Origin of the sequence: Actinomyces minihominis (genome assembly GCF_900187855.1) — a bacterium.
In the GTDB taxonomy this organism is placed as follows: Bacteria; Actinomycetota; Actinomycetes; order Actinomycetales; family Actinomycetaceae; genus Scrofimicrobium; species Scrofimicrobium minihominis.
On record NZ_FYEG01000004.1, the window covers coordinates 57672 to 158720 of the forward strand.

The window sequence follows — 101049 nt, forward strand, 5'->3', positions numbered from 1 at the left end:
TGGTGGAACGTCTGGCCCAGCGTGGACTTCTCCAGGTTATCTGCGGCACCGACACCCTCGGAGTCGGCATCAATGTCCCGATCCGCTGTGTCCTCTTCACCTCCCTGGTCAAATATGACGGGGCCCGAATGAGGCACCTGTCAGCGCGCGAGTTCCACCAGATTGCGGGGCGTGCCGGCCGACCCGGCTTCGACACCATCGGCTATGTCAAAGCCCTTGCCGCCCCCGAAGAGATTGAATCGCTGGCCCGCCGCGCCCGCATGACCGCAGCGCAGGAGGCCGGTGATAGGAAGAAGCAGAAGAAGATGGCCAAGCGCGGCCTCGCCCCGAAGAAGCAGGGGGAACTGTCGTGGACCAAGGCCACATTTGAGCGTCTCACGGAAGCCCAACCGGAAGTACTTCGCCCCCGCTTTCACACCAGCCACTCGGTCTTCCTCAACGTTCTTGCGGGACCGGGTAACCCCGAAGCGCGTCTGCTACGGCTGGGACGAGATGCCGCGGACTCCGCGCATGTCGGTGCGGAGGAGGCCGCGTCCAACCGCTTCCTGCGCGAGTTCGGGGATATCTACCGCTCCCTACTGCAGGCCGGCCTCATCGAACGGGTTCCCAAGGGGCAGCGTGAGGGTGGTTCCGCCATCAAGGTAGTCCGGGATCTGCCCGATGACTTCGCCCTCAACCAACCGCTAGCTCCATTCGCGCTGGCCGCCCTCGACCTCCTTGACCCCGAGTCCCCCACCTTTGCCATCGACGTGGTTTCGGTCATCGAGTCCGTCATGGAGGACCCCCGCCAGCTTCTCTACGCCCAGCAGCGCATGGCGCGAGACCGCGCCTTCCAAACCATGCGTGAAGAGGGACTGGACTACGAGCAGCGCCGGGACGCCCTCGCTGAGATCTCTTGGCCAAAGCCCCTGGAAGAGATCATCAAGCCATCATTCACCACCTTCGCCCAGACCAACCCCTGGGTCAAAGGCCACGAGCCCTCCCCCAAAAGAGTGGTTCGAGAGATGGTTGAGGACGGCCTCACGTTCTCCCTCCTGGTGGGACGCTACGACCTCAACAACTCTGAGGGTGTCGTGCTGCGCTACCTTTCGGACACCTACAAGGCACTGCGGCAGATCCTGCCCGCCCACTACCAAACCGATGAGGTGCAGGGAATCATCGACTGGCTGGGCGAACTGCTGACCTCGGTCGACACCTCGCTGCTGGCCGAGTGGCAGCAGATGATGGAGGCGCGCGTCAGTGGCACCGAACTCCAGTCACTCAGCCGGGCGGACGACACCGGCGCCGAGGGCTCCGAGCGTGCCTTCGGTGAGGGCGAGGACGGCCAGATCCGCTTTTCCACCAACCGCCACGCCCTGCGCACCGCCGTCCGCAATGAGATGTTCCGCCGAGTGGAACTGTTGTCGCGGGACAACTGCACGCGCCTTGCCGCTGCCGAACCAGAGGGTTCACCCTGGGATCAGGCACGATTTGAGAGCGCCCTGGATCCCTACTGGGATGAGTTTGAGTGGATGCGAATCGATCAGCAGGCCCGAGCCGCTGAGCTGTTCGAGATGCTCGAGAGCCCCGAGGAGGACGCCGTCCTCGACGCCTTCGGCATCGAAGACCCGGAGCAGGTGCCGCTGACGGCAACCGAGGATCGCAACTGGTGGGTGGTCAGGCAGATCGTCTCGGACCCCGAGGACAGTGGGGCGTGGCGCCTCACCGCCGTCCTCGATGTTCCCGAGGCCCTTGTCAACAACACCATCGTCCTGCGGACGACGTCATTCGCTTCACTCAGTTAAAGATCGAGTCAGGGGACGCGGTGGATCCATTCTTCAGTTCCGAACTTTTCCGTCACCCGTTCCTCAGCCTTCTCGAGGTCGTCTGCGGTAAGTTCGCCGTCTGACGCCTGATAGAGGGTCTTGAACTGATCGATGAAGACCTCGATGATCGCTTCCCGTTCCATGCCGGTCTGGCTACGCATGGGATCCACCCGCTTGCTGGCGGAGCGAAGACCCTTATCGCGGATCTTCTCTTTGCCAATGCGCAGGCACTCCATCATCTTCACGGCGTCGATGTCGTAGGACATGGTGACGTGATGCAGCATGTAACCGTTAGCCCAGCGCTTCTGTGCTGCCCCACCGATCTTTCCCGCCGAGGAAGCAATGTCATTTAGTGGGACATAAAAGGCTTTGACGCCCACCCTCTCAAGTGCCGCCATCACCCACTGGTCCAGGAACTCATACGAATCCTGGAATGACATGCCATCAACCAGGGAGGTGGGCACCACCAGCGAGTAGGTGATGCAGTTGCCCGGTTCCATGAACATGGCTCCCCCGCCGGAGACCCGCCGCGACACCGTGATGCCGTGCTTCTCTATCCCCTCGGAGTTGATCTCATTCTCGAAGCTCTGGAATGAACCAATGACAATCTGGGGTGAGTCCCATTCCCAAATGCGCATGAAGGGCTTGCGTCGCCCGGCCGCCACGTCCTCAACCAGGGTCTCATCCAACGCCACGTTCATGACCGGGGAAACAGAAGGGCCGTGAATCACCTCTAGGTCGAGGTCGTCCCAGTCGATGGCAGCCCCCAGCGCCCGCCTGAATGCCACCCCGATACCGTGGGGACTGACTCCGAAGAGGACGTCCCCCGGGGAAACCGTCTTCTCAACCAGAGCCGCGATCTGCGAGCCGGTGGACGAGGTCGGAATCCCCTCCAGAGCATCCTGGATGCGGAAGATAACATCATCGGGTTCGGCAAAGAAGTCACCGGAGATCTTGACATTTCGAACCACGGCAACCCCATCGGCACCAACCTCGTCCTCGAGGTCCACGACCACCAGTTTTGCCCCAGGTTCCTTGTACTCACCGTGCATTGCCAAACCCCATTCCCCCCATTCGCCCACGTGCCTGAGCATTCAGAGTGCCACCATGATGCACCTTATGTTACGAGTGTAAAAGAATCCTCCGACACATGGTTCTGCACCCCTCGCGCACTGGGCGCCGTCAGCCCAATACCAGTTGCAGCTGAGATTTCTATCCCCGACTGCGATAGCTCCCTGTTTCCCATGCGCCATTCCTCAGGCGTCCCGGAATCCACACCCTGGTGCGCTTAACTTGGCGGCGGTTAGATGGCGAATAAAACACAGGAGTCTCTGAAATGTCCCTCAAGGTCAATCGAGAGGTAACTTCTGACCCAAACTCCTCCGCACGTTGAGGCATACGTTTGACCCTGTCTGTCAGCAGTTCCTGCGGTACCTCACTCAGTGCGTGGTCAAGTGCTGCGGGGATCCTGCGCTGCTGGTCTGTCATCTGATCGAGGAAATCGTTCCGGTCCATACTCAGGGTATCCGCAGTCCGAGCCAGGTTACGCCCCGTGATCTGACGGTAGCGCCGCGCTTTTCCATAGCGGACTGCAGCCGAGCTCTTGAACCTCACACGGTCAGCGTCCCAGAGGCCGTGGGCGGAAATGAGGTCGTAAGCCGGTGCTAGACGTACCATGTTTCCGCTCATGATCAGACTGTGGTTTTTCGCGTGCGCATCGACTCCGGCAGTGAGCAGATTGAACATGAGCAGTTTGGCCAGCGCCGAGTGATCATCGTTTGACCATCGTGCAGAGCTATGTTCATCGACGACAGCAACCATGTCACCCATCGTCGGCCCACCGTCCTCCTCGTACTTTCGAGAAGGCAAAAATGTCAAAGCTTGGCAGAAGTCCTCCTGATGCAGGCGAGTGATCACACCATTCGCATCGGTTCGACGGTCGTAGCGCCGCGTGACAAACGCCGGCAGACCATCAAAGTCCTGGATCTCTACTAATGCGGCCATGAGCCCTAGGTGCCGTGCAGCGCGCATCGTTACGAACTCGACTGCCTGAACCTCGGCATTGGTGCGGCCAATCAGAGTAGCCATTCCTGGCTTAACGATATGAGTGCTCGCTGTACGCCCGTTTGGTTCAAACCACTGTCCATCGACCTGCGCCAACGCGAACTTTCCTTGGTTGCCACCAAGAGAAAAGCGACTTTGGTCGTCATCACTGTCATCTACCCAATGGTCAGGGTCATCGATGATCTCTTGAACTCGCTCAGCGATGCGAGAGTCAGTGATGCGTGACAGGCTTCCGAGCTGCGAAGGTGTCGCATCCTGAGGCACAACCTGCACTGATCCCGGCGCATCTTGGCCCATGTGTCTCAGAAGAGTGAAGGGATCATTACGGGTTTCACCAAACTTTGCTGCCCACCGATCTCGTACTTCCAACGAGTCTGGGAGCAGGTTTGATAGCCACGGCATCACCTCGTCCGGGCCATAGTGTTGCTGAACGAGGGGCATGCTCATCGACAGGGGCGTCGCCCCTCGCCGGGCAAAATAGTCAGCATCGTAAGAGAACTCAACCTCACCCTGAGGCCCTCGCATTAGCGAACCAGCCAGCCTCTCATCGAGCCACAGGTCCAGTATGTCGGGGTGTCCGCTCATGACAAACCTTCGAACAGCTCATCCAGCTTTGATGCACTCGGCATGGGCTCCAGATGCAGTTCGTAACCGAATGCCGAGGCCACGCTTAGCACCGCCTCGAGAGAGGGCACGAGTCTGCTGGATTCGACCTCCTGCACCCACCTGCGACTCATTCCAGTTCGCACACTGAGCTCTTCCTGCGTCATTCCTGCTCTAACCCTGTTTGAGCGCGTGAAGTCGGCAAATGCCTTCGGTGATCGAATAAACACCCCAACCTCCCCCCTTCACTTTGCACACTATCCTACGCAACCGACACTAAGCACACTATACCGCGCATAGCAGATTGAGTACATGATGATGCGCTTTAGACGAAATAGAGGCGTTTCATCCTGGTTGACCTCGTTCAAGAGCAATAGTAGGCAGCTCGGCTGTTGTGTGGCCGAGTGATGAACCAGTCGAAGCCGAGCGAAGCCAACTGTCTAAGCTTGGCTCCTAAGTAACCACTGCGGGCTCCGCCCTGGGACAGGGACAGGTCGGTCCGCACAAACAGGAGGAACCATGCCGCGCGTACTTCGCTCTGCAACCTCGACCGGCGGACGCAATATGGCCGGGGCTCGCGCCCTGTGGCGCGCCACCGGAATGGGTGACGATGATTTCGGTAAGCCCATCATCGCGGTCGTCAACTCATTCACAGAGTTTGTGCCCGGCCACGTTCACCTGCGCAACATGGGCAAACTTGTTTCAGAATCGATTGTTGAGGCCGGCGGCGTCGCCAAAGAGTTCAACACCATCGCTGTTGACGACGGGATTGCCATGGGTCATGGCGGCATGCTTTACTCCCTTCCCTCGCGCGAACTGATTGCAGACTCGGTTGAGTACATGGTTCAGGCCCACTGCGCCGACGCCATGGTGTGTATTTCCAACTGTGACAAGATCACCCCCGGAATGCTGCTGGCCGCAATGCGCCTCAACATCCCGGTCGTCTTTGTCTCCGGAGGTCCCATGGAAGCCGGCAAAAACATCCCCGCCGATGCCATCATCGGTGAGTCGACCATGGGTCACGGCAACCTCATCACGGTCATGAACGCCACCGCTGATGAGTCGATCAGTGACGAAGAACTGCTGCAGCTTGAGAAGCTGGCCTGCCCCACCTGCGGGTCCTGCTCCGGTATGTTCACCGCCAACTCGATGAACTGCCTTACCGAAGCCCTCGGCCTGTCCCTCCCCGGTAACGGCTCCACCCTGGCCACACACGTCGCCCGCAAGGCACTGTTTGAAGAGGCCGGGCACATCATCGTCGAGATGTGCCAGCGCTACTACAACGAGGATGATGAGTCCGTCCTCCCCCGCAACGTCGCCACCAAGGCGGCCTTTGAAAACGCCATGGCTCTGGACATGGCCATGGGTGGTTCCACCAACACGGTTCTGCACATCCTGGCTGTGGCGCGTGAAGGCAACATCGACTTCGACCTCGCCGATATCGGCCGCATCGGGGCACTGGTTCCCACGCTGTCGAAGGTGGCCCCGAACCACAACGACTACCACATGGAAGATGTTCACCGAGCCGGAGGGATTCCGGCCCTGCTCGGCGAACTCAACCGCGGCGGACTGCTCAACACAGACGTTCACACCATCCACTCCCCCGACCTGCGGTCATGGCTGGACGACTGGGATATTCGCGGTGGTAAAGCCACTGAAAAGGCCATCAACCTCTTCAAGGCAGCGCCCGGTAACAAGCGCACCACCGAGGCGTTTTCAACCGACAACCGCTGGGCCGAACTGGACACCGATGCCGCTTCAGGCTGCATCCGCGACATCCAGAACGCCTACGTCAAGTCAGGTGGCCTCACCGTCCTCTACGGCAACCTGGCCCCAGAGGGCGCCATCGTCAAGTCCGCCGGTATCGATCCGTCCCTGTTCCGCTTTGAAGGGTCAGCGCTGGTGGTCGAGTCACAGGACGAAGCGATCGAGAGGATCCTCGACGGAACCGTGAAAGAGGGCGACGTGGTCGTCATCCGTTACGAGGGGCCGTCCGGTGGTCCGGGGATGCAGGAGATGCTCTACCCGACCTCGTTCATCAAGGGACGTGGGCTCGGCACCAAGTGCGCACTTATCACCGACGGTCGTTTCTCTGGCGGCACCTCCGGAATCTCGGTCGGACACATCTCTCCCGAGGCCGCTGCAGGGGGCCTGATCGGCCTGGTTGAAACGGGCGACCGCATCCTCATTGATGTCAATGAGGCCAAACTGGAGTTGCTGGTAGAAGACAGCGAGCTCGAAAAGAGGCGTCTGCAACAGGAACGACGCGAGCACCCCTGGACCCCCAAGGACCGCAAGCGCACCATCTCTCCAGCCCTCAAGCTCTACGGGATGACAGCACTGTCGGCTTCGCAGGGCGCTGCGCGTGATGTGTCGCTCGTTACCCGAGTCAACTAACGCGTTACCACCTCGGTTGGTAAAGTTCCTACGGAGGCAAAACACCCGTCTAACGCCTTTTCCATCACCGTAGGAAGCTGTACATGAGCCACACGACCCCGCCGATTCGCACGCGCCGCCCAGCGCCCAGCACAAAGAACAAGCTCACGACCGGCGGAAAGATCGGTCTGACCGTCCTCGCCATCCTGGTGGTGGCGGCCGTCGCGGTTGCCGCAACCATTGGCTGGTTTATCACTCGGGTCTCGTCCTCGTACGAGAAGAACACCGAGGTGATCACAGAGGCGTTCCCCGATGAGGAAACGAGACCTGCGGAACGAACCGACAAGGCACAGACCATTCTGCTGCTCGGCTCAGACCGCCGCGGCGAGATTGATGAGTCGACGCTGGATGGGCCGCAGGACAGCCGCTCTGACACCATCATGCTGATGCACATCCCGGCTGACCGTGAGGGCATCTACTTCACCTCGATCATGCGTGACTCCTGGGTCGACATCCCCGGCTTCGGTGAGGCAAAGATCAACGCTGCCATGGCCTACGGGGGAATTCCACTGACAGTCCAGGTGGTTGAGGGACTGATCGGAACCCGCATCGACAACGTGGTGACGATTGACTTCACCGGCTTCGAGGGGCTGACCAACGCCCTCGGTGGCGTAACGCTCAACAACACGGTGGCGTTTGAGTCAAACGGCCACAACTTCCCCCTTGGTGAGATCACGCTGAACGGTGAGGAAGCCCTGAGTTTCGTTCGGGCCCGTAAACCCTTCGTTGACGGTGACTACCAGCGTGTCCGCAACCAGCAGGCCTACATGAAGGGTGTGGTCAGGCAACTTATTTCCGCGGATACCCTAACCAACCCGGCCCGTGTGATTGACGTGGTTGACGCCATTTCCCCCTACCTGGCGGTGACCGAGGGTATGACCCCCGACTACATCGTGCAGACCGCCGCGAGCCTGCGTAACCTGCGCCCCGGCGACCTTTACTTCATGACGGCCCCGACGATCGGTGTGGGAACCTCCGCGGACGGTCAGTCGATTATTCTGCTGGATCCTGAGGGAATGGCACAGCTCCGCACCGCATTCGAGGGCGACACTCTCGCGGAGTACTACGCCGCCAACTCCTGATCATCGAGGACCAACCGCGTCTAAACTGGCTGTCTAGTCTTCTGCCGATACGAGCGATAGGGAACCGTGGATAGGATTACCGGCGTCACCAAGAACCATGACTGGGGCTCTTCAACCTTGATTCCTGAGTTCCTGGGGACTACCGGCAGCGGAGAACCGTGGGCTGAACAGTGGTTTGGCGCCCATGAGCTGGGACCCGCTCAACTTGAGTCGGGTTCCAACCTGCGTGATCAGATCGAGTGTGCTCCTGCCGTCATGCTTGGCCCTTCTACCCAGCTGATGTTCGGGGATCAACTGCCCTACCTGGTGAAGCTGATTGCTCCGACCCTGGCGCTTTCCCTTCAGGTTCATCCGGGCCGTAACCTGGCTGCTCAGGGTTTTGCTCACGAAGACGCCAGTGGGGTTCCGGTTGACTCCCCGCAGCGCATCTTCAAGGACACCACCCACAAGCCTGAGATGCTCTACGCCCTCACCGAGTTTGAGGCGCTCGTTGGTTTCGCCGTGCGCCGTCGTGCGCGGGAGCGCCTGGAAGGTCTGAACTCAACCCTTGCCTCCCGCCTAGCGCGTCGTCTTCGCCTGGCAACAGGACGTGGCATCAAGCCCGTGATCTCGTGGATCCTTGACCCTGAAGAGGGACCGCGTCCCGAAGAGGTGGCTGAGTTTGCCCGTGCCTGCGGGGCACGCCTTGCAAGTGGTGAGTCACCAGAACCTGAGATCGATAGCATCGTGGTCCGGTTGCAGGAGCAGTTCCCCGGGGAGTCCGGAATAATCATGTGCTCTCTGATGAACTACGTGTCTCTGGCTCCCGGCTCCGCCCTCTTCGTCCCGACCGGAATCGTCCATTCCTATCAGAGTGGCCTTGGGCTTGAGGTGATGGCGAACTCAGACAACGTCATCCGGGCTGGACTGACTTCGAAGAGGATTGATCCCGAGCTGTTCCTCGACACCGCCACGTTTGATGGACTACCTCCGACCCTGATTGCTCCGGAACACCCACTTCCCGGAATCAACCGCTTCCGCTCCCCCGTTGAGGATTTTGAGCTCAGCGTCGCCGCCTCCCCCGTTCCCAACACTTCCGAGCCGATCCGTATGCCCGGTACCGGTCCCCGTGTCCTGGTCGGACTTGAGGGTCGCATTCAGGTGCAGACCCTGCAGGGTGATACGGAACTGAGACAGGGGCAAGCCCTTTTCGTCCCCGATTGTGACGGCCCGATTCTTGTCACCGGCCAAGGACGAGTGGCCGAGGTTTCGGTTCCGTAGCTTCGCTGCAATTTGGTTCCGAGGTCGCACGGGTCCGGCGTTCCTAGGACCCACACACTCCGAATGTAGCGACCTTAATGGTGGCACCGACCTCGTAGGCAGAGCGCCACAAGTTTCGGTACCAGGGACCGGGGCGGTCACTGCTGGCCCCCGATACCTCTAGGTTTGTGCAGGTCTCAAAGATGCGTAGCGAGCGGTTGAGGTGAGAGGGCTCTGTCACCACGACCACCGTTTCCCAGCCGTTAGCTTGAGCCAGCTGGTTGAGGGCGATCGCTTCACCCTCGGTCGTCATGGGGTCGGGCGTGAAGCACCAGGTGAAGTAGCTGCCCTGCTGGGTCGCATACTCTGCACCGCACTGCTCGACCCAGGCGCCACTCGAGGTTGCGCCGGTCGGAATTGTCTCGACACCGTCGACCTCACTGGGACTGAGAACTGGCAACCGGCCCTCTTCGATGCGGGACTCCATTCGATCTGAAATCGAGATCACCAGGTTGTCTGATACCCCGGCCTCGGCCAGCTGGCGCCCCTCCGCCAGGCGATCCTTGCCGTAGGCGAGGACGATGACGGCGTCGGCACTGTCGGCCTGCTTCAGCGGGGGATTCCAGATCCACCACAGGGTGATTCCCAACATCACCACCATGACCGCTACCAGCAGAGTGAGTACACCGATGAGGATGCCAAGGAGCCTTCGGCTGCGTCGCGGCGACTTCTCAGGTACTTCTTCCACCACCACAGGCTATCGCGGTCTCACCCGCCCTAGTCAGTGACCTTGAAAATGCCGTGTGCGCCACGTTCGGCCAGGGACATGATGTGGTTGACGAAAGTGTAGGTACCGGCCTCAACCGGAACGAACTCCACGAAGCCGCCCTGGGCTGCCAAAAGGGGTAAGACCTGGGCTCCGGTGGAACCCTTGGTGATGCCGTCGGTGGACTGATCGTGGTAGACCGAATAGCCGCCCTCGGACCACACCGTGTCGAACTGGGTACCGACAATGTGGAAGGACAGCGCAGAGTTCGGACCCACGTCCAGCACCCACACCCGCACCCGGTCGTTGACGCGGGCCGTCAGAGGATGGGCATCGTACTGGAAGGGACGTCCGTTGAACGCCGTCAGTTCGGGGACGAGGTCGCCATCCGCAAAGTTCTCGTCCAGGTAAATATCAGACTGGATGAGGACGTACTGCTCATCCACAGGCTCCAACCCATCGGGCTCGATAATGACAGCACCGAACATGCCCTGCTGGATATGGGTCGCCATCGGCATCGTCGAGCAGTGGTACATCCAGATACCGGAGCGTGGAGCAGTGAACTCGTAAACCAGGGACTCTCCCGGCTCGATGGTTCGCATGACTTCATCGGGAGCAACTATTCCGGCGTGGAAGTCGATGGAGTGTCCCATCGTCCCCTTGTTCACCAGCGTGATCTTGAAGGTGTCCCCAACGCGCCCGTGCAGGGTGGGTCCCGGGGCGCTCCCGTTGTAGGTCCACACCGCCCTCACCACGCCGGCGGCCAGGTCTTGCTCGTCCTCGGTGACCTCAAATGTGTACTCGTGGTGGGACTCTTCGCCCAGCTCCGGCAGACGTGCCGGGTAGGGATCGATGGTAGCGGCCTGGGCGATGAGCTGGTCCATGGTGGGGACAGCGGTATCCGACGAAGTCGAACTCATGTTCATGCTGTGACCCGGCATAGCGTGGTCGGTTCCGTCCCCGGCCTGAGCATCAGTCGAACCGCCGATTGCGACAACCTCGAGAACCATCCCCATCTGGCGGTGGCCCGGAAGGGTGCACCAGCCCTCCATGTCAGAGGTGATGACGCCCACCTCAACGGTTGCCGAAGCCCCCGGGGCGATTGGCTCGATGAGGGCGCCGTTCGTAAACATCAGGTCGTGTCGCTGGTCCCCGGTGTTCGTCAGGGTGACGACCAGGGTGTTGCCAAGCGGAACTTCGATGACACCGGGCACGAAGGACATTCCTTCGACCGTCACCTCGACCTCGGTGACCTCTCCCGTCGGGGTCACCGCAGCCGGCTGGGTGGTCCCCTGGGTCCCGGTATCGGTCACGCCGGAGTCAGCGAGGGAGGGAAACACCATCAGGGCCGCCAGAGCCAGGGTCAGGACCACCACCACGGCAGCCACGGCTGAGGAGGCGCGCCGGTTAGTTTCTGCAATGGTCATGGTCAGGAGTCTCCTAGTTTGAGTTGTTTGGTACCCGGGGGCGCCTGGACCCCGATGAACTGGTCCGAGTTGGCCGCGGCAGCACGCTTGGCCCCTGCCTGTTTGATGCCCACCATGGTGAACATGATGAGGTCGAGGAGGAACGACGCGGCCGTGAGCAGCCAGAAGATCGGGGCGGCAACCCCTGCCAGCAGTGCCAGCGCCAGGGCGGCGTTGCGCAGGACCAGGCGGAAGGGGCCCAGCTGCTCGAGGACGGCGATGCCGACCCTTGCCGCGGCTGGTCCGCCACCGATGATCACCGGCATCAGATAGGTGAGGGCACCGACCAGAATCTGTAGGACTCCCCCGACTCCGATCATCACGATGAGTGTGGGGGCATAGGCGCGGAAGTCCACCGGAGTCTGTGAGAGAAACGGGGTTACGGTGAGGACGAGCAGACCTGAGACGGCCCACGCACCACCGGCAAGCACCGACCATGTGGCGTAACCAGCCGGTGCCTTACGCAGGGCTTCTGAGAGCAGAGGGGCACCGATCCCCCAGGTGATGCCCGCCGTGAAAATACCGACTCCGAGTGCAACCAGGGGCATGAGGCCGAAGGTGGCGGAGGCAATGGCAATCACTAGACCGAGCAGGAGCAGCGGCAGGACGCGGGTGGAGCGGGCTACGGCGCCCTCGGCAATCCGTGTCCGCAGCATCGTCGGCCACAGCGTCACCAGAGTCCCAACAATGGTCAGCCCGAGCCACCCGAGGGTGTTGGTCAGGGAGTGCGCCAGGGTCAGTGCCTCCCGATTCTCCACCACCCAGGTTGGGGCCTCGATCTGGAACATGGCCGAGGCAATGAAGCCACCGTAGATGACCCCGATGACCAGGAAGGCGGAGGCCGCCAGGTAGTAGCGGATGACGACGGCGAAGCGGGAACCGAGCTTCGCCCTCGTCGCCATTAGCAGGGCGAGGCCGTGCCAGGTAATGACCAATCCGATGGCTGCAGCCCCGATGATGGTGACCACCAGGTTCGCCAGCAGCATGCCGACCAGCAGAACTACCAGGAAGGCATTGAAAAAGATCTGTCGGGCGTAGTGGTGGGTCGTAGAGCGTGGGTCATCGCTGCTGAGGCGCAGGAGTGAACGGGAGAAATACCAGGACCACTGCAGGATCGCGTTGCTGAGGACGCCCAGGGTGAGAATGTGAATCGAGAGCCACCAGGACTGAGGAATCACCACCCGCGCCGCAATCGTCACGAAGAAGAGAATGAGGGCGAGGACCATCCAGGCGGTCGTCAGGCGGTCCCCCCGGTTGCGCTTCTTAGCCATCGGTTAGTCCCTTCGCCTGAGGCCGGTTGGCAATGACAATGGTCGCCACGGTCACCACCACGAAGGCCAGTAGTGAGGCGATGTCGAGGGCGCCCCCGAACTGCCAGGCCCCCTCCGCCAGACGTGCGCCGGCGAGGACGCGAATGATGAGGCCCAGCTGCAGCGTTCCCCACACGGCCCACATTGCCCGGTTGTAGGGCAGGTCACGGCGGGCAATCGCGGGAACGATGACCGGGGCGTGTGCGAGGACCATGGAGAGTGCGAAACCAATTGTCAGTGAGTGGACCACGGTGTCGTAGCCGTAACCAGAGAAGACAGGACCACGGATCACCCAGATTCCGCCGGCAACCAGCAGCCAGGCATAACCGGCCAGCATGCAGGCAGCCATGTAGCGGGCGGCCCCCTGAAGGCGAATGGTCTTGAGGGCGATGTCATGGGCGGCGGTGTCAAGGGCCAGGACAATAAGGGCCAGACCCAGCAGTGGATAGCCGAGCTGAGCATTGAACAGCGTGGCGATGAGGGCGACGGTGGCGACCAGGGTTTCAGCGAGGACACGGGCCTCTGTACTGCCCCGCGCGAATGTGAAGCGAGCCAGTTCCAGCCGCTCACCGATGATGGTGAAGACCAGGAACATCGCCCACCAGGGCACCACCTGGGCGGCTTCAAAGCCGCGTCCCCACAGCAGGATTCCGGCGAAGCCGAGCAGCGCACCCAGGCCCTGAATCAGCACGGCGACCATGGGCTGCTTGCGCCACACCACCACGTACATGGCGACAAGGAGTGCCATGGAGAGTGCCCAGGCCAGCGCCGGGAAAAGACGGGTGGCCTCTGGCCCGAGGAGGGCAAGTTGCGCGAGAGCGACGACGGTCGCGGCGACACTGGCCGCAGGCGACAGGTAGGCCCACAGGGAACTGCGCCTGCGGTCCGACTGCAACGCTACTGCGCGCTCCAGGGCGATGGCCGTCCCCAGGAAGCCGAACACCATCAGGACTCCGTGCAGGTTCGCCAAGTCCATCGCTGGCACCGGAGCTGAAAGCCCCAGGCGCAGCAGGGCCGCATCGAGGCCACCCAGAAGGGCAACCATGGCGCCGATCAGCAGTGCCAGGCGACCCCACGGCAGTGGGGTTCGGACGGCTGGCACTTGCGAGGGGGCTGGCCCTGAAGCAGGTTCGCTAGTAGACACCTGTTCATTATCTCAGCTCAGGTAAACCTAACAAAGCCCCCGGGTGCGGTTCACACCTGTCAAAATCGACCTAGGCCAGCTGGTACATCCAACCGTGGCGATCCTCTACGGTGCCGCGTTGGATACCACCCAGTTCTTCAAGCAGTTGCTTCGTCACCTGATCACCGTCAAGGCTGACATCAAAGCCCTCGCCTGCCAGCCTTCCAATCGGGGTGACGATGGCGGCCGTGCCGCAGGCAAACATCTCGACCACCTCACCCGATTCGATGGATTTAACCAGCCAGTCGAGTGCGACGGGAGCCTCTTCAACCACTGTGCCCCGGTCCCGCAGCAGGGTAATGATGGCGCTGCGAGTCCCGCCCTCAAGGATGGTTCCCGTGAGGCGAGGGGTCATCACCGACCCGTCCTTCTTGACCAGGAAGACATTCATTCCCCCCAGCTCTTCCAGGTTCTGCTGGTTACCGTCGAGGTAGCAGACCTGGTCGAACCCCTTAGCCGCGGCCAACTGTTGCGGTAGCAGGGAGGCAGCGTAGTTGCCACCGGTCTTGGCATCCCCGGTTCCACCCTTAGCGGCGCGGTGGTACTGCGCAGTCACCCAGATGGAAACCCCCTTCATCCCGCCCTTGAAGTAGGGGCCCACAGGGGAGGCAATCGCAATGAACTTGTAGTGGTGAGCCGGGCGCACCCCCACGAAAGCCTCATCGGCAATCATGAAGGGGCGCAGGTAGAGGGAAGAGTTGGGGGCGGATGGCACCCAGCGCTCATCGGCCCTTACCATCTGCACCAAGGAGCCCAGGAAGTCCTCGAGCGGAATCTCCGGCATCGCCATGCGGCGAGCCGAATGGTTGAGGCGGGCGGCATTGAATCCGGGCCGGAAGGTCCAAATACTGCCGTCCTCCCAGCGGAAGGCCTTCATACCCTCGAAGATCTCCTGGGAGTAGTGCAGGACCGAAGCAGCTGGCGAAAGCTGGAGGGGCCCGAAGGGAACCACCCTCTGGTTGTGCCAGCCCAGGTCAAGTGACCAGTCAGAAACTGCCATGTAGTCGCCGAAGCTCTCACCAAAAGCGAGCTCTTCCATCGCCTTCTCATATGCAGCATCACCTGCAGGATTGTGGTTGACCTCAACGGGGAAGCGCGCCGCCACGACGTCCGCGTCAGGCAGAACCTGACGGCGTACCTCCTCTTCGAGGGGGGTGGGAATCGGTGCGGAGTGCTCCTCGGTCATGGCCTGACCCTTTCGTTTCAATCCTGGTTGGTAACTTCTAGTTTAGATTTGCGAGAACCGCGTCGCCGACGGCGGTTGTGGGGCGCTTCGCGGCCTCCTCCGGGTGGTCCGCGCGCCACGCCATCTCGGTGTCAATCGCACGCTGAACCCGATCGGCGCCCTCATCAAGTCCCGCGTTTTGCAGCAGGAGGACAACGGATGCAATCGCTGCAATCGGATCCGCGATCCCCTGACCCGCAATATCCGGGGCTGAACCGTGCACCGGTTCAAACATCGAGGGGAAGGCCCCGTCCGCATTGATATTCCCCGAAGCCGCCAGACCGATTCCGCCCGTGATGGCAGCGGCCTCATCCGTGATGATGTCCCCGAACAGGTTGTCGGTGGCAATCACGTCGAAGGACTGCGGCCGGGTCAGCAGGTGGATGGTGACGGCATCAATGTGCTGGTAGTCCACCCGGACCTCTGGGAACTCGGCACCGATCTGATCGGCCAGCCGCTTCCACAGGGAGCCCGCATGGACGAGGACGTTCATCTTGTGCACCAGTGTCAGGTGCTTTGCCGGACGCTGATCGGCAAGGGTGAAGGCGTAACGCAGCAGGCGCTCGACACCAAAGGCCGTGTTGACGGAGACCTCGGTGGCGATCTCATGCTCGGTCCCGGTCCGGACCGTTCCACCGCTGCCCACGTAGAGACCCTCGGTGCCCTCACGCACCACGACAAAGTCGATGCCCTCGGGGTTCACCAGGGGTGAGGCCACACCCCGGTAGTGCTTCGAGGGACGCAGATTGACGAAGTGGTCAAAGGCGAAACGCAGCTTGAGCAGCAGACCGCGCTCGAGGATACCCGGGGTCACCCGAGGATCCCCCACCGCCCCCAGCAGGATCGAGTCAAACTGAGCCAGTTCCGCCAGGTCACCCTCATCAAGAATGTGGCCGTCACGAAGGTAGCGATCGGCGCCGAGGTCGAAGTCAGTCACCTCCAGCGTCCTCTCACTACCTTCGAGCGCAGCTTCGAGTACACGGACTGCCTCCGCAGTCACCTCCTGGCCGATACCATCGCCGGGAATGACGGCGACGCGGAGGACAGAGCGTGTATCAATCACCTTGCAGCTGACCCATCAACGTAGTCGGAGTCGGCCTTGGACCAACCGAACTGGGCGCGCAGCTTCTTGCCGGTGGCCTCAATCGGGTGGGCCTCGCCCTCGGCGCGCAGCGCCTTGAACTCCTGGCCGCCATTGTCCTGATCCTCGATGAAGCGACGGGCAAAAGTACCGTCCTGGATGTCGTTGAGGACATCCTTCATCGATGCCTTAACCTGTTCGCCAATCACGCGAGGACCGGAAACGTAGTCACCGTATTCAGCGGTGTCCGAGATCGACCAGCGCTGCTTGGTAATGCCGCCCTCCCAGATCAGGTCCACGATCAGCTTCATCTCGTGGAGGACCTCGAAGTAGGCGATCTCCGGCTGGTAGCCGGCCTCGGTCAGGGTCTCAAAGCCGTACTGGATCAGCTTCGAAACACCACCGCAGAGGACTGCCTGTTCACCGAAGAGGTCGGTCTCGGTCTCTTCCGTGAAGGTGGTCTCAATGGCGCCGGCGCGGGTCGCACCAATAGCCTTGGCGTAGGACAGGGCAAGGGGCCAGGCCTGGCCGCTGGCATCCTGCTCAACCGCCACAATGGCCGGGATTCCCTGGCCGTCCACGTAGGACTCGCGGACCTTATGACCCGGGCCCTTGGGGGCAACCATGCAGATGTCGTGGGTGGTGTCGGGCTTGATGTAGCCGTAGCGGATATTGAAACCGTGGGCAAAGAACAGGGCGGCCTCGGGCTTCAGGTTGGGGGCAATCTGCTCTGCGTAGACGGAACGCTGGTGCTGGTCCGGGACCAGGATCATGACGACATCGCCCTGGGCCACTGCGTCAGCTACCTCGGCGACCTGCAGGCCAGCGGCCTCGGCCTTTTCCCATGAGGACGAACCAGCGCGCAGACCAACCACAACGTCCACACCCGAGTCCTTGAGGTTCAGCGCGTGGGCGTGACCCTGCGAACCGTAACCAATGATCGCAACCTTCTTGGAGCGAATCAGGTCGATGTCGGCGTCGTTTTCGTAGTAAACCTTAGCCACTATTTCTCCTTAATTTGGTCGGTCAGTGACCGCGGGCTGCGGCTCAGAGCCACCGCACCTGATTGAACAATTTCCAGCACGCCGTAGGGCTCAAGGCTCTCAAGCAGTGCTTCCAGTTTTCCTAGGGTCCCCACCGATTCGATGATGACCCGGTTCGGTGCCACGTGAATGACGTGGGCGCGGAACAGGTCAACGATTTGCAGAACCGCCGTCCTCGTCGAATCATCGGCTCGAACCTTCAGCAGCAACATACGTCGTTCAACGCTGTCATCGGCGGGTAGTTCCACAACCTTGAGGACGTTGACTAACTTGTTGAGCTGCTTGGTAACCTGCTCCAGCGGCTGGTCCTGGGCGTCGACGATGATGGTCATACGAGAGATATCTGGGTGCTCAGTCTCTCCCACCGTCAGCGACTTGATGTTGAAGGCGCGGCGTGCGAAAAGCCCCGCGACTCGCGTCAGAACACCGGGCTTGTTCTCTACCAGAACAGTCAGGGTGTGTAGATGCTCAGCCATGCTCACTCGTCCTCATCCCAAATCGGTGCAATGCCACGTGCAAAGCGAATGTCGTCATTTGAAACTCCGGCAGCCACCATCGGCCAAACCATGGCGTCCTTTGAAACCCTGAAGTCAATCAGGACCGGACGGTCGTTGATCGACAGGGCCCACTTGATCGCCTCGTCAACGTCCTCTTCCTTTTCGACGCGGCGGGCCGGCATTGAATAGGCCTCCGCCAGCGCAACGAAGTCGGGAACCTGACGTTCCACGCCGACATTGAGGTCGGTGTTTGAGTAGCGCTCCCCGTAGAACAGGTTCTGCCACTGCCGCACCATGCCGAGGACGGTGTTGTTGATGAGGGCGACCTTGACGGGAATGTTGTTGGTGACGGCCGTGGCGAACTCCTGGAGTGTCATCTGCAGCGAACCGTCGCCGTCAATCACCCACACCGTGTTATCCGGGTTGGCCACCTTGGCGCCAATGCCCGCTGGCAGACCGTAGCCCATGGTGCCGAGGCCGGCTGAGGTCACGAAGTGGCGCGGCTTCTCAATCTTCAGGAACTGAGCGGCCCACATCTGGTGCTGGCCCACGCCCGTGGTGTAGATCGCGTCCGGGCCCGACAGTTCGGAGAGACGTGAGAGCACGTACTGCGGTGCCATCAGCCCGTCCTCTGGATCCGTCCAACCCAGAGGGTAGGACTCACGCAGTCGGTCGAGGTAGCGCCACCAGCCGGACAGGTCCTCACGGTAGGTCGACGGAAGTGCGTCGGGCAGGGCCTTGTTGAGGCCCTCAATCACGGCCTTGAGGTCACCGACAATCGGGACGTCCGAGGTGCGGTTCTTCGAGATCTCAGCCGGGTCGATGTCGACGTGGATAATCTTCGCCCTCGGGGCAAAAGTGTCGAGGCGCCCGGTGACGCGGTCATCGAAGCGGGCCCCAAGGGTGATGAGCAGGTCCGCCCTCTGCAGCGCGCCAACCGCGGCGACTGTGCCGTGCATACCGGGCATGCCGAGGTTATGGCGGTCGCTGTCAGGAATGGCGCCGCGTGCGGGAAGGGTGGTGACAACCGGGGCGTCGGTCAGCTCCACCAGTTTCATCAGGGCGTCAGAAGCTCCGGAACGGATGATGCCACCCCCGACGTAAAGGACGGGCGCATCGGACTGGGCGATCGCGGCTGCGGCTGCGCGAATCTGCTTCTGCGACGGCTTGGTCGGCACCTTGTAACCCGGAATATCGAACGCGGGAGGCCAGGAGAACTGAAGCTCCGAAGTCTGGGCATCCTTGGTGATGTCAACAAGGACGGGACCGGGACGACCGGTAGCAGCGATGTGGAAGGCCTCGGCGATGCGCGAGGGAATCTCCGCGGCACTGGTAACCAGGAACGAGTGTTTGGTGATCGGCATCGATGCCCCCACCACGTCGGCTTCCTGGAAAGCATCCGAGCCAATCAGAGAGGCGCCAACCTGGCCCGTGATAACCACAATCGGAACCGAGTCAAGGTTGGCATCAGCAAGTGCTGTCATCACATTCATGGCAGCCGGGCCGGAGGTGACGATGGCGCACCCAACCTGACCGCTGGTGATTGCATAGCCCTCAGCTGCGTGACCCGCACCCTGTTCGTGGCGAATCAGGATATGGCGAATCTTGGAATCCATCAGGGGGTCGTAGGTGGGAAGAATGGCGCCGCCCGGCATACCGAAAACTTCCTTCACCCCCAGCTCTTCGAGGGAGCGAACAATCGCCTCCGCCCCCGTCATGGTCTGGCTTTTAGTCACGGTCTGTTCTCCGTCCTAGTTGGTCCTGGCAACAAAAAACCCCCGCATAGGTAATGCGTGGGTATTAGGCGTGCGGACCATCTGTTAGACAGCAGGCGCCGCACGCCCGGGTACAACGACCACGAGCGCAAAAGCTAGGACTGCCTGCAGGTTCTTCACGTCCCCCATGTTAGGCGAGGACGTGCGCGACTGCTGTGTGTCTCACACTTTGGTTTCCACTCCTGTAAATCCGGGTTGATCGAAACCAGTCCCGGCCTCAAGGGGAGGGGAAACACCAGCATTTCGGCGGTGTGAGGTGCGGCGGATCGGGACCTTCTTCAGGGGAGGGCGCCGAAGCGTAACGTAAAATTTCGTTGTAAACCCCCCAACTGGCAGAAGGTGACTCGCGTTGACTGGCGTGTTCGAATACCTCGCGGAACAGCCGATTCTGTTCCTCTTCCTCCTGATCGGTGTCGGTATGGCATTCGGTCACATCAAAATCAAAGGCATCGGGCTGGGACCGGCGGCCGTCCTCTTCATAGCAGTGGCGACAGCCGCCTGGGCTGGTGAGCTCGGGGTCGACCTCGTCCTGCCACCCACCATCGGTACGCTCGGACTGGTCCTCTTCGCCTTTGCTATTGGCATCAACTCCGGCAACTCCTTCTTCCATAACCTCAAGACCGCCATCGGACCCATCCTGGTCATGGTCGTCCTCTTCATCATCACCGGTGGCGTCGCCTACCTGGTCGGCGTCAAAGTTTTCGGCCTCGACATCTCGGTGGCAGCCGGTACCTTTGCCGGCGCCGTCACCAACACCCCGGCCCTAGCTGCCGCCGGCGATGCCTCCGGGAACCCGGGCCAGGCCACAGTCGGCTACTCCATCGCCTACATCTTCGGCGTCCTCGGCATGATCGCGGCCTCCTATGCCGCTCTCGCCTACTCCAAGAATGACAAGGATGCCCCCACCCCGATTGCGAACCGAACGGTCCGCGTCGAACGCGAAGACCACCCCTTCGTCGGTGACCTCTACGAGAAGATGGGTGCCAAGGTCACCTTCTCCAGGCTTCGTCGCGGCGAAACCGGACCGATTACCCGGCCCGCTATGTCGGATACCCTCGACCCCGGCGACCTCATCACCGTGGTGGGCCCCACCGAGCTGGTGGCGAAAATGGCGAAGGAACTGGGACACGGCTCCTCACACTCACTGATGCGTGACCGCACCTACCTGGACTTCCGTCGCATCACAGTCTCTGACCCCAAGGTGGCGGGACGGACCATAGGCAGCCTAGAGATGGCCAAGGACTACTCCGCCACCATTTCCCGTGTTCGGCGCGGTGACATCGACCTGGTCGGAGAGCCGGGCCTGGTCCTGCAGCAGGGCGACCGGGTGCGTGTCGTCGCCCCCACCTCCAAGATGGGGCAGATTACCAAGTTCTTCGGAGACTCGGCCCGCGGCCTGTCCGATATCAACCCGATCGCCCTCGGCCTCGGCATGGCCCTCGGTATCTTCATCGGTCACCTGGCGATTCCGCTGGGGGGTGGCTCTACATTCAGCATTGGAGCCGCAGCCGGAACCCTGATCATCGGCCTCATCTTCGGCAAGCTGGGACGCATTGGTCCGTTCGTCACCGCGGTCCCGTTCACCGCTTCACAGGTTTTGCTTGAGATTGGCTTGCTGATCTTCCTGGCCCAGGCTGGCACCGTGGCAGGCGGTCAAATCATGGAGGCCTTCCGCGGTGGTTCCTGGGTCAAGATTCTCCTCCTTGGCATCATCCTCACCTCCATCATGGCCATCGGGCTCTACGTGACAATGCGCTGGATGTTCAAGATGGGTGGCACACGCCTCTCCGGCCTTCTCGGTGGCGCGCAGACCCAACCCGCGGTTCTCGCGTTCGCCAATGCTCGCACCGGCGATGATCCTCGCGTTGCACTGGGCTATGCGCTGGTCTACCCCGTGGCAATGGTTGCGAAGATCCTGGTCGCCCAGGTGCTGGGCGGCCTGTAAGGGCAGCCATACCGCGAGCGGGCGGGCCTGCCCGTTGATAATGTTGAAGAGTTCCTAACCCAGCTACATCTATCCCGACGCGCCCGCAAACCAGAGCGGTGAGCGTAGAAAGCGTTAGAAAACATGAGTACTTCCGTTGTCAGCAAACCCGGCCCCTATACGGATCCGCAGGATGTCACCGGCGGCCTGACAAACTCCGCAATCTTTGTGACGATGACCGTCACCGACGACGCCACTCCCGAAGCGCTTCGCGAGTTCCTCAACGGATTTGAAGACTTTGTCAAAGACGTGAACTTCCGTGACCCAGCGTTCAACACCACCGCAGTTGTGGGTGTGGGCGCCCAAATTTGGCCGGACTTGTTCCCAGGGGTGCCCATGCCCAAGCAGCTGCACCCCATGCAGGTGGTGCAAGGCGACAAGCACACGGCCGTATCCACCCCCGGTGACCTGTTCTTCCACATCCGCGCCGACACCCCGGATCTGTGCTTCGAACTGGAGCGCATCTTGCTACTCCAGTTGGAAGGAATGGTGGAAGTTGTCGACGAAGTAACCGGATTCCGCTACTTTGATGCCCGCGACCTGCTCGGCTTTGTGGATGGAACCGCGAACCCGGTGGGCCGCAAGCGAGTCCGGTCGGGCATCATTGGTGACCGGGAACCAGAATGGGCGGGCGGATCCTACATTTTGGTGCAGAAGTACCTGCATGAACTGACCGCGTGGGACAACCTCACCACCGAGCAGCAAGAGACAATTATTGGGCGGACCAAAGTCACCAATATCGAGCTACCCGACGCTGAAGGGGACGCGCAAAAGTCCCATAAAACGCTGAACACGATCGACGATGCTCAGGGTGTGGAGCAGGACATTGTGCGGGACAATATGCCGTTCGGCTCCCCCGCGGCCGGCGAGTTTGGCACCTACTTCATCTCTTACGCGGGCGACCTGCAAATCACCGAAGAGATGCTTCGCCACATGTTTATCGGTAACCCACCCGGCAAGTACGATCAAATACTCGACTTTTCGACTGCGGTGACCGGCGCGGTGTTCTTCGCGCTTCCCCTGGACTTTATGGAAGTGCTTCCCAGTGGTAACCCCGGGGTGATTGGGGATGGAACTACGTCCCTGCCCTAACACCCCGGCTACCTAGTCCCGTCTAACCGGAGTACGTAATCGCCCCCAAGTCTTCTTGCGGGGCGATCTGTACGTGTGATGCGCCCACGAGAGCTTTCTTGGTGGCGTGGGCAACCGCCGGGGAAACGCGGTCGTCAAAGACCCCGGGGATAATGTAGTTTTCCGACAGTTCGTCCTCGCCAATGACCCCGGCGATAGCGGTGGCACTGGCGTGCAGGACGTCCTCGGTAATCTCGGTTGCCAAAGCGTCCAGAACGCCGCGGAACAGACCGGGGAAGGCCAAAACGTTGTTGATTTGGTTGGGGTAGTCGCTGCGTCCAGTGGCAACCACTGCCGCGTAACGGTTCGCCTCCCACGGGTCGACTTCGGGGATCGGATTGGCGAGGGCGAAAACGATCGCGCCTTCGTTCATCTGGCGAATGTCGTCCCCGCCCAAGATGCCGCCGCGGGAGACGCCGATGAAGACATCCGCGCCGACCAGCCCTTCTTTGAGGGAGCCTTTCACCAGGTTTGGGTTGGTGTTTTCAGCCAGCCAACGGCGGGATTCATGCACGTCGCCAATGGTGTCCCGTGACAGGGCTCCGTCGCGGCCGTAGCCGATGATATCCACGGCCCCCGCTTTGAGGAGCAGGCGGATAATCGCCGAGCCGGCGGCGCCAACCCCTGACACGATAATACGCACGTCCTCAATATTCTTGCCCGTGACTTTGAGGGCGTTGATGAGGGCGGCTAACACCACGATTGCCGTGCCATGCTGATCGTCATGGAAGACCGGGATGTCTAGTTCTTCCCGCAGGCGCTCTTCGATTTCAAAGCAGCGCGGTGCGGCGATGTCTTCCAAGTTGATTCCGCCATAGGCGGGCGCCAGTGCTTTGACGATGGAAATTATTTCTTCCGTGTCCTGAGTATCCAAGACGACCGGCCAGGCGTCCACGTCCCCAAAATGCTTGAAGAGAACCGCTTTCCCTTCCATCACGGGCAGGGCTGCTTCCGGTCCAATATCTCCCAGTCCCAAGACAGCACTTCCATCGGTGACCACGGCAACCGTGTTGGCTTTCATAGTTAGTAAGCGTGCCTTTGAAGGGGCGTCGTGAATCGACTTGCACACCCGCGCCACACCGGGGGTGTACACCCGAGAAAGGTCGTCGCGATTGCGAAGTGGGCTGCGCGGACTGACCGAGATTTTCCCGCCGATATGGTCTAGGAATGTCTGGTCCGCGATTGTCTTTACGCTCACGCCCGGCATTTCTTGCAAGACTTTGCGGATCTCCCGGCGGTGCTCTGAATCGCGCAGGTCAAAGGTGGCGTCCAGCACCATGAACCCGCCTTCGGTTTCGGCCACGTCCAAACCCTTGATGCTGGCGCCACTGCGGGTTGCCACATCAACGATGGCGGCCACCCGGGTTTGAGACTCATCGACCAGAAGACGATAAGACGCGGTGTAGGACGGAGAAACAGGCATGTTCTTCTTCCTTAAGTTGGTGTTTGCTAATGAAGTTGGTGTTTGCTAATGGCTACATTCGAAAAGGGCCCGACCACCACGCTGCGTGATGTCGGACCCCCTTCGCTACTCGACCTCTAGGGTTTGGGCAATCAGTGCCTTGACCTTGGCGGCATCAGCCTGACCGCGCGTGGCCTTCATGACCCCGCCGACCAGGGCGCCGATGGCCTGGACCTTACCCGCCTTGATCTTGGCAACCGCATCCGGGTTGGAGGCGATCACCTCGGCGACAGCTGCCTGCAGTGCGCCCTCATCCGAAACGACCTCGAGTCCACGGGCTGCCACAACCTCGTGGGGTTCACCCTCTCCGGCCAGAACCCCTTCGAGGGCCTGCCGCGCCAGAGAGTCGGTCAGTTTGCCGTCGTCGACCAGCACCTGGAGCGCTGCCACCTGCTGCGGGGTAACGGGGGCGTCCTCAAGGGCAATCCCCGCGGAGCGGGCATGCTTGGCAATCTCTCCGTTCCACCACTTACGGGCGGCGGCGGGCGACGAACCTGCGAGGACGGTGGCCTCAACCAGCTCAAGCGCACCCGAGGAGACGATGTCGCGCATCTCAAGATCGGTCATCGCCCACTCATCCTGCAGCCTGTGGCGCTTGGCCGCGGGTAGCTCAGGAAGTTCAGCGCGCAACTGCTCAATCCACTCACGGTCCGGAACCATGGGAGGGAGATCAGGGTCCGGGAAGTAGCGGTAGTCATCAGCGTCAGACTTGGGACGACCGGATGAGGTCGTTCCATCGGCCTCATGGAAGTGACGGGTCTCCTGGACAATCGACTCACCTGCATTCAGGCGCTCCGCCTGACGGGCGACCTCGAAGCGAACCGCACGGTCAACGGAACGGAATGAGTTGACGTTCTTGGTTTCGGTCCGCGTACCGAGCGGGTCGTCCGCGGACTTACGCAGCGAAACGTTGACATCGGCACGAACATTGCCCCGTTCCATGCGTGCCTCAGAAATGTTGAGAGCACGGAAGATGTCGCGCAGGGTTTGCACGTAGGCCGCGGCGATCTCAGCGGACCGCTCGCCGCCCTCGGTAAACGGCCTCGAAACGATCTCTACCAGCGGCACGGAGGAACGGTTGTAGTCCACCAGGGAGTAGTCGGCACCGTGGATGCGGGTGCCACCACCGACGTGGTTGAGCTTGCCGGCGTCCTCTTCCATATGGGCACGTTCAATCTCAACCCGGTAGGTCGCGCCATCCGAGAGCTCGACATCCACGTAGCCGTCATAGGCGATGGGCGCGGAGGACTGGGAAATCTGGTAGGCCTTGGGAAGGTCCGGGTAGAAGTAGTGCTTGCGAGCAAAGAACGTCTCTTCAGCAATCTTGCAGTTGAGGGCGAGGCCGAGGCGAATCGCCGACTCAAGGGCCTTCTCGTTGAAAACGGGAAGGGTTCCTGGGAGCCCGACAGAAACTTCGTTCACCGACATGTTCGGCTCGGCGAGGAACTCTTGGGGTGAGTCATCGAAGGCCTTGGTGGCCGTGTTCAGTTCAACGTGAACCTCGAGACCGAGCGTAGGTTGGTAGGTCTTGACGGCCTCTTCATAGGTCATTTTTGCCACGGAGTTACTTACCTTCCGAGTCGTTGCGTGCTGGGGCCGGAGTCGAGTAGTCGTCGAGGTAGCGGGGGGCCACCACGTCTTCTGCAACCAGCTCTTCGATAGCTGAGGCGACCGTGTAGAGCAGGGCATCCTCGCGCTGGTGAGCCACCACCTGGATTGCGGTGGGCAGGCCGTTAGCGTCGATTCCGTTGGGGATGGACAGGGCTGGCAGTCCGGCCAGGTTGGCGGGAATGGTGGCGACATCGTTGAGGTAGGCCTCAACAGGGCTCTTCACCTCACGCTCAAATGGGAACGCGGTCCCGAGGGCGGTGGGAGAAACATAGACGTCTGCCTGTTCGAAGAGGCGCTCCAAGTCCTCACGGATCAGGGTGCGCATACGCAGAGCTGCGCCGAAGTAGGCATCGTAGTTGCCGGCACGAAGCACGCGGGTTCCCATGATGATGCGGCGCTTGACCTCTGGGCCAAAGCCGTTGTCACGGGTGTAGGCCATGACCTCATTGACCGTGGGGTTCGGCTTGTCCGGAACCCAGCGGGTGCCGTAGCGGATCCCGTCGAAACGAGCCAGGTTGGATGAGGCCTCAGCGGGCAGGATCATGTAGTAGGTCGGAAAGGCGTACTTGATCGATGGCAGCGAGAGGTGGACGATCTTGGCGCCAGCAGCTTCAAGCTCGGCCAGGGTGCGCTCGAAGTTCGCCCGCACGTCCTCGTCGTAGTTCTCTTCCATGATTTCGTTAACCACGGCGACCCGGAGTCCCTCAACGGCATTCTTTCCACCGGCGGTCTCAATGACCTGGAGCATCGAACCGTGCTCCTCATTCAGTGAGGTGGCATCCTTCGGGTCGTGTCCGGCAATGATGTCCTGCAGTGCGGCAGCATCGGCCAGGTTGCGAGCTACGGGGCCCACCTGGTCCAGCGAAGATGCCAGCGCGATGGCACCGTAGCGCGAGATGCGCCCGTAGGTGGGCTTGACCCCCACTGTTCCTGTCAGCATGGCGGGCTGGCGAATCGAACCACCCGTGTCAGAGCCAAGGGCGAGGGGAACCATGTAGGACGCCACCGCCGCTGCCGAACCGCCACCGGAGCCTCCCGGCGCGCGCTTCAGGTCCCAGGGGTTCTTGGTCGGTCCGAATGCTGAGAACTCGGTGCCCGAACCCATGGCGAACTCATCCAGGTTGGTCTTGCCAACAATGGGCAGGCGGGCGGCCTTGAGGCGTGCCACGACTGTCGCATCGTAGGGGGGAACCCATCCCTCGAGGATCCTCGAGGCCGCCGTGGTCTCAAGACCACTGGTGACGATGTTGTCCTTGACGGCCACGGGAACGCCGGCCAGGGGGTGCAGCTCGGCGCCCTGGGCGCGCAGCTCATCCACCTCCTGTGCGGTGGCGAGAGCACCTTCCGCATCAACGGCCAGGAAGGCGTTGATGCTTGGGTTGAGCTCTTCGATTCGAGCCAAGGATGCCTCTACCAGTTCGGTTGAGGTGACGCGGCCTTCACGCAGCGCCTCTGCCATCTCAAGGGCAGAAAGTTTCATCAAGTCAGTCATCAGTCCTCCTCAAGGATTCGCGGAACTTCAAACATTCCCTCTGAGGCGGCAGGCGCCTGAGCCAGGAGGACCTCACGGTCAATCGTGCCCCCGATGACATCGGGACGCATGACGTTGGTGAGGGGAATGGGAAGACCGGTTTGCGGAGTATCGCCCTCAACAGCGGCCGCCACCGAGTCAATCGCCTCTGCGATTGCGGTGAGATCCTCTGCTAACTGGGAGATTTCTGCCTCTGAAAGAGCGATGCAGGCGAGGTCGGCGAGTTCCGCCACCTCATCCTTTGTGACTGTCGTGTTTGCCATGCATGCCAGTTTACCGCGCCGATTGCGTAGGCTGAGCGTATGACCCAGGAAGTAGCACCAGCGCCGGCACTCCCCGGCCCGCCCCCCGTCGATACCAAGGCCCGGATGTGGCGCATCGCCAAGATGACCACGCTGGCTGTCACCGTTGCCCAGCTCGGCTCCGTCGGGGTGATCTACGGTATCGACCGCGTTCGTAAAGCCCGTATTCCCGGTGGTCGGCATGGGTTTCCCACCCTGCCGCCGGAAGAGGTCGAAGTTGGCAAGACCCGACTCCAGGCTTACACCGAAGGTGCCACCCTCTACGGGGACATGATCGCAGCCATCGATTCCGCCAAGACCTCTGTGTATTTTGAGACATACGTCTGGCGCTCAGATCGCGTGGGATTTGCCTTCAAAGAGGCACTTGTTCGCGCCGCTGAACGTGGGGTCGAGGTCTTCATCATCTATGACGGCTTCGGATCCTTCATGTCGGCTCCCGCCCTCAAGCTGTTCCCCAAACTTCCTACCCTGCACGTTCACCGCGTCAAAGAAATCAGGGTGGGCTTGCTTCTCGGCGACCTGCGCCGGACGGGTCGTAACCACCGGAAGATCCTCGTGGTAGATGACGAAGTCGCCTTCGTGGGTGGGTTCAACATCGGCAAGGACTTCGGAACAGAGTGGCGCGACACCCACATCCGCCTGATTGGGCCCGCGGTTCGTATTCTTTCTGTTGGCTTCCACGACTTCTGGAATACCTTCCGAGGGAAGGACCAACCGATGTTGCCCGAGGGCGAAGAGCTCCCTTGGGACGACCAGATCACGGCGGCTTTCAACCTGCCGTCGAAGCTGCTGTTCCCCGTCCGCATGCAGTACATCGACGCGTTCCGCCGTGCCGCGGAGTCTCTGGAAATCACCACCGCATACTTCATTCCTGATCGGGAGATCCTGCAGGAGCTGATTCTGGCCGCCAGGCGCGGGGTGAAGGTGCGCGTCCTTATTCCCGAGTACTCAAACCACATTTTGGCCGACTGGGTCGCCCGCCCCTTCTTTGGTTCGCTTCTAGAGGCCGGGGTCGAGATCTGGCTCTACAAGCACGCAATGATTCACTCCAAGACCGTCATCGCAGATGCGCGTCGCTCCATCGTGGGCACGGCCAACATCGACCGTCTCTCGATGATGGGTAACTTCGAGGTCACGGTTCAGATTGATGACCCAGAGTTCGCGCAGAAGATGGAGGACATCTTCGATAACGATCTGACGACCGCACGCCAGCTGACCCTGGAGGAATGGCAGGGTCGCTCTGTCGGCACCCGGGTGCTGGAGCGCCTGGTGCGGCCGTTCAACTTCATCGTCTAGGACGCGCCCCCGAGCGCCTCAATCACGGCTTCGACCCCGTCTGTAAGGAGCAGATCAAAGTAGGTCTGATCTGCTACAGGTACTCCCAGGGCCTCCGCCTTGGTGACCTTGGAACCGGATCCCGGACCAGCCACCACCAGGGTGGTCTTTTTGGAGACGCCGGACGCGGCTTTGCCACCGCGGGCAATCACGGCTCCCTTAGCCCCCTCACGGTCGTAGCCGGGCATTGCCCCAGAGATGACTATGGTTGCGCCCTGAAGAATCTGGGGGACCTCTTCGATATCCTGCTCCTCTTCCAGAACTGCCCCAGCCTCGCGCCAAGCTTCGACAATGTCGCGGTGCCAGTCGACGCGGAACCAGTCGTACACAGACTGGCCGATCACCGGGCCCACCCCCTCTGTGTCTGCCAGGTCCTCGACTGTCGCCGAGGCGATGGCATCAACTGAGCCGTACTTAGCTCCCAGCGCCTGTGCCGCGGTGGGGCCGACGTGACGGATCGACATGGCCACCAGGAAACGCCAGATGGGCTTCTTCTTGGCTTCTTCCAGGTTCTTGATCATGGCCTCGACATTCTTACGAGGCTGGGGGTCAATCGACTCAAAGTAGGCGGTACGCACCTTGTTGACCGAGCGGTACTTCTTCTTGTAACCCGAAGTCCAGAAGTACCTCACCTGCTGGTAATCGCCGGTGGCAACACCCCGGACGCGAACCGGACGCCAGACGAAGATGTCCTTGAGAGCCTCGGCCTCGAGACTGAAAATGTCCTTAGAAGACGACAGCACCCCGGCTTGAGCTGCGGGAAGCAGGGCATCAGCGGCTTTGAAAAGTTCCCCGTGACTCAGTTCCCCGTGGTCTTCAAGCCTCAAAACCTCACCGTTTTCGAGTGTTACCGAGTGGCCGGCAACCAGCGCGGCCACCACTCGCTCGCGTCCCATCTCAGGTTGTGTCAGCGCAGCTGCGGCCTCGGCCCCCAGTCCTTCGACATCAAGCGAGCCGCGCGACCCCAGGTGGATCAGGCGCTCCGTAATCTGTGCCGGGCAACCCGCGGTGTTGGGGCAGCGCAGGTCAACATCGCCCTCTTTCATAGGGGCGAGCTTGGTGCCACACGAGGGGCAGTACTCCGGCATCACAAACTCGACCTCGGTGCCATCCCGGTCAGCCATGACGGGTCCCACGACCTCGGGAATCACGTCCCCAGCCTTACGAACCACGATGAGGTCGCCGATGAGAATGCCCTTGCGCTTCACCTCCTGCGAGTTGTGCAGTGTGGCATGCTGCAGGTTTGAACCCGCTACCAGCACCTTCTCAAAAATTGCGTACGGGGTGACGCGACCGGTTCGTCCGACCTGAACCTGGATGTCGAGGAGGCGGGTGAACACCTCTTCCGGCGGGTACTTGTAGGCCACCGCCCACCGCGGCGTGCGGGAGGTGGAACCCATCTCCCGCTGCCGAACCAGGCTGTCAACCTTGAAGACCACACCGTCAATCTCATGCTCAAAGTTAGAGCGTTCCTCACCAAAGTACCGAATGGCATCCGTTGCTTCTTCAAGGGAGTTGATCAGCCGGGTGTGCTCACCCACCGGAACCCCCCAATCCCGGATCTGGTGGTACCACTCAAACTGGGAGTGGGGTTGGTCCACGTCCTCGATTCCGCCCCACTGCACGTCGCCGATGCCGTGAGCAACGAACGACAGCGGCAGTTTGGCCGTCTCCTCAGCGTCCTTTCGACGCAGTGACCCCGCGGCAGCGTTGCGTGGGTTGACGAAGGTCTTCCTTCCGGCCTCAAGCAGTTCCTCATTGACCCGCTCAAAGTCGTCAAGGCGGAAGTAGACCTCTCCGCGAATGTCGATAACGGCGGGGATGGGGGCGCCATGAAGTCGCCCTGGAACCGACCTGATGGTGCGGACGTTGGCTGTCACGTCCTCACCGACGTAACCGTCACCACGGGTCGCAGCCTGGATGAGGACGCCGTCCTCGTAGCGCAGGTTGACCGCCAGACCGTCGACCTTGACCTCGGCTGTCATGGGGATCTTTTCCCCGACCCAGCGGGCTTCCACCCGGTTGAACCAGGCGCCGAGTTCCTCGAAGGAAAAGACATCCTCGAGGCTGGCCATCTGGACAGAGTGGGTCACGGGGGCGAATGTCGCCTGGGGTGAACCACCTACCGACTGGGTCGGCGAGTCCGCCGTTGCCAGGGCCGGGAACCGCGCCTCGAGCTCTTCGAGTTCGCGGTAGTTGGCGTCGTACTGGGCGTCCGAAATCGTGGGTTCGTCGAGGTTGTAGTACTTTTCGCGAGCATCCTGAATGGCTTCAACCAGTTCGGCCCACCGCTGCTCAGCCTGAGTCACTTCGCTGTCCATTTCCATGGGCCCATTCTCGCAGATGGGCAGTGCGACTGAACTGGAAGATCGAGTGGGGCGGTTTGTCCCCAGTTCCACTGGGATACTGCTTCCCACAGTGCGGCATCGATTATTTCGGCGAGGGCGCTTGGGCGCGGATGCTTAGGACATGTCCTCAACCGCCCAGCAGTGCTTACGCACGGAAATGCACCTCGTCTGCACCGCGGGTCCCGATCGCGGCGCGGTTGTCCCCCTTCGGAACGGGGTTGTTCTGGGCCGGGAGACCCTCGGACTCAGTGACGGGGCCGTGTCGCGTCGCCATGCCAGGGTGAGTGGTGCCCGAGGCCGTGGTGGCCATGGTGAACTCGCCCTCGACAATCTATCGAGCACCAATCCCCTGCGTAATCGCTCCCGGGGTAGAAGGCTGAAACCCGGGTTCCGGTTTGTCACTGGGAGCGACGGTTGGGTTGTTCGCAGGCGCCCCACCGACCGTCAGTGGCCGGGAGGCGCGCCACTTCCACGTTCCTCATGGCGCAGGATTGGGGTGATGGCTGCACCCTTCATGGTGGTGGTCCTTCTGCTTCGCCTCTCCCCCTCGCCCCTCTTCACCGGCTCCGCGCTGGGCGCACTGCTGGTCGCGATCAGCATCATCTTGTGGCTGCGGCGAAACCACTGGCGGGGCTGGGACGAAGCGCGACTTCTTCTTGCGGCCTCCTCCCTTACCCCCAGTTCAGGGCAGGGACCCAAGACTGGCCCGATCACAATCCTCCGCGTCCCCGGCCGTCGGCATCTTCTTCAGGTTGACCCATCAGCTGGGCCTTCAGCACCCATTGCGGTGGTGGGTGAGTTCGCAGAGCGCTATGCCTGGTGGCTGGCTTTGCAGATGCATCTTCACGGCTGTCAAGTCAGAGTTCAGCGGGCCCGAGTGACCGTTCAGCCCACAACCGCCGCCGTGATCTGGGCCCCCACGGTGGGCGAAGTCCCCCCGGAGTCACAACTGGTGGTCGAGGCCGTTCCGGTTGGATCTGTGGCGTGGCTGCGCCAGGTGCAGGAGATGCGGGCAACCGCGGCCAAGATTCCCCACCTCGTCGGCCTGGAAGTGGTCCTCGATGGGGCAGCAGAAAGTGGAAGAGGACGTGTCCCACTGGGTCGCTCTCTATCCGGAACCTTCTCCGTTGACCTTGAAGAGGATGGTCCCCACACCCTGGTGGTTGGCGGAACCGGATCTGGCAAATCAGAGCTGCTCACCACCTTCGTTCTCTCCCACGCCCTCAGCCTTTCCCCAGAGGAACTGCGAATGGTGCTGATCGACTTCAAGGGTGGTGCGGGACTGCACCACCTAGCTACCCTCCCCCATGTCGAACACTCACTCAGCGACCTTGATGCCACCCGGGTGCCCTGGTTGCTGCGCTCTCTCGGCGCTGTCCTTCAGGCCCGCAAGCGCATTCTCGCAGCTCAGGGTCTGCGCTCCTGGTTCGAGTTGGAGTCCGCGCATCCGCGCCTGCTGGTGGTAGTTGATGAGTTCCACGTTCTAGCCCAGCAGCATCCCGAGTTGATGGATGAACTGGTTCGGGTAGCGGCTCAGGGGCGCTCCCTGGGCATCCACCTTGTCCTGGCCACCCAGCGCCCCTCGGGATCCGTCACTGCTCAGTTGCGTGCCACCCTGGATCTGAGGATTGCACTGCGATGCGGTGAAGAGGCCGACTCAATCGCGGCCATCGGTTCAGGGAAGGCCGCCCAGCTGCCTCGGGTTCCGGGTCGCGCCCTCGTCAGAGGGGAAGAGATTCAGACGGCGTACTCTCCAGATGCTGAACGCTGGATAGAAAAGGTGAAGTCACGCTGGGGACGCAGCGATGCCTTCCCCAAAGTGGTCCCCGATCCTCTGCCCGACAACGTCGAGGTACAACCTGGTTTCCTGGGCGTCTTTGAGGTGCCGGGCAGGTCTGTCGCCCAACTCCCCGATCCCGGCGGCAGCATGGCGATTCAAGGACCGCAGGCGGTGCGACTTCAGCTCTCAGAGCTTGCCCGCGGGGTTCTTCAATCCCGCGCTCAGCCCGTGGCCCTGTGGATCGATGCGGAGTCTGCCCTGGGGCCCGCCACCAGGGATCTGTGTGAGCTGCTGCGATTTCCGTTTGATGCACCGGCCCCCCTGGTCGTGATTGATGGTGTGAGCAGGTTTTTGACTCGCCTAGAGGAAGTGGCTCTGCCCGACCGGGTGCGGGCGCTGTGGGAACGCCTGCTTTCGGCTGAGGCGCAGGGTGGTCTACAGCTGATTGCAACTGACACACGCTCCCGTTTCGACCTCTCGACCCTGGGGGTTCGTGTCCTGCACCTTCCTGACCGCCGTCACCTTCTCAGCCATGACCTGGCGGCGGCGCTGCCCACCACCGTGCCCGGCAGCGGCGGCCTTCCCGTTGTTAGAGCTAATGATCTTGCACCCTACTGCTCACCACTTCCCGGTCGCGTCCTCATCCAGGGGGTATCTGAGGATGAGGTGGCATGGGCGCAGATGCCGTTGGTGAAAGGACACGGATTAGAGCGAGGGGCAGCGGGAGGACTAAGGCGGCGGAGTTCGGCCTCAGCCCTACCCGAGTTTGCAGGGGGACCCATGTGGGTGATTGGTCAGGATTTGGAACGCATCGGGCTGACGGGTTCCGAAGCGGGTCTCAGGGTTCTGGATGGTTCGCAGTGGCCAAGCCTGGTGGGTCACCTGTCAGGCACGGTGCTGGCTTTCGAGCCGCCTCGCGATCTCTGTCGACTCCTCACCCAACATTTCCCGGACGACGCCGTGTGGTTGGCTGCATCTCAACCCTTTCGTCGCGGCCAGGGACTTTTCGCCCACGAAGAGATGCTGCACTTTTTTGATGACACCGACACACCGACCCACCTGTTGCAGAAGCTGCGCACAGCTGTCTAGCACCCTGGGCACTAAATCCCTTGCAATCGTGAGCGACATCAAATAGTGACGGTTCACACAGGGTGGTTTAGTTCGTTTACGCCACAAAGCGGTTGCCTAGGACCTGCCTCTCACTCAAGATAGTCAAGTAACTGCAAGCGAAGGCGCCGGGTGCGTCCTTTGGCGTACGCGGCACTAACAAGGAGCCCCGCATGGACTGGCGTAGTCGTGCCGCGTGTCTAAGTGTTGACCCAGAACTGTTCTTCCCGATCGGGAACACAGGTCCTGCCGTCGTGCAGGTAGCTGAGGCAAAGCGCGTCTGCAACTCTTGCACAGTTCGAGAGGTCTGCCTGCAGTGGGCCATGGAGAACCACCAGGACTCAGGTGTCTGGGGTGGCCTCAGTGAGGAAGAGCGTCGCTCGATGAAGCGTCGCGCAGCTCGCGCCCGCCGCGCGTCCTGACTGGCAGCTAACGAACAGCCGCCCTGGTTCGTTCGGGGCGCATCCTCAGGGTCGCCACCGTTCCTCCGCCTTCGCGCGGAGCCCATTCGATGTTGCCCTGCAGCTCTCCCCGGACCATGACCTGGACAATTCGGGTTCCTAGGCCGCGTTTGAGGTTCGCCAGCTCGACTCCCTCACCAGCGTCCTCAACCTTTATCTCTAGATCGTCGCCTTCCCGGTGAGCCGTCACCCAGATGGTTCCCGGGCGTTTCGGGTAGCCGTGTTCAACAGAGTTCGAGACCAGTTCGGCTAGGACCGTGGCAAGTGCCGCGGCCTGGTCGGCTGAAATCTCACCGAACTTACCGGAAATCTCCACCCCAATCTCGTGGCCCACTGTCGCCACTTTGACCGCCATCGTGAGGATGCGTTGGCTGACCTCATCAAAGTCGACGACCTCGTCCACATTGTGCGACAGCGCCTCGTGAACCGCGGCAATCGACTCGACCCGGCGACCCGCCTCACGCAGCGCGTCCTGGACGTCGTCCGAATCCGAGCGGCGCTCCTGCAGACGAAGCAGGGCCGAAACCGTCTGCAGGTTGTTCTTCACCCGATGGTGAATCTCCCGAATCGTCGCATCCTTAGTCATGAGCTGCTGCTCGTGACGATGCTGCTCGGTGACATCCCTGGAGAGGAGGACGGCCCCGCGTCTGCGGTGATCGACCAGCAGCGGGATGGCACGAATCGAAATGGTGTTACCGCCGGCCTCAACATTGACCTGCCAGTTGGCACGTCCCATAACGACTACCGCCAGGGACTCTTCAATCTGTGACTCATTACGAATCACCTTCGTGATCTCTTCGATCAGGCTGCGTCCCTCAAGTGGGTGATGAATCCCCAGGCGCCTCATGGCCGAGTTGGCATTCGGGGTGATCTCGAGGACGACACCCTCGGAGTCAATCAGAATGGGACCGTCGACGACCCGGGGAACCCCGTGGCCCGAACGGCTGGGCGTCTCCTGAGCCGGGTAGTCACCGTCGGCAATCATCTGGCAGAGAATGTCGGCCGCGGACTGCATCCACATCTGGTCATCGCCCTGACCGACCGGAGCAGAAATATTCCGCTCAACGGTCATAAGGGCAATGCAGCGGCCTTTACACATGACAGGGACGCAGAAGCGCTGCACCGAGTAGAGGCCGGACCACTGCACCGCCATGTCACTGACGATCTCTTCCCTCTCCATCGCCTGCCGCAGCAGAACCGAGCGGGGTGCCGAAGCGTAGAGCCCGATGACATCGTCGATGTGCACGGTCATTGAGGTCGCGGGTCGACACATCGCGCCCGCGACAAAACGGTCGTCAACGGTCGGAAGCCAGAGGATGAGGTCGGCTGAGGCCAGGTCCGCCAGGACCTGCCAGTCACTCTTGAGACGCTCAAGCCAGGAATCTTCCTCAACACTAAGGGGAAGGATCGGCACGTTGCGCATCAGGTCGTGTGTGCTTGGCATACCTAAACACTACAGCCCGGTCGTTCGAGAGGTAGACCGCATGTGCTGCCGTTTCAAACGAAACCCTTCAGTCGGTGCCTGACGACGTAGGATTAGCCCATCTGCTACTGCGCACTGGAAGGTTGCTCATGAAGTTCACTGAGTCGTATATGTACGATGCCCCCGTAACCCGGGTCTGGGACATGCTCTCTGACCCCACTTTCGTCAAGGCCCGCAACGCCGGTCTTGAGATCCCCAATCCCCACGTTGAGTCTGATGCTGGCGAGAGCCAGATTCTGACCACAACATCGGGTGAAGTTCCCCCCTCGATGATCCCGCCGGCCGCACAGCGCTTCCTTAAGGGAAACACCAAATTTGTCATCCACGAGGAGTGGCGCCTGGTGAACTCCACCAAGATCCACGGCACCCTCAAAGCCCAGGGTCAGGGTGTACCCGCCTCCCTCAGCGCCGATGTTCAGATTGTTGAGGTCGCCGGTGGTTCATCCAAGGTGACGATGAATGGCGATATAAAGGTGAACATTCCCTTCCTTGGCGCCAAACTTGAGAGACAGGCTCTTGGCTTTGCCCCCCGACTCATCAAGGCCGACACGGAAGCCGCCTCCGCCTGGCTCTCAAACCACTAGGCCAACCCTCGGCCGCACGGCCGACAGTTAGTCACCACGCCCAGGAACAGAAGGAAGAGAAGTTGACGGAGACAGTAGACCCCCAGCCAGGCTTCACCGTGGAGCGCACCGGTGAGCGCCAGTACGCCGCGAAGAGCGAGCGTGGCAGCGAGCTTGTCATCGGCTACGGTCCCGGAGAGTTCAGCCCCGGCGACCTACTCAAGCTGGCCATCCTCGGCTGCAATGCCCTTTCCTCAGAGGCCCGCTTCACCCGGGTCCTCGGTGAGGACTGTGAGCTTACCGGTCGCATCACCTCGGAGTACCTCAAGTCAGAGGACCGCTTTACCGAGTTCACGGTAGAGCTGAACGCCGACCTCTCCGCCCTCTACCCCGAAGATCGTGAACAGCTCCTTGAGCGCGCCGCCAAAGCGGTGCAGCGCTACTGCACCATCAGCCACACCGTCGAGAAGTCCGCGGTAACCCACCTGACCATCGACGGCACCGAGGTCTAGCCGTGACGGGTGCGGTCGACCGCCAGTACGAGGATCTTCTTGAGGACGTCCTCCTCAATGGAACGCGGAAGGGTGACCGCACCGGAACCGGCACGCTCAGTGTCTTTGGTCGTCAGCTTCGCTACGACCTCAGCCAGGGCTTCCCCGTCATCACCACCAAGCGGGTGCACCTCAAGTCCGTGGTGGGTGAACTGCTGTGGTTCCTCTCCGGTTCCTCAAATATCAAGTGGTTGCAGGACAACGGCATCCGCATTTGGAATGAATGGGCGGATGAGGACGGAGAGCTGGGACCCGTCTACGGGGTGCAGTGGCGCAGCTGGCCGGGTGCGGACGGCGAACCAATCGACCAGATCGCCGAACTTGTTGAAACCATCAAAACCAACCCCAACTCTCGGCGCATGGTGGTGTCGGCGTGGAACGTCAGCCAGCTACCGGAGATGGCGCTGCAGCCCTGCCACGCTTTCTTCCAGGTTTACGTCGCCGACGGGAAGCTCAGTTTGCAGCTCTACCAACGCAGCGCCGACCTCTTCCTCGGGGTGCCCTTCAACATCACCTCCTACGCCCTGCTGACCCACATGTTGGCTCAGCAGACCGGGCTTGAGGTCGGCGAGTTCATTTGGACCGGCGGTGACGTCCACATCTACAACGACCACTTCGAGCAGGCCCGTCTACAAACCGGGCGCCAGCCGTACCCCTTCCCCGCCCTCAAGCTGGAGCCAGCCGCGGACATCTTCTCTTACGACTTCGACGACATCGCCCTCGATAGCTACCAGCACCATCCCCACATTGCGGCCAAGGTCTCGGTCTAGTGAGGCGGGCATCGATTTGGGCCGAGGACGCACGCGGCATCATCGGCAGTGGCACAGATATGGTGTGGCGGGTTCCCGCCGATTCCAAGTTCTTCAAAGAGCAAACCATGGGGTGCCCCATCATCATGGGACGCTCTTCCTTTCAGGCGCTGGGGCGTCCCCTTCCGGGGCGCACCAACATCGTCCTCTCCCGCAACCCTGACTTCCAGCCCGAGGGTGTCACTGTGGCTCACTCCCTCGCGGAAGCATTCCAGCTGGCTGAAGAGGCCGCCGCAGAGCAGGGCGCTGAAACTATCTGGGTCACGGGGGGCGGCGACGTTTACGCCTCCACCATGGACATGGTCGATGAACTGGTGGTCACCAGCATTGACCTGGAGGTCCCCCGGGAACGTGGACTAGTGAGCGCCCCGAGCATCAACCCGGAACTGTGGCAGCTGGTTCCGGAGCTTTCCGACCCCGGGTGGCGCGAACTATCCGGGGATGCCCGCTGGCGCGTTTCCGTCTACCAGCGGGTCATACCTCGCGTCTAACCCGGGCCTACTCGACCTCGGCCAGAACTGACGGAGCCGCGAGCTTCCAGCGTTCCTGCCACGGTCCAATCGGCTCGACCCCAGTGCCCTCGTAGGCTCCGTGAGCCAGCAGCGACCACTCCGGGCGCGGTGCGGGACGGGGGAAGTCCTTGGTTGAAACCGGGTGGACCTCGTCCTCGGAGACCCCGACCTCAGCGGCGATGGCGCGGGTGAAGTCGTACCAGGTCGCCTCGCCCTCACTGGTGGCGTGGTAAATCCCAAAAGGGGCCTGCTTGGTCACCAGGTCGACGATGATCCGCGCAACATCCTTGGTCCAGGTGGGTTGACCGTGCTGGTCATCGACGACATTGGCTGTGCCGTTCTGCTTGAGAACCCGGGCCAGCGTCTTCGGGAAGCAGGGGCCACCCGCTCCGTAAAGCCAGGCGGTGCGAACGATGTACGAGGACGGATGATCCGCACGCACCGCCCACTCGCCCGCTGCTTTAGTACGCCCGTATGCCCCGAGGGGATGCGCCGCATCGTCCTCGGCGTAGGGAATCGGCGAAGTGCCTGAAAAAACGTAGTCGGTGGAGATCTGCACCAGCGGAATCCCCCGTTTGGCGGCAGCGCGGGCCAGGTACTGGGGAGCCACGGCATTCAGTGTGAAAGCTAGCCCCTCGTTCTCTTCAGCCGGATCCACAGCCGTGTAGGCCGCGCAGTTCACGACGACTTCCGGCTTCATCTCTTCAAAGAAGGCTTCAATCTCTTCGGGAGAGGTGATGTCGAGTCGGTCGCGGTCGGGCGCATCGAACCCGACCCCCCTTGCAGTGAGTTCCGCGCAGACATCCTGCGCCAGCATTCCGTAGCCGCCAGCGACCAACCAGGCCATAGTGCTCCCCTTTTCCAGCGCTCCGGAACCATCCAGGCTGCGGGCTCACGCGAGATATAAAGTAGATTTACAGTTGCTTAACGATCATATATACCCCTGACACTCCGCGGCGCAGCCACGGCAAGGGGCTGCGGAAGGACATTTGCATGCAGTGGGAAGAACTGGGAATTGAAGGCGCCTGGCTGGTGACTCCTAAGATGTTCGAGGACGAACGAGGCTTCTTTGCTGAAGCTTTCAAAGCCGATGAGTTCGAGGCAGCCGTGGGACACCCGTTCCACCTGCGCCAGGCCAACATGTCGGTCTCCAAGGCCGGGGTGGTCCGAGGCATCCACTACGCCGATGTTCCGCCCTCGCAAGCCAAGTACGTCTCTTGCACCAGGGGCGCCATCATCGACTACATAGTCGACATTCGCGTTGGCTCCCCGACCTTCGGCAAGTCCGTCTCGGTTCTACTCGACTCTGCACGTCCCCGCTTCGTCTACATCTCCGAGGGTCTGGGACACGCCCTGTGCGCCCTTGAGGACGGCTCCACCGTCAACTACCTGGTCTCAGAGCCGTTCAACCCCGGCGCGGAACACGGCGTCCAGCCACTAGACCCGACCCTGGGTATCGAGTGGCCGAAGGAAGACCTCCATGGCAACCCAATCGAGCTGCTGCTGTCCCCCAAGGACACGGCTGCCCCCTCTCTCACCGATGCGGTTGAGCAGGGTTTGCTTCCCACCTATGAGGACTGCGTGAACTACCGCCGCTCCCTCTAGAAGCCACCACGACAGCAGGGCCCGGGCCATTGGTCCCGGGCCCTATTGTTACCGCTCACCATTACGCCGCAATTTCGTGCGCCCGCACCTGTTCCCCTGAAAATGCGTGCGCAGATGGACTGTGACCGACCTAATATAAAAGGGGTCTATGTCGACCCACCACCAGGCACTTTCAACGGGGAAATGATGGAACCTACCACTCACCAGTCCACCTCACCAAACGTGAAGAAATCTCGTTTCGGGTGGGGGGTGAGTTCAATACTTCTCCTTACCGCCGTCCTCGGCGGATGCTCCTCATCATCCACACCTGCGGCGGAAGCAGTAGAGAGTCCCTCCCACGGTGGCGAAGCAGCGCTGGCGCTTCCCGACCTCGCGCAGGCCACGGTGTGGATGGGTATCGGCGGCCCAGCCCTGCTGTGGATCTCCCTCGCGGTCTGCCTGTTGGGCTTCGGGTTCGGCATCATCTCCTACTCTTCACTGCGGCGCCTACCGGTACACAAGTCAATGCTGGAGATCTCGGAGCTGATTTACACCACCTGCAAGGCCTACCTGTTCAAACAGGGTCGCTTCCTACTAATCCTCTGGGTCTTCATCACCACCGTCATCGTCATTTACTACAGGTTCCTCATCGACTTCACCTGGGGTCGAACGCTCATCATCGTCTTCTTCTCCATGCTCGGCATGGCAGGCTCCTACGCGGTGGCCTGGTACGGGATTCGGGTCAACACCTTCGCCAACTCACGCATGGCCTACGCGGCCCTGCGCGGCAAGCCCCTTCCCCTGCACCAGATCCCGCTAACCGCCGGCATGTCCATCGGCATGGTGCTCATTTCACTTGAGCTTTTCATGATGCTGATCATCCTGCTGGTGCTTCCACCCGCCATCGGTGGCGCCTGCTTTATCGGCTTTGCCATCGGCGAGTCCCTGGGGGCCTCTGCCCTGCGTATCGCCGGTGGTATCTTCACCAAGATTGCCGACATTGGCTCCGACCTCATGAAAATCGTCTTCAAGATTGATGAGGACGATCCCCGCAACCCCGGCGTCATCGCCGACTGTGTTGGTGACAATGCGGGAGATTCAGTCGGCCCCTCGGCAGACGGTTTTGAGACCTACGGAGTCACCGGCGTCGCCCTCGTCACCTTCATCATCCTGGCCGTGCCCGACCCCATCATGCAGGCCACCCTGCTGGTGTGGATATTCGTTGTCCGCGCGGCCATGCTGATTGCCTCGGGGCTGGCCTACTGGATCAACTCGGCCTGGACCAACGCCCGCTACCGGAACGCCACCCGAATGGACTTCGAAGCCCCCCTCACCTCCCTGGTGTGGATCACCTCGATTGTCTGCATTGCGGTGACCTTCGGAACCACCGCCCTCATCATGGGCAACACCCACGACGGACTGGGCTGGAAGCTGGCGGCAATCATCACCTGTGGCACCCTGGCCGGGGCCCTGATCCCGGAACTCGTCAAGTCCTTCACCTCCACCTCCTCGCGCCATGTGCGAGAGACGGTAAAGAGTTCGCGTGAGGGCGGCGCTTCCCTCAACATCCTCTCGGGGCTGGTGGCCGGCAACTTCTCCGCCTACTGGCTTGGAATCGCCATCGTCGGTCTCATGTCCGTAGCCTTCCTGGTCTCCGGCTTCGGCCTCGGAGACATCATGGCTGCCCCCGCTGTCTTTGCCTTCGGCCTGGTGGCCTTCGGATTCCTCGGCATGGGACCCGTAACCATCGCCGTCGACTCCTACGGCCCGGTCACGGACAACGCGCAGTCCGTCTTCGAGCTCTCCCAGATCGAGCAGATTCCCGGCATCAGCGAAGAGATTGAAAAGACCGACGGCTACAAGCCGGAGTGGTCCCGCGCCAAGCTGATGCTGGAAGAAAATGACGGGGCTGGCAACACCTTCAAGGCCACCGCCAAGCCCGTCCTCATCGGCACCGCTGTTGTCGGCGCCACCACCATGATTTTCTCGATCATCATCGGCCTCACCAACGGCCTCAACGAGAACCTCGACAAACTGTCACTGCTGCACGCCCCCTTCCTCCTCGGCTTCATCCTGGGTGGCGCCGTCATCTTCTGGTTCTCTGGCGCCTCCATCCAGGCGGTCACCACCGGCGCCTACCGCGCTGTCCAGTTCATCAAGGCCCACATCAAACTCGATAAGAACTCCAAGAAGGCGTCCGAAAAGGATTCGACGAAGGTGGTGGAGATCTGCACCGAGTACGCGCAGCAGGGCATGCTCAACATCTTCCTTGCCGTCTTCTTTATTACGCTTTCATTTGCGTTCGTTGAGCCGTTCCTGCTGATCGGCTACCTGATTTCCATCGCTATTTTCGGCCTCTACCAGGCCATCTTCATGGCCAACGCCGGTGGCGCCTGGGACAACGCGAAGAAGGTGGTCGAGGTCGACCTCCATGCCAAGGGAACCGCCCTGCACGACGCCACCATCGTCGGCGATACCGTGGGCGACCCCTACAAGGACACCTCTTCCGTTGCCCTGAACCCCATCATCAAGTTCACCACCCTGTTCGGGCTGCTGGCAGTTGAGCTAGCCGTCAGCCTCACCTACCAGGGACTGGGCACTCTGGTCCACGTCCTCGCCGCCGTGTTCTTCGTGGTTGCCAACGTTTTCATCTACCGCTCCTTCTACGGCATGCGTATCCCGAAGGAGACACTGGGCGATACCGAAGAGGTAACGGACGGAGGCCTCGCAGGGCAATCCCCTGCCGCCGCCACCACGGAGGCGGTAGCCTCAAAGTCACCAGGTGCAACCGTGCGCGGGACGGGAGTTTAGGTCATGAACATTGCGATCAAACGCAGTCAAACTGAGATTACCGAGGACGGGCGGATCGCCGGTTTCGATGCCGGCGCCACCCTGGTGCGGCGCTTCCTGCGCCTCTTCCCCGGAGCTCAGGTGATCGGAACCGAGTTTCAGCGCTGCGACGGCTTCGATGTGGTCCCCCTGGAGTTCATCGATCCCACCGAGACCCTCATCATCAACATGGATGTCTTTGACTCCCCCGCCATCTGGAACCAGATCTACACCGAGTCCGGAGGCGCCACCGCCAGGATCATGAACTTCGTGTGGTGGCCACTGACCAGACTGGAACGCCCGGAACAGTCCGCCACCGTCGCCCTGTCATGCGCCCTCTTTCCCACTTTTGCCAACTCTGAACGAACGGCTTCAGAGGTCCAGGAACTGGTGGCCAAGGGCACGGTTCCCCACATCGCCCACCACCTGGAACTCGGCTGGGTCAACCTGGGCTTCCGCCTCGATCACGTCCAGCCACGCGTCCCAACCGAGGTGCCGATCGTGCGCTACCCGGCCATCTACCTCTCACCCCGCAAGCGCCCCGACCTCTTCCTGGAGATCGTCGAGCGGGTTCAGGAACGCACCCCACTCGAGGTCGAGATGCGCCTTGAAGAGGAGACCCTGGTCAGTGAGAAAGCAATGAGAATTTCCCGCCTGCCCTGGGTCTGGGTGGGACCGCTGACCTCTACCAGGTCGGGGTACTGGGAGTCCCTTTCCCAGACCACAGCCTTCCTCGCCACCGCGGAAGAGGAGTCCTACGGCCTCACCTACGTCGAGGCGCTGGGCGCCGGGGCCATCGGGGTCTTCCCGGATATCGAGTGGGCCCGCCAACTTCTGCCAGAGGACTACCCCTTCCTCTACTCGAACAAGGAGGACGCGGAAGAGATGCTCTACCGCGCCGTCACCGACCCGGATCTGTGCCGGGCCGAAATGGATGATGCGGTGGCCGGATCCTTCACCCAGTGGATCAACCAGCACCACTCGGACGACACCTTCGATCGTGAGGTGACCCAGTTCGTTAGCTCGCAGTTCGAGTAGGCTCGGTTTATGCCCACCAAGCCGCGATTGCTTTATGTTGAGGACGAGGACGCCATCGCCGCCATGGTTGTGGAGGTCCTCTCTGAGCAGTACCTGGTCGATCACTTCGACAATGGGGAAGAGGCCCTGCGCGCTGCCCTCACCCGTCCCTATGAGGTCATGGTCATTGACCGTCGCCTACCCGGAATGGAAGGGACGGAGCTGGTGGAGCGCCTTCGCACGGCCCATATCAACACTCCGGTTCTGCTACTGACCGCCCTGTCCACGGTGAGTGACAAGGTGGCCGGTCTGGACGGGGGCGCCAACGACTACCTGGTCAAGCCCTTTGATTTTGAGGAGCTTCTGGCCCGATTACGCTCGCTGCGGCGTGCCTTCCGGACAACCGGTTCACGCCGCCACATCGACGACTGGTCCTACGTGCCTGAAAGCCGCACGCTCTTCTCCCCCTACGGCGACCGCATCAGCCTCACGGAGCAGGAGAATCGCCTTCTCGACCTGCTCACCTCCAACCCCGATCACGTCTATTCCCGCGAGGAACTGCTCGAGGGTGCCTTCCCGGGCGGTGAGTCCAAGGCGGCTGTCGAGACCTACGTCCACTACATCCGCGCCAAGTCGGACAGGTATTTGATTGAGACGGTCCGTGGTCGCGGCTACCGGGTCGGGCACCCGGACTAGTCTTTAGTCCAGACAGGGGGCACCGTGACAAGTGATCAACAGCAGGTGCGCAGAGCTGCGACCAAAGTGGGTCTGGCCGTGGGGGTGGCGGGCGCCGTCATCGTCGCCCTCATCACCTTTGCCCTGGTTGCCTACGTTGTTTCCCAGTCCCGGGTCGAGGGCGGACGGCTGCCAGGCGACGGGCGCGGACCCAGGGATCCCCGGCCCCGGGGCGAATGGTCGATGCGGGTCATCAACGTCGGTGAGGTCATACCGATCCTGCTTTTCCTCGCCTTCCTCGGTGTCCTTCTGCTTGCCGCCATCGCCTGGTTTGCGGCCCGAAGTGCCACCAAACCCCTCACCGAAGCCCTGCGGGTGCAGCGCAACTTCATCGCCGATGCCAGCCACGAGCTACGCACCCCCCTGACCACTCTCAACAGTCGTATTCAGTTGGCCCAACACCGCCTGGACCGGGGAGGGAACGTCCGTGGGGTCCTGGTGGACTTGCGCCAGGATGCCACCGCCATGGAACAGATCCTCGGCGACCTTCTCCTGGCCGCAGAGAACAGCAGTGTGGAACCGGCCCCTCCCGTCCCCGTCGATGTGGCGCTAGCGGCGACTGAGGCCGCTCGCCTCACCTCTGGTCTGGCTGAGACCGCGGGGGTGAAGATTGAGATTGAGATTCCTCAACCCACCTTCGTCCTAGCTGCTCCAACCGCATTGATTCGCGCGCTGGTCATACTGCTGGATAACGCCACTGGTCACTCCAAATCAGGATCAACCGTGTGGGTCCGCGCCACTCGCAGCCGCGGGAAGGTCGAGATCAGGGTGGTTGATGAGGGCGAGGGCATCACCGGCGCCTCCCCAGAACAGGTCTTTGAACGCTTCTCTAGAGGGAACTCTAACCGACGCGGTTTCGGCCTCGGCCTCTCGCTGGTTCGCGACATTGCGGAACGGTTCGGCGGTCACGTCATCGTTGAAAACACAGGAGCAGCCGGCACGACGCTACTACTTGTCATGCCGGCTGCCGGTTCGGTTTAGGCCACTAGGACCTCGTTGATTGGTAGCGGTTGGTTAGGACTTGGTTTCATCCGTGGTTGAGGACGAGGACGAAGACGAACTGCCACTCTGCTGCTCAAACTCTTCAATCAGGAGGCGTTCCCTCATTCCTCGGCCGCCTCGACCACCCTCTCTCTCAAACTCCTCGAAGAACTCCTCGGTGATGGTTGCACGAGAGCGGCTGTCGGGTCCCGAACGGCTGTCTGAGCCGTAGCCGCCGCGACCTCCGTGACCCCCGTCCTCGACTGCGACCGAGAGGGCCACGATGCCGAGGATCAGGGCAAGGAACGCCACGGAGGCCGCAACGATTGAAATGATGAAGGAAGCCAGGCCCATCTTGCGGCTGACAGGTTGGTTGTTCTTTTCCTTGACAGCTACCGGCATGATCACGCCAGTTTCTGTCTGCACAGGGCCGCTCCATGCGGGCTGCTGCGTGGTCTGAGCCTCGAAGGTCTCAGTGGGTGTCTCGCTATTATCGTGGTTGAGATTGCCTGCGTTGCCGTGTTCTTTATCTGTCATGTTTGAGAAGCTACGCGGCACTTTCCAAGAAAACTCTAAGAAAACCCAGCGGTGACACAGGTTACGAAAACCGCATTTCCACCCCCAAAGTCTCAGGTAACCCTGCGTTCTTTCCAAGCTGGTTCCAAGGTTGGGCGCATTGGATAGGGATTACATTTCAAGACCCAGAGAGTGAGAATGCGCGATGACAACTGCCACCCGCCCTCGTGTCGCGGAACTTCCTTCGATCTCAGCTGCTGACTTTGACGCTGATTCCTCCGGCCGCTCCCGGATCGAAACGAAGTATCTAACTGATGCAGAGTTCGCCGAGGGACTGCCCGGCCTTCTGCCCGCCGGGTCCCGTGTCCTCGAGGTGGAAGGACGGACCCGTTTTGCCTTCCACACCGTCTACTTCGATACCCCGAAGCTGCTGTCTTACCGGACCTCCACCCTCGACATCAACCCGCGTTTCCTGGTGCGAACGCGGGCGAACATCGACACCGGTCAGGCCGTCCTTGAGGTTGAAGTCTGGGGAGATCGGGGACTTATTGAACGAGCCGCCTCCACGCGCGGCCTCGACCAGCTCGAGCACCTGAGCGCCTCCGATATGCGCTTCATCAACGCTGTTCTGCGCCGCGGCAAGGTCGACCCTCGATTGGCCCGCAACCTCTCCCCATACCTGGCCGCAGGCTACCGCCGCTCCACCTATGTCACCCCCGCCATGTTCGGTTCCACTGTCACCACCGTGGATACCGACCTCTACTGGGAGCAGTTGCGCCCCGAGGAGCCCGGCGGTGAACTGGCGGTGGAACAGCGTCCCGAGTGCGCCTTCGTGGAGGTCTCCAACCACTTCGTCGCCAACTCCGTCAACCACCTGATGTGGCGCTACGGTATGAACCCCCAGCCGCTCTCCAAGTACGGGGTGGGCACCACCCTGCTTGACCCGCGCCTTCCCAACCGACGCTGGCACCGCGGCTTGCGAGCGGTTCTCGATCTGGCCGGGTCCGGGGGCACCGGGAACGTAGGATTCAGGAATGAGTTACGAGAAAGTTCACTTGCAGCGTCCTGACGGTCAACCCGTACGGGCCCTGGTTGTCGAGGACGACCCCCTGCTCGGTGAACTACTCACGATGGCTTTGAAGGCCGAGGGGTGGGACGTCGCGGCAGTGGCGGGTGGGCATGATGCCCTGCAGCAGGTACGCGAGTTTCAACCCGATGTCGTCACCATGGACGTGATGATCCCCGGGATTGACGGGGTCGAGGTCGTACGACGCCTGCGGGCTCGCGGCGACGATGTCCCCGTCCTCTTCCTCACCGCCAAGGATGAACTCTCCGACCGGCTTCAGGGACTTACCGTGGGCGGCGATGACTATGTCACCAAGCCGTTCTCGCTGGAAGAGGTCGTATTGCGACTGCGCGCTATGGTGCGACGCAGGGTGGAGGTCGTTGCCGCCCAGGAAGACCCCCTGCTGACGGTTGGTGACCTGAGCCTGAACCCGCAGACCCACGAGGTGTTTCGTGCCGGGAACCCTATCGAGCTGACTGCCACCGAGTTCGCCCTGCTTGAGTACCTGATGGAAAACCCGCGTCACGTCCTCTCCAAGGCGCAGATACTGGAGCGGGTTTGGGAGTATGACTTCGGTGGGAACGCCAACGTGGTCGAGATCTACGTGTCCTACCTGCGCAAAAAGCTGGATGCCCACGGCCCCGCCATGATCCACACCCTGCGAGGGGTCGGTTACACCATTCGCCCCATGGAGGATCAGGACACATGAGTTCCCCGTGGCGCGGAGCCCACACCTCCCTCCAGGTCCGCTTGGTTGCCCTGATCAGCACCGTCCTCGTCATCGTCATCGCAGCAATTGGGACGGTCGCCGTCACTCTGCAGAATGACAGTCTGCGCCGCCGACTGGATGAGCAACTGCAGACCTCGATGAGCATGGCCCTCGGTTCCGGCAACGAGTACTACATTGCGGGTACCCCACCGAACCTGCAGATCAAGCCGGTTGATCCCCGCTTTGGGTCCCTCAAGGTCAAGGTCCTCGGTGACCAGACCTGGGAGGCGGAAGTGGTCGACTTCCAGGGTGCCACCACCTACCTGGAGGAAGCGGCCGTCGACAAACTGGTTGACAGCGTGAAGGTCACCGGGGTTCCCTACAACGTCTACCTCAAGGACCAGGGCGCCTACCGCGTCCTGGCGCAAGGGGTCACCAACGGTTACAGCAACGGCGTGGTGATCGTCGGCCAGTCCCTAGCCGATGTCAAGCGCACAACCAAGTACCTTGTTGGGGTCTTCATCCTCACCGCCCTCCTCGCCATCGTGGTTGCTTCGGGTCTGGCCGCCTTCATGGTGCGACGTACCCTGCGTCCCCTACGCACCCTGCAGGCCACCGCGGCAACGATCAGTGAGACTTCTCTGACCAGCGGCGTTGTCACCTTCCCCCAGCACGTCTCCGGGGCGGATTACCCACCCGGTTCAGAGGTCGGCGATCTGGCAGACTCCTTCAACCAGATGATGGACCACGTCGAGGCCGCCCTGCAGCACCGCGAGGCCTCCGAGGAGAAACTGAAGCGCTTCGCCGCCGATGCCGGGCACGAACTGCGCACCCCCCTTGCCACCATCAGCGGTTACTCCGAGTTCGCCGAACGCCAGGCCGACGTTCTTCCCGAGCACGTTGTTCGCTCTCTGGAACGAATCAGCAGCGAGTCCAAGCGGATGGGCGGCATTGTTGAGGACCTGCTGCTTCTAGCTCGCCTCGACAGCGGACAGCCCGTCGGTGAGGGACGCACCCTGGTCGCCCCCGTCGTCCTCGACGCCACCATGGACGCACGAGTCACCGCTCCCGACCACCACTGGACAGTGCAGATGAGTGACTCGGTCGCCGAGGCCGAGGTGCCGCTTGCCGGCGACATCCTTCGTCAGGCCTTGGCTAACCTGCTCACCAACGCCCGCCTGCACACACCCGCGGGAACCACCGTGACCACTTCGGTCAGCGTCGACAGCTCCCTCTGCATCATCCAGGTTGAGGACGACGGCCCCGGGATCGACCCCGAGTTGGCCTCACGAGTCTTTGACCGCTTCGTGCGGGGCGACTCGGCCCGCTCCCCACTTCAGGACTCCCCGGACGGTTCGACGCCGCAGCGCAGCACCGGCCTGGGTCTTGCCATCACCCACCAAATCATTGAGAACAGCGGTGGTTCCGTCTCTCTTTCAACAGCACCGGGACGAACAGTCTTTACCCTGCAGCTTCCCTTGGTTAGGTAGCAGCGCTGCCTCCTGGGAGGCGGCGCCAGGCGGCAAAGACCCCTAGGATTACCCCTGTGAAGACTCCCAACTTGGTTCCGGTTCCCGTCAGTGTCGATGTTTCCGAGGATGACCCGTTCGTCCTCGACCAGTCCGCCCAGGTGGTGTTCTCCCCCACCGAAGGTGTCGCAGAGGTGGCGGAAGTGGCCGCAGAAGTTCTTGAACTGGCCACGGGACTGCGACTTCCCGTCGTTTCCGAGGCCCATGCTGACCGCCGTATCACGCTGAAGATTGATGCAGACTTCGTCGTTGAAGGATCCGACAGCGATGAGGCCTACCGCCTTGAGGTCAGCCCCACGACCATCACCCTGACTGCTGGAACTCCGCGCGGCCTCAACTGGGCCATCGCCACACTGCGTCAGTTGGTGGAAGAGGGCGAGGACGGCTGGTACGTCCCATCGGTTTTGATTGAGGACTTCCCCCGCTTCGAGTGGCGCGGCCAGTCCTTGGACGTGGCGCGCAGCTTCTTCCCGGTGGATGAAGTCAAGAAGGTTGTTGACCTTCTGGCTGCCTACAAGCTCAACAACCTGCACCTGCACCTGACCGATGACCAGGGCTGGCGCCTGGAGATTCCAGGCCGTGAAGCCCTGACTGAGATCTCCGGTGCCACCGCTGGTGAGGGCGGGCGAAGCGGTTTCTACACGGTGGAAGAGTTCGCCGAGCTGAACCGCTACGCAGCGGTTCGCGGAGTGACCGTGGTCCCCGAGTTCGACATGCCGGGCCACACCAATGCCGCCAACCACGCCTACGGTGAGCTCACCCCGGGTGGGGAGCCCCTGCCGGCCTACAGCGGCATGAAGGTCGGTTGGAGCATGATCCTGCCCCAGATCGAGGCCACTGAACCGTTCATGCGAGATGTCTTCACGTCCATGGCACAGCAGACGGATGGCCCCTACCTTCATATCGGTGGCGACGAGTGCTACGACATGAACATCGACGACTACAACGTCCTCATTCGTCAGGCAGAGAAAATAACGCGTGAGCTGGGGCGACGCCCCGTGGCCTGGCAGGAGGCCGCCGGAGCGGATATCGCCGGCGACATGATCTACCAGTTCTGGGACCCGCGCCTCGACCGCGAGGATATGGCCAAGGCGGTTGCCAAGGGAGGCAAGCTGCTGATGTCCCCTGCTGACCGCATCTACTTTGACATGAAATACAACAAGGACACCCCGTACGGTCAGGACTGGTGCGGCCTTGTCGAACTTGAGAAGTCCTACAACTGGGATCCCACCACCCAGGTCGACGGGGTGAGCGAGTCCGACATCATCGGGATTGAGGGGGGAATGTGGACGGAGAAAATCCACACCCTTGACGCCCTCACCTACATGCTGCTGCCGCGCCTAAGTGCCGTGGCAGAGATTGGCTGGTCCCCGAAGGAAGAGCTCAACTACGAGAACTACACGGGACGCCTGGCATCCGAGGGGCCCTGGTGGACCCGACTGGGACTGCACTGGCACCGCTCCCCGGACGTCAACTGGGACTAGGGACAAAGAAAGACGGTCTAGATCAAACACACTGATCTAGACCGTCTTTTTTGGTTTCTAGCGGCGGGTTCCAATCACCTTCCAGGTTGCGAGAAGAAGTGCGCTGGCCGCAAGTGCTTTGAGGGCATCCCCTACCAGGAAGGGCACGACGCCCAGAACGAGGCCTTCCGACAAGCCCAATCCGAGGGAGATCATCAGCCACGGCACACCGACCGCGTAGATGAGGCCGGAGCCAACGACGGCAGCGGCAAAGGTGGAGAGGACCCTGCGATCAGCTGCTCGACGAGCCAGGGCCCCGACCGCGACAGCCGCTACCAGGTAGCCGATGACATAGCCGAATGAAGCAGAGGCAGTCCCGGAAGAGAAGCCCGCGAAAACGGGGACACCGACTGTTCCGAGAGCCAGGTAGAGGCCCAGGGAGAGTGCCCCTCGAAGTGGCCCAAGCGCCGAACCCACCAGCAGGACCGCAAGGGTGGCCAGGGAGAGCGGAACGGGTGTGAAGCCAAGGGGGATCACGATCTGAGACGCCAGAGCCACCAGGGCTGTGCCGCCCATCACAAGTGCGGCATCTTTCACACGGGAGGCTGGAAGAAGATCGGTTAGCACCGGGACGGTTGCTGTACTCAAGGGTGAGCCTTTCGGGTTTTCGTTGCAAAATCGCGGAAATCACCGGGGGGATGCAAAAGCTACCCACCCGCCGTTCCACCATGAGCGCAGCCCGCCACGCCGAGATTGAGACCTGGATTGCCGCGCCGACAGCGATGACTATACTTCAGAACTTGAAAGAGTTGCTACAAATCTTGAAGTATTAGCGGTGCAGTGCCAAACCCCTGAGGAGACGAATGCAGCAGCCAGCCCCGATCATCCAGATTGCTGAAGTGACCTCCACCAACGACCTTCTAGGACGGCTATGGAGAGAACGGGACCGATCAGGGCTCCCCTCCTACACCGCCGTGATGGCTGACTTTCAGACCCGGGGTAGGGGCCGACTGGGACGCAGGTGGGAGGCACCGGAGAAGAGTTCGCTTCTCTTTTCCGTCCTCGTCCCCATTGCCCCGCAGTGGGCCACCTGGGTTCCCCTGGCGGGCGGCCTGGCTACAGCCCAGGTACTCCAGGGCCTCCTCGATCACAGCCACGTGGACCTGAAGTGGCCCAATGACGTACTTGTCTCCGGTCGGAAGATCGCCGGCATCCTGGCCGAAAACCTCGGCATCGACAGTGACGGAACCGCTTGGATAGCCCTCGGCATCGGCGTCAACCTCACCCAGACTGAGGAAAAACTTCCCCCGGTCCCCTCGACCTCCCTGGCACTTGAGGACGGGGAGGCAATCAGCGCCACCTCACTTGCGCACCTGATTCGCCAGCGCCTGGCGCAGCTGCTCAACGACCACAACCTGGCCGCCGAGTACTCCAACCTCTGCCTCTCACTTCGCTCCACCGTCAAGGTCACCCTTCCGACAGGCGCCACCGTCACCGGAAGTGGACTTCTGATCGATGATCAGGGCGCCCTGGTTGTCGAGGACGAGACCGGCCTACTTCACACCATCGAGGCCGGGGATGTCGCCCTGGTCTCCAACCTTCCCACCACCTCAGGAGCCGCACTGTGACACAACCCTCCCAAAGCCGCGTGCTCGTTGCCAACCGGGGCGAGATCGCCCTGCGTATCATCCGTTCCATTCAGGAGCGCGGTGACACAGCAGTAGCCGTCTACGCCGATCAGGACATGGACGCCCAGTTTGTCCGCGGCGCCGATGAGGCCTACGCCCTGCGCGGGACCAGCGCTGCAGAAACCTACCTCAGCGGCGATAAGATCATCGCCATCGCTTCCGCGAATGGGGTCGATGCCATTCACCCCGGCTACGGTTTCCTGGCCGAAAGCCCCACCTTTGCGGCTCAGGTCCAAGAGGCTGGAATCAGCTGGATTGGCCCCTCCCCCGAGGTGATCGAACTTCTTGGCGACAAGATCCGCGCCCGCCAGACCGCCCTGCGCGTCGGGGTCGCCCCGGTTCCCGGAACCCAGGAACCGCTGACTGGACGCGGCGAAGTTGAGGCCTTCATCAAGCAGTGGGACTACCCCGTCGTCCTCAAGGCGGCGGACGGTGGTGGCGGTCGTGGCATTCACGTCCTCCACGGCGAGGGCGACCTGGACACCTTCTTCACCGGACGCGACCTCACCTCGGGAAGCGGCGCAGGTTTCTTCATCGAACGTTACGTTCCACGCGCCCGCCACCTCGAGACCCAGAGCGGACGGGACAGCCACGGCACCTTCACCGTCTATTCCACCCGTGACTGCTCCGTGCAGCGGCGTCACCAAAAACTCATCGAAGAGGCCCCGGCGCCCTTCATCAGCCCGGAGATCGAAGCAGCCCTGATCGCAAACTCCCAGGCTCTGTTTGATGCGGTTGGCTACGTCGGCCTCGGCACCTGCGAGTACCTCTTGACCGAGGACGGCGAACTCTACTTCCTCGAGGTCAACCCCCGCCTGCAGGTGGAGCACACCGTCACCGAAGAGGTGGCTGGCGTCGACCTGGTTGACGCGCAACTGACCATCGCTGAGGGGGGCCCGATTCCCCTCGGGGGTGAGGTGCGGGGCCACTCAATCGAACTGCGTGTTACCAGTGAGGATCCCGCTAACGACCTCATCCCCACCACCGGCACCCTCAGTCGCGTCGTCTGGCCGACGGGGCCCGGTATCCGCATCGATACCGGAATCGGCGAGGGCGACACCGTCTCTTCCGAGTTTGACTCGATGGTTGCCAAGATTATCGTCACCGCCCCCACCCGCGAGCAGGCCATCGCCCGCGCCCTGCGCGTCACCAGGGAAACCGTGCTCGACGGGGTGGCCAACCCTCTTCCCCTTTACGCCCACATCCTCAACCACCCCCTGTTCAACCAGGCCCAAGGCGGCAACCTGGGGGTGTGGACCAGGTGGCTTGAGTCCGGTGTTCTTGAGGAGTTCGCGGCGATTTTCAAGGCCGAACAGGAAGCCCTCAGTCCCGCAACTACTTCCGGGCCCACCCCTACTCAAGAACGCACCCGGGTCATCATCGAACTGGATGGGAAGCGCGCCGAGCTAACACTGCCCGCCCACCTCTTCGCAGGCGCAGCAGCTGCCACAGCTTCCCGCAAACCCGCCCAACCCCTGCGCTCCTCTCGGGAGCAGAACCGGAGATCCGGGGGAGCGACCCCGCTCAACTCCGACGCGGTGATCGCCCCCTCACAGGCCATCGTCGTCAGGGTTCCGGTTGAGGTCGGAACCGAAGTTGCAGAAGGCGACATCCTGCTGGTTCTGGAGTCCATGAAGATGGAGTCCTACATCCGCTCCCCCCGGGCCGGACGCATCGAGTCCATCGGCGTCGAGGTCGGAGCAAATGTGGCACCCGGAGCCGTCCTCGCCACCCTGACCCCAGAACCTGTCACCGTTGAAGGCGGCCAGTCATGAACCCCAAGCCCTCCCCCAAAACCACGGCCACCGAGGCCCGCAACGCGGCCCGAGTTGGCCTGAGTCGGGCCCGCGCGGGAATCGAAGCGGCCAAAGCAGGCTTCAATGCCGCCCTCGCCGAACTGACGGGGGCCCCTCAGAACCCACAGGACAGTACGCCGAGTGTCCGGGACTCCCACACCACGGAGGTCGCCAAACTGACTCAACTCGGTGAGGAACGTGCCGCGGCCCGCCAGCACAAGAACGACAAGATGACGGCCCGGGAGCGCATCGCCATGCTGCTGGATCCCGAAACTTTCGTCGAAATCGGCCAGTTCATGGGTGGCTCCATGAAAAACGGGTTCACCGGAGCCGCGGTCATCACCGGTCACGGAGAGATCAACGGGCGTCGCGTCGCCGTTTACGCCCAGGACTTCTCCGTCCGCGGGGGAACCCTGGGTCGGGTCGAGGGGCAGAAGATCATCAACCTGATGGATATCGCCATGCAGATGCGTATCCCCATCATCGGCATGCTCGACTCCGGAGGCGCCCGGATCCAAGAGGGAGTCGTCGCCCTCACGCAGTATGGGCGCATCTTCCGCAAGTCTTGCAAGGCATCGGGGTCGGTCCCGCAGATCTCACTGATCCTGGGCCCCTGCGCAGGGGGTGCCGTTTACAGCCCCGCCCTCACCGACTTCGTCATCATGACCCGCGAGCAGAGCCACATGTTCGTCACCGGTCCCGAGGTCGTCAAAGCCGTCACGGGCGAACAGGTCTCCTTTGAGGAACTGGGCGGCGGAGAGGTCCACAACCACCAGTCCGGTGTTGCCCACTACCTCGCCGACGACGAGGAGGACGCGCTCGAGTACGCACGCTCACTGCTCACCTACCTACCGTCCTCCTTCGAGGAACCGGCCCCCTCCTACGACTACCTGCCGGACCTTGACGAGGCCGCCCTCGCCGAGGAACTTGGCGAACTGGTTCCCGAGTCCACCCGCACCCCCTACGACGTCAAAGCGGTCGTGGCGAACCTGGTAGACCACGGAGAGTTCGTCGAGGTCCAGGCGGGATACGCCCGCAACATCGTCATTGGTTTCGCCTGCATTTCGGGCCGCTCGGTGGGAATCGTCGCCAACCAGCCCCTCCACGACGCCGGCACCCTCGACGTCGACGCCTCAGAGAAGGCCGCCCGTTTCGTTCGCCTTTGCGACGCCTTCAACCTGCCGATCATCACCCTGGTCGACGTTCCCGGCTACCGTCCCGGAACCGAGCAAGAACAGGCCGGTATCATCCGCCGCGGCGCCAAGATGATCTTCGCCTACGCCAACGCCACCACCCCGATGATCACCATCGTTCTGCGCAAGGCCTACGGAGGCGCCTACATCGTCATGGGTTCCAAGTCGATCGGAGCCGACATGAACTTCGCCTGGCCGGGAGCGGAAGTGGCCGTCATGGGCGCGGATGGCGCGGTTTCCATCATGAACCGTCGTGAACTAACCGCCGCCCGGGACGCGGGTGAGGACGTCGACCGCGTCCGAGCCGCCCTCGTCCAAAAGTACACCGACGAGTCCGTCAACCCTGACCTGTCGGTAGCCGAGGGCGAGTTCGATGCCATCATCACCCCGGCCCAAACCCGAGAGGCCATCATCGGTTCCCTCGAACTGCTTTCAACCAAGTTCCGCCCTGTTTCAGGTTCGAAACGACACGGAAACGGACCCCTGTGATGCCCCCTAGCCAAGCCCTTCCCCCCGGTACCAACCAACTTTCTGGAGAGACCAACATGACCAGCTACAACGCGCCTTTCTACCTCTCGCTCGGGGGCACTCAGGGTGTGCCCTACGCGCTGACCTTCGCGGGACAGGCAACGCCGTGGCAGGACACCCTTCGTGACACCACCACCCACAGGGACGTTGCCTCACAGGTCGAGGAACTGATCGCTGCGGGGCAGGCTCTGCTTGCCCCACTGGGCCGGAGCCTCAGCGTCATCGCGGGCGCTCCCCTCACCCTGACCTCCCTGCTCGAGGCCGATCCGGCTGCACCTTCCGCCTCCATGCCTGGAATCCTGCTGGCTCAGTACGCCACGCTGCTGGAGCTTGCCGCCGAGGGCTTTGATGCCCGCGTTCACGCCCCCGTCGCCGCCGTTGGTCACAGCCAGGGCCTGCTGGGAGCCGCCCTCTTTGAGGCTTGGGCCGATGGTGACTATAGGAAGATCGCAGCGATCTACGCCCTCTCCGAACTGATGGGGGTGGCTGTCACCGCCGCCACCCGCTCCACCGGAACCCGCCGCGTCGGAGAGGACTTCCCCATGCTGGCCGTCATCGGCGCCTCCCCGACCCAGGTCGAGGAGGTTATCGCAGGGGCCGGTCTGGAAGGCTCTGTCACGGTCTCCCTACGTAATGACGCCGAACAGCTGGTCCTCTCGGGCCGCCCTGCCGACCTGATGGCAATCCAGCGTGCCTCTGAGAAGATCTCGGCTGCCGAGAAGGCCCAGATCACCGCCAAGGTGCGCGGTGGTAAAGCCTTCTCTCCCCGCTTTTCTCCCCTGCCTGTGTCCGCCCCCTTCCACTCCCCCCTGCTTCAAGGTGCTTTGGATCAGGTCCGGACCTGGGCCACCTCTGCGGGCATCGACTCCGCGCTGGTGGAAAATCTTGCTCCCGCCGTCCTCACCGAACCGGTCGACTGGGCCGCACTGCTGATTCCCGCCACCGAGGACGTCAAGTGGGTTCTTGATATCGGTCCGGGCGACACCCTGGAGCGCATCAACCGCACCGTTCTTCTTGGCACCGGAATCGGCGTCATCGAAGCCGGGACAGTGGCGGGACGCGACAAACTCCTCACCTCCACCGCCGAGTTCACGGCCCCGGTCAACTGGTCCACCTATCAGCCCCGGATTACGGTTCTACCCAATGGGCAGCGCACCGTGGAGACCGCCTTCACCCGCCTCACCGGACGCTCCCCCATCCTGCTGGCCGGGATGACCCCCACCACCGTCGACCCTGAGATCGTGGCGGCGGCAGCCAATGCCGGCTACTGGGCTGAACTGGCGGGCGGGGGCCAGGGCACCGAACCCGTCTTTGCAGAGAACCTCGCCAAGTTGAAGCAGTTGCTGCGGCCGGGACGCGCCGCCCAGTTCAACGCCATGTTCCTTGACCCCTACCTGTGGAACCTACAGTTCGGGGCGCAGAGCATTGTCACCAAGGCACGCGCCGCCGGTGCCCCCCTCGACGGGGTTGTCATCTCAGCCGGTATTCCGGAACTGGAGGAAGCTACCGAGCTGATCACCTCCCTTCAGGCCGCCGGATTCCCCTACGTGGCGTTCAAGCCGGGCACCACCGCGCAGATCCGCCAGGTGGTGGCGATTGCCCACGAGGTTCCGGAGGCCTCCGTTATCATCCAGGTCGAAGACGGTCACGCCGGGGGACACCACTCCTGGGAGAACCTCGACGATCTTCTACTGGCCACCTACGCCGACATTCGTAACGCCCCGAACCTGGTGCTCTGCGTCGGAGGTGGCATCGGAACACCGGAGCGCGCCGCCGACTATATTTCCGGTGACTGGGCGCTCGCCCACGGGCGCTCCCTGATGCCCGTTGATGGCGTCCTCATCGGCACCGCCGCCATGACGGCTCTGGAGGCCAAGACAACGGCCGAGGTCAAGCAGCTTCTGGTCGACACCCCCGGCATCTCTGTCCTTCCGACCGAGGATGAACTGGGCGGCTGGGTTCCCACCGGCACCACCCGCGGTGGAGTCACCTCGGGACAGTCCCACCTGCGCGCCGATATTCACGAGGTCGACAACTCTGCAGCCGCGTGCGCACGACTGGTCGCTGAGGTCTCCGGTAATGAGGAGGCCGTGGTGGCACGCCGCGACGAGATCATCGCCGCCCTCAACGCCACCTCCAAGCCCTACTTCGGGGACGTCGACAGGATGTCCTACCTGGAGTGGGCAGAGCGTTTCGCCGCACTTTCGGCCTCACCGATCGACGGCTCCTGGAACGACGTCACCTGGATCAACCGCTTCCAGTTGCTACTGCAGCGCATCGAAGGACGCCTCTCCGAGGTCGAGAGCGGCGAGATTTCCACGATCTTCCCCGATCTGGACTCGGTGAGGAACGCGGGGGCCGCCCTCATCGACCTGGCGGAAACCTACCCGAATGCCGCCACCACCCGCGTCACCCCGACGGATGCAGCCTGGTTTGTTGACCTGTGCCGCAAGTACCCGAAGCCGATGCCCTTCGTTCCCGTCCTCGACTCTGACCTGCTGCGCTGGTGGGGTCAGGACAACCTGTGGCAGTCGCAGGATCCCCGCTACTCCGCCGACCAGGTTCGGGTCATCCCCGGTCCGGTGGCGGTGGCTGGAATCGACCGGGTCGATGAGCCCATCGGTGACCTTCTGGGTCGTTTCGAGGCCGCGACCGTGGACCGTCTCGGCGCTGCCGGGGCCCCTGAGGTTCAACTCTTCGCACGCCTCAAAGATGCCCGGAGCGCCGAGGAGTTCATCGCCCAGGTCCCCTACGTGAGCTGGAGCGGCAACCTGGTCGACAACCCGGCCCGGGTGGTTCCCGAGGGGATGCTCAGCATCGTCAAGCACGATGACAGCGAAACCTACAACCTGGTTGTCACCCTGGATACAGCCTGGGATGGGGTGGCTGGTGGCGATAACCTTCACGCCGTACGCACCCTGACTGTTCCCTTGGCCCTGGGGTCCGCAACCGAAAACGGCGGCTACCCGGTGGTCGACCGCGACGCCCTCCCCCAGCACATGTACGCGCTGCTGGCGGCAACCGCGGGCGTGGGCGGAGAGACCATCACCGGGGACCCGATCACGACGCTGCCCACCATGGTTCCCTCAGACGACTCCCTGTTCGGAGAGGCCCACTGGACCTTCACCATCAACCGGGCCCTCGCCGATATGCACCGCGGCGCAACCGGTGAGGGACTACCGGCGAAGTACGACCTTGAAACCTGGACCCCCGATGCCCTGCTCGGTCTGTGCTGGCCTGCCATCTACGCTGCCCTCGGTTCCGCCCTCATCGAGAACAACTACCCCGTCATCGAGGGACTGCTTTCTGCCGTCCACCTCGACCACACCGCCCGCCTCTACGTCGACATTGATGATCTGCTGGCTGAGGACGGTAGCGCTCAGCTCACCGTCGTCGCCCGCACCGTCGGCCTCGACGAGTCCTCAGCCGGGCGCGTAGTCACCGTTCAAGAGGCACTGTTTCACGAGGGCCAGGAAATCGGCTTCTTCCAGGAACGCTTCGCGATTCGCGGCAGAATCGGCTCCGACCAGGTTCCCGCCGATGTCCCCGCTGCGGCTGGCCTAGCCGCCCAGGTGGTCGATACCCCGCGTTCCCAGCTTCGTCGCGCCCGCGTTACCGCCCCGGCCAACATGACGACTTTCGCCAATGTTTCGGGTGACTTCAACCCGATTCACACCTCGCAGGCAGCGGCCCGCGTGGCGGGTCTGGAGGATGCGCTGGTTCATGGCATGTGGCTCTCCGCCGTGGCTCAGAACCTGGTTCAAGCCCGTGAGGGCAACCAGCCGGGCTTCCGCATCAGCGGTTGGACCTACAACATGTACGGCCTGGTCAACCTGAATGACCCTGTGGATATCACCGTCGAGAGGGTGGGGCGTATCCCCGGAGGTGGCCTGCTGCTTGAGGTCACCTGCAAGATTGACGGCCAGATCGTCTCCCGCGCCACCGCGGCCACACTGGCCCCAACGACCGCCTACGTCTACCCGGGTCAGGGTATCCAGCGTCAGGGTATGGCCCTTGACGAGATGGCCACTTCAGATGCTGCCCGAGAGGTGTGGCAGCGCGCCGACCGCCTGACCCGAGACGCCCTCGGCTTCTCCATCCTCACCGTGGTGCGTGATAACCCCACGGAGCTGGTGGTCGACGGCCAGGTGCTGCGCCACCCGGAGGGCATCCTCAACCTGACCCAGTTCACCCAGGTGGCACTGGCAACGGTGGCTTTCGCCCAGACCGCACGCCTGCGTGAGCAGGGTGCCCTGGTCGACGGGGCCTACTTCGCGGGCCACTCGCTCGGCGAGTACAACGCGCTGTCGGCCTACGGTGAGGTTTTCCCGCTGGAAAGCGTTCTCGAGATCGTCTTCCACCGTGGCTCCACCATGCACCACCTGGTTCCGCGTGATGCCAAGGGACGCTCGAACTACCGCATGGGCGCCCTGCGTCCGGGCCAGTTCGGGGTGGGAGACGACGGGGTTGTCGACTACGTCAACTCGGTTGCCGAGCAATCGGGTGAGTTCCTGCAGATCGTCAACTTCAACCTGGCCGGCCAGCAGTACGCCGTGGCCGGTTCGATTGCCGGCCTGAAGGCCCTTGACGAGGACGCCTCTGCCCGCGCCGCCGCAGCCGGTGGCAAGGGCCCCTTCATGTACGTTCCCGGGGTTGATGTTCCCTTCCACAGCCGGGTGCTGCGTGACGGGGTTCCTGAGTTCCGCGACAAACTGGAGGCCCTGATTCCCGGGGAAATTCCCTCGGAACGCCTCATCGGTAAGTACATCCCCAACCTGGTGGCGCGACCCTTCGAGGTGAGTCGCGAGTTTGCGCAGGCCATCCTGGATGAGGTTCCCTCCGCACCCCTCTCCGCACTGCTCACCCGTGAGGGAGCCTGGGAGGAAGCTGCGCGTGACGAGGACGCCCTCGCCCGCCTGCTGCTGATCGAGCTGCTGTGCTGGCAGTTCGCCTCTCCGGTACGCTGGATTGAAACCCAGGACCTGCTCTTTACCCCGACCGGCGACAACGGCCTCGGTGTGGAGCGCCTCATCGAAATCGGCCTCGGCTCCGCCCCCACCCTGGCGGGACTCGGAGAGAAGACCCTGAAGCTGGATGAGTTCAACGGCTCCCCTGCCGCCGCCCTCAACGTTCAGCGTGACGAACAGGTTGTCACCTGTGTCGACGTGAAGTTCGTTGATGAGGACGAGGACGTGGTCGAGGTCGTGGAAGCGACCCAGGCAGCCGAGACCCCGGCCCCCGCCGAAGCCGACTACATTCCCTCGGCGGTTCACGCCCCCGCCCCCCAGGTCATCACCGGAGCTCCCTCAGGAGCAGCCGTGGCGGAGCTGCCCTTCACGGCTTCCGATGCCATCCGGGTCGTCATGGCCTACACCAACAAGTTGCGACCCGAGCAGATCGATGCGGGCGACACCACCGACACCCTCACCGCGGGTGTCTCAGCGCGCCGCAACCAGCTGCTGATGGACCTCTCGGCGGAGCTCGGACTACCTTCCATCGACGGGGCTGCCGATGCCAGCGTTGGGGAACTGGCGCTCTCCGTCGACAAACTGGCCCACCACTACCGCGCCTTCGGGCCGGTGCTGACCGAGGCTATTCGCGACCGCCTGCGGAAGGTTCTGGGAGCTGCTGGCGTGAAGCCGACCTTCGTTGCCGACCGGGTGCGTGAGGTCTGGCAGCTCGGCGATGGCTGGGCTAATGCCACCACCGCCCAGGTCCTGCTGGGTTCCCGCGAGGGCGACTCCGCCCGAGGCGGCGCCCTGGCCACCCTGCCCACCTCCACCTCTTCCAAGGCAGAGGCCGAGGCCCTGGTGGATGCGGCTGTCACCCAGGTTGCTACCGCCCACGGCACCTCGGTCTCCCTTCCCTCTGCCGGGGGGACTGCCGGTGGTGGGGGTGTGGTGGACTCCGCCGCCCTCGACGCGTACGCCGACTCCGTGACCGGACCGGCAGGCGCCCTGGCCCAAACCGCCACCCACCTGCTCGAGGTGCTGGGACTACAGGGTCCCGACCTGCTTCCCGCAGGCATCCCTGTCGAGGACGAGGATAGTGTCCGCGAAGCCCTGGCAGCCAGGACCGTTGAGGCGGAACTGGGTTCGCGCTGGGTCGAAATGGTTCAACCCAGGTTCAACCCGGCCCGCGCCGTCCTCATCGATGACCGCTGGGCCAGTGCCCGCGAGGATCTGGCCCGGGTCTGGACGACTGAGCAAAGTGAGCTTCCCGCGGCGATCACCTTCGCCGGAACCGGATCGGCCGTGGCGCAGCACGCCACCTGGTGGGCTGAGAAGGGACTTTCCGAGGGCCGCGCAGACCTAGTCCCCTTCTACCGTGAGACCGCCCGGCTCGCCACCCAGACCCCGGAGCTTCCCTTCGCCGGTCAGGTAGCGGTGGTCACCGGGGTGACCCCGGCTTCGATTGCCGGCGCCGTCACCGCGCGACTCCTGCAGGGAGGGGCAACCGTGATCGCCACCTCCTCCAAGGTCGATGCGACTCGTCTTTCCTTTGCCAAGGACCTCTACCGAAAGAACGCCACCGCCGGAGCCGCCCTGTGGCTGGTTCCAGCCAACCTTGCTTCCTACCGCGATGTGGACGCCCTCATCGAATGGATCGGCACCGAAGAAACCAAGGTGGTTGGAGCCACCAAGGAGGTCGTCAAGGCCGCCCTGGTTCCCGACCTCTTCTTCCCCTTCGCCGCTCCCCCCGTCGTGGGATCACTGGCAGATGCCGGAGAAACCTCTGAGGCGCAGGCACGACTGCTGCTGTGGAGCGTGGAGCGGGCCATCAGCGGCCTTGCCGACCTCGCGGGCAGGAGTGCCAACCCGGCTCGGGTGCACGTCATTCTGCCCGGTTCACCCAACCGCGGCATGTTTGGCGGAGACGGAGCCTACGGGGAAACCAAGGCTGCCTTCGACGCCATCACCAACCGCTGGTTCGTGGAACCCGTCTGGGCCGCCTCAACCACCCTCGCCCACCCGAAGATCGGTTGGGTTCAGGGCACCGGCCTCATGGGCGGTAACGATGCCCTGGCCCCCGCTGCCCGCGAAGCCGGGATCCGCACCTACACCACTGAGGAAATGGCTGATGAGCTGATCGAGCTCTGCACCGCGGAAGCACGCGCCACCGCAGCGGTCGCCCCCCTCGATGTTGACCTCACCGGTGGACTGGGGGCCGGTGTTGACTTCAAGGCCCTGCAGGCCGCAGCTCTGGCTGATGCTGAAGCCGCAGCCTCAGCCGAGGTGGTGGCGGAAGCCGAGGATGTGCTCATCCCCGCCCTCCCCTCACCGCCCCGCCCCACCCTGGCCTCATACGATCCGGCGGAATGGGCCGGGGTTGACGCCAAACTTGAGGACATGGTCGTTGTGGTTGGCCTCGGTGAGGTCGGCCCCTGGGGTTCAGCCCGCACCCGCTGGCAGGCAGAACTCGGTATAGAGTCTGACGGAGAGGTCGAACTGACCCCCGCCGGCGTCCTCGAACTGGCCTGGATGATGGGCCTGGTGACCTGGCAGGACTCCCCCACTTCCGGCTGGTATGACGAGAGCGGCACCCTGGTGGAGCCCGGCGACATCTTCGATCGCTACCGTGACGAGGTCGTGGCCCGCTCCGGGGTGCGCTCCTTCATCACCGATGCCGGGATTGTCGACCTCGGTTCACAGGAGGATGCGGCGGTGTTCCTGAACACCGATGTCACCTTCACGGTGCCGGATCAGGAGACCGCCCGCTCCTACGTGATCGAGGACGAACGCCTCACCCGGATCCGTCCCCTCGAAGACGGAGAGTGGGAGGTGACGCGACTGGCCGGAGCCCAGGCTCGACTGCCGCGTCGCGCCACCCTCACCCGCACCGTTGGCGGCCAGTTCCCCACCGGCTACGACGCCTCCAAGTGGGGACTGTCCCCCGCGCTTCTCGAGGGCATGGACCGCATTGCGGCCTGGAACCTGGTCAGCGCCGTGGATGCCTTCCTCACCGCGGGCTTCTCCCCAGCCGAGCTGCTGCAGGCCGTTCACCCCGCCGATGTGGCCTCAACCCAGGGCACCGGTTTCGGTGGTATGACCTCGATGCGCAAGTTGTTTGTCGACCGCTTCCTCGGTGAGGAGTACCCGCAGGATGTCCTGCAAGAAACCCTGCCGAACGTAGTGGCAGCACACACCATGCAAAACTTCATCGGTGGTTACGGTCCCATGGTCCAGCCGGTATCCGCCTGTGCTACAGCCGCGGTGTCGGTCGAGGACGCCCTCGACAAGATCCACACCGGTAAGGCCAGGTTCGTGGTGGCGGGAGCAACCGATGATCTCTCAGTTGAGTCACTGGTGGGCTTCGGTTCGATGAACGCCACCGCTAACTCCAAGGAAATGGCGGGCAAGGGCATCGAGGAACGCTTCTACAGCCGGGCCAATGACCGCCGTCGCGGCGGCTTCATCGAGTCGCAGGGCGGAGGAACCATCCTTCTGGCCCGCGGCGACCTGGCTGCTGAACTCGGTCTGCCGGTCCTCTCCGTCGTGGCCTACGCCCAGTCCTTCTCGGACGGTATCCACACCTCCATCCCGGCACCGGGCCTGGGGGCGCTGGCTGCAGCTCGCGGCGGAACCGACTCCCGCCTGGCGAAGGCCCTGAACCAACTCGGCCTCGGCGCCGATGACGTGGCATTCCTGTCGAAGCACGACACCTCCACCAACGCTAATGATCCCAACGAGTCCGACCTGCACACCCGGGTGGCTCGGGCCCTGGGACGCACCCCCGGCAACCCGATGTTCGTCATCTCGCAGAAATCGGTCACCGGTCACGCCAAGGGTGGGGCCTGCGTCTTCCAAATCTCTGGCGTCGGCCAGGTGTTCCGCGATGGGATCCTTCCCGCCAACAAGTCCCTCGACTGCGTCGATGAGGCACTTGCAGACAACCCCTGGCTAGTGTGGCTCAAGCAGCCCCTCCAGATCGCGAAACTGGGAACAGTCAAGGCCGCCCTGGTCACCTCCCTCGGGTTCGGTCACGTCTCCTCCCTGCTGGCGCTAGCCCACCCCGGAGCCTTCGAGGCCGCCGTCGCCGGCAACCTCGGTGAGGAGGCCCGCGCAGCCTGGCACAACCGGGCCCAAAGCCGCCTGGAGGACGGAGCCCACGACCTCGAGGCCGGCATGCTGGGTCGCGGCGACCTCTTCACCGCGGCCCCCGACCGCCGCCTACCCGCCGAGGGTGGACAGGTGGCCAAGGAAGCCGAAGCCGCCATGCTCCTAAACCCGCAGGCACGCCTCGGCGCCGACGGACGCTACCCCAGGACCTAACCCGTGACCCCACAGCCGAGCACCCCCGCACTCCCGGTGATCCCGGGGGTGCTCGGCGTGGGCACAGACCTGGTCCACGTCCCCACCTTCAAAGCCCAACTCGAACTCCCCGGCTCCCAGTTCTCACAGCCCGGAGCCGTTTTCACATCCCGCGAGCTCCGCCGAGCCGCAGCCCGGGCGCAGGCCAAAGGAGACTCCCTAGCCCAGCACCTAGCGGCACTGTGGGCCATCAAGGAAGCGGCGCTCAAGGCGTGGGTGGGCGCCCTGGAAAGACTCTCACGTCCACTTCCCCTAGCCGATCAGGAAATCAACTGGGCGCAGTTCAGCATCACCCACACCCCCTCGGGGGCGCCCGCGCTCCACCTCCTCGGCACGGTCGAGGCAGCCTTCACCCGCGACTTCACCACGGGGACCACCTGGACGGTCAGCGCCTCCCACGACGGAGACTACGCCACCGCGCTTGCGGTTCTTAGCGCACCGTCCTCGCCACCGCTGAAATCAAGCTGACATACTCTTCGCCGGTCGCCCTCGTCATCCCGATTTCACAGGTGCGGTTGCTGGAGACATGCAGCGTCGTGTCACCGTGGCTGTGTTCCACCACCTCGGCGGACTCCGGACCGGTCGCTGATTCTGTTAGTTCCGGCAGCAGCATGCCGCGGTCACCCGCAAATGCACAGCAACCCCAGTTGTCGGGGATCCGCACCTCTTCACCCAGGACGCCCGCCACCTCTTCGACCGCGGCGGTCGATCCGAGGTGGGTGGTGGAGCAGGTCGGGTGCAAAATGATGTTGTCCCAGGGGCGCTTACCAACTTCGCCCTCCAGGCGGGGCAGGATGACGTCGCGCAGGAACACCGGTGAATCAATCACGGTGAGGCCGGCGTCGCGCAGCATCTTCACCAGTCCCTCGGTGCATGAGGAGTTGTCGCAGACAATGGGAACCCGTCCCCCACCTGTGGAGCGACGCATCGAGGCGATGACCCTCTCCCGCATGATCTCGTAGCCGTCTGCGATCCCCTTGGAAGACCAGGGGGTTCCGCAGCACAGCGAGTCAATGTCCGAGGGAATCAACAGGCGCACCCCGGCCTTACGGCACAGCTCCTGGAAGTCCGCCTGGGTGTTAGCCGCCCCCTCCCCACCGGGAAGGGGTGCCGGGGCAAACATGGTGTTGAGGCAGGAGGGAAGGTAGACCGCCTCCGGAACGGTAGCGCCACTTCCCCCACGCAGGTAGTCCAGTGCCACCTTCTTTCGCGAGGTTCCCCCACCCGGCAGGTCCGGCGTCCACAGCGGCATCTGGTTCTCGCCGAGGACGGAGCGCATCACCCGGGTCGTTCCTTCAACCAGTCCCGCGGGCAGCACCTTGGCGACATTGAGGGCGAGGGCGGCACCCTGCGTGACCAGGGACCACTGCTGAGCCGCCAGGGTCCAGACACCCCGGGCCGCAAGCGGGGCCCGTTCCTTGCGTTCCTGGCGTACCAGGTCCCCGGTGTTGATCCCCAGGGGGCAGGCCGTCAGGCACATTCCGTCAACGGCGCAGGTGTCCACTCCGGCGTACTGGAAGGCACTGTCAAGCAGGTCAGCCATCTCGTGGTTTCCCCGCATCGTTGCCATGGCGATCTCTCGTTCGGCAACGATTCTCGTCCTCGGGGTCAGCGTCAGGCGCTGGCTGGGGCAGGAGGGTTCGCAGTAGCCGCACTCAACGCAGCGGTCCACCAGCGGGTCGACACCGGGGGTGGTCTTGACGTCCCTCAGGTGGATTTCGGGGTCGTCGGTGATGATGACGCCGGGGTTGAGGATGTTGCTCGGGTCGGCGGCGCGCTTGATCTCTACCATCACCCCGTAGAGTTCGGCCCCGTACTGGCGCTCCACGAAGGGGGACATGGCACGACCGGTGCCGTGTTCGGCCTTGAGTGTGCCTCCCGCTTCAAGAACCATGTCGACCATGGCTTCGGTGAAGTCGCGCAGTCGCTGGCGCCCCTCGGCCTCATCAAAGTTGTCGGTGAGCATGAAGTGCAGGTTGCCGTCTTTGGCGTGACCGAAGATGACCGCGTCGTTGTAGCCGAACTGGGCCAGCAGCTTCGAGAGGGTGCTGACGGTGGCTGCCAGGTTGTCGACGGGGACCGCGATGTCTTCAAGGAGGGCGGTGACGCCTGGTTCGCGAGCGCCGGCCACGGTGGTGTAAAGGCCCTTGCGCACCGTCCACATTCCCGCGCGGATTACCGGGTCTGAGGTGAAGGAGGACTCCAGGTTCAGCTCGGCTGCGATCTCCTCAGCCTTGGCGATCTGCTCACGTAGTTCGTCCTCGTCATCCGCCTGGTATTCGATGAGCAGGGCTGCGTGATCGACCACATCGATGGCGGAGACGACCTCGGGAACCCCGGTAAAAGACTGGGCGACGGTGAGGGAGCGGGAGTCCATCAGTTCGAGGGCGGAGGCGCCGGTCGCGACCAGCTGGGGAATCGCGGCGCAGGCCCGTTCCACATCGGGGAAGACCCACAGGCCGGTGGCGATCTTCTCGCGCACGGGCAGGGTCTTGAAGATCGCTTCGGAGATGAACCCCAGAGTCCCCTCGCTGCCGATGAGGAGGTGGGCGAAGATCTGCACCGGCTGCTCAAAATCAAGGAAGGAGTTGAGGCCGTACCCCATGGTGTTCTTCATGGAGAACTGGCGGCGAATCTCTTGGACGAGGTCGGAGCGACCGCGCAGGAAGTGGCGCAGTTTGGTCAGGGTGATATAGAGGTGTGGTTCGGCCTTGGCAAACACCTGGTCGGCCTGCGGATCGGCGGTGTTGATGATGGTGCCGGAGGGAAGGACGAACTCGAGGGAGTCGAGCATGCGGTAGGAGTTGTACTCGGTTCCACAGGACATCCCCGAGGCGTTGTTGGCGAGGACGCCGCCGACGGTGGCCGCAATCTCGCTGGCCGGGTCCGGGCCCATTTGGCGACGGTGGCGCTTCAATACCGTGTTGAGGTGGCGGATGGTGACGCCGGGTTGGCTCCAGATCCGCTCCCCGCCATCGAGTGGGACAGTGGCCTTGAATGAGGTGCGGGTGTCGACGAGGACGCTGTCGGTTTGGCCCTGGCCGTTGAGGCTGGTGCCGCCTGCGCGGAAGGTGATGTGCGAGCCTTCGGCGGTCACCTCTTGGAACAGTTCCGCCATCTCTGCGGCACTTCCGACCTGGCAGACCCGGTCGGGGTACTTGAGGAAGTGGGAGGCGTCGTGGGCCATGGTGCGGCGGTAGAGTTCCTCGACTGCAGCTGCGGCCCTACCCGTGAGCCCGGGGGTAATTCCCTGCTCGGGAGCTGCTTCTGCCTTGAGCACCTGCGTCCTCGTCATCGTTGTCTGGGACATGTCGGCAACCTTCCTTGGCGTAAACGACCTCTTCAATGTTACTTCACAACACAGATCACTTGGTTTAGGTAGAAAACTTACCAAGCGTGATCTGGATGACTTCGGCCTACTTACTTGGCGTTCTAGCCGATGGCAAGCAGGATGAAAAAAGGCACTAGAGCGGGGCGGATCAGGGCATCTAGGATGCATATCATGCTTGGAAAACTACTGGCTAAGTACCTTTGGCCGTACAGGTGGTACCTACTCGGGGTCATCGTCTTTCAGATGGCCTCAGTCATTGCCAACCTGTACCTGCCCACCCTCAACGCCCAGATCATCGACCAGGGCGTGGCCCGGGGCGATATCGGCTTGATCTGGATGCGGGGCGGCTGGATGCTTGCCATCTCGTTTATTCAGATTACCGCTTCGATCATCTCCCTGGTTCTGGCGGCGCGCGCCTCCATGGCTATGGGACGCGACCTGCGCAACGCGGTTTACGCCAAGGTTTCCAGTTTCTCCGAGCGAGAGGTCAACCAGTTCGGCCCGGGTTCACTGATCACACGCAACACCAATGACATTCAGCAGGTGCAGATGCTGGTCATGATGGGGTCAACCATGCTGGTGATGGCCCCGCTGATGGCTATCGGCGGCATCATCATGGCCCTGCGCCAAGATGTCCAACTCTCGTGGGTGCTAGCCGTTGCCATCCCCATCCTCATGGTGGTTTCCGGGCTGCTTATGCTGCGCCTCATCCCCCTGTTCCGTGAGTACCAGGAGCGTCTGGACACCGTTAACCGGGTGTTGCGTGAGCAGCTGACCGGCGTGCGAGTCATCCGTGCCTTTGTTCGAGAGCGCATCGAGGCCGGTCGCTTCCTGGTTGCCAACACCGACATCATGGTGGTTGGTCGCAACGTGGGCTCGCTGTTCGTCATCCTCTTCCCCGCCGTGATGCTGATTCTGAATGTCACCACCGCGGGGGTGATCTGGTTTGGGGCGTTCCGCATCGACCAGGGCACCATGGAGGTCGGAACGATCATGGCCTTCATGCAGTACATCGCCCAGGTCCTCTTCGGTATCGTCATGGCAACTTTCATGGGCATGATGATCCCCCGGGCCGTGGTCTCGGCAGAGCGCATCAGCGAAGTCCTCAACTCGCAGGCGAGCCTTGAGGAACCAAGTGATCCGGTCTTCGAGCAGCCCCTTCCCGGAAATGTCGAGATGAAGGATGTTTCCTTCACCTTCCCCGACGCGGAAGAACCCGTCATCAGCAACATTTCCTTCGTAGCGCCAAGGGGTAAGACCACCGCGATCGTCGGTTCGACTGCCGCGGGTAAAACCACCCTGGTCAACCTCATTCCCCGTCTCTTCGACGTCACCGGTGGCACCGTCCTCGTCGGCGGGATCGACGTGCGGCGCCAGGATCTAGAGACCCTGTGGTCTTCGATCGGCTACATCCCCCAGAAGCCGATTCTCTTCGCGGGAACCGTGGCTTCCAACCTGCGTTTCGGAAAGGCCAACGCCACTGACGAGGAACTGTGGCACGCCCTGCGCGTCGCCCAGGCCGAAGACTTTGTCTCGAAGATGGACGGCCAACTGGAAGCCAAGATTTCCCAGGGTGGCACCAATGTCTCCGGCGGACAGGCGCAGCGCCTGTCGATTGCCCGAGCCCTGGTTCGCAACCCCCAGGTCCTCATATTTGATGACTCCTTCTCCGCCCTCGACCTCACCACTGACGCCCGCCTGAGGGCCGCCCTGTGGCAGGCCTTTCCGGAGACCACCAAGATCGTTGTTGCCCAGCGCATCTCAACCATCACCGATGCCGAACAGATCCTGGTGCTCGAGGACGGCCAGATTGTCGGCTCCGGCACCCACACCCAACTACTCGAAACAAGCCCCACCTACCTGGAGATTGTTGAGTCCCAACTTGCGGCGGAGGTGGCCTAATGAGCGATGCAAACCCAACTCCCCTCTCCGAGGAAGAAGTCCTCGAGATAGCCGAAGAGGCTGCTCACAGCTCTGATTCCGGTGGCTTTGACATGGGCGTGGCCCGCAAAGCCAAGGATTTCTGGCCCTCGTTCTGGCGCATGATGGGGCTGATGAAGCCCTACTGGGCCCGCATGATCCTCGTGACCATTGTCGGGGCGGCCTCGGTCGTCCTCACCGTCTTAGCCCCGCGCATCCTCGGCCAGGGCACCGACGTCCTCTTCTCCGGTTACATCTCCAAGCAGATCCCCGAGGGCATCACTACCGAACAGGCCATTGCCGGGCTGCGTTCCGCCGGGCAAACTGAGATGGCGGACATGGTGGCCAAGATGAACGTTGTGCCGGGTTCCGGTATCGACTTCGATCGTCTCGGCCACATCCTCCTCCTCGTCCTCGCCCTCTACGTCGGGGCGGCCGTATTCTCCTGGTTGCAGGGCTACGTCCTCAACAGGGTCATGGTCCGCGCCATGTGGAAGCTGCGCGGCGAGGTCGAAGACAAAATCAACCGCCTCCCCCTCTCCTACTTCGACAGGGTGAAGCGCGGCGACCTCATCTCCAGGGTCACCAATGACATCGACAATATGACCAACACCCTCCAGCAATCGCTCTCCGGCGCGATCACCTCGGTGTTCACCGTCATCGGCGCCCTGATCATGATGCTGACCATCTCCTGGCAACTCACACTGATTGCCCTGATCTCATTCCCACTGCTCGGCGTCATCTTTGGGATCATCGGCCCCAAGTCGCAGAAGGCCTTCAACCTGCAGTGGCTCAAGGTGGGGCGCCTCAATGCCCGGGTGGAAGAGTCCTTCTCCGGCCACGCCCTCATCAAAGTCTTCGGCCAGCAGAAGCGCTTCGAGAAGGACTTCGCCGAAGAGAATGATGAGCTGTACCGGGCAGCGTTCAAGGCTCAGTTCCTCTCCGGCCTGATGATGCCCATGATGAGCTTCGTCGGTAACCTGGTCTACGTCGGCATCGCCGTCATCGGCGGGGTCATGGTCGCGGGGGGCAGCCTGCTCCTCGGTTCCGTGCAGGCCTTCATCCAGTACTCGACCCAGTTCAACCAACCGCTGGCGGAACTGGGTGGCATGGCCGCTTCGGTTCAATCCGGTGTGGCCTCAACGGAACGTGTCTTCGAACTGCTTGACGCAGAGGACCAGAGCCCGGATAACCCCGACGCACCCGCCCCGGTCGAAGGACAGGGACGCATTGCCTTCGAGCACGTCAAGTTCTCCTACAGCCCCGACCGGCCGCTGATCCGCGACCTTTCCTTCACGGTGGAACCGGGACAGACCGTCGCCATCGTTGGCCCCACCGGAGCGGGGAAGACCACCCTGGTCAACCTGCTGATGCGCTTCTACGAACTCGATGGCGGACGCATCACAGTCAACGGCCAGGACATCGCCCAGCTGAAACGCGACGATGTTCGCCGCCGCACCGGCATGGTGCTGCAGAACCCGTGGCTGTTCGCCGGTACCATCAGCGAAAACATCCGTTACGGCAACGAGGACGCCACGGAGGAGCAGATCACCGCCGCCGCCAAGGCCACCTACGTCGACCGTCTGGTGCGCCAGCTCCCCCGGGGCTACGACACGGAGCTTGATGAAGAGGCCTCAAACCTCTCGGCTGGCGAGCGCCAGCTGCTCACCATCGCCCGCGCCTTCGTGGCTCAGCCGCCAATCCTCATCCTCGATGAGGCGACCTCTTCGGTCGATACCCGTACCGAACGACTGCTGCAGGAGGCGATGAATGCACTGCAGAAGGGGCGGACCTCCTTCGTCATCGCCCACCGCCTTTCGACCATCCGCGAGGCCGACCTCATCCTGGTGATGGAGGACGGGGACATCGTTGAGAAGGGCAGTCACGATGAATTGATTGAGGCGAACGGCGCCTACCGCCGCCTCTACGATTCACAGTTTGAGGGGGCGCTAGACGAGTAGTATGTCTGACATGTTCATCTGAGTTCGCCCTCCCTGCGTCCGCGGCCCCTCGCCCGGCAGGACAGCTTCACCAGCGCAAAGGCCACTCAGCCATGTCTACCCCACTGCTCTCAAGCCACCTTCACGTCGACGGTCTCTCCAAGTCATACCCGGATCGACGTGTCCTCACGGACATCAGTTTCACCGTTACCCCCGGTGAGGTCGTAGGCCTCATCGGGGAGAACGGCAGCGGCAAGACCACCCTGCTCAAGATCATCGCGGGCCTGGTTGAGGCCGATGCTGGGTCAGCCGTCCTCACGCCCTTCTCCTGGATGAGCCCACCAATCACCTCGACGACTCGGCGGTCGACTTCCTCCGCGCCTCTCTCGCCTCCTGGCCCGGACCGGTTCTACTTGCAAGTCACGACCGTGCCTTCCTTGACGAGGTCGCCACAGTCCTCATTGACCTCGATCCTGCACCCCGGGCCCACGCCCTTGTTCGTCAACTCAATGACGAACAACACGGCGGGTTCGGCATCACTCGGTTCACCGGGAGCTACAGCGACTATCTACTGCAGCGCGCTGCGGACAGGGAACGCTGGACTAAACGGTACCGCGACGAGCAGGACGAACTGAAGCGACTACGCGCTTCCGCAAGGGTCACCCCCGTCGTCGGGCACGTCGACTGGAAACCACGATCCGAGGTGCGCATAGCCAAGAAGTTCTATGGTGACCGCAATGCTCGTGTTGTGTCGCGACGGGTTGGTGAGGTGGAAAGAAAGCTCACCGAGTTGGAGCGGGACCAGGTTGCGAAGCCGCCCCGACCCCTGCACTTCGCGGGACTTGGGGCTGAGGCCGATTCAAAGCGGCAGGGCATCGCGGTGTCAGCTGCGGGTATCACCGTAAAAGGACGCCTCTCCCCCGTTTCATTCCGGCTCGAACCCGGCGAACACCTGCTGGTTACCGGAGCAAATGGAACCGGTAAGTCCACCCTCCTTCAGGTCCTTGCCGGACTTCTCCCACCCTCAAGCGGAGAGGTCACGGCCCTGGATGCAAGAGGAAGCATCGGCATGTTGCACCAGGAGGTGTTTCTCCCGGACCCCCATCAGCGAGGGCTGGCACGCACAGCCACCCAGGCGTACGCGGACGCAGTCGGAGAGGCGCAAGCCGAGGCGGTTCCCCTGGCCAACTTCGGCCTCCTCGAACCCCGGGACCTCAACCGCCCCCTCGCCTCCCTCAGTGTCGGCCAGCATCGCCGGGTCGAACTGGCCTCCCTTCTGGCCCACCCTCCACATTTGCTCCTTCTCGATGAACCGACCAACCACCTCTCACTCGCCCTTGCAACCGCTCTTGAGGAGCAGATCCCCGACTATCCCGGGACGGTCATCGTCGCCTCGCATGACCGTTGGCTGCGAGCACGCTGGCAAGGACGGATCCTCCCGCTGCAAGGTAGCGGAAGCTCCGGCAACTAGGGACTGAAGAAGGAACAGAGTCTCGAGAAAAATCACAGTAGTCAACTGTTCATATTCTTTACGATTTAGCTTTTTTCTCTGTGCATCTAATAGTGTGATCCCCATGGCATTACAGACCCATGGCCTGAGCCGTCGCTTTGGTGACCGCCTGGCAGTAGATAACGCAAGTTTCTCGGTGGAACGGGGGCGACTGACGGGATTCGTCGGCGCTAATGGAGCCGGTAAGACCACCGTCATGCGGATGATCCTCGGCGTTCTCGCCCCTTCGGCCGGCACCGTCACCCTCGACGGGATCGAACTGGACCAGGCCACACGTCGATCCTTTGGTTACATGCCCGAAGAGCGCGGCCTCTACCCCAAGATGCCTCTGCGGGAACAGATGGTCTACTTTGCCATGCTGCACGGCCTTTCCAAGACGGAAGCAACCGCTGCAAGTGACAGGCTGTTGGAGACGCTTGACCTGACCGAGCGCGCCAAGGACCCTATCGAGAACCTCTCGCTGGGAAACCAGCAGCGAGCCCAGGTGGCGGTCTCGCTTGTCCACCAACCCACCGCGCTCATTCTCGATGAACCTTTCAGCGGCCTCGACCCGATGGCGGTGGATGTCATCCTCTCCGTCCTCACCCAGCACGCTGAACGCGGCATTCCCCTGATGCTTTCCAGCCACCAGCTCGACGTGGTGGAACGACTGTGTGATGACCTGGTCATCATCTCCGGGGGCAAGATTCTTGCTGCCGGCAGCATCGAGGGGTTGCGCCAGGAGTACAGCAAGAACATGTACGCTCTCAGCGCCCCGCACGACCTCTCCTGGCTGGCAGCAGTCCCGGGCGTCACCCAGGCCGATGTGGTGGCTGTCGAGGGGAACTGGGAACGACCGGCCTCCCAGAGCGTCACCCTGACACTGAGCGGATCTGACGACGAGCAGCAAACCCTGCTGCGGCGCATCATCGCCGACCTGGTGGCCCGCGGGCCCCTCATAAGCGTCGGCCCCGTCAACACCCCGCTAACCGAAATCTTCCGCGACGTTGTGGCGGGTACCAACCACGATGCGGAGGAAAGCGCATGAAACACTCATCTTCTGCTGCCGGAGCAACCTGGCTGGTGGCCAAACGTGAAGTAACGGCCCAGGTCCGTACCAAGTCATTCATCATCTCCACCGCCATCCTGTTGATTGCTGCCTTCGCCCTCACCACCTTCGGCGGGATCATGGCGAACCGGGCTGCCGCCACCGACATGGAAGCGACCGTGGCAGTGGTCTCTGAGACTGAGGAAGTCATCGCGGGAAACCCGCTGATCACCACGGTTACCGCGGGCAGTGAAGAGGATGCCATCAACATGGTTCTCAACGGGGAGGTTGAGACCGCAATCCTGCCATCGACCTCCCCCGACTCCGTCCTCGACTACCGCCTGGTCGCCCTCGACTCGGTTCCCACCGTGGTATCCATGTCGACCACACTTTCTCCCGAGGTGGAACTCCTAGGTGAACAGAGTGATGAGTACGAGTTCGGCCTCGACTACATCGTCTCCTTGGTCTTCGGCGTCATCTTCATGATGTCAGTGATGACCTTCGGTTCCACCATCGCGCAGAACACCGTGGTGGAGAAGCAGACGAGGACGGTTGAGCTGCTCATTTCCGCGGTCTCCTCCCGAGTGCTACTGGCGGGCAAGATCCTCGGTAACTCAATCCTGGCGGTCGGTCAGACAGCCGCGGTGGTTCTGGCTGCCGTGCTCGGTCTGGTTGTGACCGGCCAGAGCGGACTACTCACCATGCTGTCCGCACCCATGCTTTGGTTCATCGTCTTCTTTATTTTTGGGTTCGTCCTCTTCGCCTCGATCTTCGCCGCGGCTGCCTCACTGGTGTCACGCATCGAAGACACTGGTTCCGTGCTCTCCCCCGTCATCATGCTGGCCATGGCGCCCTACTTCATCGTCATCATTTTCGGGCAGAACCCCACGGTGATGGCGATCGCCTCCTACGTCCCCTTCACCTCGATTGTGGCGATGCCGGTGCGGATGTTTACGGGTGGGGTCGCCTTCTGGGAACCACTACTTTCCCTGCTGGTCCTGGCCCTCAGCGACATTCTCATCGTCCTGATCGCGGCCCGTATCTACCGCTCTTCCGTCCTCAAGATGGGTGGGCGTCTGAAGCTCAAAGAGGCCTGGGTGGGGGATCGCAACTAGTCTGAGCGCCCAAAAGTGCCCGGATCCCACTTTCCGCCCGTAGTCGCAATTGCCACATTTGGTCGGCAGAAACGCACTGTTTGAGGGCGGGGCCGCAACAATGGACCCTGTTGATCCAGACAGTCGGGTGCGCCTGTAGTCGGCTGGGAGCAACCAGAAGGGTGAAAACTATGAAGAAACTTCTTGCTGCCTCCGCCGCAGCCATCGCGATGCTGTCCCTGGCGGCCTGCTCAACCGGAGGCACCTCGGACCAGTCTGGTTCGGCCGGCCCGCAGACTCAGGAAGAAGCCTGCGCGCTGATCATGTCCTCGATGGAGGAACTGAGTGTTGAGCTGAACAAGTTCAGCGGTGACTCCCCAGAGGAACTGCACGAAATGGTGATTGCTGCGAAGAATCACCTCACCAAACTCGACCGTGAACTGAGCAATCAGACGGTCAAGGATGTCTGGGAACCCATCTCAGCCCTGCAGATCGAGGGACTCGAGGCCGCAGCAAACGAGGACCAAGATGGCCTGGTTTCCTCTTACATCGCGATGAGTGAGCAGACCGAGACCTTCCTTGAGGTCTGCCCTGCTCCGCAGGCACAGAGCTAGCCTCTAGCCCTCTGCCCAGGTGGGGATGCGCACGGAGAGCGCTTCGGTCAAATCGATCTGCTCTCCGTCGCGTCCCCCTTTTCCTAGAATCAGGGTCGGAGCCGAAGCCTCCGGGTTCACCCCTCGCAGGCGCTGAGCCAACGACAGGGGCGCGGTGAGGATGTAGAACTGTCCGTCCTCAGCAACTGCCACCGATCTGTCAGCCTTGAGGTACCACCCCTGCAGCGGTGTCTTCGCCCTCTTCCCGTTTCCGTCAGAAACGTAGAGCTGTTCGGGCCCCACCCCGGTCCGCCTGGCTGCCGATATAAATTTCTCCAGGTACTCCCTGGCCTGCGCACTCTCTGCGGCTTCACGTTCCCGAAGCCTCTGCGCTTGCGCGAGTGCGTTTTGACGTCTTTGATCTGCCCAGGATGAGTCCATACTTAAGAGTAACCACATTTGCCCGCGGAAGTTCGGGAGGGGTGCGCCAGTTTGGAGGAAAGGAAGTTTTATGAGTGAAGCTACGCCTCAGTACCGCTCGACAGAGACATTCTGGACCCCACCGTCGCACAGCTACCCGGACCGGACATTGATGCGCAGCCAAATCGGCTCCCGCTGGGTGGGAATGTCCGTTATCGCCATGATCCTCTTTGCCGTCACCTACATCGGATTGGTGAGAACGAGGATCGGTCAGTACATGGAGAACTCCGCACTACTTGGAGCCGAGCAGCTCACGGGTCCGGAGGTTACCGACGCCCTCGACACCCTCAAGGTCATCTCGGTCACCTCTCTGCTCGTCGTCATGGGTGCCTACCTGGTGGCCGGTTTGCTGCGCAGGTCGTGGCGCGTGGCAGTGGCTGGAATCGCCACCCTGGGACTCGCGACCGTGCTCGCCGAGGTCCTCAAGCACTTCATCCCCCGCCCCGACCTCGCGGATATTTACCAGAACAACGCGCACAACTCTTTCCCTTCCGGGCACACCACGATAGCCATGGCCATCCTGATTTCCCTGCTGCTGGTGGTGTCCTACCGCTGGCGCGGCCTGGCCATGCTCCTGGCGGCCAGCTGGGCCACCTCCGTCGGCGCCGCCACCCTGCAGGCCCGCTGGCACAGGCTCTCTGACACCATCGGCGGTGACCTCATCGTTCTTTTCGTCGGGGCCCTGGTCATGCTGTGGCTGGTCCGTACCCACCAGGTGAGGCCCGAGGAAGGCCGTTCCTATCCCCTTAGAGTCATCTTCGTCGTTGGTATGACCCTGGTCGGGGTTAGCTCCCTCGTGGTTGGCACCACCCTCGGGGTGGCGACTCTCAGCAACTTCGGGGTGCTGCAGGAAATCGCCAGTTCGTACTCGACGGGAACCCCGGCCCAACTAACCGCTCACCTTGATCCCGCGTTCAACGAGAACATGTATCTGGCCGCCCAGTCCCTCGCCCTCGGCTTCTCAACCGTGGCTGCGCTGTGGTTCTGGGGAACCATGCACCGCGTCAGCACCCGCCCCGGGGCTTAGATCATCCACACCAGCGGGACCAGCAGGATCTTCACCAGGATGGCGAGGGCGAACAGCGTGCTGTAGGCGCTCTCAATCCGCTCATCCCGCACCCGCGCGTCGGCTGCTTGAAACACTGCGGGTTGCCCAAGAAAACCCGCCACTCCCCCGGCGGTGCGCGCCGCGGACAGTCCGGCTACCCGACCCGCCACAACCATGACCACACAGCCCACCACCGCGACGATAGTTGCCAGCAGGATGGCTTTGAACCCCATGGGCTCGCTCAGAAGCGATGCCACCGCCGGGCCGGCAGATAGTCCCAGGGCCGAGAGGAACAGCAGCATACCCAGGTGCCGAACCGTCAGGTTGACGGTGTCGGGCATCGACCACACCAGCGGACCGGTGCGGCGCAAAGCACCGAGAATCATCCCGACCAGCAGCGGTCCAGCAGCCCCACCCAGTTCAAAGGTGGTGCCCCCCGGCAGGGGGATCGACACCATGCCGACCAGAATCCCCAGCACCAGGCCGATCCCAATGGACAGGGAGTCCATTTCGGCAATCGACCTCTGTGAGTCACCGAGGTACTTCTTGACCGCCCCCACTTCCTCCCGCGGCACAACCACGGCCAGGGCATCGCCTGCCTGCAGGGGCAGATCTTCCCGAGCCAGCAAATCTAGGTCCCCGCGCCGCACCCGGGTCACCACCGCGCCGTAGCGAGAGGGGAGACTCAGTTCAGAGACCGTGTGACCCGGCAGTGTGTCATTGGAGAGGACGATGCGAACAAACTCCACTTCGGAGCGATCGTCAGCAAGGTGCTCTGCCACCGGAACCCCGATGCGATCAAGGACCAGTTCTGGCCCACCGGGCTCCCCAACAACGACGATCTCGTCGCCCTCACGCAGTTCCTCACCGGGAACGAGGACGCGCGTCGTGCCCTCACGTCGCACGTAGGAAAAACGAACCGTCTGGTCCGCCCACTCAGGAATGTCCTTCGGCTGGATCGTCTTGGTGACTCGAACTGTGAGGGCGTGCAGCCCCCGGCCCGCAAGCGGTGGCGTGTCCTTTCCGCCCTGCCAGCGCAGTCCCGCCACGAGCGTCACCACGATCACGCCGACGATGACACCCATGGGGTAGCCGGTGGAGTAGCCCACGGCGGCCTCGGGTCCCCCGACCAGCCGGGTGGCGGCGTCGAGGGCGGGTGCTGCGGTCAGTGCCCCGGTGAAAAGGCCCGTGGAGAGGCCACTGGGTAGTTCGAACCAGTTCCCCAGCAGCGCCGCCGTGATTCCGCCGAGGACGCTCGCAATGATCGCGCCGATCATCAGCGGCATGTTGGTGCGTAGTGCCTTGCCAATTGTGGCCCCCGAGGCGATACCGACCGTGTAGACGAACAGCGCCAGGCCGATCTGCTGGACCAGACCGAAGCCCTCTGCCAGATCGGGGTTAATTGCGGAGAAGGTCAGGGCGACAAACAGGGCTCCGGCCGCCCCCAGGCGAAGTGGGCCAACCCGAATCGCACCCAGGGCAGCCCCTAGCGCAAGCACAATGAACAGCGTGAGCAGTGGCTGACCTACCAGGAAATCCGTCATGCTCCAACCCTACGCGGCTAGTTGTACTCCCCCGCGCGGATGTCATCGATATCAAGTATCTGAGGTACGTCCAGGTGTTCGACCTCGCCAACATTCTCGGCCTGGTCGCCTGGTTTGAAGTCCAGGTCAACCGGACCCTCAACATCACCGAAGGCCTCATAGACGGATTCGACGATGCCGTGACCAATCGTGTTTCCAGAGATTCCACCCCCGGCCACACCTGCCGCGATGACGAACCACGTGCGGGGATCGGTGGGCAGACCCACCGACGGGCGTGCAAAACGGGCTAGATTATCCAGCATCATCTGCCCGATGGGGAGGGCGGCGCTGGCAAGGAGTGCGCTGTGCACCGCCTCCTGGACCCGGGGATCAGAGGTGCTGATACCCCTGACCCGGGCGTGACCCAGGATGTAAAGGGCTGTCATTGAGAGCAGTCCAACCGAAGAGACCTTGTTGAGGGCGCCTGCCGGAATCTTTAGGTTTCTGCGTGCTGAGGAGCCAAGGCCCTTGGCAACCCCGGTGCCTGCCGCGACGGTGAGGAAGGCCCGGTCGAGGCGTCTCAGTGCCTTGCGCCCGTCGTTCGTTCCCACGCTGAGTCGTTTGAGAACTCCATCAACGCGGTGCTCATGTTTTGAGAGGAGATTGCCGAGGACGTAGCTCACCTCGTCCTCGAGGGAACCTCCCGAGTAGGAATCGTGTTTCTTCGCCATGCGATGACACTACAGGGCGCGGGGCGGTCGTACTGGAAACAAGATAGAATCAGGGGCATTCTGAACGCTACCGATTACGGGCTGACAACGGGAGACTTTGCTAATGGATTCGTCCCCATCCACTCCGGATGCATCGGTGGCTGATGCCAAGGCAGTGGTGGCAGACACCAAAGCTAGTTCGGTGGCAGAGGTACCCGATGTGGCAGAGGCGAAGAAACCCACCCGGTGGTATCAGACCAAAGGGGCAAAGTTCCTCTTCACATTGCTAATACTTGTCGTCGCGGTTTTCATCGTCACCAAGTCGATCAAACCGGAAGAGTTTGAGAAGGCCTTCGAGAACATGAGCCCCTGGTGGTTCGTGGCTTCGTTCGCGGTGGGGACTTTGACCTGGGTTGGCGCCGCGATACCCATGCGAGTGTTTGCCCCCATCAAAATCTCTTTCAAAGATGCCCTCCTCACGCAGATGGCCTCCTCATTCGTCGGAGTGGTTGCACCCGCGGGTCTGGGTTCCCTCGCCCTCAGCATTCGCTTCCTGTCGAAGCGCGGAATGAAGATGGCGCAGGCCGTAGCAACGATGATCCTCATGGAACTGTCCCAGTTCCTCACGTCGTTCATCCTGGTGATTGCCGCGATACTGCTCGTGGGCATCAGCCCTGATATCAAGGTGCCCTGGGACGTGGTCGGCTGGGTTGCCCTCGGCATCGTAGTTGCCGCGGCGGTGGTATTTGCGGTCAAGGTGACCCGTCAATGGATTATCACGCAGGTAAAGAGCGTATGGGAGCGCTTCTACCCGCAGGCCGTCTGGGCCTTTAAGCACCCCAAGCAGCTAGCCCTCGCTATGTTCGGCGCCACGCTGCAGACCTTCTCTTTCATTGCGTCGTTTACGTTTGCACTGCTGGCGTTCGGCACGAACGTGGACTTCTTCAAGGTGGGGGCCGCCTACCTTGTCTTCAACACCCTGGGTTCCATGGTGCCGATTCCAGGCGGGGTTGGTTCAACTGAAGCCGCTCTGACTCTGGGTATGACGACCATCGGTGTTTCTGCGGCAGTGGGACTCACGGCCGCTGTCACGTTCCGTCTGGCGACCTTCTACCTGCAGATCCCGGTTGGCTGGGTCGCATTTGAGTACATGCAGCGGAAGAAGTTGATTTAAACCCCAACCGCTCGGCTACCCTCGGGGTCTGCCTCAAGGCTGATCCAGACCCGGCTCTCAAGCCCGGGGTTGATCCCCACCTTGCCTTCATAGAAAGCCCGGATTCTGTCCATATCTTCAGTGACATTTCCGCTGGGATAGAGGACGGGCCCAAGGCCCATCGTCTTGGTCTTGGTATCAATGAACCCCATGACAATCGGCAGGTTCGCATCCCGGGCAATACGGTAGAACCCGGACTTCCAGCGATCGGTCTTCTTGCGGGTTCCTTCCGGGGCCAGGATGAGGACGGCCCCCGGTGTTTCACGCAGTTCCTCTGCCAGGGCCTGAGCCATGCCCTGGGGGGCGTGTCGGCGGACGGGAATGCCTCCCAGCCAGCGGGGAATGAACCCGAGGGGGTTTTCGAAGGCCTGCGACTTACCCAGCCACCTCACCGGAACACCGGCCTTCCACGCAATTAGCAACATGACTCCGAAGTCGAGGTTGGAGGTGTGGGGAGCACCAATGAAAATCGCACCGTCATTTGGCAGATCATCTTCGATCTGAAAACGGTAACCGAGGAGGCGCGCAACCGAGGTTGCCACGGCGGCTTTGAAACTCATTGGGCCAGTCTAGAGCCGGTTCTATCTAGAAGGTGACCAGTGATCCAGCGAGAGCTGAAATACCCAAAATTACCAGTCCAATCAGCAGGGTACGCAGGATAGCCCGCCAAGCCGACGTATGCTCAACCAGGTGACCGATCCAACCGGAGATGATGAGGGCGATTACAACTGAGATCACCGTGATCTCTCCGCGGATATCCCAGGGCAGAATCAGCAGGAAAAGCAGGGGCAAGATGGTTCCGCCCAGGAATGCCAAGCCCGCCAGGCCCGCCTTCCTCCAGGCCCAGTCCTTCCCAGGAATCTCATCCATGTCGTACTCGGCCTCAAGCTGGGCCCGCAGCGCATCGTTGGCCGTAAGCTCTTTGGCGACAGCCAGGCTGAGCTTCGGAGAAAGTCCCTTGAGCTCGTAGATTCGGGCCAGTTCCTCTAGCTCTTCCTCCGGGGAGGACTCCAGTGCCTTCTGTTCCCGTTCAACAATCTTGAGTTGCGCCTGTCGTTCTGATTCTGATTTGGCGTACTGGGTTGCTGCACTGGTGGCGACACCAATGACAATGAGAGCGCTGACGCCGATGATCGCTTCCTGCCCGGTGGCACCCCCTGCGAGCAGACCCTGGATAATCGCTGCCGACGAGATGATCCCGTCGTTTCCAATCGAGAGCAACTCACGCCACTGCGCATCATCCCGCGGGCTCCACTCTTCAGAGTTATCCCGGTAGCGATTGAGGAAGAATGTGGGGTTCGGGAGGCGGAAGGTGGGCATCTTCAGACCTACCTTCCGCCGTTCTTATCCCTAACCACAGGATCTAGGCGTCTAGTCCGAGGGTCTTACGCAGGCGCGCAACGTGACCCGTAGCCTTGACGTTGTACTGCGCCACCTCGATCTTTCCGTCCTTGCCGACGACAAAGGTTGAGCGGATGATGCCTTGGAAAACCTTGCCGTAGTTCATCTTGGAACCGTAGGTCCCCCACTGCTTCATGATCGAGTGGTCCGGATCGGTGCCCAGGGGAAAGTTCAACGAGTCCTTCTCTTTGAACTTCTCTAGCGAGGTCATCTTGTCCGCACTGATGCCGATCACGGAGTAACCGGCTCCCTTCAGGGAGTTGAGGTTGTCACGGAAGTCGCAGGCTTCCTTGGTGCACCCCGGGGTCATGGCCTTGGGATAGAAGTAGACGATGACGCCCTTCTCAGCGGCCTCAACCAGCTGGGCCAATGTCACCTCACCCTCAGTTGTTTCGATGGTGAACGCAGGGGCCTCTTGCCCCACTTCCAAGCGGATCACGCCATTATTAGATGTGTTCTCAGTCATGGCGCCATTCTCTCACGACCCTCCGACATAAGCACGGCACCAAGCACGGCCCAACCGACCGAGGCACCGCACTTCGCCAACGCTTCGTGCGCGTCGGTCTTGGACACCCGACCTCCGGAGAGGTTTAGGCAGTCACAACCTGCACTCCTGCAGCCCGGTACGGCTTCAGCTTTCCACGAGATCTCTCATCCGTGACGAGGGTCCAACCTCGAGGCATTGGGGCCCAGGCATGCTGACGAAGACCAAGTTTCGAAGCATGGGCCAGCACGACCGTTCGATTCGATCTGGAAGCAATAAGTTCTTTGGTTTGAGCCTCCGCCAAGGTTGGCTCCCCGACCCCATCGACGGGATGCACGGCATCACAACCCAGGAATGCTATGTCTACATAAAGTTTCTCGACTGCGGCGGTGAACAGTGCGCCGGAAAGGGAATGCGAGTTACGAAAGACCTTTCCTCCGGTCAGGAGTACCTCGATGTTCGGGTCGTCAGCCAGGGCGAGTGCAATTTCAAGACCCCTGGTTACAACGGTTAGTGGTCCACGGTTACCTAGGTGAGGGATGAGCCTGGAGCACGAAGACCCAGCGTCCAGGAAAATCACGGATGCCTCTTCGGGAATCAACTCAGCGGCGGCCTTCGCAATCTGAATCTTTGCTCCAACCTCAATCTCTTCCCGCTCCGCAAGCACTTTTTCTCGGATTTGAGGGCTCGGAATCGCCCCACCCAGTGTCCGAGTTACTACCCCCTGGTCTTCAAGCACGGTGAGGTCACGGCGGATTGTAGAAGGGGAGACATCCATGGCCTTGGCGATCTCATCAACCATCTGAGTTCCTGAAAAGACCAGATTTCTGATGCCTTCTTGTCGCCTGCGCGTTGAAGTACGCTGTGCTGCCATGGAGTCTCCCCACCCCTTTTGATTGTCTGGGACACTTGGCTCGGTCAATGCCCTGCATTCAGGGCTTTGAACCTTGGGGCCTTGGCACCCATTGTCCCAAAATAATTACTTGACCAGGTACTCCTCTCGGATTCCCTCGACAAAGGGCGCATAGTCGACGGCAGCGAGATAGGCGGAGCGCATCGTATCGTGGGAAGCCAGTCCCTTCCCCGCGATATCGAATGCGGTGCCGTGGTCGACAGACGTACGAAGGATCGGAAGTCCAACGGTGACCGAGATGGTGCCATCAAAGTCATACGTCTTGGCCGCAATGTGTCCTTGATCGTGGTACTGGCTCAGGATCCCGTCATACCTGCCAATGATTCCGTGGTGAAAGACAGAATCCGCCGGGATTGGTCCCGCTACGTTGAGTCCCCTTTCGTTGACTATCGCGACTGCGGGAGCCAGCACATCAATCTCTTCCGAGCCAAATGCCCCACCCTCACCTCCGTGCGGGTTGATTGCCGCAACGGCCAAGCGGGGATCTGGGACACCGAAGACCTGAAGTGCACGATGCGCACGCTCAATCGAAGCAACCTGTGTCTCTACAGTGATTGAGTTCAGCGCGTCCCTCAGAGACTGGTGTCTGGTAGCGAAGAAAATCCGAAGATGGTGGTTATCGAGCTCTTCATTTCGCGTCACAAACATGGTGTCTTGATTGGTGACCCCCGTAAGCTCGCCGAGCATCTCCGTGTGCCCAAGATGCTTGCTACCGGAAGCCCATATTGCCTCTTTGTTGATTGGTCCGGTAACTATTCCGTCGACCTTCTGATCCATGGCAGCCGCAGTTGCAGTCTCAATTGCCGCCACCGCGGCTCGGCCGGCCCGCTCATCAACTACTCCCCAAGCTGGCATTTCGTCTCCGAGGACTCCGGTGTCATAGATATCTATGACACCCTCCCCCAAAGGAGGCGTATCCCAGCTGTCGACAACTCGTACTTCAACGGGAAGTCCGAGCGCCTTGACGGCTGCGCGAAGTGCAACTGCATCACCAACAGCAATCCCGTGGTGCTCATCCGACCCAGCAAACTCGGCAAGTGTCATTGCCGTAATCTCAGGGCCGATACCGACCGGGTCACCCATCGTGACCGCGAGAACTGGTTTCTTACTCATGTACTCATTCTCCTTCAAATGATTCAAACCACTGGGCACTGTTAGGTGCGCGATCCATCCGCCACTAGTCTGACTCCACCAGGGGTGCAGCACGGACCCATTTGCTCCGCTGGTTGGCAGTCTGCGTGAGCTTATCGACGCATAGAATCGCCGCATCAGGACCGCCAATCAGACCACCCTTGGTGACGATCGACAGACCTGCCCATGGTCCTCCGATGACTTCACCTTCGACAGCCAACGGAATGACCTCACCATGGATCTCGACGCCGTAGCTTCCTAGCTTGCTGAGAATCGCTGCGGTGATGTCTCCGCCTGTTGAGTAGACTCCATCAACCGCAGTCTCCTCAAGCGTCTTCGTCACGATAGAACCGAGGATCTCCGGCAGCCGTTCTACTTCCTCATCCGTGAGAGTGCGTCGGTCAGAAGGCACCAGTACCTGTGCGTAGAGAACCGCTTGTCTAGGCCCAGCACTCCTTACGGCCTCTATCATCGCCTGCGCCGAGAGTTCAATATCTGGCAGGTTGTCCCCCGGCTTGAAAACTGGCCTAACTACCACTGGGTTCCGCTCAGCGATCAGACGCCCCAGTTGTAGCTGTGTTAGATCCGAGGCCGAGCCTGATACCGCAATGACTCGCCCCTGTATCTTCGACCCCTTGAATCCCATTGCCTGAGCCAAAGCCAGTGTTGCCGGACCCGGATCTATGCCTACCCATCTGATCCCATCACCTGCTTCAACTGCGGCCTCAGCAACGGCCTCAATGTGCGCAGGCACTAAGGAATCCGCCACTATGGCGTCCAGATCCTGTATCTCAAGAAGTCTGCGAAACTCTGCGACAAGCCCTACTTTCGGACCCGCCACCACATGAAGAGGGATAAGCGCTGTCTTCATCCCAGTCTGGTCGCTGAGAACCTCCTCGACGAGAGAGGTGCGCACCGGGGTGCGAACATCTCTCGAGAGTTCGGTGTCTTCTAGTCGACGGCCCTCAAGCAGCTGACGCCCCTCAACGGTGACGCGGTTGGCGCTGGGAAATGCTGGAACGCAGAGCCCAACTGTTCGCTCACCCGAGAGGGTACGCACCTCGCCGATTGCAGCCGCGGCCGCCGCACCTACATTCCCCCGCAGGGTCGTATCGATTCGACAGCTCACGAGCCGTGCGGGCCATCCCGCCCGGATGGCCTCACGAGTTACGAGTGCAGCATCTTCCGGAGTTGAGTGCCTTGAATCAGTCGTGATGACGATGGCATCGAAACGGTCACCAAAGTCAGGCAGTGAGTGAGTGGCTTCGAAGAACGAGGTCGTGACCGCTCTGAGACCAGCGTGCGCAAACCCGGCTGCGCAAGCATTTCCACCAGTCAGATCATCTGCGGCGATTAGAACTTCAACCATGTCACATCACGAGGTTCAGAATAATCAGCAACGGAATGGAGCCCGCCCAAACCGCGGTGGTTATGCCTGACCAACCCTTGATCGCATCCATGCCCTCGAGACCGGTAAATCTTGTTACCACCCAGAAGTAGGAGTCGTTGAAGTAGCTGAAGAACATTGAACCGGTCGTGCATGCGAACACCGCAACAATGGGGTTGATACCGAGGGTGGTAACCAGGGGCGCAGTAACTGACGCGGCAGTAATCATCGCCACTGTTCCGGACCCCTGAGCCAACCTGACCAAGGTCGCAATGAGGAATGGCACGAGGAACGCTGGCAACGGTGTCGCGGCAATAGCTTCCGCTAACGCATCGCCGACTCCCGAAACACGCAGTACCTGTCCAAAGGCGCCACCTGCACCGGTGATCAGGAGGATAAGTCCGACCGCGGCTGCAGAGTCACCCAACCACCGCTGAACCTTGCCTCTTGGGACCCAGCGGGGAATCAGTAGGTACACCGCGAGGACAATGCCAATCACAAGTGCGATTACCGGGTTGCCGAGGAACGAAAACGGAATCGTCCAATCTGAGGGCACGTAGTCGCCTGTAAGAGTTCCCTGGGCGTTCTTATCAACTGCCGCGAAGACGGTGTTCAGCACGATCAGAACAAGGGGAACAACCAGCGGCAAGCTTCCCACGAGAGCCCCCACTCGGTGGGGCTTCGCTCCGGCTGGAGCTTCACCCAGTGCTGCGGCAGGGTCATAGGTCTGCACGTCCTCAACAACAGTCATGACCGTCCCGCCAGAGACTGTGGAACCGTCGCCACCATCCTCTGCAAGAAGGGCAGCATTTTCGTGGCCAAACACCGCTGCTCGGATCTCTGGAATCACCTTATCTTCCAGCTTCGGCCCCACCCACTTTGCGTAGATCACGACCACTGGGAGAAGGATGACAGAAAAGATCAAGCCCACGACGATCACTAGGCCAAGATCGGCGCCGAGGATACCTGCTACCGCGAGGGGGCCTGGAGTCGGAGGCACCATGTGGTGAGTCAGAGTCATACCGCAGCCAAGGGCAAGCGCTAATGCGACATACCCGCCTCGCTTCACCCGAGCCACCGCGCGGGCCAGAGGGTTCATGATCACATAGCCCGAATCACAGAACACAGGGATCGAGACCAGAGCACCCACCGACCCCATAGCCCATTCTTCCTTGCCACGACCAAATACCCTAAGGAAAGCCCGGGCTAGTGCATCTGCGGCCCCTGAGATCTCAAGCATCTTCCCGATACCAACACCGAGACCAATGACGATGCCGATACTTGCCAGGGTGTTGCCGAAGCCTGAGGTTATCGCGTTTAGTGTCTCTAACATTGGTTGCCCGGCGACGATGCCGGTTACCAGCGCAGCTAGTAGAAGGGCCACAAACGCATCAAGCCTGGTCCAAAGAACCGTCACGATGATGACTGCGATGCCCAACACAAGCGCCAGAATCAGTTGTCCATCCACGGAAAACTCCTCAATTGTGCTGAAGATAGCCGAGCCCCACTGCCCGACTGTGATAAGTCTGACAGAAGGTTCTGCGCATTACAAGCAACTTTGGCAACTCTGAGGGTTTCAACGGCTATTAATTAGGCGTATCGCGCAACTTCCGGTTCGTGTGCGCACTGGAGAGGAGTCGTACGACCTCGAAAGTGGTCACTTCAATCCCCTGGGCAGTCGTTTCAGGACTCATAGCTTCAGCAAGTGGGAGCGGTTCTGAGTGTATGGGGAAGACTCCGTCCAGCAGCTCATCCACTTCGTGGAGCGGCCTCTTAATCCTGCCCCCAAGGCCAACGGCAAGCGCACCGACAAGATGCGCGAGATGCGCAACTCCGGAGGGCACTTTTCCATATGCAGACTGAGAATCGATAGACCCCTCTCCCGTGATGACAAGATCAGCATCTTTCAGGATGTCGGCCAGTCCCACTTCATGGGCCACACGATCAAACCCAGGGTGCATCGAACCCCCGAGCGCCACGAAGGCTCCACCTAATCCCCCGGCTGCCCCCGATCCCGGAACACGGTCCACAACCCGTTCGAAAGTTTCTTCAAGGACCGTTGCCCACCTGGCTTGCTGAGAATCGAGGTGTGCCACCTGCTCGGGTGTGGCCCCCTTTTGGGGTCCAAAGGTTGCAGCCGCACCTTCGGGACCGGTCATCGGGTTCTTGACGTCTCCCAGGATCGTCACCCTTGTGTCCCCAAGGGACTGCATGTCAGAAACATCGAGCGTGTGGAAGGTCCAGAGTGGGTTGACGCCCCTTGGAATAACGTCTCCATTCGCATCTCTCAGCACGGCACCCAGGGCCTGGAAAACCCCCGTCCCGCCATCCGTGGTGGCCGACCCTCCCAGCGTCACCAGAATCTCATCGACATCGTGGTTCAGGGCGTCAAGGAAGACCGCTCCAAACCCGAAAGAACTGGCAACTGGCGGAAGTTGACTGTCAACGGCGACCTGGTGCAAGCCGACGGTCTGGGCGCACTCAAGGACGGCAATCCTTGCCCCGCACCGTTCGATAATGCCGTACTCAGCCAAGATCGGCCGGTTGGCGGCATCGACTGTCTCGACGGACACCAACTGCTTTCCGTGTGCCCACATCAGGGCATCCAGTGTGCCTTCGCCCCCGTCAGCTATTGGAACCGCGACAACCTGGGCCGATGGCACGGCTCTAAGTACACCGCGGCAAGCGGCCTCACCCGCGTCCAAGGAACCCAGTGAGCCCTTGAATGAGTCGAGTGCGCAGACAACCTTGAGACTTCGCATCACCACTGCTCCCCACCTTTTCGGCTCAAGATTCCCTCACCCTGAGGGGGACGCGGCAAACATCGGTGTTGGATGACTGGGCCACGGGTCGCAGCACCATCAGGTCTACATTCATATGTGCGGGGGCGTCCAGGCTCCACCGAATGGCCTCAGCAATGTCTTCAGCCACCAGTGGACCGTCCACACCCTTATAGACATTGTCAGCGGACTCTTGGCTGCCGAGGCGATTGAGTGAAAACTCTGCTGTTTGCACCATTCCCGGGGCAATCTCAATCACCCGGATTGGTTCCCCAGCAAGTTCTAAGCGGAGAGTGGCTGGAATCTGTCGTTCAGCGTGTTTGGCAGCGACATAACCTGCTCCTCCCGGATAGGTGCCATGCGCTGCTGTCGAGGTGACGAAGACCAGGCTGCCACCGCCGGCCTCACGAATGAGAGGCAGCACACGACCGGTGAGGTCGAGGGTACCCAGCACATTCATCTCATACATTCGGCGCCACACCTCAACGGACCCGTCCTCAACCCGATCCGTTCCAATCGCACCACCGGCCACGTGTACGACAGCCCCCAGGGGTCCCCCAATGGCAGCCACCAGTTGCTCGACCTGGTCAGGGGCGGTGAGGTCGGCAGCGAAGATCTCGCATCCGGTCTCATCACGAAGCTTTTCTAGTCGGCTGGTGCGGCGAGCTGTGGCAAAAACCTGCCACCCCGAGGCCACCAGGGAACGAACGGTAGCTTCACCAATTCCAGTTGAAGCGCCGGTTACAAGTGCACGTTTGAGAGTCATTCTTCAAGTGTGCATCATCGATCTCCAGATCACCCCAAGTTTGGATGACGGATCTTCGGGCCACGCCCAGCGAGGGGCAGGTGGGATAGAAAAACTTTGGTGCGCTCGGTGGGACTTGAACCCACACGTCTCGCGACACTGGAACCTAAATCCAGCGCGTCTGCCAATTCCGCCACGAGCGCCTAGCTGCTATGCCGTCACATATCCTACCTTGAGAATCATCGACTCAAGACAGGGTATGCGCCACAGCGTCCGAGACTCTCACAACTCTTCTAGTAGTCCCCTGGCTCCACCGACCGCGACCGCATCGCTCCTCTTGGAAACACCCAGTTTTTTGTAAATGGACTTGACGTGGGTCCGCACGGTGTTCTCAGAGATGTAGAGGGTCTCCGCTATTTCCTTGAGCGTTTCCACCGAGTCCAGGTGGAAGAGGATCTGCCTCTCTCGCTTCGTCAGGGTCACAATGGTGATTGGCTGGTCCGGACGCATCTGGACCTCATCAAACAGCATCTTGATCTCACTTACTCCGACGCGCTCTCCCGCCTCAATGATGGCGGTGGCATCTGAATCGGAGAGGAGGGCGAGCGGGGTGCGTAGTCCGTACTCAACCAGCATGGAGACCAGCTTTTCGATGACAAACTTTAGGTCCTGATCAGCATCGAACTGCGTGAGAATCGCAGCCTGGAGCGCAACCGCTTCAGTTCCGATTCGAACTGTGAGGTCGTTGCGCTGCAGGGCTTTTGAGAGCATCTGCAAGGCCGGGGCAGGTCGTCCCAAAAGACAGAGCCCCCGGCTGTACACCAGCAGTTGGGCTGCGGGCGCCGTACGCAGATCAACCTGGTTGCGGAACTCTGCAAGATCCACAACCTCTCCCGTTGCGGCTTTGAGGAGCTGCTCGGCGTAGTCGTAGGTGGCCGCGGCATAGCTGGTTAACCCCTCAGACGCACGCCGACTTCTGCTGGCCTGCAACCGAACCAAACCCTCAGAAGCATTTTCGGACAACAGGTCTATCATCGCCTGCAGATGAGAAACTATGCCTGCATACTGATCGGCCTCCGGGATGATAACCAGGTTGTTCAAGGCCATTTCAGCGGCCTCCAGGTCGAAGCGCTCAAGGGCTCTCCCGACCCGGAAAACCTCCATCATCACATCGGTGCTGCCCGTAAGAAGGCTGCCCTTTTCAGCAAAGCCCGCCCCAAGTTCGAAGAGGCGTGCCGCCCGCTCAGCCGCAAACATGTCCCCCGCCAGTGCCGCAGCGGCCGCAAGGTGCGCATTGGCAAACACCCGCATTGACTCTGATGTACCCCACTCTGCCACCTGCATCAGTGGTTCAAGGGCCTCCTGGAAAGCACCCGCCGTCAGCAATGTGGCAGCATTGGTTACCGCCGTAAACTCAGCCAAAGGAAGAGAGTTAGCCGGATCCTTCTGCATCTCAATCGAGAGTAGCTCCTGCGACTTTCTTGCGGACTCATAAGCCTGGACGATTCGTCCACACTTACGTAAAGCCAACCCCTCGGTTGCATACAGCATTGCATCCCGCAACGGATCGGTCCGGTCTCTTTGGCTTCGGGCGGTCGACGCACTGCGGCTGAGGAGGTTCAGGGAAGCCGCCCGCCCCTCCCCGGAACTTCCGTAAGAGGCGGCAACCAGGCATCCCAGTTCGGGCTGGTACTCGGCAATGCTTTCAGGCACCCACCTCAGAATCCTTCGCAGATCCTCAAGTTTCATGCCGAGGATGGGGCCTGGGTTGGAGGCAACGATATGGGTGGCGTTGTGGAAAAGCTTGTTCTTCAGAGCGGTGACCAGAGCTGTCGAAACATCTCCGGTTTCAAGCTGGTACCTGACCGCACGCTCAGCACAGTCACTGATCACTCGGGCCGGCAGCGCTTCCACCCGAAGCCTTCGAAGCATCTCAAGCAGGTTCGGTGCATAGCTGAACACACCCGGCAAAACAGTATCCCAGGCCCCCACCCCCATCTCTTCGGCCTTTTTCAGCCAACCACCAACATTCTTCTGGCCCAAGATGGTTTCGGCTAACTCTTCGGTGAAGGTGTCGACCACGCTGGTCCGAAAGAGGAAGGTCGCAAAACCAGGATCGCTCAGGGCGGGCTCTAGGGTCGAGCCGACAGCCGCGTACATGACGGTGTCCAAATCAACGCCATCCAGCTCACGCCCATTTTCTGCTGCAAGGACTAGGTTCTGCACGGCAGCCTTCGTCATGGCGACATTGCCGTGACCCGCGTTAGCGACCCTACGGATGGTTGCATTGGAAACCGAAGGGACGTAGTGGCGCAGGTACTGCTCCACTTCCTGCGGTGTAAAATCCAGCGCCTCAGGTCCGATGATCACCGTATCGAAGGTCTGCTTGGTTGCGGTGTCCTCAAGTTGACCGCGGGTCTGCGAGGCCGCGATTACAAAGAAGTTCTGGAACGTGCGAAGAAGCAGAAGGATGAACTCAGCATCCCTTCTGGTGAGGAAAGAAGAGTTGTCAAGGACAAGGTAAACGTTCTCTTTAGTGTTGGCTAGGTAGCGGAACACGCCCTCCATGGCCGGCGCAAAAAGTCCCTCACCACCCACTTCATCCGCTGCTTCACCAGCAGACGAAGCGCTGAGATCCACTCCCAGCTCGGTTGCGCAATGTTCCCAAAGTTTTATCGTCGGAACCGCTTCAATGACTTCACCGGAAGCGAGGATGCAGCGATTCAGCGGGTTGGCACTGAGGGCATTCACAACCTCAACCAGCAGTCCTGTCTTCCCTGACCCGGCCGGCGCGCGCACCACAACAAGGGGGGCCCCACTGAGTACCAGCTCAACCAGCCGACCCCGCTCCCAATGAACAGAGGACAGTCTCGGCACCACCAGGTCTGAGCTACTCACAGACAACAACCTCAAATCTCGCTCTACCACTAGCAATAACGGTCAATTAACCATTTCTAGCTCGCGGCAAGACCACGCACTACTACCTTCATTACAGCGTAATACGGGCTGTGCAGATTTTCTCTTCGTTAACCACCCGATTCTGCAGCGCAAGCCCACACCCGAACTAACCCTGTCTCTCCCCAGTTTTCTCACCACCTTAATCATTGCAATCACGGGCAAATGTCCACCCACATCCGCGACGACCCCGGGTCATAATCACCAGGTTATCGCTAGTTTCACCTTTGAAACGATGTCCCTGGTCCGTCCAACTCTACACCCAACAAAACCCTGTTTGCCCAGCTCAGACGGTGTCTGAGGCAAACTCGCCCCACCGGTCCCAAACCGGATCGTCCCCCTCTGCAGAACTGCCTTCAAAGTTTGAACCATGGCCCGCACTGGGGCCTTAGGTCTCACAAAAGGCCTTCAGTTCAGCCAGCCTGCTCACTCCGGAAGGCACTACGGAGCTGACGGTGCGCTCGATCCCGCGTCCGCTGGAGCCTTCTTTGCCCGGCGTGGCGGGTATCCTGCACGCCAGACGTAAGCCCCCATCACCGCGATTCCGGCGCTTCCGGCGACGGACCACCAGGGGAACCCGGGAATGTCCGGTTCCGCTAGGGCTTCCTCAACATCCTCCAAGGGGGTGGGGGTGATGCGCTCTCCGGTGACCAGGTAGCGGTGGGTGTTGATCCCGAGCGGGGTGCAGGTCACCAGTGTCATCAGGTCTTTTCCGGCCTGCAGGCGGATCGCTTCGGACTCATCCGGGAGCACCACCCTGGTCTCTAGAACACGGTAGGTAAGGACATCTCCGAAGACTTCGACTGTGAAAGTCTCCCCGACCTCGACCTCATTCAGGTTGTTGAATAGAGTGGCCTTTGCCAGGCCCGTATGGGCCGTCAGGACCGCATGGGTATCGCTCCCACCAACTGGGAGGGACGTGCCCTGCAGGTGGCCGACCCCTCGCTCCAGCGTCTCATCTGCGGTGCCGTGGTAGACGGGAAGGTCAACATTGATTGAGGGGATCTTGAGCCGAGCCATGGTGTCGTGAACACCGGGGAGCAGGTCCCAGTAGCCAGCCCCATCGACCTCAATCATCTGGGCCCGTTCAAGATCAGTGGTGGGTTTGCGGGAGGCAGATCCGACGATCACCTCGCCAGACCCCAGCATTTCGTTGTACTGGTGGGCCCGACTTAGTTCGAAGTCGTTCCCCGGATGAACCTCGTCATTAATTTTTGCTGCATAAGCCACGATAGCCTGGGACTGGTGGTACTGCGACCACCACGAAGCCGTGGAGGGATAGAGAAGGATGCCCAGTCCCACCAAACCGATAAGTGCGACCAGAAAGGCGAGGGCGTTCGGCCGCCAACCACGTTTGACCTGGGGGGTGCCGGAGCTCAAGGTGGGACCTTTCAAGATTGGAGCGGCGGAAAGGTAGTCCTTCCCGCCGCTACTTCACAGCTAGCCTGTGACTATGCCTTTGTCCTGCGGCGCTGCACCAGGTACAGGCCTCCGGACAGCAGCACCAGTGCGGTGCCACCAATAATCATCAGGAGGGTGCCACTGGCACCCGTGTTCGGAAGATCAGGACCATCCTGCTGTGCGTTGACAACAGTGAACGTAAACTCTCCCTCGGCGATAGTGCCCGGTGTGATCGTCACGGGGTTTGCGATGGTCCCTGCCACGTAACCAACGGGGGCCTTAGTTTCGTAGACGCAGTAATCCTTGCTGGGGTTTTTCGGCGCCATATCGTCTTCAACGTTGCTCCAGTTACCGATCCACAGGTCGAGGGGAGCTGAGGCTGGATTGGTGCCGTCCCAGAGGACAACCCCGTCAGGACCCGAGGTGCCGGTGGCGATCTCACCGCTGGCCGGTGCTTCTGCCGCGCAGCCTTCGGTGCCCTTTTCAAAGACCTTGAACTCGGCGCCTTCAAGCACTCGAGCAGTGGCGCTGTCATCCGTCTTCAGGATAGAGAGCTGGCCCCAGTAGGACTCGGGGGTGTTCTCACCGCCAGTGACCTTGGAGTTGAAGGAGGAACCGTAGCCGTTACCCGGCGTGCCGGGCGCATTCTCAACCAGGCCTTCGCCGGGAACACTCACTACCTCGGTGGTGAAGGTTACTTCAATGGTGGCGTCTGATGTCGAGCGTGCCGCGTTGACAGCAGCCAGCGCATCTCCCGTGAAGGACCAGACCACCTGGCCCGCGGCATCCGCGGCGGGGCGAGTCAGACCGTCACCGGTGTACTCCACCCCACCGATCTTCACGATGGTTGTGTCCGTGAACTTCAGTTCAGTTGCAAGCTGGTCGTACACCGATGCCTCAGTCAGAGGGTCGAGGGTGTTGGGAATCGGAACCGTGATGGTCCAGGTCAGGTTTGAGCCCACCAGAATGCTGTCGGGACGCTTTTCAATCACCTTCCCAGGTGCGTCGGACTTCTGGTTCTTGGGGTAGACGTGAACATCGTAGGTCCAGACGTGGTTTGCACCCGTTTCGCCCGAGTAGCTGGGGTAGGGAACCGTCACAAAGAATGGTTCGACCGGCTGGACGACCGTAACACCCTGATCGGGCACACCCGGAATCACTGCATTCGATGAGTCAGTTTCGGTGATGTAGTAAAAGCCCAGACCGAAGTTAGGCGTGTTGACAGAGTCAAACTTCAGCTCGCCTTTCTCATCCGTCTCACCCTCAAACTCTGTTTCCGTGAAGCAGTACGAACCCTTTGCCGAACCCCAGTCAGCGGGATCGGTGTCGTAGGCTGCAACGATCAGGTTCCAGTCCTCAGCCTGAGTCACCTCAAGCGCCGCGCACTGCAGGCCCTGGTCCAGAACACCGACCTCTTGAACCTTGAACTTGATGCCCTTTGCAACATCCAGATCCAGCACGTCTCCGAGCTCCACACCGTTGTTATCCAAGTCTGTGGGGAGGCCGATGTGCTTGTGAATAGTTAGCGAGCTGTCAGCATTCGGGTCAATGTTCCCTAAATCAGCCGCGATTGCGGACGTTGCCAGACCGGCTACTCCGACCAGACCGAGGGCGACCGCCCCCATGCTGGCCAGAGCTTTACGCCCCGCTGTTCCCTTAGTGTCTTTCAATTTCTTCCTGTTTCCTTCCGTTTAGGCGCCTTGGAGACACCAAGTTTGTGATTGACTTCTGAAGTTTTTCGCCACTTCAACTGAGGCAGATTTACGCCGCTCGCCTCCTCAGATGGGTTGCGCCGACTACCGCCGCCAGTCCAACGACCGCAAGTCCCCCGATGAGGAACCAGGTTGCTGCGGTACCACCCGCATCGGGTAGGCGGGGCGGAATGGGAGCCATGTTGACGAACCGGTAGGTTCCCCTCTCACCCTGCTCAACTGAAACGGAAGCTGGATCTGCCTCCACCCAGCAGCTGGGAGTGTTGAAAGCCCTCGAGCTCATCACTTCGGGACAGGTCTCCAGGTCTGCCCCACCGATCCCACCGGGCAGGTACTGCTGGAATGCCCGCTGCAGGTAGGGGTAGGAGCTCTGTTCGGAGATGGCGTAGCGGTGATTGGGGAGGACGGGAAGCGAGTTCTGAGTCGTGGCATTCTCGTTGCCGGAAGCATCAACCAGGCTCGGTAGCTCCACGCCCGCAACACCCGGGGTCGCGCTCAACTCAAAGTCGCTGACAAGAGGACCCCAGTGGCCGTCAAGCTGCTTGAGAACCGTGAGTTCAGCAGTTTGGTTGGTGACCGTACACCTGACCGCCGCGTCTTGCTGCTCCTGCGCTCCGGAGCCAAGGACACTCACGACGCCCTCGTCCCCCAGACCGACGGCGTCCTCGAACGTGTTCTGTCCGATCTTGCGGTGTTCACACGACCAGTTCCCCAGCTGCGTGTAAGCATTGGCATTCACCGGGTCCACGCCGTTGGGGTCGACCTTTTCGGTGAGGGCGTAGTCCCCCGGCTGAACCTGACGGGGCTGGGAGCACGCCACGACAGCGTCACCACCCTCAAGCGCAACATCCGTGAAACCAGCGTCCGCCTCCCCGTCAAGGTTTGCTGAGAGAAGCCAGTCTGTGGGTTGTGCCCCCGGGACCACTCCGCCCTCAACCTGCTCAACCCGCTTACACAGCTGGAGTGTCGGGACCGACCCATTGAGATAGTTGCAGGTCAGGGTCTCTCCCGGCCCCACTCCTGCGACGGTCAAACCACCCGTGGCTTCACTACCGGTGAGGTCGTAGGTGGCAGTTGTGCCGTCCGCCTTCTGGTGGGTGCAGCTCCCCTCGACGAATGAGAAGCCCTCCCGGTCTTCCTCCAGGACGGTCACGTTGGCCGTGGGTCGCTCCTCGCCCTCACCAGGACGTTCAAACCTGATCGTCCACTCAGCATTACCGTCCCCGTCGGTCGGTTGCGTGGCAGCGGCTGGGGCAACACTGTTGATCTTGCCCGTGGCGGCTCTGGCCGAGGCGGTCATTCCCCACCCTTCGGCGGGGACACTCGGACCCACACCACCGTCCTCCGGAAGCAGATCCTTGTGGAGGACGACCCTGGCTGGTGCGAAGGGGGTGTTCGTGAAGACGCAGACCACATTGGCCCCCGGCACAATCTCGTCGGGCGTCCCCGCCCCACCAATGTTGAGGGCGAACTCAAGAGACTCCCCCTCCCCACTGAGGAACGGCTCTCCCGGCGTTCCATCGCGGTTGAGGACGTGACACTCGTGTCGGGTCGCATAGTCCGCCCTCGTATCTGCGTTTGTGAAGGTTTCGGAAGCACGCAGAGTGCCGTCCAACTGAAGGACGTAGGGGCCGACTTGCCGCGCCTGTAGGCCGGGCGCAACCCCCTCGGTTGTCACTCCTTCAAAGGGGAGGGCGGCAGAGCCGGCGATCCTCTCCGCTGAGAGAGCGAACTGGTCTGCACTTCCTCCGGTTCGGACCCCATCAACAACCTTCTGGATTGTGATCGTGGCCGGCGTTGAGCAGCTAGCCAGGTCGACAAGGTTGCCGTAGTCACCGAGCGATGTGCGGTTCGCGAAGTTCAGCGTCGTCGGGTCGGCGAGGGCGTTCCATGCTCCACTGCCACTCTGCTGGATGATCGCACTACCTGAGCCGGTGAAGGTAACCCCGTTGATTGGCTGCCGCATCCCTGAGGGAAGCTTTCCGGCGTTGATAGAGCCACTGACCGTGGGGACCTCGGTCAGGTTGTGAACACCCGGAAGATGCTGGAAGTCTTTCTGGGCAACCACACCTGAAGCGGTCAGCCCACCATTGGAATCAGAAATGATGAACTGGATGTTGTTCTGCGCATCAAATGCAAAGTCTCCATTCATCGCATTGGCGCTTGAGGTGAAGTCTTTCGGACGGGGTACATCAACGTGCGATACTTCGCCGGTTCGGCTTCCAACCCCAGGCGAGTACCTGTAGACGTGCATCCGCATCGGTCGGTTAGAGTCTGAACCCGGGCTCATTGAAAAGTAAGCGAAGTAAAACTCTTCACGCCCCTGGTAGATCGTCGAGTCCCCGGCCACCACATATCCCGCTGTTGGGGATAGAAGGTTCATGGTGAAGACCGAGTACGGGGACGTGTCTTGCGCGGGATCGAAACGGTAGACCGTTACCAACTTCGAGTTGCTGTTCTGCCCCGTGAAGTAAAAGACTCCCGTTGGGGTGACGCCCAGCGCGTTGGCAGTCTGCCCCTGCAGTACGTTCGAGGTCGAGTTGGTGACCTTGTTCAATGTGCTGTTGAGCGAAGTCCCCGCAGCATTGTGTGACCCACGGTAAATGGTGGTCAGGGTTGAGTCCGAAGCACTGCGCTGCAGTGTGTAGTAGCTGTTCGCGTAGGAGGGGTTGAGACAGACATTGTCTGTCAGCCCGACCCGGACCTGCAGTGCGCCAAAGTCCCAGGGCCCATTCGAAGGCCATCCCGTAGGGCTGTTGCTGCTACCACCCGGAATCTCAACCCAGTCCGTAGTGCTGGAGGCCCACTCATACCCCGGCATGGAACCGACGGGAAGAATGCGGTACCTCGACGCACTACTCACCGAATGGTTGGTCTGTGAAGTCCCGCTGACTGCGGTCAAAGTCTTAACGGCGAAGTAACCGGGCCGAGGATCCTGATCCATGGAGTACATCGCGTTCATCTGCGCCGCACACGGATCCTCAACACAGTCAGTGACGTTGTAGGTCGTTCCCCAGTTGCCACTCCCAGCGCGCGGTCCCTGAACAGAGACTGTGCTGCCACCCATGTGAACGCCGGATGTATCCGTGACTTCCCAGACTAGATAGTTACGCCCTACCGGAAGGGCCAGTGGGATGCCGTTACCCTCGACGACCGCATCCTCCCCAACCACTCCTGACTGGATGTCAAGCACAGCGGGTGCGCTGCCCTCATCCTGAGGTTCAACCACCGGGTTGGTTCCAGTCGGGTCGACGCCACTCTGTGGTGCAGGGATTGTCGCACCCGCCACCGTCGAAAGACCGACTAGGGAAAGGGTCAGGAGCGTCGTAGCAGTTACGGTCGAAAAACGTCTAAGTCCAGTGCGCTGCAAGTTGGTCTCACTTAGGGTTCCCACAAAATGACGTTCATTTCGGGCCACCGACACCAGGCCTCTTGGAAATTAGCTCCGAGAAGTGCCCTCTACTCTCAACCTGAAACCGCTACCAAGAAGGGGACTTCTTGACGGTCAGCATCTAGGCATGCGTCAGCTTCAAACGGGAGCTTAGGTACACGTTGGGTGCCGTAGGGAAAACCGGTGTTATTTGATGACGCATTATTTTTCCCTATGCAATAGCCCATAGTTTTGGAGGTTTCATAACTGGCACCCAGGTACGCCAACCTGCTCGGAGAGTGGGCGCCGCACCCCTAAACCACTCTCACCTGCAGTGTTTTCCCGTCATAACGTTCTCATTACAAAAGCTGCCAACGAGCAGTCCCCCAAACCCCCTGCATGGGCTCAAAGCCCCAAGCACCCCTATGCACTCGCTCACATTTCCTGGCGAATCGAAGCTTCATCTCAGATTGCAAAGACGTGATATAGCGCAGTAGCAACCAAAGAGCAGGAATCGAAAGCAGTTTCGGGTATGCAAAAAGGCGGGACTCCCCCGATGGAGAATCCCGCCCTCTTTGAGCCTTGGGGCTCTAAGTAGAAGCTTGCGGCACTAGGCCGCGGAACTTGCTAACTAGGCAATGATCTCGGTGACCTTACCTGAACCAACGGTGCGGCCACCCTCACGGATAGCGAAACCGAGGCCGACCTCCATTGCGATGGGCTGGATCAGCTCAACGTCAATTTCGGTGGTGTCGCCAGGCATGACCATGTCGCGGCCCTCAGGCAGCTGGATGATGCCGGTGACGTCCGTGGTACGGAAGTAGAACTGCGGACGGTAGTTCGAGAAGAACGGCTTCTCACGGCCACCCTCAGCCTTGGTCAGGATGTAGA

Annotated in this window: 74 protein-coding genes, 1 tRNA gene and 1 pseudogene (1 of these 76 cut by a window edge); 36 read left to right on the top strand and 40 right to left on the bottom strand. The window is 61.6% G+C overall.

Annotated elements, in window-relative coordinates; translation table 11 throughout:
* Positions 1-1784 carry the 3' portion of a DEAD/DEAH box helicase gene (locus tag CS903_RS05715; RefSeq protein ID WP_099332595.1) on the top strand. The gene continues 928 nt to the left of window position 1, outside the view, so the window shows 1784 of its 2712 coding nt (coding positions 929-2712); the start codon falls outside the window, past its left edge; the stop codon is at positions 1782-1784.
* A gap of 8 nt (positions 1785-1792) precedes the next feature.
* Here CS903_RS05715 and lplB read toward each other — a convergent pair whose 3' ends face one another.
* The 3 genes from lplB to CS903_RS09705 form a co-directional block, all read right to left on the bottom strand.
* On the bottom strand, positions 1793-2857 hold the full coding sequence (gene lplB, locus CS903_RS05720; protein WP_099332596.1) for a lipoate-protein ligase small subunit: 1065 nt from the start codon (positions 2855-2857) through the stop codon (positions 1793-1795).
* Positions 2858-3017: 160 nt separating this feature from the next.
* Positions 3018-4454: a HipA domain-containing protein gene (locus tag CS903_RS05725; protein WP_099332597.1), complete on the bottom strand. Its 1437-nt coding sequence runs from the start codon at positions 4452-4454 to the stop codon at positions 3018-3020.
* Positions 4451-4702 carry a helix-turn-helix transcriptional regulator gene (locus CS903_RS09705; RefSeq protein ID WP_099332598.1) on the bottom strand — a complete coding sequence of 84 codons (252 nt, stop codon included), beginning with the start codon at positions 4700-4702 and terminating at the stop codon, positions 4451-4453. The genes CS903_RS05725 and CS903_RS09705 overlap by 4 nt, the downstream gene beginning before the upstream one ends.
* Positions 4703-4991: 289 nt before the next feature.
* Here CS903_RS09705 and ilvD point away from each other — a divergent pair, with 289 nt between their 5' ends.
* From ilvD to manA, 3 genes are all read left to right on the top strand, one after another.
* Positions 4992-6869, top strand: coding sequence for a dihydroxy-acid dehydratase (gene ilvD / locus CS903_RS05735; RefSeq protein ID WP_099332599.1), 1878 nt, complete (start codon positions 4992-4994; stop codon positions 6867-6869).
* An 83-nt stretch (positions 6870-6952) separates the two neighbouring features.
* Positions 6953-7990, top strand: coding sequence for an LCP family protein (locus CS903_RS05740; protein WP_099332600.1), 1038 nt, complete (start codon positions 6953-6955; stop codon positions 7988-7990).
* 66 nt (positions 7991-8056) lie between these two features.
* Positions 8057-9250: a mannose-6-phosphate isomerase, class I gene (gene manA, locus CS903_RS05745; RefSeq protein WP_099332601.1), complete on the top strand. Its 1194-nt coding sequence runs from the start codon at positions 8057-8059 to the stop codon at positions 9248-9250.
* Positions 9251-9293: 43 nt separating this feature from the next.
* On the opposite strand, the gene CS903_RS05750 is transcribed toward manA, so the two are convergent.
* From CS903_RS05750 to CS903_RS05790, 9 genes are all read right to left on the bottom strand, one after another.
* Positions 9294-9977 (bottom strand): YdcF family protein, encoded by a 684-nt coding sequence (locus tag CS903_RS05750; RefSeq protein ID WP_129587609.1) that lies wholly within the window; start codon positions 9975-9977, stop codon positions 9294-9296.
* 29 nt (positions 9978-10006) lie between these two features.
* Positions 10007-11422, bottom strand: a complete 1416-nt coding sequence (locus tag CS903_RS05755; protein ID WP_099332603.1) for a multicopper oxidase domain-containing protein — start codon at positions 11420-11422, stop codon at positions 10007-10009.
* A gap of 2 nt (positions 11423-11424) precedes the next feature.
* Positions 11425-12732, bottom strand: coding sequence for a hypothetical protein (locus CS903_RS05760; RefSeq protein ID WP_099332604.1), 1308 nt, complete (start codon positions 12730-12732; stop codon positions 11425-11427).
* Positions 12725-13915 carry a DUF8744 domain-containing protein gene (locus CS903_RS05765; protein ID WP_242491771.1) on the bottom strand — a complete coding sequence of 397 codons (1191 nt, stop codon included), beginning with the start codon at positions 13913-13915 and terminating at the stop codon, positions 12725-12727. The genes CS903_RS05760 and CS903_RS05765 overlap by 8 nt, the downstream gene beginning before the upstream one ends.
* 70 nt (positions 13916-13985) lie before the next feature.
* Positions 13986-15140: a branched-chain amino acid aminotransferase gene (locus CS903_RS05770; RefSeq protein WP_099332606.1), complete on the bottom strand. Its 1155-nt coding sequence runs from the start codon at positions 15138-15140 to the stop codon at positions 13986-13988.
* 37 nt (positions 15141-15177) lie between these two features.
* The gene (locus CS903_RS05775) at positions 15178-16239 is read right to left on the bottom strand and encodes a 3-isopropylmalate dehydrogenase (RefSeq protein WP_099332664.1); all 1062 of its coding nucleotides are present in this window, start codon (positions 16237-16239) and stop codon (positions 15178-15180) included.
* Positions 16239-17264 (bottom strand): ketol-acid reductoisomerase, encoded by a 1026-nt coding sequence (gene ilvC / locus CS903_RS05780; protein ID WP_099332607.1) that lies wholly within the window; start codon positions 17262-17264, stop codon positions 16239-16241. Before ilvC ends, CS903_RS05775 begins: the two co-directional genes overlap by 1 nt.
* Entirely contained in the window at positions 17264-17779 is a 516-nt protein-coding gene (gene ilvN, locus CS903_RS05785; protein WP_099332608.1) for an acetolactate synthase small subunit, read from the bottom strand. Before ilvN ends, ilvC begins: the two co-directional genes overlap by 1 nt.
* 2 nt (positions 17780-17781) lie before the next feature.
* Positions 17782-19518 carry an acetolactate synthase large subunit gene (locus CS903_RS05790; protein WP_099332609.1) on the bottom strand — a complete coding sequence of 579 codons (1737 nt, stop codon included), beginning with the start codon at positions 19516-19518 and terminating at the stop codon, positions 17782-17784.
* Positions 19519-19924: 406 nt separating this feature from the next.
* On the opposite strand from CS903_RS05790, the gene CS903_RS05795 reads away from it, so the two are divergent.
* Both CS903_RS05795 and CS903_RS05800 read left to right on the top strand, forming a co-directional pair.
* Positions 19925-21520, top strand: a complete 1596-nt coding sequence (locus CS903_RS05795; protein WP_099332610.1) for an aspartate:alanine exchanger family transporter — start codon at positions 19925-19927, stop codon at positions 21518-21520.
* A gap of 123 nt (positions 21521-21643) precedes the next feature.
* Positions 21644-22651 carry a Dyp-type peroxidase gene (locus CS903_RS05800; protein ID WP_099332611.1) on the top strand — a complete coding sequence of 336 codons (1008 nt, stop codon included), beginning with the start codon at positions 21644-21646 and terminating at the stop codon, positions 22649-22651.
* A gap of 22 nt (positions 22652-22673) precedes the next feature.
* Here the strand turns inward: CS903_RS05800 and CS903_RS05805 are convergent, their stop codons facing one another.
* The 4 genes from CS903_RS05805 to gatC form a co-directional block, all read right to left on the bottom strand.
* On the bottom strand, positions 22674-24113 hold the full coding sequence (locus CS903_RS05805) for an NAD-dependent malic enzyme (protein WP_099332612.1): 1440 nt from the start codon (positions 24111-24113) through the stop codon (positions 22674-22676).
* A gap of 105 nt (positions 24114-24218) precedes the next feature.
* Complete coding sequence (gene gatB, locus CS903_RS05810) at positions 24219-25703, bottom strand: Asp-tRNA(Asn)/Glu-tRNA(Gln) amidotransferase subunit GatB (protein WP_099332613.1); 1485 nt, start codon at positions 25701-25703, stop codon at positions 24219-24221.
* A gap of 13 nt (positions 25704-25716) precedes the next feature.
* Positions 25717-27255, bottom strand: coding sequence for an Asp-tRNA(Asn)/Glu-tRNA(Gln) amidotransferase subunit GatA (gene gatA / locus CS903_RS05815; protein WP_099332614.1), 1539 nt, complete (start codon positions 27253-27255; stop codon positions 25717-25719).
* Complete coding sequence (gene gatC, locus CS903_RS05820; RefSeq protein ID WP_099332615.1) at positions 27255-27557, bottom strand: Asp-tRNA(Asn)/Glu-tRNA(Gln) amidotransferase subunit GatC; 303 nt, start codon at positions 27555-27557, stop codon at positions 27255-27257. The genes gatA and gatC overlap by 1 nt, the downstream gene beginning before the upstream one ends.
* Positions 27558-27662: 105 nt before the next feature.
* Between gatC and CS903_RS05825 the strand changes: the two genes are divergently transcribed.
* On the top strand, positions 27663-28892 hold the full coding sequence (locus CS903_RS05825; RefSeq protein ID WP_099332665.1) for a phospholipase D-like domain-containing protein: 1230 nt from the start codon (positions 27663-27665) through the stop codon (positions 28890-28892).
* Here CS903_RS05825 and ligA read toward each other — a convergent pair.
* Positions 28889-31258: an NAD-dependent DNA ligase LigA gene (gene ligA / locus CS903_RS05830; RefSeq protein WP_099332616.1), complete on the bottom strand. Its 2370-nt coding sequence runs from the start codon at positions 31256-31258 to the stop codon at positions 28889-28891. The two genes, CS903_RS05825 and ligA, sit on opposite strands and share 4 nt — an antisense overlap.
* 142 nt (positions 31259-31400) lie before the next feature.
* Here ligA and CS903_RS05835 point away from each other — a divergent pair, with 142 nt between their 5' ends.
* Together CS903_RS05835 and CS903_RS05840 are read left to right on the top strand one after the other, a co-directional pair.
* On the top strand, positions 31401-34148 hold the full coding sequence (locus tag CS903_RS05835; RefSeq protein WP_099332617.1) for an FtsK/SpoIIIE domain-containing protein: 2748 nt from the start codon (positions 31401-31403) through the stop codon (positions 34146-34148).
* 191 nt (positions 34149-34339) lie between these two features.
* Positions 34340-34588, top strand: a complete 249-nt coding sequence (locus CS903_RS05840) for a WhiB family transcriptional regulator (RefSeq protein WP_099332618.1) — start codon at positions 34340-34342, stop codon at positions 34586-34588.
* 7 nt (positions 34589-34595) lie between these two features.
* Here CS903_RS05840 and CS903_RS05845 read toward each other — a convergent pair whose 3' ends face one another.
* Positions 34596-36071: a sensor histidine kinase gene (locus CS903_RS05845; protein ID WP_099332619.1), complete on the bottom strand. Its 1476-nt coding sequence runs from the start codon at positions 36069-36071 to the stop codon at positions 34596-34598.
* Positions 36072-36199: 128 nt separating this feature from the next.
* On the opposite strand from CS903_RS05845, the gene CS903_RS05850 reads away from it, so the two are divergent.
* The 4 genes from CS903_RS05850 to CS903_RS05865 all read left to right on the top strand — a co-directional run bounded on the left by CS903_RS05850 (position 36200) and on the right by CS903_RS05865 (position 38524).
* Positions 36200-36694, top strand: coding sequence for a DUF2505 domain-containing protein (locus CS903_RS05850; RefSeq protein ID WP_099332620.1), 495 nt, complete (start codon positions 36200-36202; stop codon positions 36692-36694).
* A gap of 62 nt (positions 36695-36756) precedes the next feature.
* Positions 36757-37185, top strand: coding sequence for an OsmC family protein (locus tag CS903_RS05855; protein ID WP_242491773.1), 429 nt, complete (start codon positions 36757-36759; stop codon positions 37183-37185).
* Positions 37186-37187: 2 nt separating this feature from the next.
* On the top strand, positions 37188-37994 hold the full coding sequence (locus tag CS903_RS05860) for a thymidylate synthase (RefSeq protein WP_099332621.1): 807 nt from the start codon (positions 37188-37190) through the stop codon (positions 37992-37994).
* Positions 37994-38524 carry a dihydrofolate reductase gene (locus tag CS903_RS05865; RefSeq protein ID WP_099332622.1) on the top strand — a complete coding sequence of 177 codons (531 nt, stop codon included), beginning with the start codon at positions 37994-37996 and terminating at the stop codon, positions 38522-38524. Before CS903_RS05860 ends, CS903_RS05865 begins: the two co-directional genes overlap by 1 nt.
* A 7-nt stretch (positions 38525-38531) precedes the next feature.
* Here CS903_RS05865 and rfbD read toward each other — a convergent pair whose 3' ends face one another.
* The gene (gene rfbD / locus CS903_RS05870; protein ID WP_099332623.1) at positions 38532-39392 is read right to left on the bottom strand and encodes a dTDP-4-dehydrorhamnose reductase; all 861 of its coding nucleotides are present in this window, start codon (positions 39390-39392) and stop codon (positions 38532-38534) included.
* Positions 39393-39538: 146 nt separating this feature from the next.
* On the opposite strand from rfbD, the gene CS903_RS05875 reads away from it, so the two are divergent.
* From CS903_RS05875 to CS903_RS05895, 5 genes are all read left to right on the top strand, one after another.
* A complete protein-coding gene (locus tag CS903_RS05875) occupies positions 39539-40150 on the top strand; it encodes a dTDP-4-dehydrorhamnose 3,5-epimerase family protein (protein WP_099332624.1) in 612 nt (203 codons plus the stop codon).
* Positions 40151-40264: 114 nt separating this feature from the next.
* Positions 40265-42940 carry a sodium-translocating pyrophosphatase gene (locus tag CS903_RS05880; RefSeq protein WP_442316363.1) on the top strand — a complete coding sequence of 892 codons (2676 nt, stop codon included), beginning with the start codon at positions 40265-40267 and terminating at the stop codon, positions 42938-42940.
* Between the two features lie 3 nt (positions 42941-42943).
* Positions 42944-43996 carry a glycosyltransferase family protein gene (locus CS903_RS05885; protein WP_099332625.1) on the top strand — a complete coding sequence of 351 codons (1053 nt, stop codon included), beginning with the start codon at positions 42944-42946 and terminating at the stop codon, positions 43994-43996.
* A 9-nt stretch (positions 43997-44005) separates the two neighbouring features.
* Complete coding sequence (locus CS903_RS05890; RefSeq protein ID WP_099332626.1) at positions 44006-44671, top strand: response regulator transcription factor; 666 nt, start codon at positions 44006-44008, stop codon at positions 44669-44671.
* Positions 44672-44695: 24 nt separating this feature from the next.
* Positions 44696-45691, top strand: coding sequence for a sensor histidine kinase (locus CS903_RS05895; RefSeq protein WP_099332627.1), 996 nt, complete (start codon positions 44696-44698; stop codon positions 45689-45691).
* Between the two features lie 33 nt (positions 45692-45724).
* On the opposite strand, the gene CS903_RS05900 is transcribed toward CS903_RS05895, so the two are convergent.
* Positions 45725-46228, bottom strand: a complete 504-nt coding sequence (locus CS903_RS05900) for a hypothetical protein (protein ID WP_099332628.1) — start codon at positions 46226-46228, stop codon at positions 45725-45727.
* A gap of 184 nt (positions 46229-46412) precedes the next feature.
* Between CS903_RS05900 and CS903_RS05905 the strand changes: the two genes are divergently transcribed.
* From CS903_RS05905 to CS903_RS05920, 4 genes are read left to right on the top strand one after another with little or no spacing between them, the layout of a single operon-like run.
* Positions 46413-47276 (top strand): VTC domain-containing protein, encoded by an 864-nt coding sequence (locus tag CS903_RS05905; protein ID WP_099332629.1) that lies wholly within the window; start codon positions 46413-46415, stop codon positions 47274-47276.
* Positions 47242-47982, top strand: a complete 741-nt coding sequence (locus CS903_RS05910) for a response regulator transcription factor (RefSeq protein ID WP_099332630.1) — start codon at positions 47242-47244, stop codon at positions 47980-47982. Before CS903_RS05905 ends, CS903_RS05910 begins: the two co-directional genes overlap by 35 nt.
* Positions 47979-49472 carry a sensor histidine kinase gene (locus CS903_RS05915; protein WP_099332631.1) on the top strand — a complete coding sequence of 498 codons (1494 nt, stop codon included), beginning with the start codon at positions 47979-47981 and terminating at the stop codon, positions 49470-49472. Before CS903_RS05910 ends, CS903_RS05915 begins: the two co-directional genes overlap by 4 nt.
* A gap of 56 nt (positions 49473-49528) precedes the next feature.
* Entirely contained in the window at positions 49529-50995 is a 1467-nt protein-coding gene (locus CS903_RS05920) for a beta-N-acetylhexosaminidase (protein WP_099332632.1), read from the top strand.
* Between the two features lie 57 nt (positions 50996-51052).
* Here the strand turns inward: CS903_RS05920 and CS903_RS05925 are convergent, their stop codons facing one another.
* Complete coding sequence (locus tag CS903_RS05925) at positions 51053-51622, bottom strand: biotin transporter BioY (RefSeq protein WP_242491774.1); 570 nt, start codon at positions 51620-51622, stop codon at positions 51053-51055.
* A gap of 215 nt (positions 51623-51837) precedes the next feature.
* Here CS903_RS05925 and CS903_RS05935 point away from each other — a divergent pair, with 215 nt between their 5' ends.
* Genes CS903_RS05935 through CS903_RS05955 form a run of 5 tightly spaced genes read left to right on the top strand, consistent with a single transcriptional unit; the run spans position 51838 to position 65958 of the window.
* Positions 51838-52602, top strand: coding sequence for a biotin--[acetyl-CoA-carboxylase] ligase (locus tag CS903_RS05935; RefSeq protein ID WP_099332634.1), 765 nt, complete (start codon positions 51838-51840; stop codon positions 52600-52602).
* The gene (locus CS903_RS05940) at positions 52599-54437 is read left to right on the top strand and encodes an acetyl/propionyl/methylcrotonyl-CoA carboxylase subunit alpha (RefSeq protein ID WP_099332635.1); all 1839 of its coding nucleotides are present in this window, start codon (positions 52599-52601) and stop codon (positions 54435-54437) included. Before CS903_RS05935 ends, CS903_RS05940 begins: the two co-directional genes overlap by 4 nt.
* Entirely contained in the window at positions 54434-56140 is a 1707-nt protein-coding gene (locus CS903_RS05945; protein ID WP_099332636.1) for an acyl-CoA carboxylase subunit beta, read from the top strand. The genes CS903_RS05940 and CS903_RS05945 overlap by 4 nt, the downstream gene beginning before the upstream one ends.
* Before the next feature lie 56 nt (positions 56141-56196).
* On the top strand, positions 56197-65451 hold the full coding sequence (locus CS903_RS05950; RefSeq protein ID WP_099332669.1) for a type I polyketide synthase: 9255 nt from the start codon (positions 56197-56199) through the stop codon (positions 65449-65451).
* Positions 65452-65454: 3 nt separating this feature from the next.
* A complete protein-coding gene (locus CS903_RS05955; RefSeq protein WP_099332637.1) occupies positions 65455-65958 on the top strand; it encodes a holo-ACP synthase in 504 nt (167 codons plus the stop codon).
* Here CS903_RS05955 and CS903_RS05960 read toward each other — a convergent pair.
* On the bottom strand, positions 65921-68800 hold the full coding sequence (locus CS903_RS05960) for an FAD-binding and (Fe-S)-binding domain-containing protein (protein ID WP_207203769.1): 2880 nt from the start codon (positions 68798-68800) through the stop codon (positions 65921-65923). The genes CS903_RS05955 and CS903_RS05960 overlap by 38 nt on opposite strands.
* 192 nt (positions 68801-68992) lie before the next feature.
* On the opposite strand from CS903_RS05960, the gene CS903_RS05965 reads away from it, so the two are divergent.
* The 7 genes and pseudogenes from CS903_RS05965 (at position 68993) to CS903_RS05990 (ending at position 76926) form a co-directional block, all read left to right on the top strand.
* Positions 68993-70723 (top strand): ABC transporter ATP-binding protein, encoded by a 1731-nt coding sequence (locus CS903_RS05965; protein ID WP_099332638.1) that lies wholly within the window; start codon positions 68993-68995, stop codon positions 70721-70723.
* Entirely contained in the window at positions 70723-72702 is a 1980-nt protein-coding gene (locus tag CS903_RS05970; RefSeq protein WP_099332639.1) for an ABC transporter ATP-binding protein, read from the top strand. The genes CS903_RS05965 and CS903_RS05970 overlap by 1 nt, the downstream gene beginning before the upstream one ends.
* Before the next feature lie 92 nt (positions 72703-72794).
* Positions 72795-72989 (top strand): annotated as a pseudogene (locus CS903_RS09710) (ATP-binding cassette domain-containing protein); the annotation flags it as partial.
* A gap of 395 nt (positions 72990-73384) precedes the next feature.
* Entirely contained in the window at positions 73385-74152 is a 768-nt protein-coding gene (locus CS903_RS09380; RefSeq protein WP_164996695.1) for an ATP-binding cassette domain-containing protein, read from the top strand.
* Between the two features lie 103 nt (positions 74153-74255).
* Positions 74256-75218: an ABC transporter ATP-binding protein gene (locus CS903_RS05980; protein ID WP_099332640.1), complete on the top strand. Its 963-nt coding sequence runs from the start codon at positions 74256-74258 to the stop codon at positions 75216-75218.
* Positions 75215-76333, top strand: a complete 1119-nt coding sequence (locus CS903_RS05985; protein WP_099332641.1) for an ABC transporter permease — start codon at positions 75215-75217, stop codon at positions 76331-76333. Before CS903_RS05980 ends, CS903_RS05985 begins: the two co-directional genes overlap by 4 nt.
* A 170-nt stretch (positions 76334-76503) precedes the next feature.
* Positions 76504-76926, top strand: a complete 423-nt coding sequence (locus CS903_RS05990; protein ID WP_099332642.1) for a hypothetical protein — start codon at positions 76504-76506, stop codon at positions 76924-76926.
* A 3-nt stretch (positions 76927-76929) separates the two neighbouring features.
* Here CS903_RS05990 and CS903_RS05995 read toward each other — a convergent pair whose 3' ends face one another.
* Entirely contained in the window at positions 76930-77346 is a 417-nt protein-coding gene (locus CS903_RS05995; RefSeq protein ID WP_099332643.1) for a hypothetical protein, read from the bottom strand.
* A 70-nt stretch (positions 77347-77416) separates the two neighbouring features.
* Here CS903_RS05995 and CS903_RS06000 point away from each other — a divergent pair, with 70 nt between their 5' ends.
* The gene (locus CS903_RS06000; RefSeq protein ID WP_099332644.1) at positions 77417-78412 is read left to right on the top strand and encodes a phosphatase PAP2 family protein; all 996 of its coding nucleotides are present in this window, start codon (positions 77417-77419) and stop codon (positions 78410-78412) included.
* On the opposite strand, the gene CS903_RS06005 is transcribed toward CS903_RS06000, so the two are convergent.
* Together CS903_RS06005 and CS903_RS06010 are read right to left on the bottom strand one after the other, a co-directional pair.
* Positions 78409-79977: an aspartate:alanine exchanger family transporter gene (locus CS903_RS06005; RefSeq protein ID WP_099332645.1), complete on the bottom strand. Its 1569-nt coding sequence runs from the start codon at positions 79975-79977 to the stop codon at positions 78409-78411. The two genes, CS903_RS06000 and CS903_RS06005, sit on opposite strands and share 4 nt — an antisense overlap.
* A 17-nt stretch (positions 79978-79994) precedes the next feature.
* A complete protein-coding gene (locus tag CS903_RS06010; RefSeq protein WP_099332646.1) occupies positions 79995-80687 on the bottom strand; it encodes a hypothetical protein in 693 nt (230 codons plus the stop codon).
* Positions 80688-80790: 103 nt separating this feature from the next.
* Between CS903_RS06010 and CS903_RS06015 the strand changes: the two genes are divergently transcribed.
* Positions 80791-81840 (top strand): lysylphosphatidylglycerol synthase transmembrane domain-containing protein, encoded by a 1050-nt coding sequence (locus CS903_RS06015; RefSeq protein WP_099332647.1) that lies wholly within the window; start codon positions 80791-80793, stop codon positions 81838-81840.
* Here the strand turns inward: CS903_RS06015 and CS903_RS06020 are convergent.
* The 15 genes from CS903_RS06020 to CS903_RS06090 all read right to left on the bottom strand — a co-directional run.
* Positions 81837-82439, bottom strand: a complete 603-nt coding sequence (locus CS903_RS06020) for a 1-acyl-sn-glycerol-3-phosphate acyltransferase (protein WP_099332648.1) — start codon at positions 82437-82439, stop codon at positions 81837-81839. The genes CS903_RS06015 and CS903_RS06020 overlap by 4 nt on opposite strands.
* Positions 82440-82464: 25 nt before the next feature.
* Positions 82465-83199, bottom strand: coding sequence for a VIT1/CCC1 transporter family protein (locus CS903_RS06025; protein WP_099332649.1), 735 nt, complete (start codon positions 83197-83199; stop codon positions 82465-82467).
* A 43-nt stretch (positions 83200-83242) separates the two neighbouring features.
* Positions 83243-83719, bottom strand: a complete 477-nt coding sequence (gene bcp, locus CS903_RS06030) for a thioredoxin-dependent thiol peroxidase (RefSeq protein WP_099332671.1) — start codon at positions 83717-83719, stop codon at positions 83243-83245.
* Positions 83720-83870: 151 nt separating this feature from the next.
* Positions 83871-84638, bottom strand: a complete 768-nt coding sequence (locus CS903_RS06035; protein WP_099332650.1) for a DeoR/GlpR family DNA-binding transcription regulator — start codon at positions 84636-84638, stop codon at positions 83871-83873.
* A gap of 105 nt (positions 84639-84743) precedes the next feature.
* Positions 84744-85790 carry a 4-hydroxythreonine-4-phosphate dehydrogenase PdxA gene (gene pdxA / locus CS903_RS06040; protein ID WP_099332651.1) on the bottom strand — a complete coding sequence of 349 codons (1047 nt, stop codon included), beginning with the start codon at positions 85788-85790 and terminating at the stop codon, positions 84744-84746.
* Positions 85791-85854: 64 nt separating this feature from the next.
* Complete coding sequence (locus CS903_RS06045) at positions 85855-87177, bottom strand: four-carbon acid sugar kinase family protein (protein ID WP_099332652.1); 1323 nt, start codon at positions 87175-87177, stop codon at positions 85855-85857.
* A gap of 1 nt (position 87178) precedes the next feature.
* Positions 87179-88663: a GntP family permease gene (locus tag CS903_RS06050; protein ID WP_207203770.1), complete on the bottom strand. Its 1485-nt coding sequence runs from the start codon at positions 88661-88663 to the stop codon at positions 87179-87181.
* A gap of 118 nt (positions 88664-88781) precedes the next feature.
* Positions 88782-89957: a glycerate kinase gene (locus CS903_RS06055; RefSeq protein ID WP_099332653.1), complete on the bottom strand. Its 1176-nt coding sequence runs from the start codon at positions 89955-89957 to the stop codon at positions 88782-88784.
* A gap of 25 nt (positions 89958-89982) precedes the next feature.
* Complete coding sequence (locus CS903_RS06060; protein ID WP_099332654.1) at positions 89983-90741, bottom strand: SDR family oxidoreductase; 759 nt, start codon at positions 90739-90741, stop codon at positions 89983-89985.
* Between the two features lie 97 nt (positions 90742-90838).
* Positions 90839-90923 (bottom strand) — tRNA-Leu (locus CS903_RS06065).
* Positions 90924-91002: 79 nt separating this feature from the next.
* Positions 91003-93618: a helix-turn-helix transcriptional regulator gene (locus CS903_RS09600; protein WP_099332655.1), complete on the bottom strand. Its 2616-nt coding sequence runs from the start codon at positions 93616-93618 to the stop codon at positions 91003-91005.
* 498 nt (positions 93619-94116) lie between these two features.
* The gene (locus CS903_RS06075) at positions 94117-95055 is read right to left on the bottom strand and encodes a class C sortase (protein WP_099332656.1); all 939 of its coding nucleotides are present in this window, start codon (positions 95053-95055) and stop codon (positions 94117-94119) included.
* A gap of 71 nt (positions 95056-95126) precedes the next feature.
* On the bottom strand, positions 95127-96746 hold the full coding sequence (locus tag CS903_RS06080) for a SpaH/EbpB family LPXTG-anchored major pilin (protein ID WP_099332657.1): 1620 nt from the start codon (positions 96744-96746) through the stop codon (positions 95127-95129).
* A 91-nt stretch (positions 96747-96837) separates the two neighbouring features.
* Positions 96838-100182 carry a hypothetical protein gene (locus CS903_RS06085; protein WP_099332658.1) on the bottom strand — a complete coding sequence of 1115 codons (3345 nt, stop codon included), beginning with the start codon at positions 100180-100182 and terminating at the stop codon, positions 96838-96840.
* A gap of 607 nt (positions 100183-100789) precedes the next feature.
* A partial coding sequence (locus tag CS903_RS06090) for an EF-Tu C-terminal domain-related protein (RefSeq protein WP_503089910.1) occupies positions 100790-101049 on the bottom strand: 260 nt, incomplete at its 5' end.

Excerpts from the sequence above, each read along its gene's own strand:
- CS903_RS05970 (WP_099332639.1), top strand. The coding sequence starts at position 70,723 with ATGAGCGATGCAAACCCAACTCCCCTCTCCGAGGAAGAAGTCCTCGAG.
- CS903_RS05850 (WP_099332620.1), top strand. The coding sequence starts at position 36,200 with ATGAAGTTCACTGAGTCGTATATGTACGATGCCCCCGTAACCCGGGTC.
- CS903_RS05825 (WP_099332665.1), top strand. The coding sequence starts at position 27,663 with ATGTGGCGCATCGCCAAGATGACCACGCTGGCTGTCACCGTTGCCCAG.
- CS903_RS05910 (WP_099332630.1), top strand. The coding sequence starts at position 47,242 with ATGAGTTACGAGAAAGTTCACTTGCAGCGTCCTGACGGTCAACCCGTA.
- CS903_RS06025 (WP_099332649.1), bottom strand. The coding sequence starts at position 83,199 with ATGCCCACCTTCCGCCTCCCGAACCCCACATTCTTCCTCAATCGCTAC.
- CS903_RS05800 (WP_099332611.1), top strand. The coding sequence starts at position 21,644 with ATGAGTACTTCCGTTGTCAGCAAACCCGGCCCCTATACGGATCCGCAG.
- pdxA (WP_099332651.1), bottom strand. The coding sequence starts at position 85,790 with ATGAGTAAGAAACCAGTTCTCGCGGTCACGATGGGTGACCCGGTCGGT.
- gatC (WP_099332615.1), bottom strand. The coding sequence starts at position 27,557 with ATGGCAAACACGACAGTCACAAAGGATGAGGTGGCGGAACTCGCCGAC.
- CS903_RS05980 (WP_099332640.1), top strand. The coding sequence starts at position 74,256 with ATGGCATTACAGACCCATGGCCTGAGCCGTCGCTTTGGTGACCGCCTG.
- CS903_RS05875 (WP_099332624.1), top strand. The coding sequence starts at position 39,539 with ATGCAGTGGGAAGAACTGGGAATTGAAGGCGCCTGGCTGGTGACTCCT.
- gatA (WP_099332614.1), bottom strand. The coding sequence starts at position 27,255 with ATGACTGACTTGATGAAACTTTCTGCCCTTGAGATGGCAGAGGCGCTG.
- ilvN (WP_099332608.1), bottom strand. The coding sequence starts at position 17,779 with ATGGCTGAGCATCTACACACCCTGACTGTTCTGGTAGAGAACAAGCCC.
- CS903_RS05805 (WP_099332612.1), bottom strand. The coding sequence starts at position 24,113 with ATGCCTGTTTCTCCGTCCTACACCGCGTCTTATCGTCTTCTGGTCGAT.
- CS903_RS06060 (WP_099332654.1), bottom strand. The coding sequence starts at position 90,741 with ATGACTCTCAAACGTGCACTTGTAACCGGCGCTTCAACTGGAATTGGT.
- CS903_RS05965 (WP_099332638.1), top strand. The coding sequence starts at position 68,993 with ATGCTTGGAAAACTACTGGCTAAGTACCTTTGGCCGTACAGGTGGTAC.
- CS903_RS05790 (WP_099332609.1), bottom strand. The coding sequence starts at position 19,518 with ATGACGGGGGCGGAGGCGATTGTTCGCTCCCTCGAAGAGCTGGGGGTG.
- CS903_RS05885 (WP_099332625.1), top strand. The coding sequence starts at position 42,944 with ATGAACATTGCGATCAAACGCAGTCAAACTGAGATTACCGAGGACGGG.
- CS903_RS05945 (WP_099332636.1), top strand. The coding sequence starts at position 54,434 with ATGAACCCCAAGCCCTCCCCCAAAACCACGGCCACCGAGGCCCGCAAC.
- CS903_RS05840 (WP_099332618.1), top strand. The coding sequence starts at position 34,340 with ATGGACTGGCGTAGTCGTGCCGCGTGTCTAAGTGTTGACCCAGAACTG.
- CS903_RS05935 (WP_099332634.1), top strand. The coding sequence starts at position 51,838 with ATGCAGCAGCCAGCCCCGATCATCCAGATTGCTGAAGTGACCTCCACC.
- CS903_RS05770 (WP_099332606.1), bottom strand. The coding sequence starts at position 15,140 with ATGACCGAGGAGCACTCCGCACCGATTCCCACCCCCCTCGAAGAGGAG.
- CS903_RS05985 (WP_099332641.1), top strand. The coding sequence starts at position 75,215 with ATGAAACACTCATCTTCTGCTGCCGGAGCAACCTGGCTGGTGGCCAAA.
- lplB (WP_099332596.1), bottom strand. The coding sequence starts at position 2,857 with ATGCACGGTGAGTACAAGGAACCTGGGGCAAAACTGGTGGTCGTGGAC.
- CS903_RS05760 (WP_099332604.1), bottom strand. The coding sequence starts at position 12,732 with ATGGCTAAGAAGCGCAACCGGGGGGACCGCCTGACGACCGCCTGGATG.
- CS903_RS06045 (WP_099332652.1), bottom strand. The coding sequence starts at position 87,177 with ATGGTTGAAGTTCTAATCGCCGCAGATGATCTGACTGGTGGAAATGCT.
- CS903_RS05755 (WP_099332603.1), bottom strand. The coding sequence starts at position 11,422 with ATGACCATTGCAGAAACTAACCGGCGCGCCTCCTCAGCCGTGGCTGCC.
- CS903_RS06000 (WP_099332644.1), top strand. The coding sequence starts at position 77,417 with ATGAGTGAAGCTACGCCTCAGTACCGCTCGACAGAGACATTCTGGACC.
- CS903_RS06020 (WP_099332648.1), bottom strand. The coding sequence starts at position 82,439 with ATGAGTTTCAAAGCCGCCGTGGCAACCTCGGTTGCGCGCCTCCTCGGT.
- CS903_RS05845 (WP_099332619.1), bottom strand. The coding sequence starts at position 36,071 with ATGCCAAGCACACACGACCTGATGCGCAACGTGCCGATCCTTCCCCTT.
- ilvD (WP_099332599.1), top strand. The coding sequence starts at position 4,992 with ATGCCGCGCGTACTTCGCTCTGCAACCTCGACCGGCGGACGCAATATG.
- rfbD (WP_099332623.1), bottom strand. The coding sequence starts at position 39,392 with ATGGCCTGGTTGGTCGCTGGCGGCTACGGAATGCTGGCGCAGGATGTC.
- CS903_RS05740 (WP_099332600.1), top strand. The coding sequence starts at position 6,953 with ATGAGCCACACGACCCCGCCGATTCGCACGCGCCGCCCAGCGCCCAGC.
- CS903_RS05835 (WP_099332617.1), top strand. The coding sequence starts at position 31,401 with ATGTCCTCAACCGCCCAGCAGTGCTTACGCACGGAAATGCACCTCGTC.
- CS903_RS05890 (WP_099332626.1), top strand. The coding sequence starts at position 44,006 with ATGCCCACCAAGCCGCGATTGCTTTATGTTGAGGACGAGGACGCCATC.
- CS903_RS05725 (WP_099332597.1), bottom strand. The coding sequence starts at position 4,454 with ATGAGCGGACACCCCGACATACTGGACCTGTGGCTCGATGAGAGGCTG.
- CS903_RS06035 (WP_099332650.1), bottom strand. The coding sequence starts at position 84,638 with ATGGCAGCACAGCGTACTTCAACGCGCAGGCGACAAGAAGGCATCAGA.
- CS903_RS05995 (WP_099332643.1), bottom strand. The coding sequence starts at position 77,346 with ATGGACTCATCCTGGGCAGATCAAAGACGTCAAAACGCACTCGCGCAA.
- CS903_RS06055 (WP_099332653.1), bottom strand. The coding sequence starts at position 89,957 with ATGCGAAGTCTCAAGGTTGTCTGCGCACTCGACTCATTCAAGGGCTCA.
- CS903_RS06005 (WP_099332645.1), bottom strand. The coding sequence starts at position 79,977 with ATGACGGATTTCCTGGTAGGTCAGCCACTGCTCACGCTGTTCATTGTG.
- CS903_RS06010 (WP_099332646.1), bottom strand. The coding sequence starts at position 80,687 with ATGGCGAAGAAACACGATTCCTACTCGGGAGGTTCCCTCGAGGACGAG.
- CS903_RS05880 (WP_442316363.1), top strand. The coding sequence starts at position 40,265 with ATGGACTGTGACCGACCTAATATAAAAGGGGTCTATGTCGACCCACCA.
- CS903_RS05990 (WP_099332642.1), top strand. The coding sequence starts at position 76,504 with ATGAAGAAACTTCTTGCTGCCTCCGCCGCAGCCATCGCGATGCTGTCC.
- CS903_RS05905 (WP_099332629.1), top strand. The coding sequence starts at position 46,413 with ATGACAACTGCCACCCGCCCTCGTGTCGCGGAACTTCCTTCGATCTCA.
- CS903_RS06015 (WP_099332647.1), top strand. The coding sequence starts at position 80,791 with ATGGATTCGTCCCCATCCACTCCGGATGCATCGGTGGCTGATGCCAAG.
- CS903_RS05915 (WP_099332631.1), top strand. The coding sequence starts at position 47,979 with ATGAGTTCCCCGTGGCGCGGAGCCCACACCTCCCTCCAGGTCCGCTTG.
- CS903_RS05900 (WP_099332628.1), bottom strand. The coding sequence starts at position 46,228 with ATGACAGATAAAGAACACGGCAACGCAGGCAATCTCAACCACGATAAT.
- ligA (WP_099332616.1), bottom strand. The coding sequence starts at position 31,258 with ATGGAAATGGACAGCGAAGTGACTCAGGCTGAGCAGCGGTGGGCCGAA.
- gatB (WP_099332613.1), bottom strand. The coding sequence starts at position 25,703 with ATGACCTATGAAGAGGCCGTCAAGACCTACCAACCTACGCTCGGTCTC.
- CS903_RS05960 (WP_207203769.1), bottom strand. The coding sequence starts at position 68,800 with ATGTCCCAGACAACGATGACGAGGACGCAGGTGCTCAAGGCAGAAGCA.
- CS903_RS05950 (WP_099332669.1), top strand. The coding sequence starts at position 56,197 with ATGACCAGCTACAACGCGCCTTTCTACCTCTCGCTCGGGGGCACTCAG.